The organism is Deinococcus murrayi DSM 11303 (genome assembly GCF_000482805.1).
Taxonomy (GTDB): Bacteria; Deinococcota; Deinococci; order Deinococcales; family Deinococcaceae; genus Deinococcus; species Deinococcus murrayi.
The window spans coordinates 2,501-113,143 of sequence record NZ_KI519501.1; the positions used below are offsets into that span (position 1 = coordinate 2,501).

Annotated in this window: 106 protein-coding genes and 1 pseudogene (2 of these 107 only partly in view); 60 read left to right on the forward strand and 47 right to left on the reverse strand. The window is 70.0% G+C overall.

Features of this window, described 5'->3' with window-relative positions; genetic code table 11:
• The 4 genes in view from H565_RS14975 to brxL are tightly spaced (at most 44 nt apart) and all read left to right on the forward strand, a layout consistent with a single transcriptional unit that may run on beyond the window.
• Positions 1-1,543, forward strand: partial view of a RecQ family ATP-dependent DNA helicase gene (locus H565_RS14975; RefSeq protein ID WP_084542944.1) — the 3' portion only. It extends 1,124 nt beyond the left edge of the window; the window shows 1,543 of its 2,667 coding nt (coding positions 1,125-2,667); the start codon falls outside the window, past its left edge; its stop codon occupies positions 1,541-1,543.
• A 15-nt stretch (positions 1,544-1,558) separates the two neighbouring features.
• Entirely contained in the window at positions 1,559-2,572 is a 1,014-nt protein-coding gene (locus tag H565_RS0109120) for a DNA-processing protein DprA (protein ID WP_027460746.1), read from the forward strand.
• Between the two features lie 44 nt (positions 2,573-2,616).
• Positions 2,617-4,872: a BREX-1 system phosphatase PglZ type B gene (pglZ, locus tag H565_RS15785; protein WP_027460747.1), complete on the forward strand. Its 2,256-nt coding sequence runs from the start codon at positions 2,617-2,619 to the stop codon at positions 4,870-4,872.
• Positions 4,869-6,914 carry a BREX system Lon protease-like protein BrxL gene (brxL, locus tag H565_RS0109130; RefSeq protein WP_027460748.1) on the forward strand — a complete coding sequence of 682 codons (2,046 nt, stop codon included), beginning with the start codon at positions 4,869-4,871 and terminating at the stop codon, positions 6,912-6,914. Before pglZ ends, brxL begins: the two co-directional genes overlap by 4 nt.
• 17 nt (positions 6,915-6,931) lie before the next feature.
• Here brxL and H565_RS14985 read toward each other — a convergent pair whose 3' ends face one another.
• The 7 genes from H565_RS14985 to H565_RS0109165 all read right to left on the reverse strand — a co-directional run bounded on the left by H565_RS14985 (position 6,932) and on the right by H565_RS0109165 (position 12,487).
• The gene (locus H565_RS14985; protein ID WP_051363521.1) at positions 6,932-7,906 is read right to left on the reverse strand and encodes a helix-turn-helix transcriptional regulator; all 975 of its coding nucleotides are present in this window, start codon (positions 7,904-7,906) and stop codon (positions 6,932-6,934) included.
• 40 nt (positions 7,907-7,946) lie between these two features.
• On the reverse strand, positions 7,947-8,396 hold the full coding sequence (locus H565_RS0109140) for a hypothetical protein (protein WP_027460749.1): 450 nt from the start codon (positions 8,394-8,396) through the stop codon (positions 7,947-7,949).
• A 55-nt stretch (positions 8,397-8,451) separates the two neighbouring features.
• Entirely contained in the window at positions 8,452-8,715 is a 264-nt protein-coding gene (locus tag H565_RS0109145) for a hypothetical protein (RefSeq protein WP_027460750.1), read from the reverse strand.
• Positions 8,716-8,929: 214 nt separating this feature from the next.
• Complete coding sequence (locus H565_RS14990; RefSeq protein WP_051363522.1) at positions 8,930-10,108, reverse strand: vWA domain-containing protein; 1,179 nt, start codon at positions 10,106-10,108, stop codon at positions 8,930-8,932.
• A gap of 455 nt (positions 10,109-10,563) precedes the next feature.
• Positions 10,564-10,701 (reverse strand): hypothetical protein, encoded by a 138-nt coding sequence (locus tag H565_RS16435; RefSeq protein ID WP_157468971.1) that lies wholly within the window; start codon positions 10,699-10,701, stop codon positions 10,564-10,566.
• Positions 10,702-10,811: 110 nt separating this feature from the next.
• Positions 10,812-10,955 (reverse strand): hypothetical protein, encoded by a 144-nt coding sequence (locus H565_RS16440; RefSeq protein WP_157468973.1) that lies wholly within the window; start codon positions 10,953-10,955, stop codon positions 10,812-10,814.
• 119 nt (positions 10,956-11,074) lie between these two features.
• Positions 11,075-12,487: an aspartate kinase gene (locus H565_RS0109165; RefSeq protein WP_027460751.1), complete on the reverse strand. Its 1,413-nt coding sequence runs from the start codon at positions 12,485-12,487 to the stop codon at positions 11,075-11,077.
• A gap of 166 nt (positions 12,488-12,653) precedes the next feature.
• On the opposite strand from H565_RS0109165, the gene H565_RS0109170 reads away from it, so the two are divergent.
• From H565_RS0109170 to H565_RS0109210, 9 genes are all read left to right on the forward strand, one after another.
• The gene (locus H565_RS0109170) at positions 12,654-13,214 is read left to right on the forward strand and encodes a YceI family protein (protein WP_027460752.1); all 561 of its coding nucleotides are present in this window, start codon (positions 12,654-12,656) and stop codon (positions 13,212-13,214) included.
• A 150-nt stretch (positions 13,215-13,364) separates the two neighbouring features.
• Positions 13,365-14,360 carry a type I glyceraldehyde-3-phosphate dehydrogenase gene (gene gap / locus H565_RS0109175; RefSeq protein WP_027460753.1) on the forward strand — a complete coding sequence of 332 codons (996 nt, stop codon included), beginning with the start codon at positions 13,365-13,367 and terminating at the stop codon, positions 14,358-14,360.
• An 89-nt stretch (positions 14,361-14,449) separates the two neighbouring features.
• On the forward strand, positions 14,450-15,619 hold the full coding sequence (locus H565_RS0109180; protein ID WP_027460754.1) for a phosphoglycerate kinase: 1,170 nt from the start codon (positions 14,450-14,452) through the stop codon (positions 15,617-15,619).
• Positions 15,616-16,353 carry a triose-phosphate isomerase gene (gene tpiA, locus H565_RS0109185; RefSeq protein WP_034409108.1) on the forward strand — a complete coding sequence of 246 codons (738 nt, stop codon included), beginning with the start codon at positions 15,616-15,618 and terminating at the stop codon, positions 16,351-16,353. Before H565_RS0109180 ends, tpiA begins: the two co-directional genes overlap by 4 nt.
• Before the next feature lie 146 nt (positions 16,354-16,499).
• The gene (asnS, locus tag H565_RS0109190) at positions 16,500-17,837 is read left to right on the forward strand and encodes an asparagine--tRNA ligase (RefSeq protein WP_027460756.1); all 1,338 of its coding nucleotides are present in this window, start codon (positions 16,500-16,502) and stop codon (positions 17,835-17,837) included.
• Positions 17,838-17,959: 122 nt separating this feature from the next.
• Entirely contained in the window at positions 17,960-18,844 is an 885-nt protein-coding gene (locus H565_RS0109195; RefSeq protein WP_027460757.1) for a PhzF family phenazine biosynthesis isomerase, read from the forward strand.
• Between the two features lie 153 nt (positions 18,845-18,997).
• Positions 18,998-19,792: a Cof-type HAD-IIB family hydrolase gene (locus H565_RS0109200; RefSeq protein WP_027460758.1), complete on the forward strand. Its 795-nt coding sequence runs from the start codon at positions 18,998-19,000 to the stop codon at positions 19,790-19,792.
• Positions 19,793-19,851: 59 nt separating this feature from the next.
• A complete protein-coding gene (gene recG / locus H565_RS0109205; protein ID WP_027460759.1) occupies positions 19,852-22,194 on the forward strand; it encodes an ATP-dependent DNA helicase RecG in 2,343 nt (780 codons plus the stop codon).
• A 334-nt stretch (positions 22,195-22,528) separates the two neighbouring features.
• A complete protein-coding gene (locus H565_RS0109210) occupies positions 22,529-23,350 on the forward strand; it encodes an SDR family oxidoreductase (RefSeq protein WP_034409111.1) in 822 nt (273 codons plus the stop codon).
• Positions 23,351-23,382: 32 nt separating this feature from the next.
• Here the strand turns inward: H565_RS0109210 and H565_RS0109215 are convergent, their stop codons facing one another.
• From H565_RS0109215 to rsmA, 4 genes are all read right to left on the reverse strand, one after another.
• Positions 23,383-24,930: a gamma-glutamyltransferase family protein gene (locus tag H565_RS0109215; RefSeq protein ID WP_084542950.1), complete on the reverse strand. Its 1,548-nt coding sequence runs from the start codon at positions 24,928-24,930 to the stop codon at positions 23,383-23,385.
• Positions 24,931-24,997: 67 nt separating this feature from the next.
• A complete protein-coding gene (locus H565_RS0109220; protein WP_027460762.1) occupies positions 24,998-25,645 on the reverse strand; it encodes a hypothetical protein in 648 nt (215 codons plus the stop codon).
• A gap of 99 nt (positions 25,646-25,744) precedes the next feature.
• Positions 25,745-26,677 (reverse strand): carbohydrate kinase family protein, encoded by a 933-nt coding sequence (locus tag H565_RS0109225; protein ID WP_027460763.1) that lies wholly within the window; start codon positions 26,675-26,677, stop codon positions 25,745-25,747.
• A gap of 117 nt (positions 26,678-26,794) precedes the next feature.
• The gene (rsmA, locus tag H565_RS0109230) at positions 26,795-27,646 is read right to left on the reverse strand and encodes a 16S rRNA (adenine(1518)-N(6)/adenine(1519)-N(6))-dimethyltransferase RsmA (RefSeq protein WP_027460764.1); all 852 of its coding nucleotides are present in this window, start codon (positions 27,644-27,646) and stop codon (positions 26,795-26,797) included.
• Positions 27,647-27,685: 39 nt separating this feature from the next.
• Between rsmA and H565_RS0109235 the strand changes: the two genes are divergently transcribed.
• The 3 genes from H565_RS0109235 (at position 27,686) to H565_RS0109245 (ending at position 30,736) form a co-directional block, all read left to right on the forward strand.
• Positions 27,686-28,528, forward strand: a complete 843-nt coding sequence (locus tag H565_RS0109235) for a tetratricopeptide repeat protein (protein WP_034409115.1) — start codon at positions 27,686-27,688, stop codon at positions 28,526-28,528.
• Between the two features lie 88 nt (positions 28,529-28,616).
• Entirely contained in the window at positions 28,617-30,017 is a 1,401-nt protein-coding gene (locus H565_RS0109240) for an NAD(P)H-hydrate dehydratase (protein ID WP_084542951.1), read from the forward strand.
• Between the two features lie 14 nt (positions 30,018-30,031).
• The gene (locus H565_RS0109245) at positions 30,032-30,736 is read left to right on the forward strand and encodes a DUF4388 domain-containing protein (RefSeq protein WP_027460767.1); all 705 of its coding nucleotides are present in this window, start codon (positions 30,032-30,034) and stop codon (positions 30,734-30,736) included.
• Positions 30,737-30,797: 61 nt separating this feature from the next.
• On the opposite strand, the gene H565_RS0109250 is transcribed toward H565_RS0109245, so the two are convergent.
• The 4 genes from H565_RS0109250 to H565_RS0109265 form a co-directional block, all read right to left on the reverse strand.
• Positions 30,798-32,675 carry an MDR family MFS transporter gene (locus H565_RS0109250; protein WP_027460768.1) on the reverse strand — a complete coding sequence of 626 codons (1,878 nt, stop codon included), beginning with the start codon at positions 32,673-32,675 and terminating at the stop codon, positions 30,798-30,800.
• On the reverse strand, positions 32,672-33,163 hold the full coding sequence (locus tag H565_RS0109255) for a MarR family winged helix-turn-helix transcriptional regulator (protein WP_027460769.1): 492 nt from the start codon (positions 33,161-33,163) through the stop codon (positions 32,672-32,674). Before H565_RS0109255 ends, H565_RS0109250 begins: the two co-directional genes overlap by 4 nt.
• A 120-nt stretch (positions 33,164-33,283) precedes the next feature.
• Complete coding sequence (locus H565_RS0109260) at positions 33,284-33,643, reverse strand: hypothetical protein (RefSeq protein ID WP_027460770.1); 360 nt, start codon at positions 33,641-33,643, stop codon at positions 33,284-33,286.
• A gap of 26 nt (positions 33,644-33,669) precedes the next feature.
• Positions 33,670-34,335, reverse strand: a complete 666-nt coding sequence (locus tag H565_RS0109265; RefSeq protein ID WP_157468979.1) for a hypothetical protein — start codon at positions 34,333-34,335, stop codon at positions 33,670-33,672.
• A 117-nt stretch (positions 34,336-34,452) separates the two neighbouring features.
• On the opposite strand from H565_RS0109265, the gene H565_RS0109270 reads away from it, so the two are divergent.
• Together H565_RS0109270 and H565_RS14995 are read left to right on the forward strand one after the other, a co-directional pair.
• Positions 34,453-34,941: a cation:proton antiporter regulatory subunit gene (locus tag H565_RS0109270; RefSeq protein WP_027460772.1), complete on the forward strand. Its 489-nt coding sequence runs from the start codon at positions 34,453-34,455 to the stop codon at positions 34,939-34,941.
• 39 nt (positions 34,942-34,980) lie between these two features.
• Positions 34,981-36,213: a cation:proton antiporter gene (locus H565_RS14995; RefSeq protein WP_034409119.1), complete on the forward strand. Its 1,233-nt coding sequence runs from the start codon at positions 34,981-34,983 to the stop codon at positions 36,211-36,213.
• A gap of 27 nt (positions 36,214-36,240) precedes the next feature.
• Here the strand turns inward: H565_RS14995 and H565_RS0109280 are convergent, their stop codons facing one another.
• Both H565_RS0109280 and H565_RS0109285 read right to left on the reverse strand, forming a co-directional pair.
• Entirely contained in the window at positions 36,241-37,773 is a 1,533-nt protein-coding gene (locus H565_RS0109280) for a B12-binding domain-containing radical SAM protein (protein WP_027460773.1), read from the reverse strand.
• Between the two features lie 127 nt (positions 37,774-37,900).
• A complete protein-coding gene (locus tag H565_RS0109285) occupies positions 37,901-38,119 on the reverse strand; it encodes a hypothetical protein (protein WP_027460774.1) in 219 nt (72 codons plus the stop codon).
• Positions 38,120-38,176: 57 nt separating this feature from the next.
• Here H565_RS0109285 and H565_RS15000 point away from each other — a divergent pair, with 57 nt between their 5' ends.
• From H565_RS15000 to nadA, 3 genes are read left to right on the forward strand one after another with little or no spacing between them, the layout of a single operon-like run.
• Entirely contained in the window at positions 38,177-39,718 is a 1,542-nt protein-coding gene (locus tag H565_RS15000; protein ID WP_211232129.1) for an L-aspartate oxidase, read from the forward strand.
• Between the two features lie 34 nt (positions 39,719-39,752).
• Positions 39,753-40,595: a carboxylating nicotinate-nucleotide diphosphorylase gene (gene nadC, locus H565_RS0109295; RefSeq protein WP_027460775.1), complete on the forward strand. Its 843-nt coding sequence runs from the start codon at positions 39,753-39,755 to the stop codon at positions 40,593-40,595.
• Positions 40,592-41,587 (forward strand): quinolinate synthase NadA, encoded by a 996-nt coding sequence (gene nadA / locus H565_RS0109300; RefSeq protein WP_027460776.1) that lies wholly within the window; start codon positions 40,592-40,594, stop codon positions 41,585-41,587. The genes nadC and nadA overlap by 4 nt, the downstream gene beginning before the upstream one ends.
• A 92-nt stretch (positions 41,588-41,679) precedes the next feature.
• Here nadA and icd read toward each other — a convergent pair whose 3' ends face one another.
• Entirely contained in the window at positions 41,680-42,936 is a 1,257-nt protein-coding gene (icd, locus tag H565_RS0109305) for an NADP-dependent isocitrate dehydrogenase (protein WP_027460777.1), read from the reverse strand.
• A gap of 173 nt (positions 42,937-43,109) precedes the next feature.
• Between icd and H565_RS0109310 the strand changes: the two genes are divergently transcribed.
• The 4 genes from H565_RS0109310 to H565_RS16620 all read left to right on the forward strand — a co-directional run bounded on the left by H565_RS0109310 (position 43,110) and on the right by H565_RS16620 (position 46,753).
• The gene (locus tag H565_RS0109310; RefSeq protein WP_027460778.1) at positions 43,110-43,346 is read left to right on the forward strand and encodes a hypothetical protein; all 237 of its coding nucleotides are present in this window, start codon (positions 43,110-43,112) and stop codon (positions 43,344-43,346) included.
• A gap of 131 nt (positions 43,347-43,477) precedes the next feature.
• The gene (locus H565_RS0109315) at positions 43,478-43,864 is read left to right on the forward strand and encodes a response regulator (RefSeq protein WP_027460779.1); all 387 of its coding nucleotides are present in this window, start codon (positions 43,478-43,480) and stop codon (positions 43,862-43,864) included.
• The gene (locus H565_RS15005; protein ID WP_051363525.1) at positions 43,861-46,263 is read left to right on the forward strand and encodes a transglycosylase domain-containing protein; all 2,403 of its coding nucleotides are present in this window, start codon (positions 43,861-43,863) and stop codon (positions 46,261-46,263) included. The genes H565_RS0109315 and H565_RS15005 overlap by 4 nt, the downstream gene beginning before the upstream one ends.
• An 85-nt stretch (positions 46,264-46,348) precedes the next feature.
• Positions 46,349-46,753, forward strand: a complete 405-nt coding sequence (locus tag H565_RS16620) for a penicillin-binding protein (RefSeq protein ID WP_034409183.1) — start codon at positions 46,349-46,351, stop codon at positions 46,751-46,753.
• Between the two features lie 45 nt (positions 46,754-46,798).
• Here H565_RS16620 and H565_RS0109330 read toward each other — a convergent pair whose 3' ends face one another.
• From H565_RS0109330 to H565_RS0109345, 4 genes are read right to left on the reverse strand one after another with little or no spacing between them, the layout of a single operon-like run.
• Positions 46,799-47,506, reverse strand: a complete 708-nt coding sequence (locus H565_RS0109330; RefSeq protein WP_027460781.1) for a hypothetical protein — start codon at positions 47,504-47,506, stop codon at positions 46,799-46,801.
• Positions 47,503-48,192, reverse strand: a complete 690-nt coding sequence (locus tag H565_RS0109335; protein ID WP_027460782.1) for a hypothetical protein — start codon at positions 48,190-48,192, stop codon at positions 47,503-47,505. Before H565_RS0109335 ends, H565_RS0109330 begins: the two co-directional genes overlap by 4 nt.
• Positions 48,193-48,248: 56 nt before the next feature.
• Positions 48,249-49,256: an MDR family oxidoreductase gene (locus tag H565_RS0109340; protein WP_027460783.1), complete on the reverse strand. Its 1,008-nt coding sequence runs from the start codon at positions 49,254-49,256 to the stop codon at positions 48,249-48,251.
• A 51-nt stretch (positions 49,257-49,307) separates the two neighbouring features.
• Positions 49,308-49,754 carry a hypothetical protein gene (locus H565_RS0109345; protein WP_027460784.1) on the reverse strand — a complete coding sequence of 149 codons (447 nt, stop codon included), beginning with the start codon at positions 49,752-49,754 and terminating at the stop codon, positions 49,308-49,310.
• Between the two features lie 64 nt (positions 49,755-49,818).
• Between H565_RS0109345 and H565_RS0109350 the strand changes: the two genes are divergently transcribed.
• The 7 genes from H565_RS0109350 to infB all read left to right on the forward strand — a co-directional run bounded on the left by H565_RS0109350 (position 49,819) and on the right by infB (position 58,389).
• The gene (locus tag H565_RS0109350; RefSeq protein ID WP_027460785.1) at positions 49,819-50,976 is read left to right on the forward strand and encodes an acyl-CoA dehydrogenase family protein; all 1,158 of its coding nucleotides are present in this window, start codon (positions 49,819-49,821) and stop codon (positions 50,974-50,976) included.
• A gap of 6 nt (positions 50,977-50,982) precedes the next feature.
• Positions 50,983-53,202, forward strand: a complete 2,220-nt coding sequence (locus tag H565_RS0109355) for a phospholipase D-like domain-containing protein (RefSeq protein WP_027460786.1) — start codon at positions 50,983-50,985, stop codon at positions 53,200-53,202.
• A gap of 58 nt (positions 53,203-53,260) precedes the next feature.
• Complete coding sequence (locus H565_RS0109360; protein WP_027460787.1) at positions 53,261-54,397, forward strand: LCP family protein; 1,137 nt, start codon at positions 53,261-53,263, stop codon at positions 54,395-54,397.
• A 146-nt stretch (positions 54,398-54,543) separates the two neighbouring features.
• The gene (gene rimP / locus H565_RS0109365) at positions 54,544-55,014 is read left to right on the forward strand and encodes a ribosome maturation factor RimP (RefSeq protein WP_027460788.1); all 471 of its coding nucleotides are present in this window, start codon (positions 54,544-54,546) and stop codon (positions 55,012-55,014) included.
• Positions 55,015-55,037: 23 nt separating this feature from the next.
• Positions 55,038-56,219 (forward strand): transcription termination factor NusA, encoded by a 1,182-nt coding sequence (gene nusA / locus H565_RS0109370; protein ID WP_027460789.1) that lies wholly within the window; start codon positions 55,038-55,040, stop codon positions 56,217-56,219.
• Between the two features lie 7 nt (positions 56,220-56,226).
• Positions 56,227-56,505, forward strand: coding sequence for a YlxR family protein (locus H565_RS0109375; protein WP_027460790.1), 279 nt, complete (start codon positions 56,227-56,229; stop codon positions 56,503-56,505).
• Between the two features lie 54 nt (positions 56,506-56,559).
• Entirely contained in the window at positions 56,560-58,389 is a 1,830-nt protein-coding gene (gene infB, locus H565_RS0109380) for a translation initiation factor IF-2 (protein WP_027460791.1), read from the forward strand.
• A gap of 100 nt (positions 58,390-58,489) precedes the next feature.
• On the opposite strand, the gene H565_RS15010 is transcribed toward infB, so the two are convergent.
• Positions 58,490-58,981 carry a hypothetical protein gene (locus H565_RS15010; RefSeq protein WP_157468982.1) on the reverse strand — a complete coding sequence of 164 codons (492 nt, stop codon included), beginning with the start codon at positions 58,979-58,981 and terminating at the stop codon, positions 58,490-58,492.
• 192 nt (positions 58,982-59,173) lie between these two features.
• Here H565_RS15010 and H565_RS15015 point away from each other — a divergent pair, with 192 nt between their 5' ends.
• The 3 genes from H565_RS15015 to H565_RS0109400 all read left to right on the forward strand — a co-directional run bounded on the left by H565_RS15015 (position 59,174) and on the right by H565_RS0109400 (position 62,873).
• The gene (locus tag H565_RS15015) at positions 59,174-59,551 is read left to right on the forward strand and encodes a hypothetical protein (protein ID WP_051363527.1); all 378 of its coding nucleotides are present in this window, start codon (positions 59,174-59,176) and stop codon (positions 59,549-59,551) included.
• Positions 59,552-59,630: 79 nt separating this feature from the next.
• Complete coding sequence (gene secD, locus H565_RS0109395; RefSeq protein WP_027460792.1) at positions 59,631-61,922, forward strand: protein translocase subunit SecD; 2,292 nt, start codon at positions 59,631-59,633, stop codon at positions 61,920-61,922.
• A gap of 174 nt (positions 61,923-62,096) precedes the next feature.
• Positions 62,097-62,873, forward strand: a complete 777-nt coding sequence (locus tag H565_RS0109400; RefSeq protein ID WP_027460793.1) for an intradiol ring-cleavage dioxygenase — start codon at positions 62,097-62,099, stop codon at positions 62,871-62,873.
• On the opposite strand, the gene H565_RS15020 is transcribed toward H565_RS0109400, so the two are convergent.
• Positions 62,834-63,244 (reverse strand): hypothetical protein, encoded by a 411-nt coding sequence (locus H565_RS15020; RefSeq protein WP_051363528.1) that lies wholly within the window; start codon positions 63,242-63,244, stop codon positions 62,834-62,836. The genes H565_RS0109400 and H565_RS15020 overlap by 40 nt on opposite strands.
• A 91-nt stretch (positions 63,245-63,335) precedes the next feature.
• Between H565_RS15020 and H565_RS0109410 the strand changes: the two genes are divergently transcribed.
• The 3 genes from H565_RS0109410 (at position 63,336) to H565_RS0109420 (ending at position 65,489) form a co-directional block, all read left to right on the forward strand.
• A complete protein-coding gene (locus tag H565_RS0109410; protein WP_027460794.1) occupies positions 63,336-64,019 on the forward strand; it encodes a cytochrome c biogenesis CcdA family protein in 684 nt (227 codons plus the stop codon).
• A gap of 91 nt (positions 64,020-64,110) precedes the next feature.
• The gene (locus H565_RS0109415) at positions 64,111-64,800 is read left to right on the forward strand and encodes an ABC transporter ATP-binding protein (protein WP_027460795.1); all 690 of its coding nucleotides are present in this window, start codon (positions 64,111-64,113) and stop codon (positions 64,798-64,800) included.
• Positions 64,797-65,489, forward strand: coding sequence for a heme exporter protein CcmB (locus H565_RS0109420; protein ID WP_027460796.1), 693 nt, complete (start codon positions 64,797-64,799; stop codon positions 65,487-65,489). Before H565_RS0109415 ends, H565_RS0109420 begins: the two co-directional genes overlap by 4 nt.
• 2 nt (positions 65,490-65,491) lie before the next feature.
• Here H565_RS0109420 and H565_RS0109425 read toward each other — a convergent pair whose 3' ends face one another.
• Positions 65,492-66,211, reverse strand: a complete 720-nt coding sequence (locus H565_RS0109425; RefSeq protein WP_027460797.1) for a hypothetical protein — start codon at positions 66,209-66,211, stop codon at positions 65,492-65,494.
• A 234-nt stretch (positions 66,212-66,445) separates the two neighbouring features.
• Between H565_RS0109425 and ccsA the strand changes: the two genes are divergently transcribed.
• The 8 genes from ccsA (at position 66,446) to H565_RS0109465 (ending at position 72,504) form a co-directional block, all read left to right on the forward strand.
• Complete coding sequence (gene ccsA / locus H565_RS0109430; RefSeq protein WP_027460798.1) at positions 66,446-67,156, forward strand: cytochrome c biogenesis protein CcsA; 711 nt, start codon at positions 66,446-66,448, stop codon at positions 67,154-67,156.
• The gene (gene ccmD / locus H565_RS16095; protein WP_084542945.1) at positions 67,149-67,271 is read left to right on the forward strand and encodes a heme exporter protein CcmD; all 123 of its coding nucleotides are present in this window, start codon (positions 67,149-67,151) and stop codon (positions 67,269-67,271) included. Before ccsA ends, ccmD begins: the two co-directional genes overlap by 8 nt.
• Positions 67,268-67,726 carry a cytochrome c maturation protein CcmE gene (gene ccmE / locus H565_RS0109440; RefSeq protein WP_027460799.1) on the forward strand — a complete coding sequence of 153 codons (459 nt, stop codon included), beginning with the start codon at positions 67,268-67,270 and terminating at the stop codon, positions 67,724-67,726. Before ccmD ends, ccmE begins: the two co-directional genes overlap by 4 nt.
• 13 nt (positions 67,727-67,739) lie before the next feature.
• Entirely contained in the window at positions 67,740-69,722 is a 1,983-nt protein-coding gene (locus H565_RS0109445) for a heme lyase CcmF/NrfE family subunit (protein ID WP_027460800.1), read from the forward strand.
• 94 nt (positions 69,723-69,816) lie between these two features.
• The gene (locus tag H565_RS0109450; protein ID WP_027460801.1) at positions 69,817-70,398 is read left to right on the forward strand and encodes a TlpA family protein disulfide reductase; all 582 of its coding nucleotides are present in this window, start codon (positions 69,817-69,819) and stop codon (positions 70,396-70,398) included.
• Positions 70,395-70,892, forward strand: coding sequence for a cytochrome c-type biogenesis protein (locus H565_RS0109455; RefSeq protein WP_235204167.1), 498 nt, complete (start codon positions 70,395-70,397; stop codon positions 70,890-70,892). The genes H565_RS0109450 and H565_RS0109455 overlap by 4 nt, the downstream gene beginning before the upstream one ends.
• Positions 70,889-71,941 carry a c-type cytochrome gene (locus H565_RS0109460; protein ID WP_027460803.1) on the forward strand — a complete coding sequence of 351 codons (1,053 nt, stop codon included), beginning with the start codon at positions 70,889-70,891 and terminating at the stop codon, positions 71,939-71,941. The genes H565_RS0109455 and H565_RS0109460 overlap by 4 nt, the downstream gene beginning before the upstream one ends.
• Entirely contained in the window at positions 71,938-72,504 is a 567-nt protein-coding gene (locus H565_RS0109465) for a Rieske 2Fe-2S domain-containing protein (protein ID WP_027460804.1), read from the forward strand. The genes H565_RS0109460 and H565_RS0109465 overlap by 4 nt, the downstream gene beginning before the upstream one ends.
• Position 72,505: 1 nt before the next feature.
• Here H565_RS0109465 and H565_RS0109470 read toward each other — a convergent pair whose 3' ends face one another.
• Positions 72,506-73,576, reverse strand: a complete 1,071-nt coding sequence (locus H565_RS0109470; RefSeq protein ID WP_027460805.1) for an LLM class flavin-dependent oxidoreductase — start codon at positions 73,574-73,576, stop codon at positions 72,506-72,508.
• A 78-nt stretch (positions 73,577-73,654) separates the two neighbouring features.
• Between H565_RS0109470 and H565_RS0109475 the strand changes: the two genes are divergently transcribed.
• Together H565_RS0109475 and H565_RS0109480 are read left to right on the forward strand one after the other, a co-directional pair.
• Positions 73,655-74,524 carry an HpcH/HpaI aldolase/citrate lyase family protein gene (locus H565_RS0109475; protein WP_027460806.1) on the forward strand — a complete coding sequence of 290 codons (870 nt, stop codon included), beginning with the start codon at positions 73,655-73,657 and terminating at the stop codon, positions 74,522-74,524.
• 19 nt (positions 74,525-74,543) lie between these two features.
• The gene (locus tag H565_RS0109480) at positions 74,544-75,020 is read left to right on the forward strand and encodes a MaoC family dehydratase (protein ID WP_027460807.1); all 477 of its coding nucleotides are present in this window, start codon (positions 74,544-74,546) and stop codon (positions 75,018-75,020) included.
• Here the strand turns inward: H565_RS0109480 and H565_RS0109485 are convergent.
• The 3 genes from H565_RS0109485 to H565_RS0109495 are packed head-to-tail and all read right to left on the reverse strand — an operon-like array spanning position 75,017 to position 76,007.
• On the reverse strand, positions 75,017-75,316 hold the full coding sequence (locus H565_RS0109485; RefSeq protein ID WP_027460808.1) for a roadblock/LC7 domain-containing protein: 300 nt from the start codon (positions 75,314-75,316) through the stop codon (positions 75,017-75,019). The two genes, H565_RS0109480 and H565_RS0109485, sit on opposite strands and share 4 nt — an antisense overlap.
• Positions 75,313-75,660 carry a roadblock/LC7 domain-containing protein gene (locus H565_RS0109490; protein WP_027460809.1) on the reverse strand — a complete coding sequence of 116 codons (348 nt, stop codon included), beginning with the start codon at positions 75,658-75,660 and terminating at the stop codon, positions 75,313-75,315. The genes H565_RS0109485 and H565_RS0109490 overlap by 4 nt, the downstream gene beginning before the upstream one ends.
• Positions 75,657-76,007 carry a roadblock/LC7 domain-containing protein gene (locus H565_RS0109495; protein ID WP_027460810.1) on the reverse strand — a complete coding sequence of 117 codons (351 nt, stop codon included), beginning with the start codon at positions 76,005-76,007 and terminating at the stop codon, positions 75,657-75,659. The genes H565_RS0109490 and H565_RS0109495 overlap by 4 nt, the downstream gene beginning before the upstream one ends.
• A 253-nt stretch (positions 76,008-76,260) precedes the next feature.
• Between H565_RS0109495 and gyrA the strand changes: the two genes are divergently transcribed.
• The 7 genes from gyrA to H565_RS0109530 all read left to right on the forward strand — a co-directional run bounded on the left by gyrA (position 76,261) and on the right by H565_RS0109530 (position 85,127).
• Positions 76,261-78,690 carry a DNA gyrase subunit A gene (gene gyrA, locus H565_RS0109500; protein WP_027460811.1) on the forward strand — a complete coding sequence of 810 codons (2,430 nt, stop codon included), beginning with the start codon at positions 76,261-76,263 and terminating at the stop codon, positions 78,688-78,690.
• A gap of 283 nt (positions 78,691-78,973) precedes the next feature.
• On the forward strand, positions 78,974-79,585 hold the full coding sequence (locus tag H565_RS0109505) for a helix-turn-helix domain-containing protein (RefSeq protein ID WP_027460812.1): 612 nt from the start codon (positions 78,974-78,976) through the stop codon (positions 79,583-79,585).
• A 130-nt stretch (positions 79,586-79,715) separates the two neighbouring features.
• Positions 79,716-81,083 carry an FAD-dependent oxidoreductase gene (locus H565_RS0109510; protein ID WP_027460813.1) on the forward strand — a complete coding sequence of 456 codons (1,368 nt, stop codon included), beginning with the start codon at positions 79,716-79,718 and terminating at the stop codon, positions 81,081-81,083.
• A gap of 73 nt (positions 81,084-81,156) precedes the next feature.
• Positions 81,157-81,810: a glycosyltransferase family 2 protein gene (locus H565_RS0109515; protein WP_027460814.1), complete on the forward strand. Its 654-nt coding sequence runs from the start codon at positions 81,157-81,159 to the stop codon at positions 81,808-81,810.
• Positions 81,811-81,838: 28 nt separating this feature from the next.
• Positions 81,839-82,948 (forward strand): prephenate dehydrogenase, encoded by a 1,110-nt coding sequence (locus H565_RS0109520; protein WP_027460815.1) that lies wholly within the window; start codon positions 81,839-81,841, stop codon positions 82,946-82,948.
• A 142-nt stretch (positions 82,949-83,090) separates the two neighbouring features.
• Entirely contained in the window at positions 83,091-84,215 is a 1,125-nt protein-coding gene (locus tag H565_RS0109525) for an acyltransferase (RefSeq protein ID WP_081851631.1), read from the forward strand.
• 57 nt (positions 84,216-84,272) lie between these two features.
• Entirely contained in the window at positions 84,273-85,127 is an 855-nt protein-coding gene (locus tag H565_RS0109530) for an alpha/beta hydrolase family protein (RefSeq protein WP_027460817.1), read from the forward strand.
• Between the two features lie 67 nt (positions 85,128-85,194).
• Here the strand turns inward: H565_RS0109530 and H565_RS0109535 are convergent, their stop codons facing one another.
• Positions 85,195-87,024 (reverse strand): arginine--tRNA ligase, encoded by a 1,830-nt coding sequence (locus H565_RS0109535; RefSeq protein WP_027460818.1) that lies wholly within the window; start codon positions 87,022-87,024, stop codon positions 85,195-85,197.
• A gap of 54 nt (positions 87,025-87,078) precedes the next feature.
• Here H565_RS0109535 and H565_RS0109540 point away from each other — a divergent pair, with 54 nt between their 5' ends.
• Positions 87,079-87,609, forward strand: a complete 531-nt coding sequence (locus H565_RS0109540) for an ankyrin repeat domain-containing protein (RefSeq protein WP_027460819.1) — start codon at positions 87,079-87,081, stop codon at positions 87,607-87,609.
• Here the strand turns inward: H565_RS0109540 and H565_RS0109545 are convergent.
• Genes H565_RS0109545 through H565_RS0109575 form a run of 7 tightly spaced genes read right to left on the reverse strand, consistent with a single transcriptional unit; the run spans position 87,600 to position 95,487 of the window.
• A complete protein-coding gene (locus H565_RS0109545) occupies positions 87,600-89,498 on the reverse strand; it encodes an N-acetylmuramoyl-L-alanine amidase family protein (protein WP_034409130.1) in 1,899 nt (632 codons plus the stop codon). The genes H565_RS0109540 and H565_RS0109545 overlap by 10 nt on opposite strands.
• 48 nt (positions 89,499-89,546) lie before the next feature.
• Positions 89,547-90,782 carry a hypothetical protein gene (locus H565_RS0109550; protein WP_027460821.1) on the reverse strand — a complete coding sequence of 412 codons (1,236 nt, stop codon included), beginning with the start codon at positions 90,780-90,782 and terminating at the stop codon, positions 89,547-89,549.
• Between the two features lie 28 nt (positions 90,783-90,810).
• The gene (locus H565_RS0109555; RefSeq protein ID WP_027460822.1) at positions 90,811-91,656 is read right to left on the reverse strand and encodes an MBL fold metallo-hydrolase; all 846 of its coding nucleotides are present in this window, start codon (positions 91,654-91,656) and stop codon (positions 90,811-90,813) included.
• Between the two features lie 36 nt (positions 91,657-91,692).
• Positions 91,693-92,493: a tryptophan synthase subunit alpha gene (trpA, locus tag H565_RS0109560; protein WP_027460823.1), complete on the reverse strand. Its 801-nt coding sequence runs from the start codon at positions 92,491-92,493 to the stop codon at positions 91,693-91,695.
• The gene (gene trpB, locus H565_RS0109565; protein WP_027460824.1) at positions 92,490-93,734 is read right to left on the reverse strand and encodes a tryptophan synthase subunit beta; all 1,245 of its coding nucleotides are present in this window, start codon (positions 93,732-93,734) and stop codon (positions 92,490-92,492) included. Before trpB ends, trpA begins: the two co-directional genes overlap by 4 nt.
• A gap of 58 nt (positions 93,735-93,792) precedes the next feature.
• Positions 93,793-94,698 carry a tRNA glutamyl-Q(34) synthetase GluQRS gene (gene gluQRS, locus H565_RS0109570; RefSeq protein WP_027460825.1) on the reverse strand — a complete coding sequence of 302 codons (906 nt, stop codon included), beginning with the start codon at positions 94,696-94,698 and terminating at the stop codon, positions 93,793-93,795.
• Between the two features lie 12 nt (positions 94,699-94,710).
• A complete protein-coding gene (locus H565_RS0109575; RefSeq protein ID WP_027460826.1) occupies positions 94,711-95,487 on the reverse strand; it encodes a WecB/TagA/CpsF family glycosyltransferase in 777 nt (258 codons plus the stop codon).
• Between the two features lie 137 nt (positions 95,488-95,624).
• On the opposite strand from H565_RS0109575, the gene H565_RS0109580 reads away from it, so the two are divergent.
• The gene (locus tag H565_RS0109580; protein ID WP_027460827.1) at positions 95,625-96,311 is read left to right on the forward strand and encodes a Crp/Fnr family transcriptional regulator; all 687 of its coding nucleotides are present in this window, start codon (positions 95,625-95,627) and stop codon (positions 96,309-96,311) included.
• A gap of 54 nt (positions 96,312-96,365) precedes the next feature.
• Complete coding sequence (gene bshC, locus H565_RS0109585) at positions 96,366-97,928, forward strand: bacillithiol biosynthesis cysteine-adding enzyme BshC (protein ID WP_027460828.1); 1,563 nt, start codon at positions 96,366-96,368, stop codon at positions 97,926-97,928.
• Here bshC and H565_RS15025 read toward each other — a convergent pair.
• A complete protein-coding gene (locus H565_RS15025; protein ID WP_051363529.1) occupies positions 97,890-98,450 on the reverse strand; it encodes a DUF402 domain-containing protein in 561 nt (186 codons plus the stop codon). The genes bshC and H565_RS15025 overlap by 39 nt on opposite strands.
• A gap of 113 nt (positions 98,451-98,563) precedes the next feature.
• Between H565_RS15025 and H565_RS0109595 the strand changes: the two genes are divergently transcribed.
• Positions 98,564-99,451 carry an NAD(P)-dependent oxidoreductase gene (locus H565_RS0109595; RefSeq protein WP_027460829.1) on the forward strand — a complete coding sequence of 296 codons (888 nt, stop codon included), beginning with the start codon at positions 98,564-98,566 and terminating at the stop codon, positions 99,449-99,451.
• Positions 99,448-100,219: pseudogene (locus H565_RS15030) on the forward strand (DegV family protein). The gene H565_RS0109595 and the pseudogene H565_RS15030 overlap by 4 nt, the downstream one beginning before the upstream one ends.
• Position 100,220: 1 nt before the next feature.
• Here H565_RS15030 and H565_RS0109605 read toward each other — a convergent pair.
• The 9 genes from H565_RS0109605 to gcvT all read right to left on the reverse strand — a co-directional run.
• Complete coding sequence (locus tag H565_RS0109605) at positions 100,221-101,384, reverse strand: RNA-guided endonuclease InsQ/TnpB family protein (protein ID WP_245576199.1); 1,164 nt, start codon at positions 101,382-101,384, stop codon at positions 100,221-100,223.
• Between the two features lie 364 nt (positions 101,385-101,748).
• The gene (locus H565_RS0109610) at positions 101,749-102,546 is read right to left on the reverse strand and encodes an IS5 family transposase (protein WP_027460831.1); all 798 of its coding nucleotides are present in this window, start codon (positions 102,544-102,546) and stop codon (positions 101,749-101,751) included.
• 61 nt (positions 102,547-102,607) lie between these two features.
• On the reverse strand, positions 102,608-104,050 hold the full coding sequence (locus tag H565_RS0109615; protein WP_027460832.1) for a sigma 54-interacting transcriptional regulator: 1,443 nt from the start codon (positions 104,048-104,050) through the stop codon (positions 102,608-102,610).
• A gap of 55 nt (positions 104,051-104,105) precedes the next feature.
• Positions 104,106-104,606 (reverse strand): hypothetical protein, encoded by a 501-nt coding sequence (locus H565_RS0109620; RefSeq protein WP_027460833.1) that lies wholly within the window; start codon positions 104,604-104,606, stop codon positions 104,106-104,108.
• Between the two features lie 40 nt (positions 104,607-104,646).
• Positions 104,647-105,633, reverse strand: a complete 987-nt coding sequence (locus tag H565_RS16895) for a hypothetical protein (protein ID WP_051363530.1) — start codon at positions 105,631-105,633, stop codon at positions 104,647-104,649.
• A 212-nt stretch (positions 105,634-105,845) separates the two neighbouring features.
• Positions 105,846-106,931, reverse strand: a complete 1,086-nt coding sequence (locus tag H565_RS15035) for an autotransporter outer membrane beta-barrel domain-containing protein (protein WP_084542946.1) — start codon at positions 106,929-106,931, stop codon at positions 105,846-105,848.
• 253 nt (positions 106,932-107,184) lie between these two features.
• Positions 107,185-110,046: an aminomethyl-transferring glycine dehydrogenase gene (gene gcvP / locus H565_RS0109650; protein WP_027460837.1), complete on the reverse strand. Its 2,862-nt coding sequence runs from the start codon at positions 110,044-110,046 to the stop codon at positions 107,185-107,187.
• A 123-nt stretch (positions 110,047-110,169) separates the two neighbouring features.
• Positions 110,170-110,532 (reverse strand): glycine cleavage system protein GcvH, encoded by a 363-nt coding sequence (gene gcvH / locus H565_RS0109655; RefSeq protein WP_027460838.1) that lies wholly within the window; start codon positions 110,530-110,532, stop codon positions 110,170-110,172.
• A gap of 68 nt (positions 110,533-110,600) precedes the next feature.
• A protein-coding gene (gcvT, locus tag H565_RS0109660; RefSeq protein ID WP_027460839.1) for a glycine cleavage system aminomethyltransferase GcvT crosses the window boundary here: on the reverse strand, positions 110,601-110,643 show its final stretch. 1,028 nt of this gene lie beyond the right edge of the window; the window shows 43 of its 1,071 coding nt (coding positions 1,029-1,071); its start codon lies beyond the right edge, outside the window — the gene reads right to left on this strand; the stop codon is at positions 110,601-110,603.

The window sequence follows — 110,643 nt, forward strand, 5'->3', positions numbered from 1 at the left end:
CGACTTCCGCCCGGAGTACCGCCGAATCGTGAACGTGGTGCGCCGCCTGCCCGCCAGCGTGCCCGTGGTGGCGGTCACGGCCACGGCGACGGCGGACGTTGAGCAGGAAGTGCTGGAGCAGCTTGGCGGCGGACGCGTGATGCGTGGGGCGTTGACCCGCCATAATCTGCGCCTGCATGTGCAGCCCGTGGGCAGCGAAGTGGAACGCTTCGCCTGGGTGGCGGAATGGGTCAGACGTCAGAGCGGAACCGGCATCGTGTACACGGCGACGCGGGCCCAGACGGTGGAACTGGCGGAATTCCTGAATGACCAGGGCATCCCGGCGCGGCACTACCACGGAGGCATGAAAGAGGGCCGCGCGGAGGTCGAGGGCGAATGGATGCGCAATGAGGTTCGTGTCGTGGTGGCGACCAATGCGCTGGGGATGGGTGTGGATAAGCCAGACGTGCGCTTCGTGATTCACGCCCAGTTTCCGGGTTCACCGCTGAACTATTACCAGGAAATCGGGCGGGCTGGGCGCGACGGCCTGCCCGCCGACGTCGTTTTGCTGTTTGACCCCCAGGATGCCGACATCCAGCGCAGCTTCATCCAGCGCAGTAAGCCCCGCGAGGAGACCTATACAAAGGTGATGGCGCAGCTGGAGCACCGCGCCTGTAAACAAAGAGAGTTGGCGGTGGCCGTAGACACCAGCGAAAACGCCGTCAAGCAGGTGCTCACCACCCTGATGCTCAAAGAGGCCGTGCGAAAGGACAGTGCCGGGTTCTACAGCCTGAGACGGCGCGTCTCCTTGCATGACCTGAACATCAATGCCGCCTACGAGCGGCGCTTGCACGAACTGGACGTCATGTTGCGCTACGCCCAGGACACGGGCTGTCGGATGCGCTTTTTCACCCGCTTTCTGGGCGACCCGGAGTCGGCTCCCTGCGGGCAGTGCGACCGCTGCCGCCCGCAGCAGGCCGCAGCCCTTCCGCAGAGCTTGCTGGAAAAGGCCCGCGAGGTCGCGGAATATCCTCTGCTTCGGCTGACGAATGTACACGAAAAGCAGCTGATTTACGCTTCAGGCTATGCCAGCGACTACTACGGCGGCACCCGTACGGGGGACCTCATCCGCCAGGCCAAGTACGGTGGGGGCGGCGCCTTTCCCCAGGAGCTGGTGCATCAGGTCGTTCACCTTATCCGGCAGCGCCTGCCCCTGAACGAACTCAGCGCCGTGACCTTCATTCCACCCACCAGAAGCGGCGATAGGGTTCAGGTCTTCGCGGGGCAGGTGGCCGCGGCCCTGGGTTTGCCGCTCCTCGATAGCCTGCAAAAAGTTCGGGGGACCCGCGAGCAGAAGGACTTCACCAGCCGGGAAGCCAAGAAGGCCAACATCAAGGGTGCCTTTCGCGTGAAGGCGGCGGTTTACGGTCAAAACATCCTGGTTCTGGACGATGTGTGCGACAACGGAATCACCCTCGCGGAGGCCGGTAGAATGCTCAAGAAAGCGGGAGCGGGCACGCTCCACGCCGTGACCATCGCCAAGACCCGTCTCAGTGACCAGTAACCCGGTACCCCAACCATGACGACACCGACCGCCCAAGAAGCCCTGCTATGGCACCAACTCGCCCATGCCAAACTCAAGCCCGCCGAACGCATGAGTGTGCTCCGGGCCGCCAAGGCTCTTGACGGCGAGGTCGCCGACTTGGAGAAGTGGGTGGAGGCCGGGTTGCCGGGTGTTCCTGCCCCCGTTAGCACTGCGTTCGAAGCCGTCTTGCAGGGCAACGTGACAGAGAGTTTTTTGCTGGAAGAACTCTCGGAACAGGGAATCAAGCTCCTGACCGGAAGGGACGAGGACTACCCCCGGCGGTTCAAGCGGGCTTTTCTGGAGAAGACTCCGGTGGCCCTTTACGCGGTGGGAAATACAGGGCTGCTGGGAGCGACCCGCACCGTGGCCATCGTTGGGTCACGTGACGCAGGGCAAGACGCCGTGAAGCTCGCACAGCGGGCCGCCGCGTACTTTGCGCGGGAAGGCTACGTCCTGGTGAGTGGAAATGCCAGGGGCATCGACCAAACCGCTGAGGAAGCGGCGTTGCAGGCCGCCGGAAAAGTGATTTCTGTGCTGCCGCAGGGGCTGCTGGACAAGGCCAGCGCTGCGCTCATCCGCAAGCACAGCCGCGCCCTGTTGGATGGGCAACACCTCCTGCTCTCAGAGCTGCATCCCAAGGCGCGGTGGCAGGCACGCTTTGCCATGATGCGAAATCGCCTCATCATGGCGCAGGCCGACGCCGTGCTGGTGGCACAGACTGGGGCTAAAGAGGGTGTGGTGAACGGCAAGAAGGTACAAAGTGGAACCTGGGCCGGAGCGCAGGAAGCCGTCAAGCTGGGCAAGCCTGTCTTTGTCTTTGACCTTCCCTATGAGGGAAACCAGCTTCTCGCACAGGAACTGGCGCAAAAGATTTCGCCAACAGAGGATGAGGCGATGTTCTTCGAGCTGGAAAACCTCCTGGGTGCCCATCTCGCCGCACAGCGAGCCAAGCCCCTCACCTCCGGCGGCAGGAAGCGATTTTCCGAGCAGCCCTCTCTCTTTTCCTGAGTTGCTTCTCTGGGGATGGGGGGCGCCCGCTATCCTGTGCCGCGATGACGACCCTGCTTTCTGCCCTGGAGGACGCCCTGCGGCATGCGGGCGATTACCACCGGGGTGAGGTGGCCCTGCCCGCGTGCGTGCTGTGGCCGGACCCAGAGGGCGAGTGGCGGGACGCCGCCGCACGGCTGCGGGGGCCGCTGCCCCTGCTGGAACTCGGAGCCTACGACCCGGCGCAGGCGCGTGGCCCGGCGCTTTGGCTGCGCACGGTGCTGGACACCGGGCATGGGGAGGGGCCGCCCGTGCTCTACCTGCCCGGCGTGCGCCGCGACGACCTGCGCGGCGAGTCGGCCCCGGCGCACCTGCAACCGCTGGTGGAGTTGCAGTACCGCGGGGCGGTGTTCGCGCATCCCAACGGCAAGGCCTGGACGGTGGCCTCGTTCCTGGGCAACGCCACGCAGGGGCTGGGGGTGGAGGTGCACGCCGGGGCGCGCTCGGCGCTCGTCGCACACCTGGGGGTGCTGCTGGACACGCCGCTGGAGACGCTGCGGGCACGGGCACCCCTGACGGCCCGCAGCGTGCAGGCCCTCGCCTTTCCTGACCTGGCGGGGGAGGTGCTGGCGTGGCTGAACGCGCCGGGGGCAGCGGCATCAGACGCCCTGGGCAGCGCCGTGCAGGAAGAGTACGGCGTGTCCCTGTCCGAGGGGCCGCTGGGGGTCGCGGCGCACCTCGCGGGGCGGCAGGGCCAGTGGCAGGCGGTGTGGGCACGCTTCGCGGCGGCACCGGGGCGCTTTCCGGGGGTAGTGGCGGCGCTGGAGAGGGCGGGTCCTCCCGCGAGCGCTGGCTGGAGCCTGAGCGCCGCCGAGGTCTGGCCGGGGGTCAACGAGGCCGCCGAACGCGCCCTGGAAGAGGGGTTACGGGCGCTGCGGGCCGCGCCGCCGCCCCAGGTCCTGGCCGGAATCCGGGCGCTGGAGGAGGCGCACGGGGCACGCCGGGGCTTCGTATGGGCCGAGCTGGGCCGCTCGCCGCTGGCGCGGGCGCTCGCGGGGCTGGCGCGGCTGGCAGAGCACGCGGCGCGGCCCCTGCCCGGCGAGAGCGCCGCCGAGCTGGCCGCGGCCTACGCCGAGAGCGGCCACCGGGTGGACCTGGCAGCACTGGAGGCGCTGGCCGCCGCGGACCGCGACGACCACCTCGCCCTGGTGGGGCAGGTGCTGCGCGGGCCGTACCGAGCGTGGCTGGAGCGGGTCAACGCCGCGTTTCAAGCGGCGGTGCAGGCCGGGGACGCGTCCCTGCCCCGGCCCCGGTCGGGGGATTGGGCCACCGAGCCGGGGCTGGCGGTGGTCTTCGTGGATGGCCTGCGCTACGACGTGGCCGCCCGCCTGCAAGGGCAGCTCAGCGGGGCAACCCTGGAGTGGCAGTTCGCGGCGCTGCCCACGCTGACGCCCACCGCCAAGCCCGCCGTCGCCCCGCACGGGGGGGGCCTCGACCCGCTGGACCCAGAGCGTCTGACCCTGGGGTACCTGGGCCGCGCCGTGAACGCGGCTGTGCTGCGGCAGCGGCTGGCGGCGCGGGGATTTGCCCCGCTCGCCCCGGACGAGACGGGCGACCCGGCGGGCGCGGCGTGGACGGAAGCGGGCGACCTCGACCGCCTCGGCCACGCCCGCGGCGAGCGGCTGGCCCACCACCTGGACGGCGAACTGGCCCGCATCCGGGAACGGGTCACGGCCCTGCTGCAGGCAGGCTACCGCGAGGTCCGGGTGGTCACCGACCACGGCTGGCTGCTGCTGCCCGGCGGCCTCCCCAAGTTGGACCTCCCCGCCTCCCTGACCCTGTTTCGCAAGGGCCGCTGCGCCGTGCTGAAACAGGGAAACGCGAGTGGTTACCCGACCCTGCCCTGGACCTGGGACGCCGCTGTCGAAGTGACGCTGGCCCCCGGCGTCCACGCGTTCGAGGCCGGCGAGGTGTACGCCCACGGCGGCCTGAGCCTGCAGGAGAGCGTGATCCCGGTACTCACGGTGAGGGGGAGCGCGGCTGTTGCCCCCACGGTGGAGTTTCTGGAGTGGCGTTGGCGGGGCAACCGGTTGCGCGTCGAGGTGGCGGGCGCGAGCGGCCTGACTCTGGACCTGCGCCGCCGCGCGACCGACCCGGCGAGCAGCGTCCTGACCGCCCCGAAGCCGGTCGACGAGGGCGGGCTGGCTTCCCTGCTGGTGGAGGGCGATGACCTGGACGGCACGCCGGTCTTTCTGGTGGCCCTGGACGTGGAGGGCGCGGTCGTGCGGCAGCGGGCGCTCACGGTGGGAGGAGAGGCATGAATCTGGACGCCATCGACCGCCTCGCCGCGGCGGTGTTTGAAGGCTATCTCGTTCGCAAGGACCTGGCCGGGAGCTTTAAGGGGCAGTACCCGGTGCCCACCTACGTGGGCGAGTTCCTGCTGGGCCGCTACTGCGCGAGCACCGATGAGGAGGAAATCCGCGAGGGGCTGGAGGTGGTGCAGCGACTGCTGAACGAACGCACCGTGCGCCCCGGCACCCAGGAGCTGTTCAAGGCCCGCGCGCGGGAGCGGGGCAGCGTGCGGCTCATCGACCTGGTCACGGCCCGGCTGGACGCGAAAACCGACTCGTACCTGGTGGAACTCCCCAGCCTGCAACTGCGGGATGTGCGCGTCAGCCCGGAGCTGGTGCAGGAGCACGAGCGGATGCTCACGGGGGGCTTTTACGCCGAGGTGGAGCTGGAGTACGACGCGGTCATCGCCGCCGAGAAAAATGGCCGTCCCTTCGGGGTGGCGTCCCTGCGGCCCATCCAGCTCTCCAAACGCTCGGCGCTCGCGGAGATGGCGCGGGGCCGCGCGGCCTTTTCCACCGAGGAATGGAAGGCGCTGCTGCTGCGTAGCGTGGGCTTCGAGCCAGGAGCGCTGAGCGAGCGCGCCAGGGACGTGCTGCTGCTGCGCATGGTCCCTTTCGTGGAGCGCAACTACAACGCGGTCGAACTCGGCCCCCGCGGGACCGGCAAGTCCCACCTTTACCAGCAGGTGTCGCCGTACTCGCACCTCGTGTCGGGCGGCAAGGCCAGCGTCGCGCGGATGTTCGTGAACAACGCGACCGGGCAGCGCGGCCTGGTCACCCAGTACGACGTGGTGTGCTTTGACGAGGTTTCCGGCGTCTCGTTTGACCAGAAAGACGGCGTCAACATCATGAAGGGTTACATGGAAAGCGGCGAGTTCTCGCGGGGCCGCGAGAGCATCCGCGCCGACGGCGGCGTGGTGATGGTCGGCAACTTCGATGTGGACGTCACCCACCAGCAGCGGGTGGGGCACCTCTTTGGGCCGATGCCCCCGGAGATGCGCGACGACACCGCCCTGATGGACCGCATTCACGCCTACCTGCCCGGCTGGGACGTGCCCAAGCTGCACGCCGGGCTGTTCACCGGGCATTTCGGGCTGGTGAGCGATTTCCTGGCCGAGTGCTGGCATCAGCTCCGCTTTGAGGGCCGCTGGCACGCAGTGGCGCACCGCGTCCGGCTGGGCGGGGCGCTGAGTGGCCGCGACACCACCGCCGTGCAGCGCACCGTGGGCGGCCTGCTGAAGCTCGTCTCGCCTGACGAGAACGCGCCCATCGCGGACGAGGACCTGGAATGGGCCGTCCGGCTCGCCCTGGAGGTGCGCCGCCGGGTCAAGGAGCAGCAAAAACGCATCGGCAGCACCGAGTTCCGCAACACGCACTTCAGTTACCAGCTCGGCGAGGAGGGCGTCGAGCGCTTCGTTACCACCCCCGAACTGCAACGGGACGACGCCATCGGCACGGACCCCCTCCCGCCCGGCCAGGTGTGGGCGCTGGGCACAGGGAGCCTGGACGAACCCGCGGGCCTCTACCGCATCGACGTGACCGAGGGGCCGGGGAGCGGCGTGCGGGTGCTGAACAACCCGGTACCGCGCCCCTTTCAGGAAAGCATCCGCTTTGCCGAGCAAAACCTCTATGCACAGGCCCGCTTCCTGGTTGGGGAACGCGACCCCCGGCAGCACGAGTACGCCGTGCAGCTGCGCGCCTTTGACGCGGCCCGCAGCGGCAGCGGCCTGGGCATGGCGGCCCTGCTCGCCTTGTGCAGCGTGCTGCTGGGGCGCTCGCTGCGGGGAGGCCTCATCGTCGCCGGGCACCTCAACCTGGGGGGTGGGCTTGACCCGCTGTACAACGCCGTCGACCTGGCCGAGCTGGCCGCCGAGAAACAGGCCGCGGCCCTGCTCGTCCCCATCAGCGCCCGCAAGCAGCTCAACGACCTTTCGGACGACGTGGCCGCACGCCTGACCCTGCTGTACTACACCGACGCACGGGACGCCCTCCTCAAGGCGCTGACCGAATAGACCCGCCGCAGGGACGGCTAGCGTCCCCCCTGCGGCGCGGCTTCCGGTAACGCCCCGTACACCCGCGCCCCCGCCGCGTGCGCCTGTGCGACGGCCTCGCGCAGGGCGGGCGGCTCCAGTACCTCCACCTCGCCGCCCCAACCCAGCACCCAGGGGAGGAGTTCTTTCCAGCCACCGACCGTGAGGACCACGCGGGTATGGCCGCTGGCCAGTACGCGGATTTCGGCGCTTTGGCCGAGGTGGGTTTCGCGCACGCGGTCGCGGACCTGCGGCGAGAAAAAGAGTTCGACCCGCACCGGCTCGCCCGGCATGATGCCCCAGGCATTGGCCAGGAACTGGAGCGGGTGAAAGTCTTCGGGAATCTCGCAGCGGTCGGCCAGCAACGCCGCTTCCCGCATGCGCGAGAGCCGGTACACGAAGGGCCGCCCGCCCTCCTTGAGGCGGTTGACGCCAATCGCGTAGGCCTGGCGGTTTTGGGGACTCAGTTCGATGAAGTAGATGGCGAGTTCGACCGGGGTCACCTTCTGGGGAGAGTGGTAGGCGCAGCGCAACACCCGCCCTTCCAGCCAGGCTTGCGCGGCGAGTTCAAAGGTGCGCGAGGCCTCGCCGTTGGGCCGGGCGCGGTAGGCTTCGTTCGCGAGGACGGCGACTCGGCGGGCGCGGTCGGGCAGCTGCCGCGACAGCTTTTCCATCGCCCGCAGGTAATGCTCGTTGTACTCCGCCGCGTGGTGGTAGAGCATCCGCGCTGCCGAATACACCGCCAAGGCCTCGACCGGGTTGAGGCTGACCGCACGGACCGGACGGCGGTAACGGCCTGCGGGCGACCGCTCCAGCAGGCCCCGGTCGCACAGGGTCCGCAGGTCGCGCTGCACGCTGCGCAACTGCTGCTCTGGCAGGCCCAGCCGCCGCAGCAGGTCGCGGGCACTGCCTTCGCCCTCGCCCAGGCAGTCGAGCAACGCGAGGATGCGCTCGGCTCTGGGGGGCGCGGTCATGGGGCAGGCTCCGGGGCAGGGGACGGGGCGAGCAGGTTCGTCATGGGGCCTCCGGGAAAGCCGCGTCGCACACGCCCCGGAACACGCAGGAGCGGCAGGCGGACGCAGAGGGGGTGGCCTGCACCGCCGCCGGGTCCAGGAAGTCGCGCAGCCACTCGGCCACAAGCTGGCTCAGGGCGGTGAGGGTCGCCGGGCGGTCCAGCACCGGGCCGAGGTACTCCAGGGTCAGCCCCGACACGACCTCGCGCCACCACACTTCCCGTTCGCCGGGCCGCAGGGGGGTCCACCCGGCTTCCCGCAGGGTTTCGCGTGCCCACTGGGTGAGGGTGAGGGCGCGGCCTCCCCGCCCCGCGCCACGCAGGCTGCCGCGCACGTCCCGGCCCGCTTGGACGTTGGGCACGACGAGCAGCCCACCGGGGGGCACGCGCTCGGCCAGCCCCCGCAGGAGCACGCTGGAGGCCGGGTGATGCAGCAGCAAGCGGGAGGTCACGGCCCCACCCTATCCACAGAACCCTGATACGCGCGGCACAAGTGCGGCCCCGGTTTCAGCTCGCCAGGCACCACAGGTCCTCGGCGGGAGGCATGTCGCGGAAGTGCAGGCGGTAGACCGTCACCAGCACCCCGTCTTCCACGAGGAAACGCATGTCGCCCAGGGCATAGAGCCGCGCCTGACCGGGCTTTATCCCGCAGAAGCGTGCCCGCCCCAGCAAGCGGCGCAGGCGGCATTGGGCGGCGGACCAGCTCAGGTTTCCGGCAAAGCGTTCGCGGTAGCGGGCGGTGGCGTGGGCACTGATGACGAGTTCGCGCATGGAGAACCTCCTTCTGTCTTCAGGATGACGCCGCTCGGCGTCAGGGGCGGACGGGGCGGCGCGGGGGCGGGGGCGTCAACCCGTGACGCGGTCTCCCCTCCCCCCGCCGCCCCGCGCTCGCTCGGCGGCCCAGCAACCGGGCGATGTCGGCAACTCAACATGCAGTTCCTCCGGGTCCTCCGGGGAGGGGTGGGGACGGTCACCCTGGGGGGCTTCAGGACTTGCCGCGGCTGCGGTGGTCGTGCTGGCGGGTGAGGCCAGCCTCCCGCGGGAGGTGTTGCTCCAGGTCTTCGAGTTCGCGCAGAGTGGCCTGTGCCCCCATGAGGTCGCCCTGGTCGAGGCGGCGCGCCGCTTCCCGCTTGGCCTGTGCGTTGCGCTGCACCTCCAGCGCGAGGCGGACCTCGGCGTTTTCCGGCACGGACGCGTACGCCTCTGGCGCGAGGACGGGCAGGGCCAGGGGCGTCCAGACCCGGCGGCGAATCCCGTCGCGTCCGGTCCAGGCGAGGCGGACCCGCAGCACGCCCGCGTCAGCGCCCAGCGGCTGCGCGGGGACGCGCAGGCTGAGCACGACTTCGGTGGGCTGCCCGGCCAGCAGGTTGGGCAATCGCAGGCGGCCCCGCGGCGTGCGCTTCAGGTCATTGTGGACCTCGACCCTCAGGGGGCCAAGCGCGGGATGGGGTTCGGCCCCCAGGCTCACTGCCTGAGCGGCAGTGCGGGCCAGACCGCTGAACTCGGCCTCAAAGTAGCTCGGCAGCGCTGCTGGGTCCTCGATGTGCCCAAAGTTGCCGTCGCCCGCGGCGGCCATTGCGCCCAGCAAGTCCTCGTCGTCGTGGGGGCCAAGGCCGATGGCGCTGGTGGTCACGCCGCGCTGGGTGAGGCCGGCGACATCCGGCAAAATCGCCTGGAGGGAGCACTTGCCAACGTTGGCCCTCCCGTCACTGAGCAGCAGCACCCGGTTGATGGCCCGCGGGTCGAGGTGCTGCGCGACCGCGATGGCCCCGTCGAGCCAGCCCGCGTAGAGGGCGGTCGGCCCCCCGACGCTGAGGCCCTCCACCTGGCGGCAGAGCGCTTCGCGGTCTGTGGCGAACTGCGGGGGCAGCAGGTGTTTGACGGTCTGCGCAAAGGCCAGGACACTGACTCGGTCGTGCGGCTCCAGCATTCGCAAGCCCACCTGGGCCGCCTGCACCGCCATGTTGAAGGGAAGCCCCGCCATGCTGCCGCTGCGGTCAATCACCAGGGCGAGATTCAGGGGCGGGCGCGACCCCTGCGGCGCGGGCACCTCCGCCGGAAGAATGCGGACGAGCACGGTGAGGTCGCTGTCTTGCCCGGCGGGCAGGGCCGCACGCCGGGGCAGCAGGTCGAGGCGGGGCGCGGAAAGAGGCAGTTTGGTCATGACAGCTCTCCGGACAAAAAGGGGGCGCGGGGCACCAGGGGGCCGACACCGCACGGGCAGGCGGCGGCCAAGGCAGCAGCGAACAGACTGAACGGTCAGCGCAAGGGTGGTGTAAGGTGATATTCTGACAGGCTGATAGGTCAACCATCTGGGTGGTCAGCATCCCGCCCCCTGAGGGTGCCCGCTCCCCGCGTCAACGGCTGACGCTGAGAGCGGGTGCCTCTGCACGTCACGGAGCGTCGCCCGGAGGTCGCGCTATGCCGACACGGTCTGCGGCCACACGAACTCGCGGCCAACTTGAAGTTCGCGTGGGCGAACAGGAAGGGCACCGGGGGGAGGCCGCCGCCCTCTTCGCGGCCAGCTCGCGCTGGGAGGAGAGCGTTCCGCTTCCCGCGCTGGCTGGGGGGTCCGGCTCTTGTTCCAGCAGGCCTTCGAGGGCCAGGAGGTGCCAGCGGTCATAGCGGGCGCTGCGGCGGGGGCAGCAGCCCCTGGGCGGTGGAGTGCCGCACCAGCCGCGGGTTGACCCCGTCCTTGAGGCGCGAGGTCCGCTTGGCCGGAACCAGGCGGCTCAGCCAGCGGCTGGCCGCCTGCACGAGCGCTTCGATGCCCCCGGATCAGTTGGCCTGAACCTCTTTCACGCGCTCAACGGAGCAAAAGCCTGCGCCCCGGCCTTCTCACGGGCGGGACGCGGCGGCGCGGGCGGTCACGCGGGCCGCAGGCTCAGGCGGGCGAGGAAAGCGGGCCGCTGGAGTCGAGCGGCGCGGGCCTCGCGGACGGCGCGGCTCTGCTGGGCCTCGTCCCGCAGGGCCTGGGCGCGAGCGGCGCAGAGTTCGGGGTAGAAGTGCATGGGGGGAGTCCTTTCTGCCGGGGCCGTCTTTCCCGGCTGCCCCCATGGTGCGCCCCCGCCCCCGCCGGGGCATCAGCCCGGTAGCGGGGGCAGGGCAAGCCGAATGGCGCAGAGAACCCCTAAGCCGGACTCACGGCCCGCTCGCCCAGCTCAAAGGCCGCGTGCACCGCGCGGGTCGCGGTGTCCACCTCGGCGGCGTCGATGGCGACGCTGATGTTCAGCTCCGAAGACCCCTGGCTAATCATCAGGATGTTCACGTCTGCGGCGGCCAAGGCGGAAAAGAGACGGGCCGCCACCCCCTTTTGGCCGCGCATCCCGGCCCCCACGATGGCGAGGACGGCGACGCCGGGCTGCTCCTCGACCCGCAGCTCGCCCGTCATGCCGCCGCGCAGGGCGGCGAGGGTGCGCCGGGCATCGGCGCTCTGGACGGCGAGCGAGACGTTGCTCATGGAGCTGCTCTGGGAGACCATCAGCAGGGTGATGTTCTCGCGGGCGATGGCGGCAAAGAGGCTGGCGACGACCTCCGGCACGCCGAGGACGCCCGCCCCGGTCACGTTGATGAGGCTGACCCCCCGAATGGCGGTGACCGCCTTGACGGGGTGCGCGGGGTCGGGGTCGGCCTCCGCGCCCACCAGGGTGCCGGGAAAGTCGGGGTCGGCGGCACTCTTGACCCGCAGGGGAATGCCGCTTTCCTGAAGGGGCGTCACCGCGAGGGGATGCAGCACCTTCGCCCCAAAGTAGGCGAGTTCCATGACCTCGCCGTAGCTCAGGCGCTCGATGTTGCGGGCGTCGGGCACGACGCGGGGGTCGGCGCTCATCACGCCGTCGACGTCCTTCCAGGCCCAGACCTCGTCGGCGTGCAGCGCCTTGCCGATGATGGTCGCCGAAAAGTCGGTGCCGCCGCGTCCCAGGGTGGTGATGGCCCCCTCCTCGGTTTCGCCCATAAAGCCCGCCACCACCGGGGTGATGCCCGCCGAGAGCAGCCCGCCGAGGCGGTCGCCCACGCGCTCGTAGCTGCCGGGCAGGGGCCGGGCGTTGCCGAAGTGCTCGTCGGTGACGATGCCCGCCTGCCCGCCGCTGAGGTGGTGGGCTTGCAGGCCCTGGGCGGCGAGGGCGAGGGCCATCAGCGGCGCGGAGAGGCGCTCACCAAAAGCGACGATGAGGTCGCGGCTCCTGGGGGTGAGTTCGCGCAGCAGGTAGACCCCGTAGACGGCTTGCCGCAGGGTCTCGTGCAGCTCGCGGATTTCGCGCACGGCGGGCGAGTCGGGGGCCGCGCCGAGGTCCTGGGCCGCCGCAAAGTGGCGGGTGCGCATCGCGGCAATCTCATCGTTGGCGGCAGCGATGTCGCCCCGCTGGGCGGCGTCGGCCAGGGCGAGGAGCGCATTGGTCACCCCCGCCATCGCGGAAACGACCACAACCACCCGCACCCCCCCTTTGACCGACCGGGCTGCGAGAGAGGCGCTGTGGCGAATCGCCGCCGCGTCCTGCATGTTGGTGCCGCCGAACTTCATCACCAGGAGGGAATGCGCCATACGGGGGGCATCATACGGCCCGCTCCGGTGGGTGGGGACGCAGGGCGAACCTGCACCCTAGGGGAGCCTCCCCCCGTGCCGTCTTGAAGCGGTTGCCAGCCTTCCCCAGCGCGGAACTTCGGCCAGGGCTACAGACGGCCCGGTGGGGGCCTGGCACCATACCGTCATGACACGCGCACGGGGCTGGACGGGAGGCCTGCTGGGGCTGCTGCTCGCGGGGCTGGCCCTGGCCGCGCCCCGGCCTTACGGGGCGGCGGGGGGCAGCGCGACCTTCGAGCACCGGGTGCGCTTTGTGAACGTGCGGGGCACGGTTGCGGGCGTGACGGCACAGGTGCAGCTCGACCCGCAGGACCTCGCGGCCACGCGGGGCAGCGTGACGGTCCCCCTCAGCGAGTTGAAAACGGGCATCGCACTGCGCGACCGGCATGCGCAGGGTGAGGTGGCGCTCGACACCGCCCGCTATCCCAACGCCACCTTTGTGCTGGAGAGCCTCACGGGGGGGCGCTTGCTGGAGGGCCAGACCCTGAGCACCACGGCCACCGGGCGGCTGACGGTCAAGGCGACTACCCGCTCCCTGAGCGTGCCCGTCAAGGCGACCCTGCGGGGCGGGCGGGTGGAAATCAGCACCCAGTTCAAGTTCAACCCGTATGACTTTGACGTGCGTTATCCCGGCAGCAGCGACAGCGTGACGGTGGGCGTGACGTTCACCCTCGTGGCGTCGCCTTAGCTTTCCCCAGAGCTTTCCCCAGCTTCCCCCGGATTCACCCTTCCTTCGGCGTCCCGGCTCCACCCCGGCCATGCGGGCGGGGGTGGAGTACAGTTGTGGGCGGCGTGGCGCGTCCGCGAGGGGCGGGCCACCGACCTGCGAGGAGGCAGCATGAAAGTAGGCATTAACGGCTTTGGCCGCATCGGGCGCTTGGTTTTCCGCATCCTGGTGGCGCGGGGCATCGATGTCGTCGCTATCAACGACCTCACCGACAACAAGACGCTGGCCACCCTCTTGAAGTACGACTCGACCGCCGGAAAGTTTGACGGCACCGTCGAGTACGACGACCAGAGCCTGACGGTGAACGGCAAAAAGATTCACGCCCTCGCCGAGCGCGACCCCGCGAACATCCAGTGGGGCGAGCTGGGCGTCGACATCGTGATTGAGTCCACGGGCATCTTCACGGACCGCGAGGGCGCGAGCAAGCACCTCGCGGGCGGCGCGAAGAAGGTCCTGATTACCGCACCCGCCAAGGGGGAAGACTTCTCTGTCGTGCTGGGCGTCAACGAGGGGGAGTACGACCCCCAGAACCACCACATCATCTCCAACGCGAGCTGCACGACCAACTCGCTGGGCGCGCCCATGAAGCTGCTGGATGAGGCCTTTGGCATCGAAAAGGCCATCATGACCACGGTGCACTCCTACACCAATGACCAGCGGGTGCTCGACCTCCCGCACAAGGACCTGCGCCGCGCCCGCGCCGCCGCTGTGAACATCATCCCGACCTCGACAGGTGCGGCCAAGGCTGTCTCGCAGGTGTACCCCGCGCTCAAAGGCAAGTTTGACGGCACCTCGCTGCGCGTGCCCACCCCCACGGGGTCCATCAGCGACGTGGTGGTCATCCTGGGCCGGGAGGTCACCGCCGACGAGGTGAACGCGGTGTTCAAGCAGGCCGCCGAAGGCAGCCACAAGGGCATCATCGCCTACACCGAAGACCCCATCGTGCTCTCCGACATCGTCGGCGACCCGCACTCTGCCATCATCGACGGCGGCCTGACGATGGCGATGGGCAACCTCGTCAAGTTCTTCTCGTGGTACGACAACGAGTGGGGCTACTCCAACCGCATCGCGGACCTGGTGGAGCTGGTGCAGGAGAAGGGCGCTTAAAGCTCTAGCGGCCAGCTTCCAGCGACCAGCCGTCAGCCGCTTGCTGCTAGAAGCTGGTCGCTGGTGACTGGCCGCTTCAAGGAGGAACCATGCAAACCCTCGACGGACTGGATGTTCAGGGCAGGCGCGTCTTGGTGCGGGTGGATTACAACGTGCCCGTGAAAGACGGCGTGGTGCAAGACCGCACCCGCATCACGGCCAGCCTGACCACCCTGCGCGAGTTGCTGGAGCGGGGCGCGAGCCTCGTTCTGATGAGCCATTTCGGGCGGCCCAAGAATGGCCCGGAAGCGAAGTACAGCCTGGCCCCCGTGGCCCCCGTGCTGGAGGAGGAGCTGGGGCGGCCCGTGCGGTTCATCGCCAGCTTGCCCGGCAGTGACGAGACGCTGGCGGCGGTGCAGAGCCTGCGGCCCGGCGAGGTGGCCCTGCTGGAGAACGTGCGCTTCGAGGCGGGCGAGGAGAAGAACGACCCCGCGCTGGGCGAGCGGCTCGCCCGGCTGGGGGACGCCTTTGTCCTCGACGCCTTCGGGAGCGCCCACCGCGCCCACGCCTCGGTGAGCGGAGTGGCAGCCCACCTCCCCCACGCGGCGGGGCGGCTGCTTCAGCGCGAGGTGGAGGCGCTCTCGCGGCTGACGGAAAATCCGGAAGCGCCCTACGTCGTCATCATCGGCGGGGCGAAGGTCAGCGACAAAATCAAGGTCATCGAGAACCTGCTGCCCAAGGTCGACCGCATGCTGGTGGGCGGCGGGATGATGTTCACCTTTCTGAAGGCGCGGGGTGGTCAGGTCGGCGCGAGCTTGGTCGAAGACGACCAGGTCGAGTACGCGCGGGGGCTGCTGGAGCGCTTCGGCGACAAGCTCATCCTCCCGACCGATGCGGTCGCGGCGGACAAGTTCGCCCCCGATGCTCAGACCCAGGTCGTCCCCGCCGACCAGATTCCCGACGGCTGGATGGGGTTGGATATCGGCCCGGAGACGGGGCGGGCCTACGCCGAGGCCCTCAGGGGCGCAAAGACCGTCTTCTGGAACGGCCCGATGGGCGTCTTCGAGTTTGAGGCGTTCGCGGCGGGCACGAACGCGGTCGCGGCGGCGGTCGCGGACCTGGGGGGGCAGGCCTACACCGTCGTGGGGGGCGGCGACTCCGTGAGCGCGGTCAACCGGAGTGGCCGTGCCGAGCACATCAGCCACATCAGCACCGGGGGTGGGGCCAGCCTGGAACTCCTCGAAGGTCAGCCGCTGCCCGGCGTGGAGGCGATGAAATGAGTCCGCGGACGCTTCTCGCCCTGAACTGGAAGATGAACAAGACGCCCACCGAGGCCCGCGCCTGGGGCCGTGAGCTGGCGCGGTCGTACCGCCGCGGCACTGTGGAAGTGGCGGTGATGGCCCCGGCGGTCAGCCTCTACGGGCTGAAGGAAGCCATGCCCGGCGGCGTAGACATCGGCGCTCAGGATGTCAGCGCCCACGAGTCGGGAGCGCACACGGGTGAAATCAGCGCGGCGATGCTGCGCGACGCCGAGTGCACCTACGTCATCGTGGGCCACTCCGAGCGCCGCACCGACCACGCTGAGACCGACGCGCTGGTGGCGGCCAAGGCGCGGCAGGCCCAGGCGCAGGGCCTCACCCCCATCGTCTGCGTGGGCGAGGGCCTGGAGGTGCGCGAACGCGGCGAACATGTGGAGCACACGCTGGCGCAGTTGCGCGGCAGCCTGGACGGGGTGGACGAGCGCGTCGTGATTGCCTACGAACCCGTCTGGGCCATCGGCACGGGCAAGACGGCCACCGCCGAGGACGCCGAAGCGATGGCCGCCGCCATCCGCGGTGCCCTGCGCGAGCACTACGGCGACCTCGCGGACAGCCTGCGGGTGCTGTACGGCGGCAGCGTCAAGCCGGACAACGTGGCGGCCATCTGCGCGCAGCCCAACGTCAACGGGGCGCTTGTCGGCGGCGCGAGCCTGAAGGTGGAGGACGTGCTGGCGATGCTCTCGGCGCTGGAGTAAGGAAAGGGGGGGGCGCGGCTCCCCCTTGTCATGGAAGGCATAAGTGAAAGTATTCACGATAAATCTGGTCGTGAAAGATTTGTCCCAGAAGTGGAGGTCCATGTTCAGCAGCTCTGGCTGCGGCCCCTATACTTCCCCTCGTGACTTTGAAGAGCAGCATTCGTGACCTGCGCCAGCATGTGGGCGAGACGGTGACCCTCAGCGCTTGGCTGACGGACAAAAGCGGCAAGGGTAAGATTCAGTTTCTGAAGCTGCGCGACGGCACGGGCTTTGTGCAGGCGACCGTGTTCAAAAACGACGTGAGCGAAGCGGTGTTCGAGGCGGCCAAGCGGCTCACCCAGGAGCAGGCGCTCACGCTGGTGGGCGAGGTGCGGGCCGACGAGCGGGCACCGGGCGGGGTCGAACTCGCGGTGCGGGACCTCTCCCCGATTTCCGAGAACCGGGGCGAGTACCCCATCACGCCCAAGGAGCACGGCATCGAGTTCCTGCTCGACCAGCGGCACCTGTGGCTGCGGCACCGGCGGCCTTGGGCAGTGCTGCGCGTGCGCGACAGCGTGCAGCGGGCGATAGTGGACTTCTTTCACGGCGAGGGCTTCGTGCGCTTCGATGCGCCCTTCTTCACGCCGAACGCCGCCGAGGGCACGACCGAGCTGTTTGAGATTGACCTGTTCGGCGAGGAAAAGGCGTACCTCTCGCAGACGGGGCAACTGCACGCCGAGGCGGGGGCGATGGCGTTCGGCAAGGTGTACACCTTCGGGCCGACCTTCCGCGCCGAGAAGTCCAAGACGCGGCGGCACCTGCTGGAGTTCTGGATGGTCGAGCCGGAAGTCGCGCCCAGCACCCACGAGGAGAACATGGCCCTGCAAGAGCGGCTGGTCAGCTCCATCGTGCGGCGGGTGCTGGAGGAGTGCCCCGCGGAGCTGGAACTGCTGGGCCGCGACGTCTCCAAGCTCGCGGGGGCGGCTTCAGGGAACTATCCCCGCGTCACGTACACCGAGGCGCTGGAGATTATCCGGCGGCACATCGAGGAAGGCGACCTGCCGCCCAATGTCCCCGCCGACGTGCAGCCGGTGGAATGGGGCGACGACCTCGGTGCCCCGCACGAGACGATTCTGGGCCATCACTTTGACCGCCCGGTGATGGTCGAGCGCTATCCGGCGGCCATTAAAGCCTTTTACATGCAGCCCGACCCCGAAGACGAGCGGCTGGCCCTGTGTGACGACATGATCGCGCCGGAGGGCTACGGCGAGATTATCGGCGGCTCGCAGCGCATCCACGACTACGACCTCCTGAAAAGCCGCATCGAGCACGAGGGGCTGCCCCTCGCGGCCTTTGACTGGTACCTCGACCTGCGCAGATACGGCAGCGTGCCGCACGCGGGCTTCGGCATGGGCCTGGAGCGGGTCATCGCCTGGATTACCGGGATTGACCACATCCGCGAGGCGATTCCCTTCCCCAGGATGCTCACGCGCATGACCCCCTGAGAGCGGCGGGCCGGGCTTCTCCCCCGGCCTTTTACTAGGGCATGTAAGTGAAAGTATTCACGATAAGTCTGGTCGTGAAAGGTTTGTCCTGTCATGTTAGGGGGCTGCGCTAGAGTGCCCTCATGGTCGCGTACTGCGAGATAAGCGCCTTTACGGGAACGCCTGGCGCGGGCAATCGGGCGGGGGTGGTGCTGGACGCGGGGGGCCTGAGCGAGGGGCAGATGCAGGCGCTGGCGGCCTTTTTGGGGGTGCCGGAGACGGTGTTTGTGACCCGCTGGGGGGACGGCACGGCGCGGGTGCGGTACTTCACGCCGACGCAGGAGATCGACTTTTGCGGCCACGCGACCGTGGCGCTGGGGCTGCGGCTGGCGCAGGAGGGGCGCTGGGCGGGCGAGGCCCTCGTGCTGGAGACGCTGGTGGGGCGGGTGCCGCTGCGGCTGGCGCAGGACGCCGCCGGAGAATGCCGGGTGTGGATGACCCAGCGCGCGCCGCAGACGCGCCCGGTGGGGCGGGAGAAGCGCCGCGAACTGGCCGCCGCCCTGGGCATCGACGAGCGCATGATTCACCGGGGGCTGCCCCTGGCCTGCGCGAGCACGGGGCTGTGGAGCGTGTTTGTGCCCGTCATTGACCGGCTGGTGCTCGACGGGATGGAGCCGGACCTGCACGAGTTGCACCGGCTGTCGGACGCGCTGGGGGTCAGCAGCGTCTACGCGTACGCGCCCGTCGGGGTGGGGAGATTCGCGGCGCGGGACTTCGCCCCGGCGGTGGGGATTCCCGAAGACCCGGTGACGGGGAGCGCGGGCGGGGCGCTGTTCGCGCTGCTGGCAGGGGAAGGGGCGCTCCCGCTGCGGGCGGGCCGGGCGAGCGGGGTGGTGTACCAGGGCCACAGCCTGGGCACCCCCGGCGAGGTGGAGGTGGAGGTCGTCATGGCGGGCGAGCGGGTAGGGGAAGTGCGGGTGGGGGGCCGCGCCGTGCTGGAGCGCGAGGGGGAATGGGCACCCGCCTAGCGCTTCTGCGGATTCCGTCTGTTGCGTGAACAAATCGGAAGGGCACCGATGTGTTCACTCCACTCCCGGAATCCGTTTTTCTCCTATTCGCTTCGCTCGATGGAAAGGTTGACAAGTCAACCCTTCCATCGGAGGCGGCATTACACTGCCCGGATGCTCCAGTTGCTGTGCGTGGATGTAGACGGAACCCTGGTCGGCTCGGACAACCGGGTGCGGGAGGACGTGTGGGCGGCCCTGGCGGGGGCGCGGGCGCGGGGGATGCGGGTGGCGCTGTGCAGTGGGCGGCCCGCGTTCGGGCACGCGCTGGAGTACGCCCGGCGGCTCGACCCGGACGGCTGGCACGTCTTTCAGAACGGGGCGTCGGTGGTCAACGTGGGGAGCGGCGAGAGCCTGAGCGAGGGGCTGCCGAAAGAGGGCCTCGCGCGGCTCCTGGCGCGGGCGCAGGAGACCGGGCGGCTGCTGGAGGTCTACACCGACCGGGAGTACGGCATCACGGTGCCGGGGGAGCTGGCGCGGCGGCACGCGGCCCTCTTGGGGGTGCCGTATGAGGTCCGGTCGCCCGACGAGCTGACGGGCACGCGGGTGCGGGCGCAGTGGGTGGTGCCGCACGCGCAGGGGGCGGAGGTGGTGGCCGAGCCGCATGAGGGCCTCGACCTGCACCCGGCGGGCAGCCCGGCGATGCCGGACACGCTGTTCGTGTCGGTGACGCGGGCGGGCGTGAGCAAGGGCAGCGCAGTGAGGCGGGTGGCGGAGGCGTACGGAGTGCCGCTCTCGCGGGTGATGATGGTGGGCGACGGGCACAACGACGTGACGGCGATGCGGGTGGTCGGGCATGGGGTGGCGATGGGCAACGCGGACGCCGAAGCGCGGGCGGCGGGACGCTGGCACGTCGGGCACGTGGACGCGGGCGGGCTGCTGGAGGCGGTGGCGCTGGCGCTGCGGCTGTAGCGCGGAGGGTAACCTGGGGCGAGCGGCTCCCCCCCGGCCTCTGTTAGCCTGCCCCCCAGATGGCGACGGTGACGGAGTTGAGGGAGAAGTTGCGCCGCCCCCTCGCCGCCGAGCTGGCGTCGGGGTGCGCGGACCGGGTGGTCGCGGGCGGGGTCGAGCGGCTGCTGGCCTCGCCGCTGGCCGGGCCGTTTCCGGGGGTGCGCGAGGCGCTGCGGGGGTACGCGGGGCTGGACGCGGGGGCACGGGCCGAGGCGCTGGGGCGGGCGCTCGCGCTGCTGGACGGCGCGGAGGGGAAGAGGGCGGCCCCGCGCCCCGCCCCCTCCCGGCAGGCTCCCCCAGCGGCGGTTCCCGGCGAGCGGCTGCCGCTGGACGCTGAGGTGTCGCGGCTGGACACCGGGCCGGGGGGTGCCCGCAAGCTCACCTCGCTGGGGCTGCACACTGTGCGGGACGTGCTGCACGCCTACCCGCACCGGCACGAGGACCGCCGGGCGCTGCCGGACCTCGCGGACGTCGAGGAGGGGCAAAAGGTCACGGTCGAGGGCACGGTCGTGAGCAAGAGCCGCCGCAAGCCGAGGCCGAACCTGCTGATTCTGGACGTGACCCTGGAGACGCCTGCGGGCGGGCGGGTGCGGGCGTCGTGGTTTAACCAGCCGTGGGTCGAGCGGCACCTGCGGGAGGGGGCGCGGCTGGTCCTGACCGGGCGGGTCAAGAAGTTTGGCCGGAGCGTGCAGCTCGGCGTCGAGCACCTGGAGACGATGGAGGACGCCAAGGGGAGCCTGAGCACCGGGCGGATTGTCGGGGTGTACGACTCCAAGGACGGCATCAGCCAGGAGTTCCTGCGGCGTTCGGCGTTCCGGGCGTTGCAGGCCGCCCCGCTGGACGATTACCTTCCGGCCCACTGGCGGCGCGAGCGCGGGCTGACCGACCTGGCCGACGCGCTGTGGGGCATCCACTTCCCCCGCGACGAGGCGCACCTGGAGCGCGGGCTGCACCGCTTGCGCTTTGACGAATACCTCTTTCTGGAGTTGCGGATGCTGCTTCAGGGTGAGGACGCCGTACTGCTGGGCAAGCGCTTTCAGGCGACCTCGGAGGACATCGCCCGCTTCGAGGCGGCGCTGCCCTTTTCGTTCACGAACGCGCAGCGGCGAGTGCTGCTGGAGATTACGGACGACATGCGCAGCGAGCGGCAGATGGCCCGGCTGGTGCAGGGCGACGTGGGCAGCGGCAAGACGGCGGTGGCGGCGTGTGCCCTCTACCTGGCGGTGCGCGACGGGTACCAGGGGGCGCTGATGGCCCCGACCGAGATTCTGGCGCGGCAGCACTATGCCAACCTGTTGGGGTACCTGGGCAAGCTCGACGTGCGGGTGGGCCTGCTCGTGGGGGCGATGACGCCTAAGGCGAAGCTGGAGATGCAAACGCGCATTGCCGAGGGCGACGTGGACGTGGTGGTGGGCACCCAGGCCCTCATTCAGGAGAATGTGCGCTTTGACAACCTGGGCCTCGCGGTCGTGGACGAGGAACACCGCTTTGGGGTGATGCAGCGGCGCAAGCTCCTCGCCGGGCGGCCCGACGTGCTGGTGATGTCGGCCACGCCGATTCCGCGCAGCCTGGCCCTCACCGCGTACGGCGACCTCGAACTCTCGGTCATCGATGAGCTGCCGCCGGGCCGCACCCCGGTCGAGACGAAGCTGATTCAAGACACCCACCGGGCGCAGGCCTACGGCTTCGTGATGCGGCAGATTCGGGAAGGGCGGCAGGCGTTTGTGGTCACGGCCCTCATCGAGGAAAATGAGAACCTGGAGCTGCTCGCGGCCACCCAGCTCGCGGATGACCTGCGGGTGATGCTGCCGGAAGCCCGGATTGACCTGCTGCACGGGAAGATGACGGCGGCGGAAAAGGAACACGTGATGGACCGCTTCCGCGCCCGCGAGTTCGACGTGCTGGTGTCCACGACCGTGATTGAGGTGGGCGTGGACGTGCCCAACGCCAGCGTGATGGTGATTGAGAATGCCGAGCGCTTCGGGCTGGCGCAGCTGCACCAGCTCCGGGGCCGGGTGGGGCGCGGGAGTGCCCAGAGCTACTGCATCCTCATCGCGGGCGAGCACTCCCAGAAGACGCGGCAACGGCTCAAGATCATCGAGGGGAGCACCGACGGCTTTGTCATCGCCGAAGCGGACCTCAAACTGCGCGGCCCCGGCGAGCTGCGTGGCACCCGGCAAAGCGGGATTCCTGACCTGCGGCTGGGCGACCTCGCGAGCGACGTGGAGGTCATCGAGCAGGCGCGGGCGCTGGCGAAACACATCCTCGCCCATGACCCGCGGCTGGAGCATCCCCGGCTGGGCTACCTGCGCTCGGAGTTGCAGAGCCGCTCGCAGAGCGTGGCGTTCCGCGAGGTGATTTGAGGGACTCCGAATGAAAGGTTTACGGCTAAACCTTTCATTCGAGCGAAGCGAGAAGGAGAAAACGGGTTCCGGGAGTGGGATGAACAAATCGGTGCCCTTCCGGTTTGTTCATGAAACAAACGGAACCCGCAGGAGGCTGCGCCCCGTGCGTGACATCCCTGTGACACAGGCCCGGTATGCTGGGCCTATCAGCACAACCTAGAAAGGCGAGCCGGGTGAAGCTCGCCGGGGTGCCGGACGTGGCCGACTTCTCTTGGGGTCGGCCCGACCTTTTTTGCCCTGTTGTCTTCCCAGACGCTGTGCCGGGGCCGGGCGGCTCTCTATGCTGGGCCGCATGAACTTTAACCTGAGCGGTAGGACGGTGCTGGTGACGGGCGCGACCGGCGGCATCGGCAAGGAGACGGCGCGAGAGCTGGCGCGGCTGGGGGCGCGGGTGTGGGTGGTGGGGCGAAACGCTCAGAAGACGGCGGACGCGGCGCGGGAGGTTGGCGCGGCGGGGCACCTCGTGGCCGACCTGTCGGAGATGCGCGGGGTGCGCCGCCTGGCCGCCGAGTTCCGCGAGCGCGGGGAGCGGCTGGACGTGCTCGTGAACAACGCGGGGGCCTTTTACGCCGAGCGGCAAGAGACGCGGGAGGGCGTGGAGATGACGTGGGCCTTGAACCACCTCGCGCCCTTCTTGCTCACCAGGGAGCTGCTGCCGCTGCTGCGCGAGTCCAGACATGGGCGGGTGGTCACGGTGTCGTCGGCAGCGCACGCGCAGGGGCGGATGCGCTGGGACGACCCGGAGTTTCGCCGGGGCTACCGGGGCTGGGCCGCCTACGCTCAGAGCAAGCTCGCCAATGTGCTGTTTGCCCGCGAACTCGCCCGCCGCGAGCCGGGGCTGCTGAGCAACAGCCTGCATCCGGGGCTGGTGCGGACGGGCTTCGCGCACAACAACGGCGGCCTCGTCGACCGGGTGTGGGGGCTGATAGACCGCTTCGGCATCACGCCGCAGGAGGGGGCGCAGACGAGCATCCGCCTCGCGGCTGACCCCTCCCTGCTCGTGAGCGGGCGCTATTTCAGCCAGGAGCGGGTGGCGAAGGAAGCGCCCCAGGGCCGCGACGACGCGGCGGCGGCGCGGCTGTGGGCGCTGAGCGAGGCGTACGTGGGGGGGTAGACGGGGGAAAAGGGGCATCCCCTCCCCTCCTCTTACCACACCGCGATATGCCCGTCCGTCCGGCTCTCGGTGCCGCCCTCCAGCACCCCGGTTTGCGGGTTGCGCCAGATGATTTGGCCGCGTCCGAAGGAGCCGGGGTCAAGTTGCACCCGCAGGTCGTGGCCCCGTGCGAGGAGGGCGCGGGCCACCCCCGCGCCGAGTTCGGGTTCGACCTCCACCGCGCGGCCCTGGAGCCACTGCCAGCGCGGGGCGTCGAGGGCCTGCTGGGGATTCATGCCGTAGCGGACGGTGTTCAGGATGACTTGCAGGTGCCCCTGCGGCTGCATGAAGCCGCCCATCACGCCGAAGGGACCGACCGGGGTGCCGCCTACGCGCCCCAGGAAACCGGGGATGATGGTGTGATAGGGCCGCTTGCCGGGGGCCAGCAGGTTAGGGTGCCCCGGCTGGAGGCTGAAGTTGTGGCCGCGGTTGTGCAGGGCGATGCCCGTGCCGGGCACGACCACGCCGGAGCCGAAGCCCATGTAGTTGCTTTGAATCAGGCTGACCATGCCGCCGTCGGCGTCGGCGGCGGCGAGGTAGACGGTGCCGCCCGCACTCGGCGCGGGGGTGGAGGGGTCGTGGGCGGTGTCCCCGATGTGGGCGCGGTGGGCCGCCGCATTGTCCGCACTCAGCAAGCGCTCCACGTCCACCGGGACGTGCCGGGGGTCGGCCACGAAGGCGTGGGCATCCGCGAACCCGCGCTTCATCGCCTCGATTTGGAGGTGCAACCCGGCGGGGTCGTCGCGTTGAGCGGGCAGGTCCATCCCGTTCAGGACGTTCAGGGCAATCAGGGCGGCGATGCCTTGGCCGTTGGGCGGCAGTTCATAGACGCGGTGCCCCTCGTAGTCCGCAGAGATGGGCGTGACCCACTCCGAGCGGTGGGCGGCGAGGTCATGGCCGCGCAGCAGGCCGCCGGTGGCCTGGGCATGGGCGTCCAGCCGCTCGGCGAGTTCGCCCTCGTAAAAGGCCGCGCCGCCCGTCGCCCCAATCAGCTCCAGGGTGCGGGCGTGCGCCTCGCTGCGCCACAGGGCACTGGGGGCGGGGGTAAAGCCTTCCGGGGCGAAGACGCGAAACCATTCCTCCATGATGGGAAGGTTCAGGCGGCGGTAGATGGAGATGGCCCGCGCCCAGTTCGCGGCGAGGACGGGCGAGAGGGGGTAGCCTTCCCGCGCGAGCGCGGCGGCGGGGGCGAGCACGTCCGCGAAGGGCAGGCGGCCAAAGCGGGCGTGCAGGTCGGCCCAGCCGCGCACCCCGCCGGGCACGGTGACGGGGGTCCAGCCGTGGCGGGGCAGCTCGCCGCCGTGGCGCTCGGCGAGGGCGTCCAGGGTCAGGGCGGCGGGGGCCGCGCCGCTGGCGTTCAGGCCGTGGAGGTCACCCTCCATCCACACCAGCGCGAACAGGTCCCCGCCCAGGCCATTGCTGGTGGGTTCCACGACCGTGAGGGCGGCAGCGGTGCCGATGGCGGCGTCGACCGCGTTGCCGCCGCGCTCCAGCAGGCTGAGGCCCACTCCCGCGGCGAGGGGCTGGCTGGTGGCCACCATGCCCCGGCGGGCGTAGACCGGGCGGCGAACGGTGGGGGATTCCGGTTGAGGGGTCACGGGAGACAGGCTAGTACGAACTGCCTGAGGAGGAGGGCGGCGAGGCGGCTTCCCCAGCCAAAAAGAGCTGCCCCACCGCCCGAATAAAGGCGTCGCGGCGCTCCAGCTCTGCGGCAGAGAAGCGCTCGCGCAGCAGACGGTCTTTGAACGCGGCCACGCTGACGCCCTCCGGCACGGGCCAGCTCTCCAGCGGGGTGCAGGCCAGGCGCTGTGACTCGCCCCAGCGCCACTCTGGATTGACGGGCAACCCCGCAGGGGCAGCGGTCAGCGGCCAGGTCGCGTCCACCAGCATGTCTCCCTGGGGGGCGTGGACCACGAGGTAGTTGTGAATATCCACCACCGGACGTCCAGCGGCGAGGGCCAGCAGTTCGGGCGGGGCACCGGGCGGGGGGGTTATCTCCTGGGTGCAGGCCATCAGCGTGCTGCGCAGGCCCCGCTCGGCGAGGAGCGCCTTCAAGAGGACGTGCTTGGTGCTGCACGTGCCGCGCCACTCGCGTAGGGCGGTGACGGGGTCGTGGTCGCTCGTGCGGGCATAGGGCATATCGCGCACGAGGGCGAAGGCTTCGGGAAGAGCGGGGAGGGGCGCCGTGCAGTCCCGCAGACCCCGCGCCACCGCCCCAGCATGGAGCTGCCGGGTGAGGGGCAAGTCGGCGTTCATACGCCAGCCTAACAAACGGCCCCGCCCAGAAAACAGAAAGGAAACAGAAAAAAGGCCCCTGCCCAGAGCGGGCAGGGAGCCTCCCGGCAGCGGGGGGGGTTAGCGGGCGAGCGCCTCTGCGAGGTCGGCAGGGGTGATGGGCAGGGCCTGCGCCCCCACGCGGGTGGCGGCAAGCGCTCCGGCGGCGTTGGCGGTGCGGGCGGCCTCGCGCAGAGACTGCCCGGTGAGGACCGCGTGGGCAAAGGCGGCGGTGAAGGTGTCCCCCGCGCCCGTCGAGTCGACGACCGGTCCCTGCGGGCGCACGGCGTCCACGAGTTCGGTTTCGGTGGGCGTCCAGACGATGCTGCCCATCTTGCCGACCTTGACGATCACCCGCTGCGCCCCGGCCTCGCCAAGCTGCGCGAGCGCCGCGCTGATGCTGGTGGTCTCGGTGAGGGCGAGAAGTTCGTGCTGATTGAGGGTGAGGTAATCGGCCCCAATCACGTTCTCGATCAGGTCGGTGCCCACCTTGTTCACGGCCCCGGTGCCGAGGTCGATAAAGACGGGCACGGGCTGTTTGGCGTTCCGGGCGATGTCGATGGCCCGCAGGGTGTACTCGCGCTGCGGCCCTTCGGTGAGGCTATAGGCGCTCACAATCAGGGCGTCTGCACCCTCGATGTCCTTTTTCTTGAGCTTGGCAGGGTCGAGCTGGCGGTTGGCGGCCCCGTGGCTAATCATGGCCCGCTGGCCCTGGCGGGTCTGCATGACCGTGATGGTGCTGGTGAGGTGTTCAGGGTCGCGCTGGATGGCGCTTGGCGAGACGCCGCTTTCGCGCACGCTCGCCAGGGCGTATTCGGCAAAGGGGTCTTGGCCCACGCGGGCGGCGAGGGTCACGCTGTGGCCGAGGCGGGCCAGGGTCACGCTGATGGTGCCGCCCGCCCCGCCCGGCTGCATGGTGGCGCGGGTGGGGACGACCTCCTCGCCGGGAGCAGGCAAATGGTCGAGATGGTAGAGGTGATCGACGGTCACGTCACCAATGACATAAAACTTCACGGGCAAAAACCTCCGGGCGTTTCACGGCGGCCCCGCCCAGACGCTGCCGCTGCCGAGAACAAGCCTGAGGCGACGGCAGCGGGACGAGCGGGAAAAGCCAGCGTGTGAAACGCGGCCTTACCGTATCACGCCCAGGGCGGTCGCGGCGGCCCGCAGGGTATCGAGGGGCACGTCCTCGGCCCGCACGTCGGGGCGCAGTCCGGCGGCCTCCAGGGCCACGTCGATGTCGGGGGCCGCGTAGCCCGCCAGCCGCAGGTTGTTGCGTAGGGTCTTGCGGCGGTGGTGCAGGGCCGCTTCCACGAAGGTCAGGAAGGCGGGCGGGGGGGCGGGGCGCTCGCGGTCGAAGTCGAGGCGGATGACACTGCTCGTGACGTCAGGAGCGGGGAAAAAAGCCCCCTTGGGCACATCGCGGACGTGGTGCACGGTGCCGTGCAGAGCGGCGAGCGCACTCAGGAAGCCGTAGTTGTCCTCTCCAGGGTGCGCGGCGAGGCGCTGACCGACCTCCTTTTGCACGAGCACGGTCGCGGAGAGGATGGCCGGAGCCGCCATAAAGCGCGAGAGCAGCACCCCGGTGATGTAGTAGGGCAGGTTGGCAATCACGCGGGTGCCGGGGGGCAGCGAGCCGTAGTCGAAGTCGAGGGCGTCGCCCCAGACGACCTGCACGCCCAGTCCGGCGAGCGTCTCGGCGAGGACGGGCCGCAACCGCTCGTCTTTTTCCAACGCCGTGACCTGTGCGCCGCGCTCCGCGACCTCGCGGGTGAGGACGCCGAGGCCGGGGCCAACCTCCAGCACGGGCACGCCCGGCGCGGCCCCGCCCGCCTCGGCAATGGCCCGCAGGATGTTGCCGTCAATCAGGAAGTTCTGGCCCAGGCTTTTGGTTGGTTTTAGCCCATGCCGGGCGAGCAACTCGCGCACGCGGGCGGGCGAGTACAGGGGCGGGTCGGTGGGGAGGGCAGTGGGGTCGGTCATGGGGGGGCCGCGTGCCGGGCGGGTCAGTATACTCCGGCCATGAGTGCCGCCGAGCTGCCGGATACGGCCCATTCCTCCCCCCCCGACTGGCGGACCTTTGCCCGCGCGGGCGAGTGGCGGCGGGCGCTGGCGGCGGCGCGGCTGTCCGGAGAGGGCGAGGTCGCGGCCCTGCTGGAGGCCACCTGCGGGGTGCAGGAGCACGTGCGGGCGCGGCGGCTGGTGCGGGCGCGGCGTGCCCTGGGGGGCTTACAGGCTCGGCTGGAAGACAGCACGTCGCCGGGAGAAGCGGCGCGGTTGCGCGGGCTGGTCGACGTGGGGGGCCTCGACGCCGCGCTGGGGGCGCTGGAGCAGCAGCGGCAGGGCCACGAGGCAGAGACGGACCCGGCGGTCCTCGCCGCGCAGCTTGCCCCGGCGCTGGCGCACCCGCTCACCCGCGCCGAGGCCCTGAATGCCCTGGGGGTGCTGCACGCCCTGCGCGGCGAGGGCGAAGAAGCCCGGCGGCAGTTTGGCGCGGCCCTCGCGCATGACGCGGGGCACTACCGCGCCCTGACCAACCTGGGCAACCTCGACCTCGAGGAGGGGCGGCCTGCCGAAGCCGAAGCTCGCTACCGGGAAGCCATTCGCCTGCAGCCCGACTATGACGGAGCGCACCACAACCTCGGCGTGGCGCTGCGGCGGCAAGGGCGGCTCGCCGAGTCGGTGGCGTCCCTTCGCCGGGCACAGCGCCTGAGCCTGCGCGTGGCGGGGCGCGAGGGCCGCGAAGAAGCGCGCGCCGTAGCGCGGCTGGGGGGCGGCGCGGCGGGCGCGGGCTGGGTGCGCTGGGGCCTGCTAGGAGGTGGGGCGCTGCTGCTCTTTGGCCTCTTGCGCGGCTTCGGGGGCTAGGCCCGTGACCGGAGAGCTGGTCTTCCTGCCCGCAGGGGTCGCTGCCCTGGACGCCCAGCTGGAGGCCGCGGACCTGCTCGGCCCCGCGATGGAAGAGGTCGGGCGGGCGGTCGCGGCGGCGGCGGCGGAGCTGGCCGGGGGCGGCCCGGTCCTGCTCCTCGCGGGGGGTGGGGCGAACGGCGGGGACGCGCTCGTTGCGGCGCGGTTTCTGGCGGGCGGGGGGGGCGAGGTGCGGGTGCTGGCCGCCGCGTCCCGGCACCCCCTCACCGAGCGTCATCGGGAGCGGCTCGCGGCCTTTGGGGTGACGGTGGGGGACCTCACGCCACAGGCCGTAGCGCGGGAGGCGCAGGGGGCGGCAGCCTTGGTTGACGGCCTGCTGGGCACGGGCTTTCAGCCGCCGCTGCGGGCGGAGCTGGCGGCGGTCGTGGCGGCAGTGAACGCGGCGCGGGCCGGGGGAGTGCGGGTCCTTGCCATCGACCTCCCCTCCGGGCTGGACGCGGCTTCGGCGATCCCGCCCGGCGAGAGCGTGCAGGCCGACGTGACGCTCGCGCCCGCTGGTCTCAAGCCCGCGCTGCTGTTTGGAGAAGCGGCGGCGCGGGCGGGCGAAGTGCGGCCCTTCCCGCTGACGTTGCCGCCGGGGTGGGCGGCGGGGGCGGCGCGGGCGGTCCGCCCGGACGACGCGGCGGTCGCGGGCCTCCTCCCGGTGCGGCGAGCCGACGCGCACAAGGGCAGCGCCGGGGACGTGTGGATTGTGGGCGGCTCGGCGGGGATGGTGGGGGCCGCCGCGCTCGCGGGGCTGGGGGCGCTGCGGGCCGGGGCGGGGCGGGTGACCGTGCATTCGGAAGCCGACGTGCCCCTCGTCACGCCAGAGCTGATGGTGCGCCGCCACGCCGACCTGGCCGAGTGGCTGGCGCAGGTCGGGGAGGGGCCGCGCCCGGACGCCCTCGCCCTGGGCATGGGCTTGGGGCCGGGGGCGACGGCGCTGGCGCGGATGGTGCTCGCGTGGGGCCTGCCCACCGTGCTCGACGCGGACGCCCTGCAACCGGAGCTGGCCGGGGCCGGGCATGGCCGCTGCGTCTGGACCCCGCACCCCGGCGAGGCGGCGCGGCTGCTGGGGGTGGGGACCGGCGAGGTGACCCGTGATCCCCTGGGGGTGGCCCAGACCTTGCAGGAGCGCTTTGGCGGCGCAGTCATCCTCAAGGGCGGCCCCAGCGTGCTGGCCCACCCCGGCGGCCTGTGGGTGAGCCGGGGCGGACATCCCGGCATGGCAAGCGCGGGCATGGGGGACACGCTCGCGGGAGTGGTGGCGGCGCTGCTGGGCCAGGGCCTGAGCGCCCCCGCCGCCGCGCTCGCCGGGGTGCGGCTGCATGCCCGCGCGGGCGAGCGGGCCGCAGCGCAGCACGGCTACGGCCTCACCGCGACCGACGTTTCCGCCCATTTGGGGGGGGCCTGGCTGGACCTGACGGGCGGGCGCGGCGGCCAGTGTTAACCTGAGCCTCACACATGCAGGGACTTCTCTCCGACCTGCCCCTGTTGGGGATTTTGGAACTGGTGCACACCACTCGGCAGACGGGCGTGCTGGACGTCAAAAGCGACGTACCCTTCACGGTGGCCTTTGCGGGCGGTGAGATTGTGGGGGGCGGCATTCTCGACTGGCTGGGCACCGACGCGATTCAGGCCGCGCCGCTGCTGCCGGGCGAGGGCCGCTTTGAGTTTGCGCCGCGGGTGGTGGAGGGAACCCCCCTGGCCCCCTACGAGCACTTCACCACCGACTGGGCGCGGGCCTCGGATGAGTGGGCGCAGGTCTGCGCGGTCATCGGCAGCCCCAGCCGGGTCTTGCGGGGCGAGCGGCCCCACTACGGCGGCGAGGAGGGGGCGAGCGTGCGGACGGTCGCCCGCCACACCGGACGCCCTCTCTTCGAGGTCGCCCAGGAAGCCGCCGCCGCCGTAGAAGCCGGGCAGCTCGTCCCCACCGGGCGCTTCGCGTGGTTCAGCCTGCGCCTGCTGGCGGGCACCCGGCGCCTGGGCACCTCGGCGATTGCGGACGTCCTCGACGGCGAGCGAACCCTGGGCGACCTGACCGACTTGGGGCACGCGGTGAGCGACCTGCGGGCTTACCTGCTCGCCGAGCTGCGGGCGGGCCTGCGCTTTCCGGGCAGCGGCTGGGTGCTGCGCGACCTCATCTGGGAGGGGCAGCACCTGTCTTGAGACGGACTTTGCTGGTGAGTCCAGCGAAGTCCGTCTCAGGCACCGAAAGCTGCGCTCCCGGCTACAGCTCGGCGGGCACGGGGGCGGGCTGGTCTTCCCCACCGCGGCGGCGCTGGGGCAGGGGGAGGTTGGGCATCATGGCGGTGGCCAGCAGAGCGAGCACGACGACGCCGATGCTCCAGCGGTAGATGTTGGCGATGGCTCCGGCAAAGGCTTCCTTCACGGCGCGGGCGGTCCGCTCGGCTGCGACCTCGTAGGCACGGAACTGCTCTTCCAGGGTCTGCTGAACCCCGGCGCGGCCCTCCGGCGTCGCGAGGGCCTGCGCGGGCAGGCGGCTGAGGCCCTCGCGGAAGCCCTGCGGCAGCGCTGGGTTCTGCGCGATTTGGCCCAGCGCGGCGGCATTGCCGCTGGCGACCGCCGCTTCGACCTGGCGGCGCAGCTCGGCAAAGGCGGCGGCGGGGTCCTGCCCAGCGGGGTTCGGGCCAGCGCCCTCCCCGAAGCCGCCGCCAGAGCGGGCCGCGACCGCCCGCTCGTTTTGGGTCAAGATGGCCTGGACGGCGGGGGGCTGCCCTGCCTTGGCCCGCTCGAAACTCGCCGTAAACTGGGTCGTGAGGCCCGCCGTCAGCAATGCCCCAAAGATGGCAGTGCCGATGGTGCTTCCCATCTGCTGAAAGAACTGTCCGGCGCTGGTGGCCACACCGATTTCCCAGGGCTTGACCGACAGTTGCAGGGCGGTCGTGTACAGCGGCAGCGCGGGGCCAAGGCCCAGGCCCAGCAGCACCATCCGCAGGACCACGCCGCTGTAGGGGGTGTCGGCGCTCAGGGTGCTGAGGGCGAAAAAGCCCAGCGCGGCGGTCATCAGCCCGATGAGCATCAGCACCTTGTAACGCCCTAGGCGGCTGGCAAGCTGGCCCGACCCGATGGCCCCGATAATCAGCCCCACCGTGAGCGGAATGGTGGCGGTCCCGGCGGCGGTAGCGCTGACCCCCTGCACGTTAATCAGGTAGAGGCTCAGGAAGAGGATGGCCCCCAGAAAAGCCGCCCCAATCAGGAAGCGGGCGAGGGCACCCCAAGCGAACGTGGGGTTGCGAAACAGGCTCAGGGGCAGAATGGGACTCTCGTGGCGGCGCTCGGCCCCCAGGAACAAGAGGAGGGCGGCGGCGCTGAGGCCCAGCAGCCCCAGCAGCGTCGGGCTGCTCCAGGCGTAGGTGCCGTTGGCCCCCCAGGTCAGCGCCAGCAGCAGCGGCACAGCGAACAGCAAGATGAGCAAGGCCCCCAGCCAGTCCACCTTCGCCTGCAAGCCGCTGGCGAGGCGGGGCATCCGACTGGCGATGAAGGCGAGCGCCAGAAGACCCAGGGGCAGGTTGACGTAAAAGACCCAGCGCCAGGAGATTTGGTCGGTCAGGAAGCCGCCCAGGAGCGGCCCAATCACACTGCTGAGGCCGAAGACGGCTCCGAACAGGCCCTGATAGCGCGGGCGGTCGGCTGGCTCGAAGAGGTCCGCGATGATTGCAAAGGCGACCGACCCCAGGGCCGCCGCGCCAACCCCTTGCAGGCCCCGGAACACCACGAGCTGCATCATGCCGCCGCCAAAGAGGTTCCCCAAGAAGGGTTCCCCGGCGAGGCCGCACAGCGCCGAGCCGATGAGAAACACCACGATGCCGAACATCAAGACGGGTTTGCGCCCGTACAGGTCCGAGAGTTTGCCGTAGATGGGCACCAGGGCCGTGTTCGTGAGCAGGTAGGCGGTGGTGACCCAGGAATAGAGGTCGAGGCCATGGAGGTCTGCCACGATGCGCGGTAGCGCCGTGGAGACGATGGTTTGGTCGAGGGCACTCAGGAAGAGGCCCAGCAGAACGCCAAAGAGAATCACGCGCTTGGTGCGCAGGTCGAGGGTTTGGGCGTAGTTGATGCGGGCTGCCGAAGGGGGTGAGGTCATGAGGGGTCCTCGCTGCTGGGGAGAGGAAGGTCAGCGACCAGCGCTTGCACGGCGTCGGCGGCGGCGCGGAGCACAGGTGGGGGCACGGAACGAAAAGCGCCGGCGTAGGCCTCCACGAACCGCGTGTCCATGCGCGACACCACCGCCAGCCCCGCCGGGGTGGGCGCGACGAGCTTTTCGCGGCGGTTGTCCGGGTTCTCGCGCCGCTCGGCCAGCCCCCGGCGCACCAGCCGCTCCACGAGGTGGCTGGTCGCAGGGAGGCTCAGGCGGGTCTGCGCAGCAAGCGCACTCACAGTGAGGGGCGCTCCGGCCCGCAGCCCGTGCAGGGCCATCATCTGGGCAAAGGTGAGGTCGTGGTCTTGCAGGCCGCCCTGCATGCTGCGCAGCACCCCCGCCCCGATGCGGCGGTGCAGCTCGCGCAGGGCCTGGGTCAGCCGCGCGGCGTCGCCAGACGGGGGGGGCGCATTGGCCTGAGTCGGGTCTGTCATGCTTCGAAGCTTGGAACTGTTTGGACTTTAGGATAGTAAGAAGGGCTGCACTTTTGGCGAGGCGGGCCAAGAAAAAAAGCGGGACGGCCCAGCGGGGCCGCCCCAGGCGAGGGAGTGGAGTTAGGAGGGGGAGGCAGGTGCGCCGCCGGGGTCATCGTCCTCGAACTCCAGCTCGATGCGGGCGCGGCAGTGGGGGCAGGTCACGACGCTAACGCTGACGTCGCCGGGGCCTTCCAGGGTGGGCGCGGCGGCAAGCAGGTCTTCGGTCACGTCGAACTCTTCGCCGCAGGCCGGGCACACGGTCAGGATGCCCAGCAGTTCGAGTTCGAAGTCCTCACCGCCGCCGTTGCGGGTGACCTCCATCTCGGCGTGGCAGGAGTCGCAGACAATCACGTCGCCGGGGCGCAGCTCGGCGCGGTCCTCTTCGGTGAGTTCCAGCACCTCCGCGCACACCGGGCAGTCGATTTCCAGGGTCGCCATGAGGGTAGTGTAAGGGGTGCTGTCCGTCACTCCCAGGCAATCACGGGGCGGTGACGCACAAAAAACAGAAACTGCGAACCGAGTAGCAGGGTGTTGAGCAAGACCGCCGATAGGACACGTTCGGCCAGGCCATACGCTTTACCTACCGGGGTATAGGGACCGAGCGGGGTGACCAGCAGCACCACCAGCACAGTGAGCACCAGCACCGCCAGAGTCAGGTTGAGGGGGTACTTGTTCGACTCATAAAAGTGGCGGAGGGTTCCGCCTGCGCCTCCCTGCACACGCCCGCCGGTCAGGTCTACCCGCACCCCGTCCACACTGATGGCCAGCGACACGTGGGTTCCCGGCAAAAACTGAAACGCCCGTTCTTCTAGCATACGGGCCGTGATCGCTTCCGTCTTGGCCTGAACTTCTGCCAGGCGCGACCCAAACACCCGCACGGTGACGAACCGGCCTCCATCGAGGGTATTCACCAGGGCGGGCAATACCTCTTCTGATTGCGGCCAGGTGGCATAGATCAAGACCCCAGCCCGCACCTCTTCTCGGTCGCGGGCCACGACCAGCCGCAGCGCCCGCTCGACTGCGGGCGACGGCGAACCGTCCGCTTCATGAACGGGTGAAAACCTCCAGCCAACGAATACCCGTTCCCAGAGCTGAGGGTCAGCGGGATTAGCTCCAGGAGCGAGAGGCACTGTGCAGATGGAACGCAAGTAGGTGGGCTGAGGCAAGGCCGAAGACTCCGAGCTGAAGTATGCCGCAAAGGTGGCGTCCCCGCGCTGCCGACTGCGGGAGAAGCCTATCCTGGAACCATGATTCGACTCGACGAGACGCCCCTTCCTGGCGTGGGCGTGCGACACGACTTTGATGGGCGCTACGGCAAACGGGTGGGCGTGATTACCCACCGCGACGGGCGGCGCGAGATTTTTGTCTCCCGCCGCGATGACCCCGACGCCTGTGCCCAGAGCATTGTCCTGAGCGAGGAAGAGGCTGAGGCGGTCGCCGACCTGCTGGGCGGGTCGACCATCACCCGGCACGTGTCGCGGCTGCCGCAGGACATCGAGGGCCTGGCGATGGACTGGCTGCCCGTGCCCGACAGCAGTCCCTACGCCGGGCACCCGCTGGGCGACACCATGATGCGCACCCGCACGGGCGCGAGCATCGTGGCGCTGATTCGGGACGGGCAGGCGATTCCGGCCCCTGGCCCCGAATTTCCGCTGCGGGGGGGCGATACGGCGGTCGTCGTGGGCACGCCGGGCGGGGTGGTGCAGGCCGCCCGACTCCTGAGCGGGGGCGAATGACCGCTCTGGCCCCCCCACCCCCACCCGCGAGGCCGCCCCATGTCCCTCGCTGAGCTGTTTCTCGAACTTGGCGGGGTCATCCTCGCGCTGGCGTTTGTGGGGCGGGCCGCCGGGCGGCTGGGCATCACGCCCATTCCGCTGTATCTGCTCGCGGGCATCGGGCTGGGGGCTTTTTTGCACCTCGGCGACGCCCCCGAAGAGTTCATCCACATCGGGGCAGAAATCGGCGCGGTGCTGCTGCTGTTTACGCTGGGGCTGGAGTACACCAGCGAGGAACTGCGCGGCAACCTCGCGGCCAACCGCCGGGTGGGGCTGCTCGACCTCGCGCTGAACTTCACGCCGGGGCTGCTCGCAGGGCTGTGGCTGGGTTTTTCGCCCCTCGCGGCGGCCCTCCTGGGGGGCGTGACCTACCTGAGTTCCAGTGGCATCGTCTCCAAGGTCCTTTCTGACCTCGGACGGCTGGGCAACCGCGAGACGCCCGTGGTGCTCGCGGTGTGCGTGCTGGAGGACGTGGCGATGGCCGTCTATCTCCCGGTGATGGCCGCCCTGCTGATTGGCGGCACGCTTGTGGCGGTGGGCGTCAACCTGCTGGTCGCGCTCGCGGCCTTTGCGCTGGCCTTTTTTCTGGCGCTGCGGTACGGGCACGTCCTGAGCCGGGTGGTCAACGTGCAGAGCAATGAGGCGCTGCTGCTCAGTGTCTTCGGGCTGGTGCTGGTGGTCGCGGGGGCCGCCGACCTGCTCAAAGTGTCGGCGGCGATTGGGGCTTTTTTGGTGGGCATCGCCCTGTCGGGCGAGGTGGCCGACCGCACCCGGCAGCTCGTGGAGCCGCTGCGGGACCTGTTCGCGGCGGTCTTTTTCGTGTTTTTCGGGCTGCGGCTGGACCTGAGCAGCGTGCCGGACGTGCTGCTTCCGGCGGCGGCGCTCGCGGTGGTCACCAGCCTGACCAAGTTCTACACGGGCTGGTACGGGGCGGCGCGCGTGGGCGTGCAAACGCGGGGGCGGGTGCGGGCGGGGGCCACCCTGATTCCGCGGGGCGAGTTCAGCATCCTCATCGCGGGGCTGGGGCTAGGCCTCTCCCCCACCCTGGGGCCACTCGCGGCGGTGTACGTCCTGCTCACGGCGCTGGCAGGCCCCGTCCTGGCCCGCTTCGACGCCCAAATCGCGCCGCTGCTCGACCGCCGCTTGCGCTTGGCGCATCGTTCAGCGGCAGGGCCTACCGAGACCGCGCCGCTGACCCCACTGGCCGAGCCGCGCGAGGGCCGAGCGGAATAAAGCCCTGGGGCAGAGGAAAAGGGGCCGTTAGACCGCCAAGCCCTGGGCGTGGGCGCTGACCTCACGGGCCTCGTACTGGCCGGGGGGGAGGTGCAGGGCGGGCGCGTTGGCCTCGAAGGCGTCGCGCCAGCCCACCTCGTCGAGGGCCTTTTTCCAGGCCCCGATGCTCTCGTTTTTGTAGATGCGGTAGGCAGCCATCCCCACTTCGGGGCCGCCCCGCGCAATCACCGACTCGACCCAGGCCCACTTCGCGGACACGTTGCGCAGTTCGGCGGTGGTCCGCAGCTCCTTTTGGATGCGCCTCAGGCGCTTTTCGATGGTCTGCACCCCGGCAAAGGGGTCCGCGAAGTGCGGCGTGTGGCGCTTGGGCACGAAGGGGCTGATGCCCAGGGCGACCCGGTTGATGCCCGCCAGCTCCTTGGTGAACTCGATGAGTTCGGTGATGTCGTCGTCGGTTTCGGGGCCGAGGCCAATCATCATGTAGACCTTGATGCCCACAAAGCCCAGGTTGCGGCTGATGTGGGCGGTCTTCAGGAGGTCTTCGGTCGTGATGCCCTTTTTCAGCCAGCGGCGCAACCTCTCGGAGGGCGCGTCCGAGGCCACCGTGAAAGTCCGCAAGCCGCCCGCCTTGAGGATGGCGGCGAGTTCCTCGTCGACGGTGTCCGCACGGATGGAGGACACGCCCAGCTTGATGCCCCGCTCGGTGAGCACCCGGCCCACATATTTGGTGTGCGGGAAGTCCGAGAGGGCCGCCCCCACCAGCCCGACCTTTTCCACCCAGCCAGGGATGGTGTCCAGCAGTTCCTGCGCCTGGTTGTTGCGGTTGGGGCCGTACATCGTCCGGGCGAGGCAGAAGGTGCAGGGGCGGGGGCAACCGCGCTGCGCTTCGACCAGGAACATATTGGACAGCTCCGAGTGCGGCGTCACGATTTGTGAGTAGGCGGGCAAGAGTTCTTTGGGCGCGGTCGCCCAGGTCGGCTCGTGCACGTGCCGCGCCGGGAGAAAGATGCCGGGCATCCCGTCGATGAGGTCGTAGAACTCCTCGCGGGTCGCGGATTCGCGCAGGGCCTCACTGACTACGGGCACGATTTGTTCGCCGTCCCCAATCACGATGACGTCGGCAAAGGGCGTCAGCGGATACGGATTGGACGACGTGAAAGGGCCGCCCACCATCACGATGGGGTCAGTGTCGCTGCGTTCTTCCCGCAGCGGGGGCATCCCCGCGAGGTCGAGCGTGCGGATGATGTTGGTGAGGTCGAGTTCAAAGGACACGCTCAGGGCGAACAGCTCGCAGTCGCCCGCGTCCCGGCCCGATTCGACGGTCGGCAGGGCCTGTCCGCTCCGCTCGAAGGCCTCCACGTCGTCGGGGAGAAAGGCCCGCTCGCAGGCGACGCCCTCTTCCTGGTTGAACATCCGGTAGATGACCTGATAGCCGAGAGAAGCCATCCCCACCGAATAGCGGTTGGGAAACGCCAGGGTGACGCGGATGGGCGCCTGCTTGAAGAGGGTGCCGGTTTCCGCGTCCAGCAGCGGTTTGATCTGGGTGCGCCAGTAACTCAAGAAGCCTCCGGAGGGACAGCGCCGGGGCACCTCTTTTGCCTCAGCGCGTCACAAGCGCTCAGTGTACCGGGTTTGACGAAAGCAACTGTGGCTGAGCAACTGTGGCTGCCGAACCGGACGCGGCCCCTCACGAGCGCGAGGGCCGCCACGCGCTCGCCACAAAGTAGGCCAGGCCGCCAAAAAAGCCCGCAGACGCCAGAAAGCCCAGCAGCCGCCACAACACCTGGGCGGTGCCCACCACAAAAGCCCCCAGGCCCACCAGAAGCTGTCCGGCCAGCCACACCAGCGCGAGCGCGAGCAGCGCGAGGAGGAGCACTCCGGTGGCGGCGAGGAGGAGACGGAGCATGGGGGCAGTGTACAAGCACGGGGTGAGGCAGGAGCCTCGTCCATTACCCTGCACGCCGTGAGACTGGACACTGACCTGCTGGTCATCGGGGGTGGCGTTGCCGGGGCGTACGCGGCCCTCACCGCCTGCCGCGAGGGCGCGAATGTGGTGCTGGCCTGCAAGACGTCCCTGCGAGGGGGCGCGACCCGCTGGGCACAGGGGGGCATCGCCGCACCCCTCGACCCCGGTGACGAGGCAAACCACGCCCTCGACACGCAGCGAGCCGGGCGGGGCCTGTGCGAGCCGCAGGCCGTGGACGTCTTTGTGCGGGAAGCGCGGGCAGCGGTGGAAGCATTGGTGGACCTCGGCGTGGCTTTTGACCCGCAGGGCGCCCTGGAAGGAGGGCACCGCCGCCCGCGCATTCGCCACACCGGGGACGCGACCGGCGACGCCATCAGCTGCGCGCTCAGCCGTGCCCTCCACGCTTGGGAAGGACGGGGCCTGCACATCAAGACGCGGGCCTTTGCCCGCAATCTGCGCCTGGCGGGGGGCCGGGTCGTCGGCGCGGACTTCGTGACCCCTGAGGGACCGCTGCGGGTGCGGGCGAGGGGGGGCGTGCTGCTGGCCACTGGGGGCTTTGGGCAGCTCTATCCGGTGACCACGGCCCCGCCGGAGGGAACGGGGGACGGCTTGGCCCTGGCCTACCGTGCGGGGGCAGCGCTGCGCGACTTGGAGTTCGTGCAGTTTCATCCAACGGCGGTGGTGGCCGGAAAGAGGGCCTACCTGGTGACCGAAGCGGCGCGGGGAGAGGGCGCGCAGCTCCTGAACGCCCGCGGCGAACGCTTTATGGCTCGGTACGATTCAGCGCTGGAACTGGCCCCCCGCGACGTGGTGGCGCGGGCCATCGCCGCCGAAATCGCCGCAACGGGCCGCGTCGACCTGGACTTGCGGCCCCTGGGGGCCGAGTGGGCCGCGCGGCGCTTTCCCACCGTCGCCGCTACGCTGCGCCCGCTGGGACTTGAGCTGGGCCGGGACCTCATCCCGGTGCAGCCCGCCGTGCACTACACGGTGGGGGGAGTGCAGACGGACGTGCAGGGCCGCAGCACCCTGCCCGGCCTGTATGCGGCGGGCGAGGTAGCCTCCAGCGGCCTTCACGGAGCCAACCGCCTCGCGAGCAACAGTCTTTCCGAGGGACTGGTGTTTGGAGCCAGAGCCGCGCGAACCGCGCTGGCCGAGAGCGTCCTGGCCCTCGCCGAGGGCGACCCCAGTCCGGCTCCGGGGGCACACTGGGCCGGAGTGCCCGCCTTGCGGGAGCGCCTGGGGGCCGCCGCCGGGGTGCAGCGGCACGGCACCGAACTCAGGGCGGCCTTGGAGGGCTGGGGCCTAGCCCCTGCCGTCCAACCCGACCCCGCCGCGCTGGAAGCAGCCAACCTCGCCCTGCTGGGAGAACTGCTGCTGCGGGCAGCCCTGGAGCGCTCAGAATCGCGCGGCAGCCACTCCCGCAGCGATTGTCCAGCTCAGTGGCAAACGCCCCTGCATACCGTGCAGTGGTGGGACGGACGAGAAGCGCGGCAGGCGCAGGTCCCCGTGGGGACGCCCATGCTAGAGTCCACCCCGTGATTTCATTCACGATTCATCACCTCTGGAGACTGCGGTGCTGAGCCTCGATGAGCGTCTTCGGGCGGCCCTCGCCGAGGACATCGGGCGAGGGGACGTCACCACTTTGGCCACCATTGCGCCACACCAGACGGCGCGGGCTGAGTTTCTGCTGAAAGAACCGGGGGTCCTCAGCGGCCTGGCGGTGGCGGAACGGGTCTTTGCGCTGCTTGACCCCCGCTTGCAGGTAAGCTGGACGGCCTGCGAGGGGGAATGGCAGCGGGGCGGCGCCATCGGCCAGGTCACCGGACCCGCGCAGGCTCTGCTGACGGGCGAACGGGTCGCCCTCAACCTGTTGCAGCGGCTGTCCGGCATCGCGACCCAGACCCGGCGGTTTGTGGACGCGCTGGGCGGGGGACCGGCGCGGCTGCTCGACACGCGCAAAACCACCCCGCTGTGGCGCGACCTGGAAAAAGCCGCTGTGCGGCACGGGGGCGGCACCAATCACCGCGCCGGACTCGACGACGGCCTTTTGATTAAAGACAACCATATCGCGGCGGCGGGCAGCGTCACAGCGGCCATCACGCGGGCGCGGGAACAGGGCTACCTGCTCAAGGTGGAGTGCGAGGTTTCCCATCTGGCCGAGTTGGAAGAGGCCCTGCGGGCGGGAGTGGACCGCGTGCTGCTCGACAACATGGCTGACGACCTGTTGGCCGAGGCCGTGCAGGTCCGCAACCGCCTCGCCCCACAAGTCACCCTGGAGGCGAGCGGCAACATGACGCTGGAGCGTTTGCCGCGGGTCGCGGCGAGCGGAGTGGACTTCATAAGCGTCGGGGCGCTCACCCATTCGGCCCCAGCGATCGACATCAGCCTTAAGCTCACCCTGGAGGACACGCCATGACCGGAAACCGCCCGGCCATCCCGCCCGCGCAGGTACCGCAGCGCGACCTGCTGCAACTGAGAGTGCTGCCGGATGAAAGGCAACTTCGCGCCGACATTGAACGTCTGCGCCGCGAGCGCAACGCCGTGATTCTCGCCCACAACTACCAGCGCCCTGAAGTGCAGGAGATTGCCGATTTCGTGGGGGATTCGCTGGGGCTGTCGCGCCAAGCCGCCCGCACCGACGCGGACGTCATCGTGTTTGCCGGGGTGCATTTCATGGCGGAGACGGCGGCCATCCTCAACCCCGATAGGGTTGTGCTGCTGCCCGACTTGCGAGCGGGCTGTTCGCTGGCGCAGACCTTGACCGCACAGGATATCCGCGACTGGCGGGCACGGCATCCCGGCGGGTTGGTCGTCACCTATGTCAACACCACGGCAGAGGTCAAAGCGGAGTCCGATTACTGCTGCACGAGTGGCAATGCCGTGCAGGTCATCGAGAGCCTCCCCGCTGACGTGCCGATTTTGTTTGCCCCAGACCGCTTTTTGGCCGCGCACGTCATCCGCGAGACGGGCCGCTCGCTGGACGTGTGGGACGGGGCCTGCCACGTGCATGCCGCCATTCGCCCTGAAGACGTCCAACACCAACAAGCCGCGCACCCCGGTGCCGAGTTGCTGATTCACCCGGAGTGCGGCTGCTCCAGCCGCGTCCTGGCGGCCCTTCCCGACTTGCAGCTCTACTCCACCGAGGGCATGCTTCACCGGGCACGGGCCAGCGAAGCCCAAACGTTCATCGTGGTGACCGAGACGGGCATGGTCACGCGCCTGAGGCGGGACGTACCCGAAAAGACCTTTGTGCCCGTCAGCCGCACGGCCTGCTGCGAGTACATGAAGATGATTTCTCTCGAAAACATCCGAGACAGCCTGGCGAACCTCCAGCCGCGTGTGACGGTGCCCGAAGACGTGCGGCTGCGTGCCCTGCGGCCCATCGAGCGGATGCTGGCGATAGGCTGACGGCCACGAGCCTGCCAAAAGAGGGCCATGCGCTTAACGCTGGCCCTCTTGTCTTTGTCTGCTTCGCTTCTGCTGCGGGCAGCGTGGCGCCGTTAGCCCCGCATGTGCCCGATGATGAAGTTGGCGAACTCGCTGGTCTTGACCTGGGTCGCGCCCTCCATGCCGCGGGCGAAGTCGTAGGTCACGGTCTTTTGGCGAATGGTGGCGTCAAGGCCCGCGAGGATGAGGTCGGCGGCCTCGGTCCAGCCCATGTAGCGCAGCATCATCTCGCCGGAGAGGATGACCGAGCTGGGGTTGATGACGTCCTTGCCCGCGTACTTGGGGGCGGTGCCGTGGGTGGCCTCGAAAATGGCGTGCCCGGTCACGTAGTTGATGTTGGCCCCCGGCGCGATGCCGATGCCGCCCACCTGCGCGGCGAGGGCGTCCGAGATGTAGTCCCCGTTGAGGTTGAGGGTGGCGATGACGTCGTACTCGGTGGGCCGCAGCAGAATCTGCTGAAGGAAGTTATCAGCAATCACGTCCTTGATGACGATGCCGTTCGGCAGTTGGAGCCAGGGGCCGCCGTCGAGTTCGGTGCCGCCAAACTCGCGCTTGGCCAGCTCGTAGCCCCAGTCGCGGAAGGCCCCTTCCGTGAACTTCATGATGTTGCCCTTGTGGACGAGGCTGACGCTCTTGCGCCCGTTGTCAATGGCGTACTGGATGGCGGCGCGGACGAGGCGCTCGGTGCCTTCCTTGGAGACGGGCTTCACGCCAAAAGCGGAGGTGTCCGGAAAGCGAATCTTGTTCACGCCCATCTCGCCGGTCAGGAACTCGCGGACACGGGCGGCCTCCGGCGTCCCGGCCCGGTACTCGATGCCCGCATAGATGTCTTCCGTGTTCTCGCGGAAAATCACCATGTTGACGTCCCCAGGCCGCTTGACCGGGCTGGGAACCCCCTCGAAGTACTGCACGGGACGCACGCAGGCGTAGAGGTCGAGTTCCTGGCGCAGCGCCACGTTGATGGAGCGGATGCCGCCGCCGACGGGCGTGGTGAGCGGCCCCTTGATGCCGAAGAGGAACTCCCGGAAGGCGTCAAGCGTCGCCTGGGGCAGCCACTCGCCCTCGCCGTAGACCTGGGTACTCTTTTCGCCCGCGTAGACCTCCATCCATTCAATCTTGCGCTCGCCACCGTAGGCCTGCTCGACGGCAGCGTCAAACACGCGCACGCTGGCCCGCCAGATGTCAGGTCCGGTGCCGTCGCCCTCCACGAAGGGGATGATGGGCCGATGAGGCACCACGAGCTTGCCGCCCTCCATGCGAATCTTTTCGCCCTGGGTGGGCACCTGGATATGGGGGTCTTGAATCGTCATGACGGCTCAACTGTAGCGCCCGTGGGGAGGGAAGCGGGCGGGAGTGCCCCGCGGCTGTCTGGCCTCGCCGAACCATGAGCGAGCGGCAAAGCTGGCCTTCACCCGCGGGGCGGGCGGCGGGGGGATGCTGGCCCTACCCGCACTGGGAATCCATCCACAGGAGGTATTCACGCATGAGTGACGACAAGAGCACGCTGGGAAACATGGCGGACGCCGCCAAGGCCAAGCTCAATGAGGGGGCCGACCGCCTGCGCGAGGCCGGGCACAACGTGGCCCACGCCGTGACGGGCGACGCCCACCACAAGGCCGAGGCCCTCGAAGACCGCGCCAAGGCCGAGATGAATAACCGCGAGGCCCACGCCGAATACAGCGAGGGCAAGCGCGAGGCCACCGACGGCGACGGGCGCTGAAGCCCCAGCGTTTGACCTAGCATTTTTTCACGAGACCGGCTCCGTACTTGCGGGGCCGGTCACTGCTGCGCCGCGTGCTGGACCCCAAGTGTGCGCCCCAGCCTGCGCGGCAGGGCGGGGAAGCCCCTATCATGGCGAACATGGCGTACACCATCCTCGTCGCGGACGACGAACCGGCGATTCGGACCATGCTGGAAGTCATCCTGTCGGCGGACGGACACGAAATCGTGACGGTGCCGGACGGCAAAGCGGCGCTGGATTACCTGCGCGAGCACACGCCCGACGCCCTTCTCCTGGACGTGACCATGCCGCAGATGGACGGCTTCGAGGTCTGCTCGCGGGTCAAGCGGGTCAAGCGCCTCCGGGGAGCGCCCGTGCTGCTGCTCACAGCCCTGGACGACGACCGGACCCGCGACCAGGCCAAGCTCGTGGGGGCCGACGACCTGGTGTATAAGCCCCTGAGCGGCAAAAACCTGCGCAGCCGCGTCAAGCAACTGATTGAAGCGCGGCGGGCATGAACGGCTCCCGTCCCCAAGGAGGACTCCCCTTGTTCTTGAGGTTCCTGAAACTCACCTCGTCGCTGCTGCTCGCGGGCGGGGTGGCCGCCGCTGGAGTGGCCGCCACCTACGTCACCAAGTGGACCACCGAACTGCCCGACTACCGCGAACTCGACAACCTCAGCCTGGGGGCCGAGACGCGGGTGTTTGCTCGTGACGGAACGCCGCTGGGCACCCTGATTCCCAAGGTGGGCGAGCAGGCGATTAGCCGCACGCTCGTGCGGCTTGACGAGGTGTCCCCCTTTATGACGGCGGCCCTGATTGCCAACGAAGACCGCCGCTTTTTCGAGCACTACGGCCTCGACCCCTACGGCATCGGGCGGCAGCTTCAGCGGGCTGCGCAGGGCGAGGACCTGCAGGGCGGCTCGACCCTGACCAACCAGCTCATCAAGAACACACTGTTGTACGACGAGTACAAGGCCGCCCGCACCCCCGACCGCAAGATTAAGGAGTGGTTGCTGAGCGTGCAGGTCGAGCGGGCCTTTACCAAAGAAGAGATTTTGCGCAACTACCTCAACGCCATCTACTGGGGGGATGGCGGCCCGGTCGAGTTGTACGGCATCTACTCGGCGGCGCAGGCGTACTTCGGCAAAACCCCCAAGCAGCTCAGCCTTGCGGAAAGCGCCTACCTCACCATTTTGGTGCCTAGTCCCAACCGCTATTTCAACTATGCCGCGGTGCGCCCGCTGATGAAGGTGCTGCTCTCGCGCATGGTCGAAGACGGCTGGATTACCCAGACGCAGGCGGACGCGGCCTGGAAGGAAAACCTTCAGCCCCGTGGCTGGCAGATTCGCTATGACGCGAGCGGCAACGTGAGGAGCGCCCAGCTTGTCGACCGTACCGCCAAAGAACTCAAGGCCGTGACGAGCACCCGCGCGCCGCACTTCGTGCAGCAGGTCGAGCAAGACCTCATCGCCCGCTTTGGCCGCGAGAAGGTCTACGGGTCGGGCGGCCTGCGGGTGTACACCACCCTCGACCCCAAGGTGCAAAACGCCGTCGAAACCGCCAGCCGCGAGGCGACCGGACTGCCGCCGGGGGCCACGCTGGGGGCAGTCGTCATCGAGCCGTACAGCGGCGAGGTGCTGGGGATGGTGGGCCAGAAGCTGCGCGGCGACACCCCCCCCGATGACTGGAACAACGCCGCGCAGGGCCAGCGGCAGATTGGCTCCACCATCAAGCCGCTGCTGTACACGACCGCCCTCTCGACCGGGCTGCGGCAAGACCACCGCGAGGAAGACAAACCCGTCTCCTATCCGTGCAGCACCTGCAAGGGGGGCGTCTACGAGCCACAGAACTTTGGCGGCGTCACGACCTACCGCAACATGACCCTGCGCGAGGCGCTTGACCGCTCGCTCAACCTGGTGACCGTGCGGTTGGCCGACCGCATCGGCCTTCAGACCTTTTTCGGCAAGCTCAACGAGCTGGGCCTCCAGACGAATGACGGCACGGGGCTGGCGGCGGCGCTGGGGGCCATCGAGACCACCCCGGTCAAGATGGCGGCGGCCTACGCGCCCTTTGTCAATGGGGGCCTGTACCGCCCGCCCCGCTACGTGACGCGGGTGACGACCGCGCGGGGTGAGGTGCTGTACGACGTGGCCAACGAGGTGACCAAGCCCAAGCGGGTCTGGTCGCCGCAGATTGCCTTTCTGGGTCTGGACATGATTCGGGGGGTGGTTAACGACCCGGTGCCGGGGGCAGGCTTTGCCGCCGGAGCGAAGTTCGGGGAATGGCCCGTCGCGGGCAAAACGGGCACGAGCAACTTTGTCAAGGACCTGTGGTTTGTGGGCACCACGCCGCTGTACACGGGCGCGGTCTGGGTCGGCAAACAGGAGGGTGGGGCCAACCCGGACAACTACTATTCGGGCACGGTGGGCACGCCCATCTGGCGGCGGATGATGGAAATCGCCCACGCGGGCCGCACCCCGACGGCCTTCGTGCAGCCGCCGGGGATCCAGTACGTGGACGCCCCGGACCCCGGCTACCTGCCGGGCGTGAAGCTGGCGGTCCTCGACCCGAACTTCAAGAATGCGGCGAGCACCGTCATCGAGGAAGACGCGCCCCCGCCCGTCGTCTACCGCGAAATCGCCTGGACGCCGGGCACCCCAGACCCGCGCACCACCGTCATCAACGTGGACCGGGCGACGGGCCGCATGGCCACCGAGTTCACGCCGCCCGAACGGGTGGTGCCGCGCCGGGTCGCCATCACTGAGCTGCCGGGCTACGCGCCGGACCCCTCGCCCGCGCCCCTGCCGGACGAGAAACCCGACCCGCAGGCGCTGAGGACGATTCGCACGCCCGACACCGCTCCTGCCGTGGTGCCGTCCGGGAACCCCCAGCGCACCAACTCCCAGAGCAACTGACCCCCTCCCCTCTCCTCTCTCCTGCCCTTCCGGGGAGCGGGGCCTCACCCGGCTGTCATGCGCGGCGGGGGAGCGGGGCGGCATGATGGCGGGCATGAAGCGAGCGCCGCTGCTGACGCTGTTGCTGGCCCTGGGCACGCCCGCCGACGCGCGGGTGCGGCTAGGGGAGCTGCTGCCCGCCCATCCCTGGACCGCCGCCGAGCGCGAGATTGTGGTGATTTACTCGCACGACTGCGGCGACCTGGGGCCGCTGTGGGGGGCTGTGCTTGCCGCCGGACTGCCCGTGCGGGCCGTAAATGCCGAAGGGGTGGCCGCCCCCGCGCCCGCCGGACTCAACGTGTGGCGCGGAGCCGAAGCCACGGCCTTTGCGCGGCGGCTGCGGGTAAGCGCTTACCCCACCGTGCTGCTGGTGCGCGGGGGGCGGGTGCTCAATGCTTGGGAGGGAACTTTTCGGGGGGACCTCGGACCGCTGAGCCAGGCGGAACCGTGAAATGGGGTGGGGTTGGCCTGCGCCTCACCCCGCCCACAGCCCCCTTCAGAACCCGGCGGTTACCTGCTGCACGACCTCTTCGGGGGTGCGCCACAGCCGCGGCGAGTCGCCCACGGCGCTGAGGCGGCCCCCCGCGCTGACCCCGCTGAAGCTGGCCTGCACGCCCACGCTGAGTTCGAGGGCGTTCCAACCCGGCTGGGCGGTCAGGTCCACCGTGACGGGCACGGCCACCTGCACCCCGGCAAACTGCTGAACGACCGGACCACAGTCCACCGTGCCGCTCAGGCGGGTGGGGCGGTCGGCATAGAGGTAGGCCCGGCCCGAAAAGGCTCCGGTTGCAAAGCTGGTACGCTCGGCCTGCGCCGCGAACACCTCCTGCGTGGGCGAACGCTGCGGGGTGAGGCCAAAGAAAGCGTAGCTACGGGCAGCGGGGTCACTGCTCAAGACCGTGCCCACGCAGCCCAGCGCCGCGACCGCCGCGGCGGGGGTGGTGAGGACCGGAGCGAGCGCCCCGGCGTCCGGGAGGGGCAGGGTGAACTGCCCGTCGGGGGCCACTGCTGCCCGTGCGAGGGCCTGCCCGCCCGGTCCGGTCAGGGCGATGCTCCCGCCCCCCCCCGACCAGCGCGAGATGTCCCCGCTGACGGCGGTGACGGGCGCGGCGGGCGCGGGAGGCTGAAGCAGAGCGGCCAGGGGTCGGGGAGCACACCCCGCGAGCAGGAGCGCCGCCGGCAGGAGCAGAGCGCCGCGCTTCACTGAGACAGCCCCTGCCGGACCTCATCGAGGGTGAGCCAGGTGTTCAGGGGCGTCAGGGTGCGGGTCACGGTGCCAGAGGCACTGATGCCGCCAAAGCCCAGCCCGGCGGTCACATCGAGCTTGAGCATGTTCCAGCCGGACACCGCCGCCACGTCGAGGGTGACAGGAACGCTGAAGCCCTCGACCCGGCAGTTCACCCGGCCCCCCAGCCGGGTGGCCCGGTCTACGTACAGCCAGGCGCGGGCGTTGAGCGAGCGGGAGAGGCCCCCCCGACTCACGTTCGCCGCGATGATGTCCCGCGGCCCCGCGCCGCCGCCCTCGGCCCGCAGGGTAAAGACCAGAAGGCCCCGCGCCGCCGGGTCGCTCACGGTGAGGCCGGAAGCCGTGCAGTTCAGGTCACGCAGGCCCTGTTCGAGGGTGTCGGGGACGGAGCGGGTCTGAGCGTTCAGGACCGCTCCTTCCGGCAACACCAGACGGAAGTTGCCCGCCGCGTCGACCGGGGCCGTGGCGAGGGGCACCAGCGGCACGGTGCCCAGCAAGCTGACGGTGCCCGCCGTCCCGCTCTGCCAGGTCTGGATGCGGCCCGATACCGCTGTTTCGGGGGGCGCATTGTCGGGCACGCGTTCTGGCCCACCGCACGAGGCCAGCAGGAGGGAAAGGGCGGCGAGCGCACCGAGTTTTCTCATGTCCGCCAGCCTAGTGCATCCCGGCTGACGGGAGGATGGGAAAACGGGCGCGTCTCTCATGCAGGGGAAACGGCAATCACCGTGCGGCCCCGCACCTGCCCGGCCAGAATCTGCCCCGCGAGGGCGGGCACGTCCGCGAGGGGCCGGACCTGGGTGACGTCCGCGAGCCGCGACGCGGGGAGGTCGCGGGCGAGCCGTTCCCAGGCGGCGCGGCGCTTCGGCGCGGGACAGGTCACCGAGTCGATGCCCAGCAAGGACACCCCGCGCAGGATGAACGGAAAAACCGTGGTCTGGAGGCCGCTGCCCCCCGCCAGGCCGCAGGCCGCGACCGCCCCGTGGGTGCGCGTGCTCGCGATGGCCCCCGCGAGCGTCTCGCCGCCCACCGAGTCCACGACGCCCCCCCAGCGCTCCTTTTCGAGGGGGCGCTTGAGGGCGGGCAGCTCTTCTCGCCCGATGACCTGGGCCGCGCCGAGCGAGCGCAGGTAGCCTTCTTCCTCCCGGCGTCCGGTGCTCGCGGTCACCGTGAAGCCCGCCGCCGCGAGGAGGGCGACCGCCGTACTGCCCACCCCGCCCGCTGCACCCGTGACGAGCACTTCGCCCCCGCCTGGGGTCACGCCATGCTCCTCCAGGCTCAGGACCGCCAGCATTGCCGTGAAGCCCGCCGTGCCCACACTCATGGCCCACTCCGCGTCCGTGCCGGGGGGCAGGGGAACGAGCCACTCGGCACGGACGCGGGCGTACTCGGCATACCCACCGTCTTGCCGCTCGCCGATGCCCCAGCCCGTCAGCAGCACGCCCTGGCCGGGGGCGTAGGTGCCGGTCTCGTCCGAGACGACCTCGCCCGCCAGGTCGATGCCGGGAGTGATAGGGTAGGTCTTCAGGACGCCGGGACGCCCCGCGACCGCCAGCCCGTCTTTGTAGTTGAGGCTGGAATGGGTCACCCGGACCACCGTGTCGCCGGGGGGCAGGTCGGCGGGCGTGAGGGTCTGGAACTCGGCGCGAATGCCCGTGTCGTCCCGGAGCATCCGCAGGGCGCGGAAGGTGGCAGGAAGGCTGGAAGACATAGGAGGCACCTCGGAGCTTGGAATGCTCCAGGGTAACGCGGGGCGAGGGCCTTAGCGCACGTCCTCGAACTCGGTCACGGCCCGCGAGAGAGCGTCCGTCGTGGTGGCCTGGTGGCCCGCCCACGCCCGCCACAACTCGGCCAGCGCCCGGCGGGCGGCCTCCAGCGCGGCCTGCACGCCGGGGGTGAGTTCGTCTCCGGCGGCGGCGAGGGCCACCGTGAGGTGCAGCTTGGCCCCCAGGTAACGGGTCTGCTCGCCGCGCAGACCGTCGTAGACGTACACCACATCGTCCCACTCTGGCGTGAAGGTCTCCCAAATCAGCCGGGTCACCGCCGCGTGGCTGCCCAGGCAGAGGGTCGCGGCGGGCAGGCCACCGGGGGCCGTCAGCCCGCGTTCCTCGCAGTGGGCCGCCGCCAGACCGCTTACGTCGCGGTCCACGCCCGGCAGGAAGCGGGACAGGATGTCGGCGCGGGCCGCGTCGCGGGGGGAAATGGACATAGTCTGCTCATTATATTCTGCTGTGCACGAACTGACGAGGGGGCCTCTGGGGTACCCTGCGGGCATGACGCTGCTCCCTGCCCTCCCCACCCACCTCGAAGCCGTCACCGAGCGGGCGGAGGCGGCCATCCGTGCCCACGCTGACGCCTGTGAGGAGGCCGGGGACGTGACCCCGGAGGCGGGGGCCGCGCTGCGGGCGAGCGGGTACATCCGGCTGACCCTGCCGCGAGAAGCCGGGGGGCTGGGGGCCAGCCTGGAGGAATACGCCGGGGCACAGCGGCGGCTGGGGCAGGCGGGGGCGGCGCTCGCGCTGGTGCTGGCGATGCATACCCAGGTGGTGGGCGCGGCGTTTCAGGGCCAGACCCTGCCGGGGCCGATGCTCGCGGCGCTGGCGGCGGCGAGCCGGGAGGGGCGGCTGGTGAACGCCCTGGCGAGCGAGCCAGAACTCGGCAGCCCGTCGCGGGGGGGCTTGCCGCGCACGGCGGCGGTGCCGGATGGGGACGGCTGGCGGGTCACCGGGCGCAAGACCTGGGCGACCGGGGCGCGAGCGCTGGGGCTGGCGGTCGTCAGCGCGGCCACCCCCGCCGGGGAGGTTGTCCGGCTGCTGGTGCCGCCCGACGCCCCCGGCGTGGCGGTCGAGCCGACCTGGGTGGAGGCACTCGCCCTGCGCGGCAGCGGCAGCCACGACGTGACCTTGGACGGGGTCTGGGTGCCCGCCGAGCACGTCGCCCCACCGACGCCGGCCCACCCCGCGAGCAGCGCGTGGTTCTGGACGGCCCTCGCGGCGACGTACCTGGGGGTGGGCTTCGCGGCGCTGGAGACGCTGACGGCCTACGCGCGGAAGCGGGTGCCCACCGCGCTGGGTGCCCCCATCGCCACCCTGCCGCAGGTGCAGGAGGCCGTGGGCCGGATGGCGACGGAGCTGACGGCCTCCCGTGCCCTGCTGGGGGAAGCGGCGCGGGCCTGGGACCGAGGAGCGGGGCCAGGGGCGCTCCCGCTGCTGGGGGCGGCGAAGGTCCACGCGACGAATGCCGCCGTGGCCGCCACCGACCTCGCCGTGCGGACGGCGGGCGGGGCGGCGCTGCTGCCCGCGCTGGGGCTAGAGCGCCTCTTGCGCGACGCGCGGGCCGGGCTGACCCACCCCCCCGCCGACGGGGTGGGGTACGGGGGGCTGGGGGCGGCGCTGCTGGGGGCGGGGAAAGGGGCCTCTCCCCTATCCTGAGCGCCGATGCGCCTGCTGCCCCCGCCCCCCCATCCGGCCCAGGCGGGACGGCTCGCGCTCGCGGCGCTCGCGGGGCTGGCGCTGGGGCTGCTGCTCGCCCGCGGGGTGCTGAGCGGGGTGCTCGCGCTGGTGCCGCCGGGACAGCCGCTGGTGCGGGCGCTGGTGGGGGGGCTGGGGGCGCTCGCGAGCGTGACGCTGGGCTTTGGGCTGGCGGGGGCGCTCTCGGCGCGGGCGCTGCCGCTGGGGCGGCTAGGCCTTTCGCGCGCTCAGGCGCGGGGGCGAGCGGGGGCCGCCGCGGGCGCGACGGCGGGGCTGCTGGTGGTGCCCGTGGGCGGGGTGCTGGGGCTGGCCGGGCTCTACCAGGGGGGCGGCTTCGGGGACGTCTTTGGGGGGCTGCCCCTCGCGGGGCTGGTCGCCGCGGCCTGCGGGGGATACGGCCTGTGTTCGGGCGGGGTGCTGGGGCTGCTCACCGTGCGGGCGAGGCTCGCGTGGCGTCCGGCGCTGGCGGGGTTCGCGGGCTTTGGGGCGGCGGGGTTGGTGGGGGGCGCGCTGGTGGCCCTGACCGGGGTGCCCAGCTTGCTGGATGGGGGCGGCTGGGCGCTCCTCGCCCGGCTGACAGTCTTTTTCGTGGCCGCGCAGGTCGTGGGCGACCTCGCCATCGCCGCGAGCATTCACCGGGCCGCCGAGCACCCGGAGCGCGACCGGGCGAGCGGGCGGCAGGTGGCCCTCACGCTCGCGGCGCTGGGGGTCATGCTGCTGGGGGTCTGGGGGGTGGCCGAGCGGGCCGTGTCCTTTGTGCAGTCGCGCCCCACCCGCACCGAGCCGCTGGCGCTTCCGGCGGCCTCCGGGTTGGTGTGCCCCGCGCCCACGGGGAGGCTGGAGCGGGCGCTGTGGGAGGTCGCCACGCGGGGCGGGCGGCCCGACCTCTCCTGCGGGAACCGGGTGCTGGGGCTGCTGCACACCCCAAATCCTGACCCCGCCTTCAGCGCCCAGCCGCCCACTCCCCACGGGGCCTACGACCGGCTCGCGGCGCTGGTGGCCGGGGCGCGGCGCGAGGTGCTGTACGCGGTGATGGAGTGGGCCGACGAACCCCGCCGGGGGCCGGGGGCCGTGCTGGCCGGGGGGGTGGCCAAGCTCTACCGCCGGGTGCAGGCTGACCCCAGCGCCTACCCGCAGGGGGTCACGGTGCGGGTCGCGCTGGGCAACTTTCCAGTCACCGCCAACCTCGAATGGGGGTCGCAGGTCTATGCGGCCATCCGCGACCTGCTGGACGCGGGCGTGCCCCTCGCGGACCCGGCGCGGGGCTGGCGGGTGGAGGTCGCCAACTACGCGGGCACCTTTCCCCACAGCCACGCCAAGCTGCTGGTGCTGGACGGGCGCGACCTGGTGGCGATGGGCTTTAACGTGGGGCCGCTGCACTTTCCCGCCGAGCGGCCAGGGGGCGGCGACCTGCGCGACTTCGGCCTCTGGGTGCGCGGGCCAGTGGCGCGGGATGGCCTCACGGTCTTCGACGACCTGTGGGTGCGCTCGGTCCGCATCGAGTGCGACCCCGGCGTGACCCCGGCGCGGGTGCGTTCCTCGTGCCGGGAGGCGGGTCCGGCGGAAGCGAGCCATCCGCAGGGCACCGCGACCTTCTCCTTAAGCCCGGTCGGAACGGACCGCGCTTTTAGCCTTTACCGCCGCGAGGGGTTCCTGGCCGCCGACGACGCGCAGCTCGCCCTGCTGGGAGCGGCCCGGCGCGAGGTCGAGCTGCTGCACGTCAGCTTCAGCATGGGGGTGCGCTGCACCCTCGCCCTGCTCAACCCCCGGCTGTGCACCTACGAGGCGGACGCCCTGCCGTGGATGCGGGCGCTCGTCGCGGCGCTAGAGCGCGGGGTGCGGGTGCGGGTGCTGGTGCACGAACACAGCCTGCTGGGCCTAGAAAACCGCATCGGGCTGGCGGTGCTGCGCCGAGAACTCGCGGCGCGAGGCCTCACGGAGCGCTTCGAGGCCCGCTGGTTTCCCGGTGCCCTGCACGCCAAGGGGATGCGGGTCGACGAAGCCATGCTGGTGGTCGGGAGCCAGAACCTGCACTACTCGTCGTGGACGCCGCGCGGCCTGAACGAGTACGGGGTCGCCACGTCCGAAGCGGGGGTCAATGCCGAGTTCGGGCGGGCCTTCGCGCACTTCTGGGAGGAAGCGCCCCCCGCGACCCTCCCCGGCTGGCTGGAGGCCGCCGGACGCTGAGCGGGGGCCGCATGGCGACGACGTTGCCCCCCACCCCCTGCCCCGCTACACTCGCCGCGTGCGCCGCACCCTCCTTTCCCTGCTCGTCGTGTTGGCGGGCCTCGTCGCCCTCGCGGCCCCCGCCGCCCCCGCCCTCTCCCGCTACGGCGCCCTGCCCCGCACCGCCGACCGTCCGCTCAACATTCTCCTTGCGGGGGTGGACGTGGAATATGACGACTCGGCGGGCGTGTGGCCCTATCCGCCCAAACCGGAGGACTTCCTAGGCCGCACCGACACCATCGTGCTCGCGCAGGTGCATCCGGACGGGCAGACCGAGTTGCTGAGCATTCCGCGCGACACCTGGGTCAACATTCCCGGCTGGGGAATGAGCAAAATCAATGCGGCCAACCGCCACGGCGGACCGGAGGTGCTCGCGGCCACCGTGCAGGCGCTGACCGGGGTGCCCATTGACTCCTACGTGCTGCTCTCGCTGGGGGCGGTGCGTGCCCTGACGGACGCGGCGGGTGGCGTCACCGTGGATGTGGAGCAGCGCATGAAGTACGACGACAACGCGGGCAAGCTGCACATCGACCTGTATCCGGGGCGGCAGCGGCTCAGTGGCGAGCAGGCCGAAGGCTTCTTGCGCTTTCGCAAGGACAACCTGGGGGATATCGGGCGGGTGTCCCGGCAACAGGCATACCTGACAGCGCTGATGGGACAGACCCGCAACCCGCTGAACTGGTGGCGGCTGCCGCGCATGGTGGGTGCCCTGCACGAGCACACCCGCTCGGACCTCTCGCGGGGGGAGGTCGGGGCGCTGCTGGGAGCGGCGCTGCGCGGCCCCCGCGTGCAGAGCTATACGGTGCCCGGTGACTACGGGGCGGGCGGCACCTGGATTGCGGACCGCGAGGCGCTGGCCGACCTGGTCAAGAAGCACTTCCGCGACCCCAACGACCCGCGCTCGCTCTCGGTGACGGTCCTTAACGTAGGTGCCCCCGATGGCAGCGCCGCCCGGATACAGGCGCGGTTGCGCAAGCTCGGCTACACCGACGTCACCATCGCCAATGGTCCGCGCCGGGAGGGACCGACCACCCTCAGCGGGAAGGGCGCTGAAGCCGTGCGGCGCGACGTGGGCTTTGGGCAGCTCAGCAACGAACCAGGGGTCGAAGGAGCCGATGTGACGGTGCGGCTGGGGAGCGACACGCCGCTGAACTAAAATCCCTTTGTGACGCCCGCTCTCGGCCCCTGGGCGTTCATGCGATATACTGGGCCACAGAAATCCTCGAAAACGAGGTGGGTGCCGTGCCCACCTTTTTTCGTGGAGGGGGTGGTGTGTGGCCCCAGCGAGAAGGGGCCTACAATATGAATAGCAACGCGAACAATCAGTCCAACCAGCTTTTCCGCCTCGCGGACGGCGTCTTGCGCCCGCTGGGGTACGAGGTGCTGGACGTGCAGGTGCAAAATCCGGGGCGGCGGCCCATCGTCGTCATTCGCATGGACCGTCTCGACGAGCAGCCGGTCACGGTCGAGAACCTGGAGCAAGCCAGCCGGGTCGTCGGGGCCGAGTTTGACCGCGCCGACCCCATCGCGGGCGAGTACCGCCTCGAACTCGAATCGCCGGGAGCCAAAAGGCCGCTGACGCGGGCGCGGCACTTCGAGCGCATGGTGGGCCTCAAAGCTCGCGTGCGGAGTGACGGCGGGCACGCTTTTACCGCCCCCATCAAGGGGGTTGAAGGCGAGCAGGTCACGTTCGACGTGGCCGGAGAAGACGTGACCCTCACGGTGGGCACCTTTCAGGCCAACCTCGCCGAGTTTCCGGACCGGCACCGCTGACCCCCCACACAGGAGGACTTGGGATGTCCCAGCCCGAATTCAACTTTGCCGACGCGCTGCGTGAAGTCGCGCAGCAGCGCAACATCAACGAAATGCAACTCATCGAGGCCTTTGAGCAGTCGCTCGCTCAGGCCTATGTTCGCAACGTAGAACCCGACCGCCGCGTCGAAGTGCACCTCGACCCGGTGACGGGCGAACTTGAGGTGCTCGTCATCCGCGAGGTCGTGGAGAAGGTTGAGGACGAGAACCTGCAAATCAGCCTCGCGGACGCCCTCGAACTCGACCCTGGCGTCGAAATCGGGATGGAGATGGAGTTCCCGGTAGACCGCGAGAAGTTCTCGCGCATCGCCCTGCAAGCCGCCAAGCAGACCCTCACCCAGAAAATGCGCGAAACCGAGCGCAATGTGGTCTACAACGAGTACAAGGACCGCGAGGGCCAGGTGCTCACGGCGCAGGTCGTGCGCAACGACAACAAGGGCAACTGGTTTGTGGAACTCGGCGCGGGCGAGGCGATTTTGCCCCCCCGCGAGCAGATTCCCGGCGAGAAGCTCACGCCGGGCAACCGGGTCAAGATTTACCTCAAGGAGGTTCGCAAGACCCCCAAGGGGCCGACCATCCTGGCGAGCCGCGCCGACGAGCACCTGCTGGAGTACCTGCTGCGGCAGGAAATCCCCGAAGTCGCCAACGGCATCGTGGAGGTCAAGGCGATTGCGCGGGAGGCGGGTCAGCGCTCCAAGGTGGCGGTGTTTTCGCACAACCCCAACGTGGACCCCATTGGGGCCTGCATCGGACACCGCGGCAACCGCATTCAGGCCGTGACGGGCGAACTGGGCCGCGAGCGGGTCGATGTGATTCTCTGGGACCCCAACCCCCGCGAGTTCATCCGCAACGCGCTCTCGCCCGCCAAGGTTGGCCCTATCGAGCTGGAGGGCAACGAGGCCACCGTCACGGTGCTGCCCGACCAGCTCTCGCTCGCCATCGGCAAGGGCGGCCAGAATGTCCGGCTCGCGGCCAAGCTGACGGGCTACAAGATTGACCTGCGCGAGACGGCGGCCATCTCCGACCTCGACGCGGCGATGCAGCAGGCCATGCAAGAAGAGTCGGCGAGCACCGGAAACCGCACGAGCGCCGCTTCGGCCTTTGACGCTCTCTTCAAGGACAGCAAGTCGGTCGCGACCGCCAGCCCGGACGACCAGGGAGAGTGACGCCCGAATGCCCCCCGCTTCCCCCCCCCACGTGCCGCAGCGCACCTGCGTCGCCTGCCGCACGAAGCGGCCCCAGGCCGAGCTGCTGCGGATCAGCCGAGACCCGGCGGGCGGGGAGGCAGGGGGCTGGCGGGTCGCTCCCGGCGGAGCACGGGGCCGCAGGGGGCGCGGCGCGTACGTGTGCCCCCTGCCGGAGTGCTGGAGCGAAAAGCGCCTGCGCCGGGCCTTTCGGGGAGACGCCCCCGCTGTCAGCGCGGCGCTGCACGCGTGGCAGCAACACCCATGACCATGACAACCTGAACCCTCTGCCCGCCAGGCGCGGGCCTCACCGGAGGTGAGCATGTCAAAAGTTCGGATTTACACCCTCGCCAAGGATTTGGGCGTGGACAACCACAGAATGCTGGAGATTCTCGACGGCCTCGGCGTGTCCTACAAAAGCGTGAGCAGCACCATCGAAGAAGACACCGTCGAGCTGATTAAGCAGATTCTGGAAGAGGACGCGGCGGCGGGGGCGGCTCCTGCCGAGGCCAGCGCCGCTGCCCCCGAAAGCACGCCGGAGCCGCGCCTGGCCCCGGCAAAGGCTCCGGAGGCGGCCCCGGCTCCGAGCGCGGCGAGCGCCACCGCGACCGCCGAGCGCGAGCCGGAAGCGGCTCCCGCTGCCCCAGAGCTGCCTCACCGCGCCCCGGTGGTCACCATCATGGGGCACGTCGACCACGGCAAAACCTCCTTGCTCGACTACATCCGCAAGACGAAGGTGGCCGCCAAGGAAGCGGGCGGCATCACCCAGCACGTCGGCGCGTTTGAGGCGCAGACCAGCAAGGGCCGCATCGTCTTTATCGACACGCCCGGCCACGAGGCCTTTACAACCATCCGCGCGCGCGGGGCCAATGTCGCGGACATCGCAATCATCGTGATTGCCGCCGACGACAGCCTGATGCCGCAAACCCGCGAGGCCATCGCGCACGCGCAGGCGGCGAAGGTGCCTATGATTGTGGCGATTAACAAGGTGGACCTGCCACAAGCCGACCCCGAAAAGGTCAAGACGGACCTCACCCAACTCAACCTCGTGCCCGAAGAGTACGGCGGCGACCTCGTGGTTGTGCCCGTGAGCGCCAAGACGGGCGAGGGCGTCGAAGACCTGCTGGAGTACATCAGCCTGACCGCCGAACTCGAAGACCTGCGGGCCGACCCCAAGGGCGAGTTCCGGGGGGTCATCATCGAGAGCCGGGTCGACCGCCAAGCGGGCGTGCTCGCGACCGTGATGGTGCAGCAGGGCACCCTGCGGGTTGGGGATTTCCTGGTGGTGGGCGAGAGCTACGGCAAAATCAAGGCGATGACCGACTCTAACGGCACCCGCATCAAGGAGGCCGGGCCAAGCACTCCGGTGCAGGTGCTGGGCTTTTCGGAGGCTCCGGCCAGCGGCGAGACGGTCCTGAGCGCGAAAAATGAGCATGCCGCCCGCGAGGTCATCGCGCAGCGAGCCGAGGAGCGCCGCGACGCGGAAAACGCCCGCGAACGCCGCCGCCTGACCCTCGAAGAGATGATGGGCGAACTCGGCGAGACGCGCACCGTCAACCTGATTTTGCGGGCCGACACCCAGGGCAGCCTGGAGGCCATCCAAGGCATCCTGGCCCGCAAGGAGAGCGATGACGTCAAGCTCAACGTCATGCTGGCGGGCATCGGTGCCCCCACCGAAGGAGACGTGCTGCTCGCCTCGACGGCGGACGCGACCATCCTGTGCTTCAGCGTGACCCCTTCGGGCAGCGTCAAGAAGGTCGCCGACGCCAAGGGCATCGACATCAAGTCCTTCCGCATCATCTACGAACTCATTGACGAGGTGGACCGCCTGATTAAGGGCAACCTCGACCCCGTTTTCGAGGAACGGTACCTGGGCCGCGCCGAGGTCCGCATGGTCATTCGGCACCCCAAGAGCGGCAACATCGCCGGGTCCTATGTCACCGACGGGCTGTTGCGCCGCAACGCCAAGGCCAAGGTCACCCGCGGCAAGCAGGTCGTCTACGAGGGCACCATCGTCGGCCTCAAGCGCTTCAAAGACGACGTCCGCGAGGTGCAAGCGGGCTACGAGTGCGGCATCAACCTCGACTGGGACGCCGTGGAAGTCGGCGACCTCATCGAGGCGAGCGAACTGGTGGAAGTCGAGCAGGTGTAACGCAAGCGGCCAGCGGCCAGGCACTCGCATCAGCCAGTCAAAAGGAAAAAGGGCGGTCTCCCGATGGGGGCCGCCCTTTGGACATGAACCGCGATGGGGGTCAGGTGCCCGTGCCCCCTGCGCCGCTGGGCTTCGGCGCGGGCGCGGGGGTGCCGCGGCCCTGGCCCGGTTCGCCGTGCTGGTGGCGCAGGCCGTGCGCGGCACCGTGTTTGCCGGGGCCACGCTCGTGGTCACCGCGTCCAAGGGCACCCCGGCCCAGGCCGAAGCGCAGGGGGTCTTGCTGGAGTCGCTCCTTGAGGCGGGCCGCTCCCTCGGCGGAGAGGTCTCCGGCACCCAGCGCTTGGTCTACGGTGGCGTTGCCCGCCGCGAGCGCTGCTGCCCGCAGGCGCTCGGTGCTCACGCCGAGGGCCGCCGCGAGCTTTTGGAGATAGACCTGCGCGTAGTTGGTGCCGCTGGTCTGCGGCTGGGCCTGCGACTGCTGGGGCGTCTGTGTCTGGGCAGACGGCGTATTTCCGCTTGCTGCCAGCACCAGGCCCGCGGTAAAGGGCAGCGCTGCAAGGACGAACAAGGCTGGACGGTTGGATTTGCTCATGGGGTCACTCCTACGCGATGGACCTTTGCCCGGCGGACTTCACCGGGTCAGCGGCAGGGTGACGGGAAACGGTTAAGCGGGGGCTAGAGCAGCGCTCCGGCAGAGCCGGACAACGCCCCCGGTTTCTTCATCGGGCCTTTGCTATGCTCCGGGACGCTGCGCGGGACCGCCGCGCTTCTTTCCCTTCCTGCCATGTCTCAGCCCCCCGCCGACCGCTGCCGCCCGCTTTCCCTGAGGGGGTGGGGGGCGGCGCTGCGGGCGTGGCCGGGGGTCTTGACGCTGCTGTCGGTGCTCGCGGTGCTGCTGGGCCAGCAAGCGCCCGCTCCGGCGGAGGGCGGTTCCGGCCCGCGTGTGGCGGCAGTTCCGGTCGCCCCGGCGTTGCCGGAGTTTCGCGCCGCTCCTGCTCCGGCCCCCGCGGGACCGGGGGGCCTGCCCCTGGGCACGCCGCCCGCACCCCGCTGGCAGCCACCGCCGCAGTGGGCGGGCACCGCGCCCCCCCGCGCCGAGGGGGCCTTCCGGCGACCGCTCAGCCTCGCCCTGCTGGGGCGGCGGCAGACGGATGGGGGCTAATCCTCCCCCGCCTTGGCCCCGATATTTCTCTAGAGTCCTATTTTTTTCTTGCTCTTGCCTTTCCCTAGGAGTTCTTCGCGTGACCTATTCCAATCCCAACCGCAACCGGAATCGGCGGCCCCCGCCCCGGCGTCCGGCCCCGGCGGGCAAGCCCAATCCCTGGACGGCGCTGCTGCTACTGCTGACCCTGCTGGGCGGCCTGCTGTACATCTGGCGTCCCTGGGAACATCCCCAGAACCTCTGGACGCTCTGGAGCAAGGATTACCAGTTCATGACGCTGGGCCTCGACCTCAAGGGCGGCCTACGCATCGAACTCGCTCCGGAAAACCCCAATGCCACCCGCGAGGAACTCGACCGGGTGAAGACCGTGATCGAAAACCGCATCAACGCCCTCGGTGTGGCCGAGCCGACCGTCACGGTGGCGGGCGGCAAGCGCGTGGTGGTCGAGATTCCGGGGGCCACCCCCGCCGTGCAGCAGCGGGCGCGGGACATCATCGGGCAAACGGCGCGGCTAGAGTTCCGCATCGTGCGGGACGGGGCGCAGCCGGACCCGACCCTTGCGCAGCAGCGGCCCGCGACAGGCGGCTACACCCTGGACGACCTCGGCCCGGTGCTGGCGACCGGTGAGGTCATCGAGCGGGCGCAGGCGACCACCGACCCCACGACCGGGCGCTGGGTGGTGACCTTCCAGAACACCGAAGCGGGTGCCAAGACCTTCGGGGACTTCACCGGGCAGAACGTCGGCAAGCTGATGGCGGTCGTGCTGGACGGCCAGATTCAGTCGGTCGCGACCATTCAGCAGCGGCTTTTCCGCGACGTGCAGATTACCGGGGACTTCGATGCGGAGGAAGCCAGCCAGCTCGCCCTGGTGCTGCAATCGGGGGCGCTGCCCATCGCCATCAAGACGGAAGCCGAACGCGCCATCGGCCCGACGCTGGGCGCAGACGCGATTCGCAGCGGGGCCATCGCCTCGGCGGTGGGCATCGTGCTGGTGTTCGCCATGCTGTTCTTGTACTACGGCTTCTGGTTTGGGCTGGTCGGGGCGCTGGGCCTGCTCTTCTCGGCGGTCGTGATTCTGGGGGCGCTGGGCGGCTTCGGGGTCACGCTGACGCTGCCGGGCATCGCGGGGCTGGTGCTCACCATCGGCGGCGCGGTCGACGGCAACGTGGTGTCCTTTGAGCGCATCAAGGAAGAGATGCGCCGGGGCAAGGGCATCCGGAACGCCATCGGGGCCGGATACGAGCAGTCCACCGTGGCCGTGCTCGACGTAAACACCGCGCAGATTCTCTCGGCGGTCGCGCTCTACAACTACTCGACGGGCGCGGTCAAGGGCTTCGCGCTCACGCTCATCATCGGCGTGGTCATCTCGACGTTCTCCAACCTGGTCTTTGCGAAGTGGTTCATGCAGTGGCTTGCCCAGCGCAAGCCGAACATTTCGGCTCCTACCCGCATCGGCAAGCCGAACATCAACTTCATGCGGGCTGCGCCGGTCGTGACCACCCTCAGCCTGCTGCTCGCGCTGGGGGGCGGGGTGCTGCTGGCGACGAAGGGCCTGAACTACGGGGTGGACTTTACGTCCGGCACCACCCTGACGGTGCGCACCCCGGCGGAGACCACGACCGACCAGGTGCGCGGGGCCGTGACGGGCGCGGGCGTGCAGAAGGTGACTCCCCAAAACTCGACCATTCAGCGTGAGCTGACGCCCGTCGCGGGGGGCGTGCAGTACACCGTGAAGGTGCCCGAACTCACCGCCGCCGAGGCCGACCGGCTCAGTGCGGCCATCGGCGAGTTGCCGGGCGCTCAGGTGCTCGCCCGCGAGACGGTCGGTCCCGCGGTCGGCCAGGAACTCACCCGCAACACCGCGCTCGCGGCGCTGTTGGGGCTGGGCCTCATCCTGGTGTATGTGGGCTTCCGCTTTGACTTCACGATGGGCCTGGGCAGCGTCCTGGCCGCGCTGCACGACGTCGCGATTGCGGTGGGCCTCTTTAGCCTGCTGGGGCTGGAGTTCTCGGTGGGCACGGTGGCCGCGCTGCTCACGCTGCTGGGCTACTCGCTCAACGACTCGATCATCATCTCGGACCGCATCCGCGAAAACTTGCGGGTGATGCGCGGGGCGAGCTACCGCGAGATTGTCAACACCTCCATCAATCAGACGCTCTCGCGCACGGTGATGACCTCCATCAGCGCGATGCTGCCCCTCGTCAGCCTCTTGGTGCTGGGCGGTCCGGTGCTGCGCGACTTCGCCCTCATCCTGCTCGTCGGGATTCTGGTGGGCACCTACTCCTCGATTTACATTGTGGCCCCCACCGTCGTGTGGCTGGAAGAATGGCGAGCGCGGCGCAAGAAGCCCGCGCAGGCAGCGGGGGCCTAAGCCTCCCTTTCTCACCTCCGTGTGGGGGCGGCCTTCTGGGGGGAGGGCCGCCCCCGCGCCGTGATTGGTGCCGCGCCGGAGTGCGCCTCCCGGCCCTCCACCGGCAACTCTTTCCTCCAACCCCCCTCTAACCGCCCGCCCCTACGCTGAGGGCACCCTTCAAGGAGGTGTCCTATGAATCTGAATCCCCCGCACCCGGCTGACGACAACGATGACGAGATGATTGGCACCCTGCTGGGCCGCCGCCAGGCCCTGCGGCTGCTGGGGCTGGGGGGCGCGGCGGCGCTGGCGGCGGGCGGGGTGCTGGCCCAGCGGGGAGCGGGCGGCACCAGCGCGGGCACGAGCGGCGTGACCGGGCTGCCCGGCTGCGTGGTGCGCCCCGCCATGACCGAGGGGCCGTTTTACGTGGACGAGGGACTGCGCCGGAGCGACATCCGCCGGGACACCACGACCGGGCAGGTGAGCGCGGGCGTGCCGCTGACGCTGGAGTTCGTGACGTCGCGGGTGGCGGTGGGCGGCTGCACACCCCGCCAAAACGTGTTGGTGGATGTGTGGCAGTGTGACGCGCTGGGCGTGTACTCCGGCGTTGCGGGCAATACCGGGGACTTTCTGCGCGGTGCGCAGGTCACGGACGCGCGGGGGCGGGCCACCTTCACCACCGTCTATCCGGGGTGGTATCCGGGCCGGGCAGTCCACATCCACTTCAAGCTGCGGCCCCTCGACGCGGCGGGGCGGGTGACGGGCGAGTTCACCTCGCAGCTCTTCTTCCCGGAGGAGGTCACCGACCGGGTGCACGCCCGCGTCCCTTACAACCGCAAGGGGCGGCGCACCACGCTCAACGCCCAGGACGGCATCTACCGCAACGGCGGCAATCAGCTCCTGCTGAGCCTGACAGGCAGCCCGGAGCAGGGCTACCGAGCGACGTTCGACGTGGGGCTGAATATCGGCTGAGGTGCCTGCGCCCGTTCAGCCACCCGCCGCATCAGGTCCTTGAGCGTCGTCACCGCCCGCAGTTCGGAGGCCGGAAGCCACTCTTGCAGGGTGTCATCCGGCCTCAGTTCGTAGACGGCGGGGAGCGGCACGTCCCGCAGGCCGAACTCGGCGGCCAGTTCGTCGCGGTGGAGGAAGCGAACCTCGCGCCCCAGCCCACGCACGAAGTCGCGCCACTCGCGCCGCATCCCCAGCGGCCCATAGGTCACCGCGCACAGCGAGCAGGCATAGGTCTGGGGCGAGACGGTCTTGTGCCACAGGTCCTTCAGCCCGTTGAGGGGGCCGCCGTCGGCGTTGTAGACGAAGAGGAGGACCGGGCGCTCGGCGGGCATGACCCCAGGGTAGGCGCGGAAGGCGGGCGCGACCGCGAGGCTGCCCACAGGGGGGACGCCCGGCCCTCCCCCGCCCCGCTAGACTCGGCCCATGTTGACCGCTCCGGGTGCCCCAACCCTCACGGTGGCCTTTTTGGCGGGGCTGATTTCTTTTCTGAGTCCCTGCGTGCTGCCGCTCGTGCCCAGCTACCTGGGGGTCATCGGGGGGGCACGGGCACCCTGGGGGCGGGCGCTGGGGTTCATCCTGGGTTTTGGGCTGGTCTTCATCGCGCTGGGGGCGACCGCGAGCACGCTGGGGGCCATCCTCGCGCCGCACAAGCTGCTGCTGGGACAGGTCGCGGCGGTCCTCATCCTCTTTTTCGGGCTGGTGATGCTGGGGGTGGTGCGCCTTCCCTTCCTGATGCGCGACACGCGGGCGCTGGCGCATGCGGGGGGGTACGGCCCCGTTGCGCTGGGGGCCGCGTTTGCCTTCGGGTGGAGTCCGTGCCTCGGCCCGGCGCTGGGGAGCATCCTGGGATTGGCCGCCAGTACCGCCAGCCTGGGCACGGGGGTGGTCTTGCTCGCCGCCTATACCCTGGGGCTGGCCGTCCCCTTTTTGCTCGCGGCGCTGCTGTGGGACCGCCTCAACCTGCGCCGCCTGAATCGGTACGCGGGCGTCTTTGAAAAGGTGGGCGGCGCGGTCCTCGTGCTCGTCGGCGTGCTGATGCTGACCGGGCAGTTCGCGCGGCTGGCGGCCTTTTTCTATGAGGTGATGCCCGCGTGGCTGAGGGTGTGAGGGGCGTGTCGCTCGTAGCCTGTAGCTCGTGGAGGGAGAAGACTCCAGCCTCTCCCTCTGCTTTTGCCGGTTCGGGGATGACCCACTCCCCATGAGCCGGAGTCCAGCTTCCCCGGTCCCCTCCACAGGCGACACGCCACACGCCACACGCCCCTACGCCCTCCAGCTCCGCGGTCTCTGGCTGCGGCTGGGCCGCGAGGTCATCCTGCGGGGGGTGACGCTGGACGTGCCCGTCGGGGAGGGCGTGACACTGCTCGGCGAGAACGGCGCGGGCAAGACCACGCTGCTGCGGGTGCTCGCGTCGGGGCTGCGGCCCACGCGGGGCGAGGGGCGGGTGCTGGGCTATGACCTGCGTGACGGGCGGGCGGTGCGCGAGCACGTTCACCTCATGCCGGTGGATGGGGGGCTATACCCGGACCTGACCTGCGCCGAGAATCTGGCCTTTGCCCTGCGGATGCACGGGCAGCCCGGCGACGTGGCGAGGGCGCTCACGCGGGTGGGGCTGGCGGGCGTGGCGGGACGGCGGGCGCGGTTCCTCTCGGCGGGGATGCGCAAGCGGCTGGCGCTGGTACGGGCCTGGCTGCTGGCCCGCCCGGTCACGCTGGTGGATGAACCCTTCGCCAACCTCGACGAGGGGGGGCGGGCGCTGGTGCTGGAGCTGCTGGGCGACCTCGCGGCGCGGGGCGTGACGCTGGTGGTCGCCGCGCATGAGCCGGGGCTGGCGCGGCGAGTGGCCCCACGGGCGCTGCGGCTGGCGGGCGGCACACTGGAGGAGGCGTGAAATCCGCCCTCACCGTCGCGGCCAAGGACCTGCGGGTGGCCGGGCGAACGCGCGACACGCTGCTCGCCACCGCCTTTTTTGCCGGGCTGGTGCTGCTGGTGCTGGGCCTCGCGCTGGGCGGGGACACGGCAGGTCGCACCCCCACGCAGACGGCGGGGCTGGCGGCAGGGGCGGTGTGGACCGCCCTCGCGCTCGCGGCGGCGGTGGGGGCGGGGCGGGCTTTTGCGCAGGAGCAGGAGGCGGGAGCGCTGGAGCAACTGCTGCTGTATCCGGGGCCGCACGGGGCGCTGTACCTGGGCAAGCTGCTGGGGGTGTTGGGGCCGCTCGCGGTGGTGGCGGCCTTCACCCTGCCCACCGGGCTGCTGCTGTTCGGGGCGGCGGGAGCCGGGCAGGGGGTGCCGTGGGGGGCGCTTTTCCTCGTGACGGGGCTGGGCATCCTGGGCCTCGGGGCGGGGACCACCTTTTACAGCGCCATCACGGTCAATCTGCGGGCCAGAGAAGCCCTGCTGCCCGCGCTGGCCTTTCCCATCCTCGTGCCCGTGGTCATTGCCACCGTCAAGGCGACGGGCCTCCTCCTCGCAGACGGCTGGTCGGACGAGGTCACGACCTGGCTGGTCTTTCTGGCGGGCTTTGACGTGGGCACAGTGATTTTGGCAACCCTGCTGTTCGGGTTTGCGGTGGAGGGGTAGCCCTATCCCCCCGCCACCAGCAGCACCGCCCGCCCGTCGTGGTCCCCGGTCGTTTCGGTCGGCGTGTCGAGGCGCGACCCCATGTCCACATACCCGGCGCGTTTGTAGAACGAGGCGGTATTCAGCTTGTCCGCGAGGTCCTCACGAGCCACCTGGAAGGAACGGTAAGGGTGGCCCAGGGTGGGATAGACGCGCACCCCCTCCAGGCTGAAGGCCCCGGTAAAGGCGTAGCCGCCCTCCACCACAACTGGGCCAAAAACGCGCCCGTGGTTGTTGGGCAGCCAGAAGGGAGCGTCGCTGAAGGCTTCCCCCTTGCCGGTGGGCAGCATGGGATAGAGCTGCCCGCCGACCTCGCCCCAGTAGCCGGTGGAGTGGCCGCCGCGCGGGGGATACCCGGCGGCCCGCATCGCGGCGAGCAGGCGCGTGGTGGCCTCCTGGGGGGTGCGGGCACCCCGGTCTATCAGCAGAACATTGATAGGCTCGCGCAGGGTGCGCCCGCCCACCTTCTCGCCCAGCCAGGTCGCGGGGGCAAGGTCTTTGGCAATCATCCAGCGGCCCACCTCACCAATGCCGGGCACGGGAACAGTCACGTCGGCGGGGCGGTAGCTCGTGGGGTCGGAGGGCGGCGCGGCGGGGGCGGTCGCGGCGGGCGCACAGGCTGCGAGCATGGCCGCCGACAGAGCAGCGAGGGCCAGCAGGGGCAAAACGCGGGAACGCTTCATGGGGCCTCCGGGGAAGGGGCAAAGGGGGAAAGCGGCTGGGCATTTACGGTACCAGCAAGCCGCCGCCAGCCGCCAGCGAGAAAGACCTCCGAGCTGAGCGGCCCTCTTCCCCACCGGGGACACTCGCACTTGCCCCCTCATCCCCGGAGACGCAATCTTCTGAATACGAAGGATTCCTGCGCCTGCGGGCCTCATGGGAGAGGAAGTGGGCACAGGTCAGAATAGGGAGCTGAGATGAAACAAGACCGCGTGACGACGGGGCTGGGCCTCGCCACCCTGCTGAGCCTGGGGGTGGCCATAGCGCTCGGCCTGAGTGCGCCGCTGGATGTCAACCAGGGGTCGCTGGTGCGTCTGTTTTTCGTGCATGTCCCCAGCGCGTGGCTGAGTTACCTCGCCTACGGCGGCACCGGCCTGTTCGGGCTGCTGTACCTGCTGACCCGGCAGCGCCGCTGGGACCGCCTCGCGCTGGCGAGCGCCGAGATTGGCGTGCTCTTTACGGTGTCCACCATCGTGGGGGGGATGCTGTGGGCCAAGCCGACCTGGGGCGCGTACTGGGTGTGGGACGCCCGGCTGACGACCACTGCCCTGAGCCTGGTGATCTACGGCGGCTACCTCTTGATTCGCTCGCTGATAGACGACCCCGACCGCCGCGCCCGCGTGGCCGCCGTGGTGGGGCTGGTGGGCACCCTGTACGTGCCCATCAACTACATGGCGGTGGAGTGGTGGCGCGGGGTGCACCAGACGCAGACCTTGAAGCTGCTAGGAGGCATTCGCTTTGACGCCGCGCCCATCTACGGCTGGGTGCTGCTCGTCGCGACCCTCGCCTTTACGCTGCTGTACGCCTACCTGCTGCGGGTGCGCGGCATTCTGGCCGCTCGCGAGGAGGCCCGCGAGGAACGCGAACTGATGGAAGACCTGAAGAGCATGGAGGCCTTGCGTGGATAAGTACACCGGATACGTCGTGGTCGTGTACGCCGTGACCTTCCTGCTGCTCGCGGGGTACCTGGGCTGGGTGTGGTGGCGGCTGCGGCAGGTGCGGGGCGAGGAGGACCGGCGATGACAGCCCCCACCCCTCTGCCCCAGGCGCGGCGGCGCAAGCGCAACCCGCTGCCCACCGTGCTGGGTGTGCTCGCGCTCGTGGGCCTGACGGGCTTCCTGGCCTTTGGAAACCTGGGCAAGAGCCTGGAATACTTCGTGACGCCCAGCGAGTACGTGCAGCAGCGGGCCGAGCTGGAGGGCCGCCCGCTGCGCATCGGCGGGCTGGTCAAGGCCGTGGAGTACAACCCGCAGACGCTGGACCTGCGCTTTAACGTGACCGACGGCAGCGCCACCTTTCCGGTGCAGTACCGGGGGGCCGTGAGCGACCTCTTCAAGGAAAATCAGGGGGTCGTGGTGCGCGGTGAGTTCCAGGGGGAGACCTTCCACGCCTCTGAACTTGTGGTGAAGCACTCCGAGGAGTACCACGTGCCGCAGACGCAGGCGGAGCTGAAGGACCTGTTGCGGCAGGCCGAGTGAGGCGGCCCGTACCGTGCTGAATCTGATTTCCTTTGACGCCAGCCCGCTGGGGGCGCTGGGCCAGCTCTCGCTGCTGGCGGCGCTGGCCTTCACGCTGGGCGGAACGTGGCTGGCCGTGGTCGGCGGGCTGAAGGCCGACGCGCGGGCCACCGAGGCGGCGCGTCGGGCGGTGTGGGCGGTGTTCGCGCTCGTCAGCCTGTCCACTCTCACGCTGATGGCGGCGCTGCTGGGCGACGACTTCTCGGTACGGTACGTGGCCGAGCACTCCATGCGGGCCTCCCCCACTTGGATCAAGGTGACGGGCCTGTGGGGGGCGCTGGAAGGCTCCATCTTGCTGTGGGCGTGGATACTCGCCGGGTACGCCTTCATCCTCAGCCTGACCCTGCGCCGTGATGCGCTGCGGCCCTGGGCGTTGGCGGCGATGTATGCCAGCCTGCTCTTTTTTGTGGGGGTCTGCGCGACGGTCGCGAGCCCCTTTACCCCGCTCGCGCAGATTCCGGCAGACGGGCGCGGGCCGAACCCCGCCCTGCAAAACCATTGGATGATGGCCGTGCACCCCGTGCTGCTGTACCTGGGCTTTGTGGGGCTGGCGGTGCCCTTTGCCTACGCGGTGGCTGCGCTGGTGACCGGGCGACTTTCCGACCACTGGGTCGTGGTGACCCGGCGCTGGACGCTCACCGCCTGGGCCTTTCTGACCGCCGCCATCGTCGCGGGGGGTTGGTGGAGCTACGAGACGCTGGGCTGGGGCGGATACTGGGCCTGGGACCCGGTCGAAAATGCTTCTTTTATTCCCTGGCTGTTGGCGACGGCTTTCTTGCACAGCATCCAGATTCAGGAACGGCGCGGGCTGATGCGCTCGTGGAACGTGTGGCTGATTGTGCTGGCCTATGCGTCCACGGTGCTGGGCACCTTTCTCAACCGCTCCGGCATCGTGCAGAGCGTGCACGCCTTTGCGGGGGGTCCAGTGGGACCAGTGTTCCTGGGATTCCTCGCGTTCCTGCTGGTCGCGGGGACCCTGCTCGCGGCCTGGCGCGCCCCGCACCTGCGCGACGAAGGCGAGCCGCCCGCTGCCCTGAGCCGCGAGGGGGCGTTCTTGGCGGGCAACTGGCTCTTTCTGGTGTTTGCGGTCATGGTGCTGGTGGGCACCCTCTTTCCCACGATTGTGGAGGCGGTGCAGGGACGGCGCGACACCTCGGTCGGCCCGGCCTTTTACAACGCCTTTGCGATTCCGCTGGGGCTGGGATTGCTCTTTCTGATGGGTGTGGGGCCGCTGCTGCCCTGGCGGCGGGCCGAGGGCGAGGGCCTGTGGCGGGCGCTGCGGCCCCTGCTGCTGGCCGGGGCGGGCGCGGCCCTGCTCGCTTACGCCTTCGGGATTCGTGGGGTCGGCGTGCTGACGACGGTGGGGCTGGCGGCGTACAACCTCGTTGGCCTGGGCCTGCTGACCGGGCGGGCGCTGCGGCAGCGGGGGGGCGGCTTCCTGGGCCTTGTCCGCGAGCAGCCCCGGCGTTACGGCGCGTACCTCGCCCATATCGGGCTGGTCGTGATGGCGCTGGGCATCGCCTTTTCCACGGCCTACCGCCAAGACGCCCAGGTCACCCTGAACGCGGGCGCGGCCCCGGTGCAGCTCCTGCACGAGACGCTCGCGCTGGAGAGCACCCGCGTGGAGCAAAAGCCCTACGGGCAGTCAGCGATTGCGCGGGTGCAGATTGACGGGCGGCCCTTTGAAGCCCGGCTCAACACCTATCTCCAGGGCGGCGACACGCCCTTTCCGGCCCCAGCGGTGCGTTACGGCCTGTGGGGGGATACCTACCTTGTCGTGACGGCCTTTGGCGAAGACGGGCGCTGGGCGAGCGTGCGGCTCATCGAAAGCCCACTGGTGTCGTGGATTTGGTGGGGCACCGCTTTGGTCGTGCTGGGGGCCGGGCTGACTCTGGTGACCCCCCGGCGCACTGCGGCCCGCGCTCCCGCGCTGCGGGCAGCCCCAGCGACGGATTGAGGGCACCCAGGATGAACCCAGGAGCGAAGGCCCCTCCACCCCGGCCCTCCCCCACGAGGAGGGAAGGAGAAGCAGGAACAGCGAGTGACCCACCATGACTGACCTCTCCCCCCTTTCCAACCAGACCCCCACTCCCGCGCCCCTGTGGCGGCGGCTGCTGCCGCCCGTGCTCGCGGCGGGCCTCGTCGCGGTGCTGGGCGCGGCGCTGCTCAGCCCCTCGCGCAACGCCACCGACGGCGGCCCGCTGGTGGGCAAACCCGCCCCGGACTTCACTCTAGAAAGCCTCGACGGGGCACAGGTGAGCCTCGCTGCCCTGCGGGGCCGCCCGGTGGTGCTGAACTTCTGGGCCTCCTGGTGCGGGCCTTGCCGCGAAGAAGCGCCCCTCTTTCGCGAACTGAGCGAACAACGGGGCGGCGAAGGCGGCCTTGCCATCCTGGGCATCCTCTTTCAGGAGAACAAGGAAGAAAATGCCCGCGCCTTTATCCGCGAGTACGCCCTCGCCTATCCCAACTTGCGCGACCCCGGTGCCAAGGCCGCCATCAACTACGGGCTGACGGGCATCCCGGAGACGGTCTTTATCGATAAGGCGGGCACCATCCGCCACGTGGACCGGGGCGGCCTGAGCCGCGAGCGGCTGAACGTGGGGCTGGAAAAGATAGGGGTGAAGGGGATTTGAAGCTGTCCATTTCCAGCCGCCAGCCGCCCGCGAGGAGGCTGTTGCCGCTGGTCTTCAGCCTGGTGCTCTGTAGTGCCGCCGCGCTGACGCCGGAGCAGGCGGCGCGGGCAGAGGCCATTGGGCAAAACCTGCGCTGCCCCATCTGCACCGGGGAGCCGATTACCCAGAGCACGAATGACCTCAGCCGCGACATGATGCGCGACGTGCGCGAGCAGGTGGCGGCGGGGCGCACGGACGCGGAGATTTACAGCTATTTCGCGGCGCGGTACGGCAACTTCGTGCTGCTCAACCCGCCCAGGGAGGGCGTCGGCCTGCTGTTGTGGGGCGCGCCGCTCGCGGCACTGGGGGCGGGGGGCTTCGTGCTGTGGCGCTTCCTGCGGCGCAGGACGACAGCCACCCCTGCCGTCACGACCGCCGGGGAGGAGGACGACCCCTATGACCCCTACCTCGCAGAGGTGCGGCGGCGGACGCGGCAGGGGGGGGAGGGAGCATGACCCTCAGCCTCGTTGTGCTGGCCCTCATCGTGGGGGTGTCGCTGTGGCTGGTCCTCTCGCCGCTGGGGAGGGGCGCGCCAGACGACCCCGACGCCCCCGAACGCGAACGCCTCCGCCAGGAGCTTGACCGCCTGTACGGGGAACTCGCGGCCCTCACCGACGAGCGGCGGCGGCCCGACCTAGAGCGCCGCGCCGCACTGACCCTGCGGGCGCTGGACGCGCTGCCGCCCGCGCCGCCCCCGGCAAGCCGCGCCGGGGCCACCCGCCGCCTCGCCCTGCTGGGGGTGGGCGTCGCCGCGCTGGTCACCGCCGCAGGAGCCGTGACCTTCATCCCCCGCTGGCAGCTTGCGGCCCTCACCCCGCGGGAGGCGGGGGCGGTGCAGCAAGCACTCGCCCTGCCGGAGTTGCGCCGCCGCGCCGAGGCCAGCCGCTCGGTCGCCGACGCGCTGGCCTGGGGCCGGGCCGCCTTCGATGCTGGCCGCTATGACGAGGCGGCGAGCGCGTACGCGGCAGCCCTGCGGCTGGACCCCCGGCAGCCCGAAGCGCTGCGGCGGCTGGGCATCCTGCTGCTGACCCGGCCCGCCCAAAACGGCCAACCGCTGGGCGAACAAGAAGCCGGGCAGGCCTTTTTGCTCGTGCGCACCGCCGCGCAGCTCGCCCCCGACGACGCCGAGTCGCAACTCTTTCTGGGCTTCGCGCTCGCCCGCTTCGGTCAGGACGAAGCGGCGCTGACCGCCCTGGAGCGCTACCGCACCCTCAACCCTGCGGGCCGCGACGCCGACGAGACCATCACCGCCATTCGCGCCCGGCAAAACGAGTCGAATCCCGGCCTGCGCGTGTACGCCGCGAGCTGCGCGAGTTGCCATGGGGCCAGCGGCGGCGGCGGGGCGCTCGGTCCCAACCTGCGGGTCTCTCGCCTCTCGCGCGACGCGCTGCGGCAAGTCATCGTGCAGGGCAGGGGGGCCATGCCCGCCTATCCCGACCTGAAGCCGAACGAGCTAACCGCCCTGCTGGACGTGCTGGAGCGCTGGCAAAAGGGAGGCTCGTGAAGCTCAGCCGTCGCCGCCTGCTGGAGCACTGGTGGGTGCTGCCCGTCGCGGGCACGCTGGGCACCTTCGGGTATATGGGCTACTACGCCGCGCGGGTGACCCTGGGCAAGCGGAGGGCGGGTGCGCCGGAGTTCGTGCCGGGGGCGGCGGTGCGGGTGGCCGCGCTCTCCGAGCTGGCCGGCCCGTGGGCGGAGGTGCCCTTCTCCTACGACGGTCGTCCCTGCGTGGCTCTGCGGTTGCCGGAGGCGGTCCCCGGCGGCCTGAGCGTGGAGGGGGGCCGCCACTACGCCGCCTACAGCCGCATCTGCACGCATCTGGGCTGTCCGGTGGTCCTCGTGCGCGACCCGGAGGTACTGGCCTTTGCCTACAACTACCGCCCGCCCCGCGAGGACCAGCACCCGCAACTGGGTTGCCCCTGCCACTACAGTGTCTTTGACCCCCTCAGGGCGGGCGAGGCCGTCTTCGGAAAAGCGAACGGGCCACTGCCCCGCGTGCGGTTGGAGGCGCGGGGCGGCGACCTGTACGCGACGGGCATCGAACCCGCGCCGCCGCTGGGGGGCTAGCTTAGGCCCCCGCCGGAGCCAAGCGCCGCGCCACCTCTGCTCGCACCAGGGGCGCGACCTGGGTGCCGAACAGTTCGATAGAGCGCAGCATCGCCCGGTGCGGCAGAGTGCCCACGCTCATCTGCATCAGGAAGCGGGTGTGGCCGAAGAGTTCGTGCTGGTGCAGGATTTTTTCGGTCACCTCCTCTGGGTCGCCGACGAAGAGCGCTCCGCCCAGCCTGCGCTCGGCGTCAAAGTGGGCGCGGCCCATCGGTGCCCAGCCCCGCTCGCGGCCCAGGCGGTTCATGACCAGGCTGTGGGCGGGAAAGGCGAGGTCGGCGGCCTCACGGGACGTGTCCGCGAGAAAACCGTGCGCGTTGATGCCCAGCGGCAGCTCGCCGTGCCCGGCGGCTTGAGCCGCGTCCCGGTGGAGCCGCACGAAGGGCGCGAAGCGTTCGTAGGCCCCCCCGATAATCGCCAGCGCCATCGGCAGCCCCAGCGTCCCCGCTCGCCGGGCCGAAGACGGTGTGCCGCCGACCGCCAACCACACCGGGAGGGGCCGTTCGGGGCGCGGGTAGACTCCTTCTCCGTTCAGCGGCGGGCGGGTGCGGCCCCGCCAGGTGACGTGCTCGTGGTCGCGCACCTGCAAGAGCAGCTCCAGCCGTTCGGCAAAGAGCGCGTCGTAGTCGGCGGGCATACCACCCAGGAACAGCGGGAAAGATTCAGCAAAGGAGCCGCGCCCCACCATGAGTTCGGCCCGCCCCCCGGAGAGCAGGTCCAGGGTGGCGAACTGCTGGTACACGCGCACGGGGTCGTCGGTGCCCAACACGGTCACCGCGCTTGTGAGGCGGATGGAGCGCGTGCGGGCCGCCATGGCCGCGAGGACGGTCGCGGGCGAGGACACCAGGTAGTCGGGACGGTGGTGCTCGCCCAGCCCGAAGACGTCGAGGCCCACCTGGTCGGCGAGTTCGGCCTCCTCCAGCAGGTTCTTCATCCGCTGGGCGGGGCTGAGGGTGACCCCGGTATCGGGGCTGGGCGTGGAGTCGCCGAAGGAATACAGGCCGAGTTGGAAGGCCGTGAAAGGAGGCGTCATGGCTCCACTCTGTCACCTCCTGTCACCTCCAGGGGGCCACCTCGCTTCCCGGCGGGCTGGCCCCGTATCCTGGGGCACGTGCCTGCTTCAGACGCCAGCCTGCGCCCCCGCAGCGTCCTTTTTGCGCCGGGAAACCGCGCCGACCTGATAGCCAAGCTGCCCCGCTCTGGCCCCGACGCGGTCGTCATCGACCTCGAAGACGCGGTGCCCGCGACCCCGGAGGCCAAGGCCGAAGCCCGCCCGCTCGCCCGCGACGCGGCCCGCGACCTCGTGGCCGCCGCGCCGCATCTCGCCGTGTTTGTGCGGGTGAACGCGCCGCACTCGCCCTTTTTTGAGGACGACCTCGCGGTGCTGACCCCCGAACTCGCCGGGGTGGTTGTGCCCAAGCTGGAGGCGGCGGCGGACGTGCGCCGGGTGCGGGGGGCGCTGGCGGCGCGGGGGCTAGACCTCCCCCTTCTCGCCGGGCTGGAGACAGGCGCGGGGGTCTGGAATGCCCGCGAGATTCTGGCGGAAGAGGGCGTGAGGTGGGCCTACTTCGGGGCAGAAGACTACACGACCGACCTGGGAGGCCTGCGCACGCCGGGAAACCTGGAGGTGCTGTATGCCCGCTCGCACGTGGCCCTCGCCGCTCGGCTCACCGGGGTGCACGCGCTCGACATCGTGGTCACGGCCCTGAACGACCCGGACGCCTTTCGCGAGGATGCCGCGCAGGGCCGCGCCCTGGGGTACGGCGGCAAGCTGTGCATTCACCCCGCGCAGGTGGCCCTGGCGCACGAGTTTTTCGGCCCCACCGAGGCGGAGGTCGGGCGTGCCCAGCGGCTGCTGGACGCCGCGCACGAGGCCGCCCTCACGGGACGCGGGGCCTTTAGTTTCGAAGGCCAGATGGTCGACGAACCCATGCTGGCAAGAGCCCGCGCGATTCTCCAAGCCCGCGAACAGGCGAACTGACCCCCTTTTCGGAGGCCCCATGAATGAAGACCTGCTGCGCCCCCAGGGCCGCTATTTCGAGGAGCTGCTCGTCGGCACCGTGATTCGGCACCGCGTGACCCGCACGCTGACCGAAGCCGACAACGTGTTTTTTACCACGCTGACGATGAACCCGCAGCCCCTCCACCTCGACCACAAGTATGCCGCCGCGACCGAGTTCGGGCAGCCGCTGGTCAATAGCCTGCTGACCCTCAGCTTGCTCGTCGGCCTGAGTGTCCACGAGCTGACGCTGGGCACGCTGGTGGCCAACCTGGGGCTAGACGGGGTGGTCTTTCCCAAACCCGTCTTTCACGGGGACACCCTCCGCGCCGAGTCGGAAGTGCTCGAAGCCCGCGAGAGCCGCAGCCGCCCGGACGCGGGCATCGTGGTCGTCGAGCACCGGGCGCTCAACCAGCGCGGCGAGGTCGTGGCGCGGTGCAAGCGGACGATGCTGATGCAGCGGCGGCCCCCGCGCTAGCCCAGCAGCCGCCCCACCGCAAAGCGCACCCGGCCCAAGCTGGCGACCTCGTCAAAGGCGGTGAGCAGCACCCCATCGCCGTGGGGGGTGAGCAGCACCGGGCCGTCCCCGAAGTCGAGGAGCAGGTCTTGCCAGTCTCCGGTGCCCAGGGCGGTTTTTAGGCTGCCCACGACGGCGCGGGCGGGGGCGACCACGCTGATATCAGCCCCCTGGCCCGCGCTGGCGACGACCTTGCCCGTCCCGTCCAGCAGGGCGACGTGACGAACGCCGCGGACCTCCAGCAGTTCGGAAATCATGCGAACTCCGGACGGGGCAGTTCCGTCAGCTCCAGGGCGAGCCGGGCGAGGAGCTGCTGCGCGGCGCGGGTATCGGTGCCGCGGGTCTGCGCGACGCCGAGGATGAAGTCGCCGCTCGTCACGGCGACGACCTCCACCCGCTCGCTGGTAAAGGCGAGCCGGGTCACCTCGCCCGCCCCCAGGCGGCGGCACACCCGGTCGAGGCTCACGCGCAGGGCGGCGAGTTCGGCGGCCAGGGCGTCGCCGCCTTCTCCCAGCGTTTCGGCAGGCAGGCCGTCGGGGCCAACCAGGGCCGCGGCCACCACGCCGGGCAGGGGACGCAGGGGTTCAAAGCGGGCGCTCACAGCAAGGCCTCCAGCTGCCGGGCGGCGGCGCGGCCATAGAGCCGGGCTTGCCCCAGGTTGCTGCGGGCATCCAGCGCCAGCAGCAGGAAAAACGCGGAGGTGATGGGATGGAGGTAGACGCTGAGGCGCTCGCCGCGCAGGTACAGCTCGCGCACGTGGCCGCCCCCCAGCGTGTCACCGTAGGCCGCGCCGGACGCCCGCAGCAGCCCCGCGTGCTCGGCCACGAGGAGATTCAGGTCAGTGTGGGCCGCCGCGTGGCCTTCGACCAGCAGGCCGTCCAGTCCGCCGATGGCCGCGGCCCACGCTCCGTCGACGTCCGCCACCAGTTGTGTGAGGTAAGACAGCATCAGCCCCAGCATAGAGGGCGATTCCACGCAAAACTCTCACAAGTGCGGTGGGGGGGTACCCAGGCCCCCTGCCGATGCCTATTTTTTCCGTTCCTCTGCGGTAGAATGCGGGCCGTTAAGGGAGGGAGCCTATTACGCTCAGAGCAGAATGTGATAGATTCGTTCCATCCCCGGCGACCTTGCCGGGCCTCTCTGCCCCTCACGCGGCGGCGGACTTCCCTCTCTGGACCGCCGCACGCCCGACTGGAGCCTCATGACTGGAATCCATCCCGTTGACATCACTGCGGAAGTCAAGACCAACTTCATCAACTACGCCATGAACGTCATCGTGGACCGGGCGCTGCCCGACGTCCGCGACGGCATGAAGCCCGTGCAGCGCCGCATCATGTACGCGATGTTGCAAGAGGGCCTCGCGTCCAATCAAAAGCACGCCAAGTCGGCGGCGGTGGTGGGCGAGGTCATGAAGAAGTATCACCCCCACGGAGACTCTTCCATCTATGACGCGATGGTGCGGCTGGGACAGTGGTGGAACATGCGCTACACCCTGGTCGACCCCCAGGGCAACTTCGGCTCTATCGACGGGGACCCGCCCGCCGCGATGCGTTACACCGAAGCCCGCATGACGAAGCTCGCCGAGGAGGTGCTCGCCGACCTCGAAAAAGAGACCGTCTCCATGAAGCCCAACTACGACGAGACCACCGTGGAACCCTCGGTGCTCCCGTCGGCGGTGCCGAACCTCCTGGTGAACGGGGCGGCGGGCATCGCGGTGGGCATGGCGACGAACATCCCGCCGCACAACCTCACCGAAATCAGCAACGGGCTGCTCGCTCTGATTGACAACCCCGCCATCACCCTCGACGAGATGCTCACGCACGTGCCGGGGCCGGACTTCCCGACGGGCGGACGCATCTCCCGCCAGGGCATCCGTGAGGCCTACGCGACCGGGCACGCGGGCCTGAAGGTGCGCGGCAAGGCCCGCATCGACGAGAAAAATGGCCGGGCGCAGATTGTGATTTCCGAGATTCCATATCAGGTCAACAAGACCAACCTGATTCAGACCATCTCGGCGATGTACAAAGCGGGCAAGATTCCCGATATCGCGGCCCTGCGCGACGAATCCGACCGCAAGGAACCCGTGCGCATCGTCATCGAACTCAAGCGCGGCGCGATTCCCACGCTGGTCCTCAACCAGCTTTACAAGTACACCCAGCTCCAGACCACCTTTACGGTGATGAACCTCAGCATCGTGAATGGCGAGCCGCGGGTGCTGCCCCTCATTGACACCATGCGGGCGTTCCTCGACCACCGCCGCGACGTGGTCACGAAGCGCACCGCCTACGACCTGAAAAAGGCCGAGGAACGCGCCCACGTCCTCGAAGGGCTGATTCGGGCGCTCGACCATATCGACGAGGTCATCGAGCGCATCCGGGCGAGCAACACGGCGGCAGAGGCGCGGGATACCCTGGTGACCCGCTTCGCCCTCACCGAGATTCAGGCGCAGGCGATTTTGGATATGCGTCTGCAACGGCTCGTCGGCCTGGAGCGCGAGAAGCTGACCGCTGAATACGACGAGTTGCAAAAGACCATCCAGCGGCTGCGCGGCATCCTTGGCGACGAGCGGCTGCTGTGGCGCGAGATTAAAAAGGAAATCCGGGACATCCGTGACCGCTACGGCGATGAGCGGCGCAGCACCATCACCGACCTCGAAGAGGACATCTCCAAAGAAGACCTCATCGCCGTCGAGGACATGGTGATTACCATGACGCGGGCCGGATACCTCAAGCGCACCAACCTGACGGCCTACCGGGCGCAGGGGCGCGGAGGCCGGGGTGCGTCAGGCGGCAAGCTGCGCGATGAAGACGCCAACACGGGCGTGTTTGTGGGCAGCACACACGACTACATGCTCTTCTTCACCGACCAGGGGCGGGTCTTCCACGAAAAGATTTACGACCTTCCCGAAGCGGGCCGCGACGCCAAGGGCACCCACATCCGCAACCTCTTCCCCGCCCTGCGCGACGACGAGAACATCGCTTCGGTCCTCAGCGTGAAGGGCTTTGACGAACCCGGCAGCTTCGTCTTCGCGACCAAGCGGGGCATGATTAAAAAGACCCTGATTACCGAGTACGGCAACATCACCTCGGCGGGCCTCATCGCCATCAACCTCCAGCCCGGCGACGAGCTGATTGGCGTGGGCATTCAGCGCAACGGCGACCATGTGGTCCTGGCCACCCGCAACGGTCAGGCGATGCGCTTTGCTGCGACCGAGGTGCGCGACACGGGCCGCGCCACCCAGGGCGTGATTGGCATCCGCTTGCGCGAGGGCGACGAGGTGGTCAGCATGGCCCTGGTTCCCAGCAGTGACGAAGGCAGCGAGCTGCTGGCCATCAGCGAATGCGGCCTGGGCAAGCGCACCCCGGTAAGCGAGTACCCCAGCAAGGGGCGCGGCGGCCTGGGTGTGATTACCCTCGACGTGACCGACAAGACGGGCGGCCTGGTGGCCCTCACCCACGTCGCCGGAAACGAGGAGCTGATGGTCCTCACCGAAAAGGGCACGGTTATCCGCACACGCGTCGAGGAGGTCCGCGTGACCGGGCGCAACGCCCAGGGCGTCAAGGTGATTCACCTCGGCTCCGGCGACCGTGTGATTGACGCCTTCCCCATCCGCCGCGAGGACGCGCTTTAAGCCCCCCGCCCCCTTTCCTCTCGCCCGGCTTCGGCAGAGGCCGGGCTTTTCCGTTGGGCCGCCCACTCGATGAGGTCCCCGTGAGGCGGACCGAGCGGGGATAGCCCAGGGAAACCGCGTCCAGGCGAGCACCCACGGAGGGGGTGGACCTATCCAGGATGTGTGAGCTAAAGCCAGTTTAAAGAAACAAAACTGTTTACAAAAAAGTGATGCTCCGTTACACTGTGACTCAAGCCGGAATGGTCCGGCCTCCGTTCAACCCCAACGCCAGGAGGCGACCCCAATGACGCAATCCACCCCCCTGACCAAGACGTTTGTTGACACCGTCACCTACCGGCCCGGTGCCGTGATTCTCTACCCCGGCAAGAGCGACATGCTCTACCGGGTCGCGAGCGGCCTGGTGCGCGTGCACACGATGGACGACGACGGCAACGGCCTGACCCTGCGCTATGTCAAACCCGGTGAGTACTTCGGTGAGGAAGCGCTCGCGGGCGTCAACCGCGCTTACTTCGCGGAGGCGGTGACCGACTCCACCGTCGACGTGATTAACCCCGCCCTGATGAGCGCCGAAGACAACCTCGTCGTGACGACCCACCTGGTCAAGACGCTGGAGCGGGCCTACGAGAGCATCTACCGCCTGGTCGGCAAGCGGCTGCGGGCACGTATCGCAGGCGAGCTGCTCGAACTCAAGGACACCGCTCTGGCCACCCGGCTCGATTCTGGCGAGACGATGATTTACGCCACCCACGACGAACTCGCCGCCGCTGTCGGCTCGGTGCGCGAGACGGTCACCAAGGTGGTTGGCGAACTCAGCCGTGAGGGGGTCATCAGCGCCGGATACGGCAAGATTACCCTCAAGGACGAGCGGGCGCTGGCGAACATCGCCGCCACGTAAGCCGCCGCACCCTCAGCCCCGCGCCATCCGGTTTAGACCGGGTGGCGTTCGTCTTGGAGGAGCTTGCCCGTCTCGCCTGTCGGAATGCTCGCCTGCCGCAGCGCGGCGGCCCCCGCTACACTCGGCCATGATGAGTGAGCAGACTTTTTCTCCGTCCCTGGGCCGCCCCCTGCGGGTGGCCGTGATTGGCAGCGGCCCCAGCGGCATTTACGCGGCAGAAGCGCTGACCAAGCAGGCGGCCCTGCCCGTCGAGATCGACGTGTTTGACCGCCTGCCCACCCCCTACGGGCTGGTGCGCTACGGGGTGGCCCCCGACCACCTGACCATCAAGAGCGTGACCAAGGCTTTTGAGAAGGTGCTCGCTGACCCCCGCGTGCGCTTTTTGGGGAATGTGGAGTTTGGCACGGACCTCACCCACGAGGAAGCGCGGGGCCTCTATGACGCCCTGGTGTACACCGTGGGCGCAAGCGCTGACCGCCGCTTGGGGATTCCCGGCGAGGAGTTGCGCGGCTCCATGAGCGCGACCGAGTTCGTCGCCTGGTACAACGGCCACCCCGACGCGGCGGCCCGCGAGCTGGTGCTGGGAGCGCAGGGCGTGGCGGTGGTGGGCGTGGGCAACGTAGCGCTCGATGTGAGCCGCATTCTGGTCAAGACGGCCCAGGAACTGCACGGGTCGGATATCGCGGAACACGCGCTGGCCGCGCTCGCCCGCAGCCAGGTCCGCGACGTATGGGTGTTGGGACGCCGCGGCCCAGCGCAGGCCAAGTTCACGACAAAAGAACTGCGCGAGTTTGGCGAGCTGAGCGCCGCCGACCCCATCGTCCGGCCCGCCGAGGTGCAGCTCAGCGAGGCGGCAGAAGCCCTGATTGCCGACAACACGGTCAAGAAAAACCTGGAGGTGCTGCGCGACTTTGCCGCCCGCACGCCCCAGGGCAAGGAACGGCGCGTGCACCTGCGCTTTTTGGTCTCGCCCGTCGAGATTCTCGACGACGGCACCGGGCAGGTCGGCGGCCTCAAGGTCGAACGCAACGTGCTCGATGAGGCGGGCAACGCGGTCGGCACGGGCGAGTACGAGGTGCTCCCCGTGCAGATGGTGCTGCGCTCGGTGGGGTACCGGGGGGTCGCGCTGCCCGGCGTGCCCTTTGACGAGCGCCGGGGCGTGATTCCGAACGTGGCGGGCCGGGTAGAAGGCCGCCCTGGGGAGTACACCGCCGGATGGATCAAGCGCGGCCCCAGCGGGGTGATTGGCACGAACAAGAAAGACGCCGTGGACACGGTGGCCGCGCTGCTCGCGGACGCGCAGGCCGGAACGCTGCCCGCCGCCGCGCAGCCGAGCCGCGAGGCCGTCGACGCCCTGCTGCGCGGCAAGGGCGTCGACGTGTACACCTTCCATGACTGGCAGGTCCTCGACGCCCATGAACTCGCTCAGGGCGAGCAGCAGGGCCGGCCCCGCGCCAAGGTGGTGCACCGCCACGAGATGCTGCGGCACCGACGGTGAGCAAACGAATGCCCCTCTCCCCTGCGGCGAGGGGCGTTCCTTGCCCACCGGGGGTGGAGTACCATGCGGCCTGATGTCCTCGCCCCCTTCCCCTCCCCGCGTGGCAGTCGTGATTCCGGCGTACAACGAGGAAGAGACCGTCGCGGGCGTGGTGCGGGCCGCCCTCACCCTCACCCCAGAGGTCATTGTGGCCAGCGACGGCAGCGCCGACCGCACCGCCGCCGTGGCGCGGGGGGCGGGGGCGCGGGTTGTGGAGCTGCCGGAAAACCGGGGGAAAGGGCCGGCGCTCAAGGCGGCGCTGGAAGCCACGACCGCCGAATACGTGGTGATGCTCGACGCCGACTTGGTGGGCCTCCAGCGGGCGCATCTGGAGCGGCTGCTCGCCCCCGTGCTGGCGGGTGACCTCGATATGGCGATTGGGGTCTTCGAGGGGGGCGGCAGCTTTGCAAGCGACTGGGGCAACCGCCTCACGCCCCACCTCAGCGGGCAGCGGGCCTGCCGCCGCGAGTGGCTGCTTTCGGTGCCCCGCCTGGGCGAGGAGCGCTGGCCAGAGCCGCCCATCACCGACTGGCTGCGCCGGACAGGCGCTCGCTGGGGTTACGTCGAGCTAGAGCAAGTGCGGCAGGTTCTCAAGGAGACCAAACGCGGCTTTTGGAAGGGGGCGCGTGCCCGCACCCGGATGTACGCCGAGCTGCTGACCTACCGCCGCCGCAAACGCCGGGGGTAGGGGAGCGGGCCGTGCTACGGTGACGCGCATGTCCGGTCCCACCTCTCAGCCGTCTTCCCCGGTCCCCTTCGAGCGTGCGGCGGTCGCGGGGGTGGGGCTGATTGGGGGCAGCGTGGCGCTGGGGTTGCGGGCGCGGGGGCTGGCGCGGCGGGTGGTGGGCTACGACGCCAGCGTCAGCACCCTGCGCGAGGCCGAGGCGCTGGGTGTGGTGGATGAAGTGCAGGCCGCACCCGGCGAGTGGCTGCGGGGGTGCGACCTGGTCGTGTTGGCGGCCCCGATGGGCGCGCTGGGGCTGCTGGCCCGCGAGCTGGCCCCCTTCCTGTCGCCGGGGGCGCTCGTGACCGACGTGGGCAGCGTCAAAGCGGGCATCGCCGCCGAGCTGGACGCGCTGGGGGTGCGGAACTTCGTGCCGGGGCACCCAATGGCGGGCAGCGAGCGCGGCGGGGTCACGCACGCACGGGCCGCCCTGCTGGAAAACGCCGTGTGGGTCCTCACGCCGACCGAGCATACCCCGCTGACGGCCCTCAGCCGCGCCCGGCAGCTTGTGGAAGGGTTGGGGGCCGCGCCGGTGGTGATGCCCCCCGACGCGCACGACAGCCTGGTCGCGACCGTCAGCCACCTGCCCTACCTCGTCAGCTTGGCCCTGACGCACCTGGTGGCGCGGGACGAGCGGCTGAGCTTGCTCGCGGCGGGAGGCTTTCGCGACCTCACGCGGGTGGCGAGCGGCGACCCCCGAATGAGCCGCGATATGGTCGTCGAGAACCGAGCAGCGCTGCGGGAAGCGCTGGGGCGCTTTCGGCGTCAGCTCGACCGCCTCGAAGCCGACCTCGCCGACCCAGAACAGCTCCTCGCTGCCGCTGCCGAGGGCAAGCGCACCCGCGACAGCCTGCCCGTCGTGCGCCGCAGCCTGCTGCCGCCCCGCCACGACTTGGTCGTCGCTGTGCCCGACCGCCCCAACCAAATCGGCGCGGTGGCCCGCACGCTGGGCGAAGCTGGAGTCAACATCAAGGACATTGAGGTTCTGGCGGTCCGCGAGGAGGGCGGAGCGCTGCGGCTGGGGCTGGAAAGCGCGGCGGACGTGGCGCGGGCCGCCGAGTTGCTGCGGGGGGCCGGGTACGAGGTGCGGGGGCGAGGCTGAGGAGAGCAGCCGCACGCTTTGGGGCTGGCCGCTGCACGCTGAGCTTCTGACCGCCGCACCTCCCCCAGCGGCGTTTCTATGAGAATGGCGAACTCACGCCAGGACCCCCCTCATGAACGCGGCGGGTAAAGTGGGCACCCGGATGTCTGAGCCTGCGCCTGCCCCCTCTGCCCTGGGTTCTGCGCCCGCCGCCCCGCTGGAGCAGGGGGCGACGGCAGCTCCGCGCCTCACGGCGGTGGATACCTTCCGGGGGCTGACCATCATGGAAGTCGTGGCGCACCACACCAGCGGCGTGGCCCTGCGGCACGCCGAGGCGGGGTCGCTCGCGCACGAGCTGCTGCTCATTCTCAACCGCACCTTGCATTTCGCGGTGCCCGCCTTCGTCTTTCTGTCGGCGGTGGTGCTGACCCGCAGCTTGCTCAAGAAGTTCGACCTGCGGCGCTATTTCACCCGGCGGGTGACGCGGGGGGCCTGGCCCTACCTGTTGTGGAGCGGCTTGTACGGAGTGTGGTACGTGGCGACCGGACAGCGCCCGCCGGAAGTGCTGACCGACCCGGAGCGCTGGAGCTTTTACCTGCTCAACGGCAAGGCGAGCTTTCACCTGTATTTCCTCTTGGTGGCGCTGGAGGTGTACCTCCTGCTGCCGCTGCTGCTGCCGCTGGCCCGCCGCCGCCCGGCCATCGGGCTGATGCTGGCGCTGGGGCTGGCCGCGCAGCTCGGCGCGTATTTCCTCAACCGCGAGGTCCTGGCGCTGCGCTTTCCGGCGAGCACGGTGCTGTGGTACCTGCTGCCCGTGCTGGTGGGGCTGGGAGTGGGGGCCAGGCTTCAGGAGTTCCCGGCGTGGTGGCGCGGGCGGCTGCCGTGGCTGCTGGGGGCGCTGGCGGTCGCCTACGCCCTGTACATTCCCGTCTCGACCGGGAACCTGCGCGGCGACCCGGTCGTGCCGCTGCACTACAACGCCCTAAACTGGACCTACTCCATCCTGGTGGCCCTGACGCTGCTGGGGGCCGCCTACGCCTGGCAGGAACGGGCGGGCGGCTGGCTGCGGCGAGCGATTGCCACCCTGGGCACGGTCAGCCTGCCGATTTACCTCATTCATCCGGCGCTGCTTCAGGTGCTGGAATACCAGGTGGGCTTTCCCGACGGGGGGCCGGGCGTGCTCGCGCTGACGGCGCTGGGATGCTTCCTGGTCGCGCTGCTGGTGCCCCTGCTGATAGGCCGCTTGCTGCTGGGCAAACGGCTGGGGCTGCTGCTGTTTGGACGCTGATACGGGCGGGGCCAGTCAGGACTCGGTCACTGCCGAAACGGTAGAGTGCCCCCGCTGATGCGCCGCGCCGTTCTCTCCCTGCTTGCGACCCTCGCCGCTGCCCTCGCCGTGACGGGCGCGGCCACCGCCACTCCTCCGCCTCCTCCCCCCCTGCCCCTCCCCAAAAAGCCTGATACCGTGCGGCTCGAGCGAGTCAGCGGGCCATCTTTCCTGCGGGTGCCGCCCGCGTGCTACCGCCAGGAGTGTGCGCTGGTGGTCGTGTCGCACCCCCGCGGCCAGAGTGCCGAGCGGCTGCTGGAGAGTCCGCAGGTGAATGTGCTCGTAGACGCCTTGCTGGCGGTGCCGCTGGCGGTGCTGCTCAGCGACGATGGCGGCGAGAGCACCTGGGGCAGCCCCGCCGCCCTCGCGCAGGTCGCCAGTCTGCGCCAGGAGGCAGGAGCGCATTTCGCCTGGAATGGGCGCACCTACGCGCTGGGCCTGAGCATGGGCGGGCTGCTCGCGCTGCGCAGCGCCCTGCCCGGCAGCCCCTACCCGGTGGGGGGGGTGGCCCTCATTGACCCCTGGGCCGACCTGCGGGGGGCCTGGGGCACTGCGCTGAGCCGCCGAGCGGAGATTGCGCAGGCGTATGACCTCAGCGGGGAGCCGGAGCCACACCACAGTCCCCTCACCCTGGCCGAGCAAGCCCCGCGCCTGCCCCTGTTCGTGGTCGCCAGCCCCGACGACGACGTCGTCCCGATAGAGACGAACGCGGCGCGGCTGAAGTCCCGCGCCCTCCCTGGCCTCAGCCAGTTCGTGCAGCTCAGCGGCCCGCACCTGGGCGCCAACCGCTTCTCGCCCAGGGTGGCCGGACAGCTCGCCGCCTTTTTCGGGCGGCTGGAGGCGCAAGCCACCGAGCAGGCGCTGCGGCGCTAAGGCGGGAGGGTTAGCACGGGGGGGCCTGACACGCATCGTCCAAGCCCCCCGCACCCCTATTCAGAGGTCACATCGCCGCCGGAATCTCGATGCCGATGAGGTCCAGGGTGTCTTCGAAAGCGCGGCGCAAGCGGCCCACCAGGGCAAGGCGGGCTTCGCGCAGCCCCGCGGGACTTTGCAGAACGTTCGTGGCGGGCTTTCCGGCCTTGTCCTTGGCGTTGTACCAGGCGTTAAAGGCCGTCGCGAGGTCGAGGGCGTACCCGGCGACCACGTGCGGCGAGTGGATGCGGACCGCCTGGGCCACCACTTCCGGCAAGCGGGCGACCTGTTTGGCGAGGGTGAGGTCCACGTCGGGGAGGGCATCCCAGTCCGCCCCGGTGCCGTCGACGGCGTACCCGGCCTCCTGACCCCGGCGCAGGATGTTGGCGGCGCGGACGGCGGCGTACTGGACATAGGGCGCGGTGTCGCCCTGGAGGGCGAGCGCCTGCTCCCAGCGGAAATCCACGGTGCGGGTCGGCTCAGACTTGAGCATGGCGAAGCGAACCGCGCCGATGCCGATGCGCCGGGCAATCTCGCGGGCGTCCTCTCTGGCCGCGAGGTCCGGGTTGATGCTCTGCAAGACGGCCAGCGCCCGCCGCTCGGCCTCGTCCATCGCTTCGTCGGCACTGACCGCAATCCCCTTGCGCCCGGAGATGGTCTGACCCTCCAGGGTGACAAAGGCGTAGGAGAGGTGGACCGACCGCTCCTTTTTCTCGGTCTCGCCCGCCACGCCGAGGGCACTTCGGACGACCGTCTGCGGATGGTCCTGCCGCGAGTCGATGACGTTGATGACCTCGTCGGCGTGGCCGAATCTGCGCTCGGTGTCGGGTTCGCCGTCCGGAGCGCTCGTCCAGACGGTGTTCCCGTCGGGGTCGGTGATGAAGGGCTTAAAGCGCATCCCCTCGAAGAGGCCGAACTTCCAAAACTGGTAGCCGATGTCCTTGGCGGCGTACATCGCCGTGCCGTCCGAGCGCAGCAGGACCACCTGCGGTTCTTCTAGCCCCGGCATGAACTCGGAGACGTCCATCACAAAGGCCCCCGCGTATTTGCCCTCCGTGGGGCGCGAGGTATAGCGGCTCCCCTCCAGGAGATTCATCGCCCGCGCCAGAAAGCCGCTGCCCACCACGTCGGACTCCCAGTTCAGCAGGTCGTAACGAGCACCGAGGCGAAAACAGGTCTCCAGGTGCGCCCGGACGACCTGCTCGATTTCGGCCCGCAGTTCCCCGGCCTCCAGGCGGTGCATGACCCCGCTGATGCCTTCCTCCAGCGCGGGCTTTTGCGGGTCGGCGTTGAGGCGCACGTAACCCTCGCCCAGCCAGTGGTCGTACTTCTGCACGCCGTCCCAGACGCGGCCATAGTGCGAGACGGCAAAGAGGGCTTCGGCGGCCTGTCGCCCGGTATCGTCGATGTAGTTCTGGACCTCCACCCGCGCCCCCGCCGCCCGGAAGATGCGGGCCATCGAGTCGCCCAGCACCACATTGCGCAGGTGCCCGACGTGCAGCTCCTTGTTGGGGTTGACCGAGGTGTGCTCAATGACGATCTTGTCGGGGCGGGCGGGCATGGCGAAAGGCGTCTCGACCACGGCCTTGACGAAGGCGCCCACGTCCACGAAGAAGTTCAGGAAGGGGCCGACGGCCTCCACCCGCGCGATGCCCGCCGGGAGCTGCACCTTTTGCGCGAGCTGCGCCGCGACCTGCGCGGGGTTCTGCCCCAGGGCCTTGGCCATCTGGAAAGCGGCGGGGGTGCCGTAGTCGCCGGGCTTGCCCGCGGGGGTGTCCTGAATCGCCGCGTCGACGGGGGCACCGAGGTCGGCGGCGGCCCGTTCGACGGCGGCTTTGAGTTGAGCCTTCAAATCCATAGTGAATGAGTGTAGCCCTTCCACTCGGCCCCCCCCACGCGCCAGACTGCGCCCATGTCCGACCCCTCCCCCACCCCGCCCGTGCCCGACGCCGAGACGCTCGCTTTCCTGCAAGACGTGCTGGAACTCGTGCGCTTCGGGGATGCCGAGCAGCTGCGGCCCCTCTTAGAGCGCGGTCTGCCCGCCAACCTGCTCAACCAGCGGGGCGACAGCCTGCTGATGCTGGCGAGCTACCACGGCCACCATGAGGCGGCCCGGCTGCTGCTCACGCACGGCGCGGACCCCGAACTGTTTAATGACCGGGGCCAGACGCCGCTGGGCGCTGCCGCCTTCCGGGGCGACCGGGCGATGCTGGAGCTGCTGCTCGCGCACGGGGCGCGGGTAGACGGGGCCGGGCCGGATGGCCGCACGCCCCTGATGCTCGCGGCGATGTTCGGGCGGCGGGAGGTGCTCGAAGTGCTGCTCGCGCACGGGGCGGACCCAGAGCACCGCGACGCGGGCGGCTTCACGGCGGCACAGGCAGCCCGGCAGATGGGGGCCGAGGAAACGGCCCAGTGGCTGGAAGCGCGGTCCTCTCAGGGTTGACGGCTACGGGCCTGCGCCGCGTAGAAGTCCGCTACCCCCGCCGCGATGGCCCCCGCCAGCCGCTCCTGGCCCGCTGGGGACATCAGCAGCCTCAGGTTGTCAGGGTCGGTGAGGTAGCCCAGCTCGACCAGCAGGCTGGGCTGGGCGCTGGGCCGCGTGAGGGCAAGGTTGGCCCCCGGCTTCAGGCCCGCCCCCGGCCCCAGGTCGGGAAGAGTGCGGCGCAGCGCCGCCAGAATCGCCCCGGCGGGAGCCTGCGCCTGCGGGTGGGTGAAGAACACCTCCGGGCCGCGAATCCCGCGGGGGTCGCGCCCGTCGGGCAGGGCGTTGGCGTGGACGGAAACGAGGAGGTCGGCCCCCACGGCTTCGGCGAGCAGCCCGCGCTCGTACAGCCCCAGCGTCACGTCTCCCTCGCGGGTGAGGCGCACATCGGCCCCCTGCGCCCGCAGCAGCTCGGCGGCGCGGAGGGTGACGGGCAGCACGAGGTCTTTTTCGGGGACCCGCAGCGCCCCCGCCCCGCCCTGCTGGGTGCCGCCGTGTCCAGGGTCCAGCACGATGACCCGCCCGGCGAGGGGCCGTGCCGGGTCGAGCACGGGCGGGCGGCGCACGCTCAGCACGAGGTCATCCCCCTCGTAGTTCGCGGCAAAGCCCCACAGTTGCGCGGCCCCCAGGCTTAGGGTCAGGCGGGTCACGCCGGGCGCGGGGGCTGACACCTCCACCCCAGCGAGGAGGGGGTCAGCGCCGGGGAGGGGCGGCGCGGGGGGCGGGGCCGCCAGCCCGTACAGGGTGAGCACGAGCTGTCCCGGCCCACTCTGCGCCACGGTAAAGGGCACCCGCGCCCCGCCGAGGGGCAGGCGCAGGCGCACCTCGCCCGTGCCCGTGGGCGAGGTGGGGGCCGCCACCGGGGGGAGCGCCGGAAGCGCGGCGGCGAGGGGGAGAGCGGGGACGGCGGCGGTCGCGGCGGGGGCCGGAGCCAGCCCCTCCACCCGCAGCCCCCCGGCGAGAACGGGCGGGAGGGCACCGGGCCGCAGCTCTACCTGCGCCGCCGCCACCAATGCGCTCTGCCCCGGCGCGAGGCGTACCCGCAGGTCGTCCCCGACCCGACCCACCGCCCGGAAGGTCATGCCGTCGCGGGGAAAGAGCAGCGGCTCGCCGGAGAGGGTCGTGAGCAGGGTCGTCGCCGCATTGAGGGCGAGGCCGGGCACGGTGCCGGGGCGCTGCACGGCGAGCTGGGGGGACGCGCCGGGCACGCTGGAGACCCGGCCCGGCGCGGGGCGGCTGACGGTGCGCCCATCCCGCCCAGTCAGACTGACGGTGACGGGCGCGTCCGCGAGCGCCGCTGCGGGGGACAGGACATACCCGCCCCGGTACTCGCCCGGCGCGACCTCGCGCAGCGCTTGGGCGGGCCCCGCCCCCACCCGCACGCTCGCCCGGCCCCCCGGCGACCCCCGCAAGGCGACCGGGACCGTCCGCTCGGCGTCGCTGTCCCCGGCGGGGTCCCACAGGGCGTGGTGCTGGGCGGGTTGCACGCTGGCGGGGTCGATGACGGTCGGCGTGGCCGGGAGGACCCCCCGCACCACCCGCGTGACCCGCAGCGTCCGCGTGACCGTCTGCCCGCGCAGGGCAGCGGTGAGCTGGAGGTCCTGGGTGCCCACCCGCAGCGGCCACCACAGGATGAAGAGGCCGTCTGGCCCCACCTCCGCCGCACGCCCGTCAATCCGCAGGGTGGCCCCGGCGGGCACGCTCCCCTCTAACAGCACGTGATCGAAAGCGACCCGGTGCCCCGGCGGCGGGTAGGCGATGAAGAGGTCCGGCGCGGCAAGCGCGGCGCAAGCGGGGCTGTTCAGCAGGGCGAGAGCCAGAGCGAGGGCACGGCGGGGCGGGCGGCGCATGGGGCCGGTGTAGCACGGCGCGGGGCGGGGCGGGTGAAGGGTGGGCGATCAGGCCTCCCGCAGCTCCTGGGGCAGTTCCTCCGCGTAGAGGTCGCGCCACTGCTCACCGTCGAAGGTGACCTCGGACTCGATGAAGTACTGGGCGGGGTCATCGGGGTCGGTGAGGCTGTCTTGCGGGAGGTCGAGGCGGACCCCCTGCACGGCGGGCAGGTCCCCGCGCTCCGCGAGGTCGGGGGCCTCTCCCGCGAAGGTTTCGGCCAGCAGGGTGCGGGTCCACTCGGCCCACGCCGCCGGGTCGCCCGCCCCGGTTGCCGCCCGGAGGTCGCCGCGCACCCGCTCGGCCTGCGCTGGCGGCACGTCACCCTCGGCCCATTCGACCCGCCCGTCGGCCCACACGGTCACGGGCACGGTCTGCACGTCGAGCATCTGGGTCAGCAGCTCGGCGAGGCCCCCTTCGCCCCCCGCGCCTTCGCTGTCCTCGGCGTAGGGCAGCCAGGTTTCACCGTCCAGGGTGTAGGCCAGGGGCGTGAGGTAAATGGCCAGGCTCTCTTCGCCGTTGCCCAGCACAGCTTCCGGCTGGTTGAGGGGCGAGGGCAGCAGCGGCAGCCCGTGCAGGTCGAGCCGCAGCCGCCGCCCCTGCGGAGGGGCGGCCTCGGCGGCACCTTCCCCCAGCAGGTCGAGGTGCCGCGCCTGCCACTCGCTGCCCTCCCCGTGCCACTCGCGCACGAGGTCCTCCAGGGGTTCGAGGAGGTGTTCGGGCAGCTCGGCGTCGAGGTCGATGCGGCCCTCGCGCCAGTGCTCGGCGGTCAGGGTGCCCAGCAGGGGGCCACGCTCGCGGGCGAGGGGATGGCGCATCAGGTGTTCCATCCCGTCCTCCGGCAGCGAGAGCGTCTCCCAGGTTTCGCCGTCGTGCGAGGTCTCGGAGGTCCGCACCCGCAGGTGTGCCCCCTCGCCCAGCGGCAGGGCGTCTTCGGGCACGGTGCGGGCATTCAGCACCAGGTCGCCCGTCAGCCGCCGCTGCGGGGGCACCGGGATGGCCGCGAAGTCCTCCGGGGTGGTGACCGGCTCGGTGCCCCGTCCCATCATCAGGTGGAGCTGGCGGTAGCCGCGCTCCCACGCCCCTCCCCCCGGCAGCGCCGAGCGCAGCCCCTCCAGCAGCCGCTCGCGGACGGCGGGGTCGTCGGGGCCACCCGTTAGCGTGACCTCACCGTTCATAGCCCGCACCTCCACCGGGTAGGTGGTCGGCATCAGGCCCAGTTCCTTGCGTCGTTTCGCTTCGCCCATAACCACAGGGAAGCACATCGGGCGGCCCTCAGGTCAGCGCCACCCCCACGAAGCCCCCCTTCTTGCCCTCCGCCAGCCGGGCAAAGGCCACGTCGGGGTCGTGCGGGGGGCAGAGGATGGCCCCAGACTCGTACCACTCGCCATAGAAGCGTTTCCGCGTCTCCAGCGTGGTGATCGGGTAGAGGTCGTAGCCCATGATGTAGGGCAGCGGCACATGCGCCAGCGTGGGCACGAGGTCGGCCACATAGACCAGCGTCTCCCCGCCGGAGCGCAGCACCACCCCCTGCTGACCGAGGTTGTGGCCCGGCAGCGGCAGCACGCTCAGGCCGGGGCGCAGCTCGTGCTCGCCGTCGACGACCTCGAACAGCCCGGCCTCGCGCAGCGGCTCGATGTACTCGGCCACGTAGCTCGCCCGGCTGCGTTCGTGGGGGTGGGTGGCGTCGTGGAGTTCCTGCGCCTGCACGACGTAGCGGGCGCTAGGGAAGGTCGGCTCGCCCGCCGGGGTCACGTTGCGCCCGGCGTGGTCGAAGTGGAGGTGGGTGTTGATGACAAGGCCGATGTCCTGCGGGGTCAGGCCCACCTCCGCGAGGCCGCGAAAGACCGTCTCGTCGCGGTCGAGGGCGTACATTCCCTCGAACTTCTCGCCGCCCCCGTCCCAAAAGCCCGTCTCGACGAGAATGTTCTCTCCATTCAGCCGAATCAGCAGCGGGTTGATGCGCAGGCGAATGCGGTTCAGGTCGTCGGCAGGAGCGACGCGCTCCCACAGCACCTTGGGCACGCTGCCAAACATCGCGCCACCGTCGAGACGGAACTGCCCGTCGGTGAGGGAATACACGTCGGCCTCGCCGACCCGAAGATGCTTGACCCAGGACATGGGGGGGAGTGTAGAGCACCGGCCGGAAAGGGGACTTTACCGCGCACACCCCGCCGCGATATCGGCGGCGAGCGCCCCCACGTCCCGGCCTTCCCGCACCGCGCTGATAAAGGCGCTCCCCACGACCACCCCGTCGGCGACGGCGGCGACCTGCCGGGCAGTGGCGGCGTCGGCCACCCCGAAGCCCACGGCAACGGGCACCCGCGCATGCCGCCGGGCCAGAGCCACCATCGCGGGCACCTCGACCAGGGCCGACCCCTCCCGTGCCCCGGTGACCCCAGTGACGGAGACCGCGTAGAGGAACCCCGTGCAGGCTTCGGCGACGAGCTTGACCCGCGCTGGGGTGCTCGTCGGGGCAATCAGGAAGGTGACGGCCAACCCTTGCTCGGCGGCGAGGTCCGCAAGCTCCAGGTCCTGGTCTGGGGGGAGGTCGGGCAGAATCAGGCCGTCGACCCCGGCCTCCTGCGCGAGGCGCATGAACTCGCGGGGACCAACCGCATAAATCGGGTTGACGTAGGTCATCAGAGCGATGGGCACCGTGTGCCGCGCCCGCAGCGCCCGAATCAGCTCCAGGGTGCGCCGGGTGCTCGTGCCGCCCGCGAGGGCCTGCTCGGACGCCCGCTGGATGGTGGGGCCGTCGCCCAAGGGGTCGGAGTACGGCAGCCCGACTTCGAGAATGTCCGCGTGCCTCAGCAGCGCGTCCGCGACCGCTGGAAACGCCGCGGCGGTGGGGTACCCAGCGGTCATGAAGGGGATAAAAGCCGCCCGGTCCTCGGCCCGCGCGCGGGCGAAGGCGGCTTGGAGGCGCTCGGCCCCCCGCGTCAGGGTGGCGGTCATGCGCGGACCTCCCCGGCCCCAGGGGTCCCTTCCAGCAGCCGCATCACCTCGGCCACGTCCTTGTCGCCGCGGCCCGACAGGTTGACCACGATGATTGCTTCCGGCCCCAGTTCGGGGGCGAGCTGCACGGCGTGGTAGACCGCGTGGGCGCTTTCCAGCGCGGGGATGATGCCCTCCAAGCGGGTGAGGAGTTGCAGGGCTTCGAGCGCCTGCGCGTCGGTGACGGGCACGTACTCGGCCACCCCCGCCTCGCTGTAGTAGCAGTGCTCTGGGCCGATGCCGGGATAATCCAAGCCCGCGCTCACTGAGTGCGGTGGGGTGATTTGGCCCTCGGCGTCGTGGAGCAGGTACATCATCGAGCCGTGCAGCACGCCGACCCGCCCCCCCGCGACCGAGGCCGCGTGCTTGCCGCTCGCGACCCCCTCCCCGGCGGCTTCGGTCCCGATGAGGCGGGGGCGCTCCTGCGGCGGGAGATAGGCGTAGGGGGCAAAGATGCCGATGGCGTTGGAGCCGCCCCCCACACAGGCGACGACCGCGTCGGGGGCAGAGCGGCCTTCGAGGGCCTGAAGCTGCACCTTGACCTCTTCGCCGATGACGGCCTGAAAGTCGCGCACCATCGCCGGATAGGGGTGCGGCCCCACCACGCTGCCCAGGATGTAGAAGCTCTCCCGGACATTCGTCACCCAGTCGCGGATGGCCTCGTTGGTGGCGTCCTTGAGGGTCGCGGTGCCGGAGGTCACCTCGCGAACCTCGGCCCCCAGCAAGCGCATGCGCAAGACATTCAGAGCCTGGCGGCGGATGTCCTCCGCGCCCATGTACACGACGCACTCTAGGCCCAGCAGGGCGGCGGCGGTGGCCGAGGCCACCCCGTGCTGCCCGGCCCCCGTCTCGGCGATGACCCGCCGCTTGCCCATCCGCACGGCCAGCAGGGCCTGCGCGAGGCAGTTGTTGATTTTGTGCGCCCCGGTGTAGTTGAAGTCCTCACGCTTGAGGTAAATCTTCGCGCCGCCCGCGTACTCGGTCAGCCGCCGGGCGAGGTACAGCGGGCTGGGCCGCCCCACGAACTCGCGCAGCAGGCGCTCCAGCTCGGCGAGGAAGGCCGGGTCCCCCTTGGCCTCCAGGTAGGCCCGCTCCAGCTCGTCGAGGGCCGGAATCAGGATTTCGGGCACGTAGCGCCCCCCAAAGCGCCCGAAGCGGCCCCGCGCGTCCGGCTGCGGGTAGGTCGGCAGATGTTGCGGCATGATGCCCAGGGTAGAGCGCCCTGACCTCACAGATGGGCGCAAGACTTAGACAAGCGGTCTAAGTTTGTGATAAAGGCGACCATCCCGCCGCCGTGAGGGTCTGCCGCCATTGAGGGAGGAGTTCTGCCGCCGTCACGGCGTCCGGCACCTCCCAGCTCAGCGAGCGGGCGAGGGCCGCGAGCACCCGTGCGGGGTCTTCGCCCCCCTCGCGCAGCGCCCGCAGGGGGGGTGCCCCGCCCCGCTTGGCGAGGCGCTCACCCCGGAAGTCGGTCATCAGGGGGACGTGGAGATAGCGGGGGGTGGGCAACCCCAGCGCTCCCTGCAAGGCGACCTGCCGGGGGGTGGCGGGCCAGAGGTCCGCCCCGCGCACCACGTCGGTCACGCCGGTCGCCGCGTCATCCACGACCACGGCGAGGTGATAGGCGTATGCGCCGTCTCCCCGCCGCAGCACGAGGTCGCCCACCTCGGTGGGGAGGTGCTGGCAGAGCGTCTCGCCGGACAGGGCATCTCGCGCACATACCGTCCGGTCGGGCACTCGCCAGCGTAGGGCGGCGGGGCGCTCAGGATTCCGGGTTCCTGCCCGGCAGGTCCCCGGATATACGGGTTCGGGGCCGTGGGGTGCCCCGGCGCTGTCACGGATGGCCCCGGCCACCTCGCGGCGGGTGCAGGTGCAGGGGTAGATTTCACCCGCGGCGGTCAGCCGGGCCAAAGCTCCGGCATACAGGTCCAGCCGCGCTGACTGCGTGGATTCGGCATCCCAGTCCAGGCCCAACCACGCCAGGTCGCGCCGGATGACGTCGAACGCCCAGGGCCGCACCCGCCCGGTGTCGAGGTCCTCGAATCTCAGCAGGTGCCGCCCGCCCAGCGCCCGCGAGTGCAGCCAGGCGAGCAGGGCGGTGCGGGCGTTGCCCAGATGCATCGCGCCCGTGGGGCTGGGGGCAAAGCGGCCCGTGGGGGGGAACATGGCCGCCGGGGGTTAGCGCTCCCCTCGTCCGCGCCGCTCGGCCTGCACCAAGCGCACGAACTGGAGGAGGCGGGGCACCCGGTGCCAGCGGCGGCGGTCGAGGCCCACCCGCCACAAGAACTCCACCCCGGCCCGGCGCGTCCAGGCGGGGGCGAGGTCGGCGCTCCCCGCGAGCACGTCGATGACGCCGCCGCAACCAATCAAAACCGGGGCACCCAGCACCTGCCGCCAGTACTGGTTAAACAGCTCCTGACGGCCCGCCCCCATCGCTGTGAGCACCAGGTGCGCGCCCGAAGCCCCCACCAGGTCGGCGACCCGCCCGTCGTCGGCGGGGTCAAAGTAGCCGTGATGCACGCCAGCCACCTGCACGCCAAAGTCGCGGGCGGCGTTCTGGGCGGCCCGCTCGGCCACGCCGGGCTTGGCCCCCAGGAAAAAGACCCGCAGCTCTGGGCCGTGGCGCTCCAGCAAGCCGCGCACGAGGTCGTAGCCGGGGGCGCGGGGCACCTCCTGCCCGTGCAGTTGCCGCGCGGCCCAGACGATGCCCACCCCATCGGCGGTCACGAGGTCGGCGGCCCGAATCGCCGCCGCGAAGTTGGGTTGGGCGCGCGACTGCACGACCAGCTCCGGGTTAAGGGTCACGACCGTATGCGGGGCGCGGGGGGCGCGAAACATCCACTCGCCCAAGCGGTCGAGGGCCTGCTCCAGGGTCACCGGGTCGAGCGGCAGGTCAAACAGCGTGAGGCGAGTCCCGCCGGAAGGGGGCGCGGGAGAAAAAGAGGGGACGGCCATGCGTGGGGGGAAGTTTATCACGGGGGGTCTGGCGCACGCCGGGCCGGGAGTGTCGTGCCGGTGGCTGGACAGGACGGCGCGGGCGGCCCCCCCCGCTGGTGGCGCTGGCCAGGAGCGGATGTGGCAGACTGTCGGGCATGATGCCGGGGCCGTTCGGAGCGCTGCCGCAGGAAACGCGGGCACAGGTGGTGGCCGCCGCCAGACCGGGCCGCTGGGCACGGGGGGGGCTGCTCTTTCATCCGGAGGACGCTGCCGAGACGCTGTTCGTGCTCACGCGGGGCAGCGTGCGCCTCTACCGCCTGGGGGCCGGAGCGCGGGAGGTCACGCTGGACGTGCACGGGCCGGGCGACCTGCTGGGGACCGGGGCGCTGCTGGACGGCGCGACCTACGGCATGTATGCCGAGGCGATGGATGATACCGAGGCCCTGCTGCTGGGCCGCGAGACGCTTTCGCGCCTGACGGCGGCCCATCCGGCCGTGGGGGTGGCCCTCACCGAGCAGGTCACCCGGCAAACCCGCGGCGTCCAAGAGAGACTTGCGGGGCTGGTCTTTATGGAGGTCTCGCAGCGCCTCGCGCAGGCTCTGCTGACCCTGGCCGAACGCGAGGGCCACTGGCCGCAAGGCGGCCCCCTCGCCTTGCGCGAACGCGTGTCGCACCAGGACCTCGCCCATATGGTCGGCAGCACCCGCGAAACCATCACCAAGCTGCTGGGTGATTTTCGGGCGCGGGGCCTCCTCGACTTGGGCTACCGCCGCATCATCCTGACCGACCGGGCGGGCTTGCAGGCGGCGGCCCGCGAGCCGCTGCGCGAGCGCTCCCCCTGACCCCCTGTCTTTCCTGAACACCGCTGTAGAATCCAAAGCGTAGAATCCGGGGCAGTGAACGCGACCAAGACGATTGCAGCGGCGTACCGAGCGGGCGAGTTGCCCGCTTTCTTCCGTCTGACGCCGGGCGACCTGGCGCGGGCGGCCTCGGAATCCCGCCCCGACGTGGACCGGGAGGCGCTGGCGGAAGCGCTGCGGGAGTACCACCGCGACCTGGGCACGCTGGACGCCCACACGGAGATGCTGCTGGAGCGGCTGACGCACCCGGCCTCCCGCGTGGTTGTCACTGGGCAGCAGGCGGGGCTGCTGACGGGGCCAGCCTACAGCGTCCACAAGGGGGCAGACGCGGCCCTCCTCGCCCGCCGACTGCACCGCGAGGACGCCCCGGTGATCGCCGTGTACTGGGTCGCCAGCCAGGACCACGACGCGGCGGAGGTCGCCTCCACGACCCTACTCGACCACGCGGAGACGCTGCACCGCCTGACCCTCGACCTGCCAGGCGGGGTGCCGGTGGGCCGGGTGCGCTGGCGAGCAGAGTGGACCGCAGAGGTAGAAGCCCTGCTGGAGCGCTTCGAGACCGCGGCCCCGTACCGCGAGGCGGTGCGGGCACGGGTCGCGCGGGCGGTGGCGGGGGGCGGCTCGTGGGCGGACGTGTTCGCGCGCCTCATCCACGGCCTGCTCGCCCCGGCGGGCGTGCTGGTCCTCGACCCGCTGCACCCTGCGCTGGCGCGGCTCATGGCCCCCACCCTCGCCCGCGAGCTAGAAGACCCGCTGGCCGGACCTGCCCGCATCGAGGCCGCCGCCGAGCGGCTGAGGGCGGCGGGCTTCGAGCCGCAACTGCGCCGCCCGGCGGGGGCGACCAACCTCTTTCTGGAGGAGGAGGACGGGGGGCGGCGGCTGCTGAGGGTGGAGGGAGGGCGCTTCAGCACGGGAACGCGGGAATACCGCCGCGAAGACCTGCTGGGCCTCCTCGCCGCTGACCCCTCGCGGCTGACCCCGGCGGCGGGGCTGCGCCCAGTCGTGCAAGACGCGCTGCTGCCCACCCTCGCTTTTGTGGTGGGGCCGGGCGAGATTGCTTATGGGGCGCAGCTCAGTGGGGTGTATGAGGGGCACGGCCTGAACCAACCCTTGCTGTGGCCCCGGCTGAGCGTGACCTGGCTGGAACCCAACGTGGCGCGGCTGCTCGCGCGGCTGGGGGCAACGGCAGCGGAGGTGCAGGCCGACCCCGAAGGGGTAGTGGGGCGGGCGCTGGCGCGGGAGCGGGGGGCGGCGGCGGCCTCAGCGGAGCGCCTGGCGAAGCTGGATGCCGAGCTGCGGGCACTCGCTGACGAACTCGGTGCGCTGGACCCCACCCTGGTGGGGGCCGCCGAGCGCACCCGCCTGCGGACGACCGCGCGGGTGGCCCGGCTCCAGCGCCTCGCCGTGAACGCCCTCGCCCGCCAGGAGGACGACCGCACCCGGCAACTGACCCGCCTGCGGCGGCACCTCCTGCCGGGCGGCGTGCCCCAGGAGCGCGAGATGAACTTCCTGACCTACCTGCTCAAGCATGGGGAGGAGCCGCTGCGGATGCTGCTCGCGCTAGAGCCGGGCACGCGGGCCGAGCTGAGGGTTCCCTGAGGGTCCCTCCGCCGAAACCCAGTCTGCTGGCCACTCCAGCGCCACCCCCCGCGTGCTCAGCCAGGCATGCAGGTCGTAGCGGGCGCGGGCGAGGCCGGAGAGCACCCCGTGCGCGGCGGTCACGGCGTCCATACACGTTTCGGCGCTGATGTACCCGGCGCGGTGGGCGGCGAGCAGCTCGTCGGTGTCCACGATTTCGGCGGCGATGCCGTCGTGGACGAGGAGGTCGAGGTAATGGTCGCGCACACTCCAGACCTCGCCCTCGCGCGAGATGGTGGCGATATCGAGGTAGTAGTCGTGCTCGCGGGGGCCGTGGAAGTCGTAGCGGCAGACCACCAGTCCCAGAGCGGGAAGGAGGTGCGCCTGCCAGTGCCGAATGCGGGGGTGGGCGATGAACTCCCGCGCCACATAGAGGCCGTGGGCATGCTCGCGGTACTCGCGGACGGGCCGCACCCCGGTGTTGGTGTGGTGCTCGCGGGTCCGCAGGTCGTGGCGCTCGATTTTGACCGGCTCGGCGTGCATGGACCAGCCTACCGAGCGTCCGTGAGACCTGTCCACCGCGCCGGAGACTTCATGAAGATGGACTGGGTTCAGGAATGCGGGCGGCGCAGGCCCCGGCCCGTAGCCTGAGCTTCATGAGCGAGACAACCGCATTTCTGGGCTTGGGCGCGATGGGGACGCCGATGGCGGCGCACCTCGCCCGCCGCGCCCGCGAGGCGGGGGGACGTGCCCTGGTGTGGAACCGCACGGGCGCGAAAGCCACCGCCCACGCCCGCGAGCACGGCAGCGAGGCCGTGACCCTCTCCAGGGCGGCGCGGGCCGACGTGATTTTTTCCTGTCTACCCACCAGCCGCGAGGTAGACGAGGTGGTGGGCGCGCTGGAGGCCGACCTGCGCCCCGGCACCGTCTGGGTGGACTGCACGAGCGGGCACCCGGAGGCGGCGCGGCGGCAAGCGGCGCGGCTCTCGGAGCGGGGGGTCGCCTTTCTCGACGCGCCCGTCAGCGGCGGCACCGCCGGAGCGCAGGCGGGCACCCTCACCGTGATGGTGGGCGGCGCAGCGGGCGTGCTGGAGCGGGTACGGCCTGTCCTCGCCTTTGCCGGGAAGGTGGTCCACGTGGGCGGTACGGGCGCGGGCTTTGCGGTCAAGGCCGTGAACAACGCGCTGCTGGCGGTCAACCTGTGGGCGGCGGGCGAGGGCCTGGCGGCGCTGGCACGGGCCGGGGTGGACGTGGCCCCCGCCCTGGAGGTCATCAACGCGAGCAGTGGGCGCTCGAACGCCTCCGAGAACTTGGTCGGCCAGCGGGTGCTGACCCGCGAGTTCCCGCTGACCTTCGGGCTGGGGCTGCTGGCCAAAGACGTCGGCATCGCCGCCGACGTGGTGCGGGCGGCGGGAGCGAGTGCGCCCGTGCTGATGCAGACCGAAGCCCTGTTCCGCGCCGCCGCGACGGTGGTGGGCGCGGGCGAGGACCACACTGCCGCCCTGCGGCTCCTTGAACAGATGAACGGCCAGGAGATTCGATGACCCAGCAACCACAGTTTGCCGTCGTGACTGACGGCGGCCTCGACGCCTTCGCAGAGCTGCGCAACGCCGTCCCGGTCGCCCCCTTCAGCCTCAACTTCGGGGACCAGAGCTACCGCATGGACGAGGTGACGCGCGAGTGGCTCTACCGCGAACTTCAGACCAACCCGGTGCACCCGACCTCCAGCCAGCCCACCCCGCAGGACTGGGCCGAAGCTTACCAGCGGGCGGGGGCGGGGGGCCTCCCGGTGCTCGCCCTCACCATCAGCGCAGGCCTTTCAGGTGCACGCCGCCGTCACCGCCGCCGAGCGCGGCGAGTCGCTGGAGACGGCCCTGGACTGGGTGCAGCGCACGCACGAGGAAACCGAGCTGTACTTTACCATCGAGACGCTGGAGTACCTGCGCCGGGGCGGGCGCATCGGGCGAGTGCAGGCCACGCTGGGAGGCTTGCTCAACCTCAAGCCGGTCATCACCGTGGACAAGGAAGCCGCCATCTATACCAACGTGGGCCGGGCGCGGTCCTACAAGGCGGCGATTGAGGCCGTCGCCACGCAAGTCACCGCCCGCTATGGCGAGGGCACCCCGCTGCGGCTGGGCCTGCTGTACGGCTCGGTCCGCGAGGATGCCGACGCGCTCTTGGCGGCCATCTCGCGGCGGCACCCCGTCGTGTGGTCGGGCTTTGCGGGGGTCAACCCAGTGCTCAACGTGCACACTGGGCCGCGGGCGCTGGGGGTGGCGGCGGCACCGGGGGGGTGGGTCTGGGAGAAGTGACCTACTCCCCGGACTGAAGTCCGGGGCTTCTCAGTCCACGCATGACTTCTACGTTTTGGACTGATGGCAAGGCCCTTGCCAGGATGTTCAGAGCCGCATTGTGGTCGGCGTTCGCCGTATGACCGCACGCGACACACACAAACCGCGATTGACTGACCCGGTTCTCCCGGCAGGTGTGACCGCATTTGTTGCACGCCTGACTGGTGTATTTCGGGTCTACGCGGATAACTTGCCGTCCAGCACTCACAGCCTTGACAGCAAGGAGAGAAAAGAACTGACCCCAGCCCACATCGTGGATTGACCGGGCCAGATTGCCTTTTCCCATCCCCGACACGTTGAGGTCTTCGTGTGCCACCAAGTCGTTCTCCCGGATGAGCTTGGTGGCGGTCTTGTGGTGGAAGTCCAGCCGTTGCCGCGCCACTTTGCGGTGCAACTTGGCGACGGCGGCTTTGGCTTTCTTCCACCTGTTGGAACCACGTTTCTTGCGGCTCAGTGAACGTTGTTTGACCCGCAGTGCCTTCATGCTGCGCTGGAAGTGGCGCGGGTTCTCGACAAACTCCCCATCGGAGGTGATGCAGAAGTATGTGGTTCCCATGTCCACCCCCACCTGACTGCCCGTAGCGGGCAGCGGGGCAGCCTCCACCTCGCACACATAGCTGACGTACCACTCGCCGCAGTCCCGCGTGATGGTGGCCGTCTTGACCTTGCCAGAGAGCGGGCGATGCAGTCTGATTCGGATGTTGCCGATTTTCGAGAAGTACGCGGTCTTCTCGGAGACGCTGAAGCCGGACTGGGGATAGCAGATGGAGTCGTACCACCCCGCCCCCTTGAAGCGGGGATAGCCGGGAGTCTGCCCCGCCTTCACGCGCCGAAAAAAGCCCTGAAACGCCTTCTCCAGTCGCTTGAGAACGTCCTGAAGAACTTGGCTGTAGACCCCCTTGTACTCCGGCAGCGCGGCCTTGATTTCCGTCAGATACTTCATCTGGTCGTAGGCCGTGACCGTCTTGCCCGCCTTGCGGTAGGCGTCCCGGCGTTCTTGCAGCGCCGCGTTGTACAGGTTGCGACAGAGCCTCAGTTGCTCCAGTAGCACGGACTCCTGCGCCTTCGTGGGGCGCAGACGATAGCGGAACGTCTTTAAGTGCGTGGTAGTCTGGATTCGCGTCACCTCCTCTAAAGGTGTTCGCCGTCCCCCGCGCCTGACTCCCCAGAAAGGCGGCGGGTTTTTGCTGTTCCAGCATAGCACGCGGCGGCGCTTTCGCTTCAGACAGAAGCATCTGCCGCCGCCCCCTTCGGGGGCCTGGGCTATCCATCTCCGGGTTGAAACCCGGAGCATTCCGCCCAGACCCTTTTCTGTAAAGGGGTCAGCCGTCAGCTTTCAGCTATCAGCGGCCAGCGACCGGCAAGCGCACGGTAGCCAGAGGAATGGCTGGAAGGGAATCTCCTCTTTGCAGCTTGGACCATCCCCGCCCCCCGACTGCTGATGGCTGCTGACGGCTGACGGCTGACCGCTCTAGAGGCTGCCAAGAACGTCAGGCAAAAAGCGGTCTGAGGTTGTGGCAGAGCAGAACGCAGGCGGCGAGGAAGTGGAAGCCGACCAGCGTGGAGGGGAGGCGCTCCAGGTCCCGGCTGAGTCTTCGGAAGCGTGCCAGCCATGCGAACGAGCGTTCAACGACCCAACGTTTCGGGAGCAGGATGAACCCCTTGGTCGCCTCTGGACGCTTCACGACGACCAGCTCGACCCCTGCCTGGGTCGCGTCTAGTGCGGTCTGAACCCCGGTGTAGCCCTGATCCACGAACGCGACTTCCACCTTGGCTCCGGTGGCTTCCTGCACCTCCAGGCACAGGTCTTTGACCTGTGCCCTGTCCTGTTCGTTCGCTGGGGAAGTGAGGATAGCCAGCACGTGCCCCAGGGTGTCCACAGCCAGGTGAACCTTGGTGCCCTTGCGCTTCTTGGCCCCGTCATACCCTGCACGATGACCGCTCTCGGGTGTGCTTTGCAGGGTTCGGCTGTCCATGACCACGGCGGACGGCTCAGGGGCGCGACCGTGTTCCTCACGCGCCAGGATGCGCAGGTCGTGAGCGGCATTCTCGAAGCAGCCTGCCACGAACCAACGGTGCGCCTGTTGGCGCACCGTCTCCGCAGGGGGAAAGTCGTTTGGTAGGTAGCTCCACTGCGCTCCCGTGCGGGCCATCCACAACAAGGCATTCAGAACGTCACGAATGGGGTACTTCCGTTGGCCCGCATCCGCACGGCTGAGCAGCAGGTACGGCAGCAGGAACAGATAGGTGTCGTCGTCAACGTCGCTGGGGTAGCCTCGCCGGGTCACCCACCCATTCTGCTGTCTTCAGAGTCACGCACCCTAAGTTCGACCCTGTTCTTGGCAGCTTCTAGTTCCAGCGCCCCCCGCGCTCGCGGCGCAGTTCGGGTTCGGGGGCGGCGTAGGTTTCCTCGGCCCGCGAGAGCTTCTTGCGCCCGTAGAGGCCCTCCAGGACGAACTCGGCGGCGCTGGCCCGGACCGCGTCGTCGCGGCTCTGGGCGACGTGGGCGGCGAGGTCAGTCAGGCCGGGCACTTCTTTTGCGGCCCTCAGGGCGCTCGCGGCGTCCCCACCCTGCGGAAAGCGGAAGACGTTGCCCGCCTCAAACCACTTCTCCAGCTCGCGGGTGTCCGCACTGCCGTAGTGGCGGGCGAAGACGGCCCCCGCCGCCTTGCGAATCACGTCGCGGGCGACCTGGTCGGCCCCCTTGAGTTCGCCCTCGTACTCCAGTTCCAGCTTGCCCGTAATCGCGGGAAGTCCTGCGTAGACGTCACTGACGCGCACGACCGCCGCGTCCCCGGACACCAGGCTGCGGCGCTCGGCGTTCGCCGCCGCGAGTTCCATCAGGCTGATGGGGAGGCGCTGCGACACGCCGCTGAGCTTGTCTACCCGGCCATCCTCGCGGGCCTGGAAGGCGATTTCCTCAATCAGCTCGGCGATAAAGGGCGGCACCGTCACCCCTTCGGCCCTCACCGCCTCCTGCGCGGTGATGTCCATCCCCAGGCGCACGTCCTGCGGGTAGTGGGTGCGGATTTCCGAGCCGATGCGGTCCTTGAGGGGGGTCACGATTTTGCCGCGGGCGGTGTAGTCCTCCGGGTTGGCCGAAAAGACCAACATCACGTCGAGTTCCAGCCGGATGGGATAGCCCTTAATCTGGACGTCCCCTTCCTGGAGGATGTTGAACAGGGCCACCTGCACCTTGGGGGCGAGGTCGGCCAGCTCGTTGACCGCAAAGATGCCCCGGTTCGCCCGCGGCAGGAGGCCAAAGTGCATCGAGCGGGTGTCGCCGAGGCTGGTGCCCAGCCGCGCCGCCTTGATGGGGTCGACGTCCCCGATGAGGTCCGCGACTGTCACGTCGGGAGTGGCGAGCTTTTCCACGTAACGGGCATCCCGTGGCAGCCAGCGGATGGGCAGGTCGTGGCCGTGGACTTCGAGGAGGTGCCGTCCCTCCGCCCCAATCGGGTTCAGGGGGTCGTCGGGCATGTCCACCCCGTCGATGACGGGCACCACGTCGTCGAGCAGCCCGGTGATGGCCCGCAGGATGCGGCTCTTGGCCTGCCCGCGCAGCCCCAGCAGGATGAAGTTCTGCCGTGCCAGCAGCGCGTTCACGAGTTGCGGAATGACGGTGTCGTCGTAGCCCACCACGCCGGGAAACAGCTCTTCGCCGCTCCGGAGCTTGCGGGTCAGATTCTCGCGGACCTCGTCCTGCACGGTCCGCACCTTGCCGTCAAAGGGCGCACGCTCCGCGTACTCCGGCGTCTGCAACAGCTCTCCGAGCGTCCGAGGTTGGTTCATAGATAGGGCGGAAGCTAGCACGCGCCCCGGCGGGGGAATGTGCGGGTGACGGGGGTCAGGAGGCCGCGCTGCTGGAGGCCGCCGCGCTCGCCTGGTCGTCCTCCAACGCTTTGTAGGCGCAGACGGCGGCCAGTGCCGCGAGCAGAGGCGGCACACTGCTCGGCAGCTTGAGATTGACATCCTTGCCGTCCACCGCGCCGCCGATGCGCCCCGCGAGGTGGGGTCCATGGTGGCGGAAGCTCACGTCCTTGCCCATCACCCGTCCCGAAAAGCGCCCTCCGATGTCCTCGCCCCGCTGAGTCAGGGTCAGGTCGTCTCCTTGTATCCGCCCGCCAAGGCGCACAGCCACCCGCTCCGGGGTCAGGTCACCGTTTACGTCGAAGCCCGCGAAGGTGCCGCCCACCCGTCCCTCCACATCGCCGCCGCGCAGCGTCAGGTCGAGGTCCTTGCCCTGGAAGCGTCCGCCGATGCGCCCGCGCAGCCGGGTGCCGTCCCACTCGGCGTGCAGGTCGTAGCCCGCCGTGAGGCCGCCGATTCGTCCGCTGAGGTCACTCATAGCCTCACGGTACGCGGAGGGCGGGTGGGGGGGTGCCGGGTCAGAACTCCGGCACCTCGCCCACCGTGAAGCGCACGTCGAGGCGGTTCAGGCGCACGCCGCCCTCGGTCGTAACGAGTTCAGGGCGCGGCATCAGCGCGAGGCTGCCCCGCCGTTCCTGCCCACCCTGCCGCGCGGTAAGCGTGACCGTCCATTCGCCGTCTGCGCCCCGCTGCGCCTGACCGGGGGTCCAGCCCTGGGCACGCAGGGCCGCCACGTAGTGCGCGAGCACGGCCTGGGCGTCCTGCGCGGTCCGGACGGTCGCATAGGCGGCGTAAAAGGGTCCGGTGGGACCGTCCGTGCTCGACCACGACCCGCCCTGGCTGACCCTGGCTCCGGCGGGAGCGGGCAACTTGGGCAGCACCAGCCCCCCGGCCCGCAGCTCGGCGAGGGGGTCGCGGGCGGGCGCGTTCCGGCCCGGCGCGTAGAAGTTGCGCTGGGCCGGGTCGTTCCACTCCAGATTGGCCGGGCAGGTCGAGCTGATTCCCGTGAAGGAGAGGTAGCGGTAGGTGACCTGACTGCCCCCAGGAGCGGGGCTGGCGGTCACCGCGAGGCTGCCGGGCACGCCGGGCTTGCACTGGCTCATCACGGTCTGCACAGCGAACCCGTCCCCGAAGCTGCTCTGAAAGACGTCCCCGGACCCCGTCAGGTCGTACTGGTCGCGCCAGCCGCCCAGCGCGAGCACCTTCAGGGCTGCGGCCCGCGCGGCTTCGGGGGCGGCGGTCGTGCGGACCACCACCAGTGCACCCCCCGGCTGCATGACCGACCCCACCACGCTCTGCCCCGGCAGCGCGGGGGGCGCGAAGGGGAGGCCCGGCGCGACCCGCCCCGGCAAGAAGGCGTCCGCGCTCGCTATCCCGGCAGCCGAAAACAGCAGTGCCCGCTCGGCTTCCGTGAGGCGCGAGAGGAGGTCCGGGGCGGTGGGCTGCGCGAGAGCCGCGCCCCCCAGCAGGAGACCGAGGGCCAACGGGTAAAGTCGCCGGGTCATGCTCCACTGTACCCGGTTGCGCGGGGGGCGGGGACGAAGCTGCGGCGCACAGCCCGTGGCTTCGTCCTCACCTCGCCCTGGGCCGGCAACAGGCCGCAGAAGGGAACTGCCGGGGAGGCTCTCAACGAAGAGAAGTGCCCCCTCACAAGGGCACCTCTCTGACCTCTGGGCTGCCGGCTCGCCAGAGGCGTTGCCGGAAGGAGTGGGGACGTTTAGAAGCGGAACTTCACCCCAGCGGCAACGGAGCTGTTGGTGGCGTTAGAGCCGTCAAAGTAGAACTGCTGACGCGCCTCTCCGAAGAGGGCGACGCGGTCAACGACGCGGTAGTCGACGCCGACGAGCAGCTCGCCGAAGGTGGACTGGCGTTCCAGGTTATAACCCCCACCCGCACCCAGGAAGCCGTCAGCACGGTTGAAGGTCCCGCGGTAGGTAGCGACGGCGCTGATGCTGTTGCCGGGCGTCGTGCCGCGCACGCGGAAGTCTCCAGTGAGCCGCAGGCCCAGGCTTCCAATCAGAGCGTCATTCCCAATCATCACGCGGACCATCGAGCCGACGTTTTGTTGCAGGATGTTGTAGTAAGAAACCCCGATGTAGTTGCCGTAGCGCAGCGGTTCGGCGGGAGGCACATATGGCGCACCGGGTTCGCCCCGTTCCCCTTGCGGCCCCTGAGGTCCCGCAGGTCCTTGCGGCCCCGGCACCCCCTGCGGCCCCTGAGGTCCCGCTGGGCCTGCAGGTCCCTGCGGCCCGGTCGCCCCCTGCAGCCCCTGGGGACCCGCAGGACCGGCGGGTCCCTGCGGCCCGGTGGCACCCACGGCTCCGGCGCTGCCCGCAGGCAGGTTGGCGATAGCCGCCTGCAGTTCGGCAATCTGGGCGCGCAGCTCTGCGATGGCCTCGTTCTGGGCCGTGATTTGGGCGCGGAGCTGCTCCAGCCCCGTCAGGGCCTCTTGCAAGCCTTGGCGCAGCGTTTGCAGTTCTGCAGAGCTAAAGGTCGTCTGGTTGGCGGGCAGTTGGGCAATCAGACGGGCAAGTACTTGCGCCACTTCCTGGCGGGTAGCTGCCTTGCACCAGTCAAACTGGCCGTCGGGGTAGCCGATGAACAGGCCCCGCTGGGTCACGAGTTCGATGGCGGCCCTCGCCCAGGTGCCCGGCGTGCAGGCGGTCACGGGGGCCTGGGTGACGGGGCGGACCTGCGGCACCACTGGGGTGAGGGGGGTCGTGGTGGTGGGGGCAGAGCCGCCGCCCGCCAGGGCCGTGCCCAGCAGCATCAGGAAGCTGGTTGAGAGGAAGGTCTGGTTCATGGCTTCTCCTTGAGAACGGGGGGTAAGGCAGACCGCTGTCTGCTGCCTTTCAAGCTCAGTGTAGTGTGTCACACTCAGACGATTTTCACCCAACTGACTTGTATCTCACAGGCTTCATAAAGACTTGAGTCTTTTGTCGAAAACTTCTCGTGCTGAACGGCCAGTTTCCCCTCGCCAGTGTTCCCGCCGCAGGAGGGCCGGGGAAGGCGCGGTCCCTTCCCGCTCTGCCTCCCCCGGCCCTCCCTCCCCCGCTCTAATGGCTCAGTTCGAAGTCCGCGTAGGCTTCGGTGGGTGGGCAAGAACACACGAAATTGCGGTCGCCGTACACGTTGTCGACTCGGTTGACGGCGGGCCAGTACTTCCAGGACCGTTGGGCGCGGCTGGGGAAGGCCGCCGTCTCACGGCTGTAGGCGCGGGTCCACTCGGCGGTCAGCAGGTCTTCTTGGGTATGAGGAGCGTGCCGCAACGGGCTGTCCTCGGCCCTGAGCAGGCCGTCCTCGACCTCCTGAATCTCGCGGCGAATGCCCAGCATCGCGGCGATGAAGCGGTCGAGTTCTTCCTTCGGCTCGCTTTCGGTCGGCTCAATCATCAGGGTACCGGGCACCGGGAAGCTCATGGTGGGGGCGTGGAACCCGTAGTCCATCAGCCGCTTGGCGATGTCCTCTTCGGTGATGCCGCTGGCCTGCTTGAGCGGGCGAATGTCGAGGATGCACTCGTGCGCAACCCGCCCCCCCCGGCCCGCATACAGCACCGGGAAAGCGCCGCCCAGCTTCTTGGCAACGTAGTTGGCATTCAGCAGCGCGACCTGGGTGGCTTTCTTGAGGCCCTGCGGCCCCAGCATCCGGATGTAGAGGTACGAGATGGGCAGGATGCTCGCGCTGCCGTAGGGCGCGGCGCTGACGGCCCCGCAGCCCCGCTCCTCCGCCCTGCCCCGCCCATGTCCCGGCAGGAAGGGCGCGAGGTGCGCCTTGACGCCAATCGGCCCCATGCCCGGCCCGCCGCCCCCGTGGGGGATGGCAAAGGTCTTGTGCAGGTTGAGGTGCGACACGTCTGAGCCAATCAGCCCCGGCTTGGCAAGGCCCACCATCGCGTTCATGTTCGCCCCGTCGAGGTAGACCTGCCCGCCGTGCGCGTGCACGACCTCGCAGACCTCGGTGACATGTTCCTCGTAGACGCCGTGGGTGCTGGGGTAGGTGATCATCAGGGCACCCAGCCGCTCGGCATGCTGCTCGGCCTTGGCCCGCAGGTCGGCGAGGTCGATGTTGCCCTGCGTGTCGGTCTTCACGACGACGACTTGCATCCCCAGCATGGCGGCGCTCGCGGGGTTGGTGCCGTGGGCCGAGGCTGGAATCAGGCAAACGTCGCGGTGCCCTTCCCCGCGGCTTTCGTGGTACTTGCGGATGGCGAGCAGGCCCGCGTATTCGCCCTGAGCGCCGCTGTTGGGCTGGAGGGACACCGCGTCGTACCCGGTGATGTCGGCCAGCCACGCTTCCAACTCCGCGAGGAGCTGCGCGTACCCAGCGGTCTGGTCGGCGGGCGCGAAGGGGTGCAGCGCGCCGAACTCCGGCCAGGTCACCGGAATCATCTCGGCGGTGGCATTGAGCTTCATCGTGCAGCTTCCCAGCGGAATCATGCCGTGCACAAGGCTGTAATCCTTGTTTTCCAGCGTTCTCAGGTACCGCAGCATCGCGTGTTCAGCGTGGTGCGTGCGGAAGACGGGGTGCTGGAGGTAGGCGGAAGTTCGCTGGAGGCCCTGGGGGATGCCCGCGAGCGCCTGCCCGTCGAGCGCCAGCACGTCTGCCCGCTCTCCGGTGAGGGCTTCGGCGATGTCCATAAGGTCATCCACCGTCACCGTCTCGTCGAGGCTGACACCCACGCGCCCGCCCTCATAGCGGAAGTTGATTTCCTTCGCCTCGGCCCGCTCGCGGATGGCCGCCACGTCCCCCTCAAAGCTGAGGGTGTCGAAGAAGGTCTCGTTGGGCCTTAACCCCGCCTGGGTCAGCGCCCGCGCCAGCATCCCGGTCATCCGGTGCACCCGCTGCGCAATCGTGCGAATCCCCTCCGGCCCGTGGTACACGGCATACGCGGCGGCCATGTTCGCCAGCAGCGCCTGCGCGGTGCAGATGTTGGAGGTCGCCTTTTCACGGCGGATATGCTGCTCGCGGGTCTGCATCGCCATGCGCAGGGCGGTCTTGCCACGAGCATCCTTGCTCACCCCAATCACACGGCCCGGCATGGAGCGCTCGAACCCCTTTTGGCAGGCCAGGAACGCCGCGTGCGGCCCGCCGAAGCCCATGGGCACACCGAAGCGCTGGGCGCTGCCAATCACGATGTCGGCCCCCTGCTCGCCGGGCGGCTTGACCAGGGCGCAGGCCAGCAGGTCGGTCGCCACAATCAGGGCCGCCCCCGCCCCGTGCACCCGCTCGGCGATGGGGGAGAGGTCGTGCAGGTCGCCGCAGGTGCCCGGCGTCTGCACGAGCGCCCCGAAGGTCCCTTCCGGCAACTCGCCCTGCGCCGGACCCGTGACGACCTCGTACCCGAAGTATTCGGCGCGGGTGCGAATCACGTCCAGCGTCTGCGGGTGCACGTCGTCGGCGACATAGAAGGCGTTGCCCTTGCTCTTCACCACCCGCTTGGCGAGGGTCATCGCCTCAGCGGCGGCGGTCGCCTCGTCCAGCAGGGAGGCGTTGGCGACGGGCATCCCGGTGAGGTCCATGACCATCTGCTGGAAGTTGAGCAGCATCTCCAAGCGGCCCTGCGAAATCTCAGCCTGGTAGGGCGTGTAGGCCGTGTACCAGCCAGGATTTTCCAGCATGTTGCGGCGAATGACGTGCGGCGTGTGGGTGCCGTGGTACCCCAGGCCGATGTACGACCGAAAGACCTTGTTCTTCGCGGCGATGGCCCGCAGGTCGGCCAGGGCCTGCGCCTCGCTGACCGGACCATCCACCTTCAGCTCACCCGCAAAGCGGATGCTTTCGGGCAGGGTCGTTGCGCTCAGCTCATCGAGGCTGGAGACGCCGAGTTCGGCCAGCATCTCGGCCTGTTCCGCCTCGGTGGGGCCGAGGTGACGGCGGGTAAAGTCATCGGTCTGGAGGAGGTCAGTCAGGGGGCGCATGGGGACTCCTTCGGGGTGATTGGGCTGATGGCTGGTCATACGCTCCCTCTCCCGCAGGGGAGAAGGTCTTGCGCAGCAAGGGGTGAGGGGGCGACCATGCGGCACACCCGCTCTCCCGTCCCCTCAGCCGTTTGCGGCGGCGTAGGCCTCGGCGTCCATCAGGTCGCCGCTCGGCTCGGTCACGTCCAGCTTGAAGAGCCAGCCGCCCTCATAGGGGGCGCTGTTGACGAGTTCGGGGCTGCCGGAGAGGGCCTCGTTGACGGCCACGACCGTGCCGCTGGCGGGAGCGTAGATGTCGGAGGCGGTCTTCACGCTCTCGACGACGGCGACCGTCTCGCCCGCCGTGACGACGCGCCCCACTTCGGGGAGTTCGACGTACACCACGTCGCCGAGCTGGTCCTGAGCAAAGTCAGTGATGCCGACGGTGCCGTCGGGCGCGAGCCATTCGTGAGAGGCGGCGTACTTCAGTTCGCTGGGGGTCTGCATGGGGGGATTCTCCTTGAAGAGAGGGGCGGAAGTCTGTTGGAGGGGTTGCGGGATGGCCCCGCAGCCCCTCATCGTTTATAAAACGGCAGCTCGACCCGCCGCGCCGGGTGC

What these genes read in the sequence shown, in the direction of transcription:
- H565_RS0109120 (WP_027460746.1), top strand. Translation starts at nt 1,559, where the DNA reads ATGACGACACCGACCGCCCAAGAAGCCCTGCTATGGCACCAACTCGCC.
- pglZ (WP_027460747.1), top strand. Translation starts at nt 2,617, where the DNA reads ATGACGACCCTGCTTTCTGCCCTGGAGGACGCCCTGCGGCATGCGGGC.
- brxL (WP_027460748.1), top strand. Translation starts at nt 4,869, where the DNA reads ATGAATCTGGACGCCATCGACCGCCTCGCCGCGGCGGTGTTTGAAGGC.
- H565_RS14985 (WP_051363521.1), bottom strand. Translation starts at nt 7,906, where the DNA reads ATGACCGCGCCCCCCAGAGCCGAGCGCATCCTCGCGTTGCTCGACTGC.
- H565_RS0109145 (WP_027460750.1), bottom strand. Translation starts at nt 8,715, where the DNA reads ATGCGCGAACTCGTCATCAGTGCCCACGCCACCGCCCGCTACCGCGAA.
- H565_RS14990 (WP_051363522.1), bottom strand. Translation starts at nt 10,108, where the DNA reads ATGACCAAACTGCCTCTTTCCGCGCCCCGCCTCGACCTGCTGCCCCGG.
- H565_RS16440 (WP_157468973.1), bottom strand. Translation starts at nt 10,955, where the DNA reads ATGCACTTCTACCCCGAACTCTGCGCCGCTCGCGCCCAGGCCCTGCGG.
- H565_RS0109165 (WP_027460751.1), bottom strand. Translation starts at nt 12,487, where the DNA reads ATGGCGCATTCCCTCCTGGTGATGAAGTTCGGCGGCACCAACATGCAG.
- H565_RS0109170 (WP_027460752.1), top strand. Translation starts at nt 12,654, where the DNA reads ATGACACGCGCACGGGGCTGGACGGGAGGCCTGCTGGGGCTGCTGCTC.
- gap (WP_027460753.1), top strand. Translation starts at nt 13,365, where the DNA reads ATGAAAGTAGGCATTAACGGCTTTGGCCGCATCGGGCGCTTGGTTTTC.
- H565_RS0109180 (WP_027460754.1), top strand. Translation starts at nt 14,450, where the DNA reads ATGCAAACCCTCGACGGACTGGATGTTCAGGGCAGGCGCGTCTTGGTG.
- tpiA (WP_034409108.1), top strand. Translation starts at nt 15,616, where the DNA reads ATGAGTCCGCGGACGCTTCTCGCCCTGAACTGGAAGATGAACAAGACG.
- H565_RS0109195 (WP_027460757.1), top strand. Translation starts at nt 17,960, where the DNA reads ATGGTCGCGTACTGCGAGATAAGCGCCTTTACGGGAACGCCTGGCGCG.
- H565_RS0109200 (WP_027460758.1), top strand. Translation starts at nt 18,998, where the DNA reads ATGCTCCAGTTGCTGTGCGTGGATGTAGACGGAACCCTGGTCGGCTCG.
- recG (WP_027460759.1), top strand. Translation starts at nt 19,852, where the DNA reads ATGGCGACGGTGACGGAGTTGAGGGAGAAGTTGCGCCGCCCCCTCGCC.
- H565_RS0109210 (WP_034409111.1), top strand. Translation starts at nt 22,529, where the DNA reads ATGAACTTTAACCTGAGCGGTAGGACGGTGCTGGTGACGGGCGCGACC.
- H565_RS0109215 (WP_084542950.1), bottom strand. Translation starts at nt 24,930, where the DNA reads ATGGTGGCCACCAGCCAGCCCCTCGCCGCGGGAGTGGGCCTCAGCCTG.
- H565_RS0109220 (WP_027460762.1), bottom strand. Translation starts at nt 25,645, where the DNA reads ATGAACGCCGACTTGCCCCTCACCCGGCAGCTCCATGCTGGGGCGGTG.
- rsmA (WP_027460764.1), bottom strand. Translation starts at nt 27,646, where the DNA reads ATGACCGACCCCACTGCCCTCCCCACCGACCCGCCCCTGTACTCGCCC.
- H565_RS0109235 (WP_034409115.1), top strand. Translation starts at nt 27,686, where the DNA reads ATGAGTGCCGCCGAGCTGCCGGATACGGCCCATTCCTCCCCCCCCGAC.
- H565_RS0109240 (WP_084542951.1), top strand. Translation starts at nt 28,617, where the DNA reads ATGGAAGAGGTCGGGCGGGCGGTCGCGGCGGCGGCGGCGGAGCTGGCC.
- H565_RS0109245 (WP_027460767.1), top strand. Translation starts at nt 30,032, where the DNA reads ATGCAGGGACTTCTCTCCGACCTGCCCCTGTTGGGGATTTTGGAACTG.
- H565_RS0109250 (WP_027460768.1), bottom strand. Translation starts at nt 32,675, where the DNA reads ATGACCTCACCCCCTTCGGCAGCCCGCATCAACTACGCCCAAACCCTC.
- H565_RS0109255 (WP_027460769.1), bottom strand. Translation starts at nt 33,163, where the DNA reads ATGACAGACCCGACTCAGGCCAATGCGCCCCCCCCGTCTGGCGACGCC.
- H565_RS0109260 (WP_027460770.1), bottom strand. Translation starts at nt 33,643, where the DNA reads ATGGCGACCCTGGAAATCGACTGCCCGGTGTGCGCGGAGGTGCTGGAA.
- H565_RS0109270 (WP_027460772.1), top strand. Translation starts at nt 34,453, where the DNA reads ATGATTCGACTCGACGAGACGCCCCTTCCTGGCGTGGGCGTGCGACAC.
- H565_RS14995 (WP_034409119.1), top strand. Translation starts at nt 34,981, where the DNA reads ATGTCCCTCGCTGAGCTGTTTCTCGAACTTGGCGGGGTCATCCTCGCG.
- H565_RS0109285 (WP_027460774.1), bottom strand. Translation starts at nt 38,119, where the DNA reads ATGCTCCGTCTCCTCCTCGCCGCCACCGGAGTGCTCCTCCTCGCGCTG.
- nadA (WP_027460776.1), top strand. Translation starts at nt 40,592, where the DNA reads ATGACCGGAAACCGCCCGGCCATCCCGCCCGCGCAGGTACCGCAGCGC.
- icd (WP_027460777.1), bottom strand. Translation starts at nt 42,936, where the DNA reads ATGACGATTCAAGACCCCCATATCCAGGTGCCCACCCAGGGCGAAAAG.
- H565_RS0109310 (WP_027460778.1), top strand. Translation starts at nt 43,110, where the DNA reads ATGAGTGACGACAAGAGCACGCTGGGAAACATGGCGGACGCCGCCAAG.
- H565_RS0109315 (WP_027460779.1), top strand. Translation starts at nt 43,478, where the DNA reads ATGGCGAACATGGCGTACACCATCCTCGTCGCGGACGACGAACCGGCG.
- H565_RS15005 (WP_051363525.1), top strand. Translation starts at nt 43,861, where the DNA reads ATGAACGGCTCCCGTCCCCAAGGAGGACTCCCCTTGTTCTTGAGGTTC.
- H565_RS16620 (WP_034409183.1), top strand. Translation starts at nt 46,349, where the DNA reads ATGGCGGGCATGAAGCGAGCGCCGCTGCTGACGCTGTTGCTGGCCCTG.
- H565_RS0109335 (WP_027460782.1), bottom strand. Translation starts at nt 48,192, where the DNA reads ATGAGAAAACTCGGTGCGCTCGCCGCCCTTTCCCTCCTGCTGGCCTCG.
- H565_RS0109340 (WP_027460783.1), bottom strand. Translation starts at nt 49,256, where the DNA reads ATGTCTTCCAGCCTTCCTGCCACCTTCCGCGCCCTGCGGATGCTCCGG.
- H565_RS0109345 (WP_027460784.1), bottom strand. Translation starts at nt 49,754, where the DNA reads ATGTCCATTTCCCCCCGCGACGCGGCCCGCGCCGACATCCTGTCCCGC.
- H565_RS0109350 (WP_027460785.1), top strand. Translation starts at nt 49,819, where the DNA reads ATGACGCTGCTCCCTGCCCTCCCCACCCACCTCGAAGCCGTCACCGAG.
- H565_RS0109355 (WP_027460786.1), top strand. Translation starts at nt 50,983, where the DNA reads ATGCGCCTGCTGCCCCCGCCCCCCCATCCGGCCCAGGCGGGACGGCTC.
- rimP (WP_027460788.1), top strand. Translation starts at nt 54,544, where the DNA reads ATGAATAGCAACGCGAACAATCAGTCCAACCAGCTTTTCCGCCTCGCG.
- nusA (WP_027460789.1), top strand. Translation starts at nt 55,038, where the DNA reads ATGTCCCAGCCCGAATTCAACTTTGCCGACGCGCTGCGTGAAGTCGCG.
- H565_RS0109375 (WP_027460790.1), top strand. Translation starts at nt 56,227, where the DNA reads ATGCCCCCCGCTTCCCCCCCCCACGTGCCGCAGCGCACCTGCGTCGCC.
- infB (WP_027460791.1), top strand. Translation starts at nt 56,560, where the DNA reads ATGTCAAAAGTTCGGATTTACACCCTCGCCAAGGATTTGGGCGTGGAC.
- H565_RS15010 (WP_157468982.1), bottom strand. Translation starts at nt 58,981, where the DNA reads ATGAGCAAATCCAACCGTCCAGCCTTGTTCGTCCTTGCAGCGCTGCCC.
- H565_RS15015 (WP_051363527.1), top strand. Translation starts at nt 59,174, where the DNA reads ATGTCTCAGCCCCCCGCCGACCGCTGCCGCCCGCTTTCCCTGAGGGGG.
- H565_RS0109400 (WP_027460793.1), top strand. Translation starts at nt 62,097, where the DNA reads ATGAATCTGAATCCCCCGCACCCGGCTGACGACAACGATGACGAGATG.
- H565_RS15020 (WP_051363528.1), bottom strand. Translation starts at nt 63,244, where the DNA reads ATGCCCGCCGAGCGCCCGGTCCTCCTCTTCGTCTACAACGCCGACGGC.
- H565_RS0109410 (WP_027460794.1), top strand. Translation starts at nt 63,336, where the DNA reads ATGTTGACCGCTCCGGGTGCCCCAACCCTCACGGTGGCCTTTTTGGCG.
- H565_RS0109415 (WP_027460795.1), top strand. Translation starts at nt 64,111, where the DNA reads ATGAGCCGGAGTCCAGCTTCCCCGGTCCCCTCCACAGGCGACACGCCA.
- H565_RS0109425 (WP_027460797.1), bottom strand. Translation starts at nt 66,211, where the DNA reads ATGAAGCGTTCCCGCGTTTTGCCCCTGCTGGCCCTCGCTGCTCTGTCG.
- ccsA (WP_027460798.1), top strand. Translation starts at nt 66,446, where the DNA reads ATGAAACAAGACCGCGTGACGACGGGGCTGGGCCTCGCCACCCTGCTG.
- ccmE (WP_027460799.1), top strand. Translation starts at nt 67,268, where the DNA reads ATGACAGCCCCCACCCCTCTGCCCCAGGCGCGGCGGCGCAAGCGCAAC.
- H565_RS0109450 (WP_027460801.1), top strand. Translation starts at nt 69,817, where the DNA reads ATGACTGACCTCTCCCCCCTTTCCAACCAGACCCCCACTCCCGCGCCC.
- H565_RS0109460 (WP_027460803.1), top strand. Translation starts at nt 70,889, where the DNA reads ATGACCCTCAGCCTCGTTGTGCTGGCCCTCATCGTGGGGGTGTCGCTG.
- H565_RS0109470 (WP_027460805.1), bottom strand. Translation starts at nt 73,576, where the DNA reads ATGACGCCTCCTTTCACGGCCTTCCAACTCGGCCTGTATTCCTTCGGC.
- H565_RS0109480 (WP_027460807.1), top strand. Translation starts at nt 74,544, where the DNA reads ATGAATGAAGACCTGCTGCGCCCCCAGGGCCGCTATTTCGAGGAGCTG.
- H565_RS0109485 (WP_027460808.1), bottom strand. Translation starts at nt 75,316, where the DNA reads ATGATTTCCGAACTGCTGGAGGTCCGCGGCGTTCGTCACGTCGCCCTG.
- H565_RS0109495 (WP_027460810.1), bottom strand. Translation starts at nt 76,007, where the DNA reads ATGCTGTCTTACCTCACACAACTGGTGGCGGACGTCGACGGAGCGTGG.
- gyrA (WP_027460811.1), top strand. Translation starts at nt 76,261, where the DNA reads ATGACTGGAATCCATCCCGTTGACATCACTGCGGAAGTCAAGACCAAC.
- H565_RS0109505 (WP_027460812.1), top strand. Translation starts at nt 78,974, where the DNA reads ATGACGCAATCCACCCCCCTGACCAAGACGTTTGTTGACACCGTCACC.
- H565_RS0109510 (WP_027460813.1), top strand. Translation starts at nt 79,716, where the DNA reads ATGAGTGAGCAGACTTTTTCTCCGTCCCTGGGCCGCCCCCTGCGGGTG.
- H565_RS0109515 (WP_027460814.1), top strand. Translation starts at nt 81,157, where the DNA reads ATGTCCTCGCCCCCTTCCCCTCCCCGCGTGGCAGTCGTGATTCCGGCG.
- H565_RS0109520 (WP_027460815.1), top strand. Translation starts at nt 81,839, where the DNA reads ATGTCCGGTCCCACCTCTCAGCCGTCTTCCCCGGTCCCCTTCGAGCGT.
- H565_RS0109525 (WP_081851631.1), top strand. Translation starts at nt 83,091, where the DNA reads ATGTCTGAGCCTGCGCCTGCCCCCTCTGCCCTGGGTTCTGCGCCCGCC.
- H565_RS0109530 (WP_027460817.1), top strand. Translation starts at nt 84,273, where the DNA reads ATGCGCCGCGCCGTTCTCTCCCTGCTTGCGACCCTCGCCGCTGCCCTC.
- H565_RS0109535 (WP_027460818.1), bottom strand. Translation starts at nt 87,024, where the DNA reads ATGGATTTGAAGGCTCAACTCAAAGCCGCCGTCGAACGGGCCGCCGCC.
- H565_RS0109540 (WP_027460819.1), top strand. Translation starts at nt 87,079, where the DNA reads ATGTCCGACCCCTCCCCCACCCCGCCCGTGCCCGACGCCGAGACGCTC.
- H565_RS0109545 (WP_034409130.1), bottom strand. Translation starts at nt 89,498, where the DNA reads ATGCGCCGCCCGCCCCGCCGTGCCCTCGCTCTGGCTCTCGCCCTGCTG.
- H565_RS0109550 (WP_027460821.1), bottom strand. Translation starts at nt 90,782, where the DNA reads ATGGGCGAAGCGAAACGACGCAAGGAACTGGGCCTGATGCCGACCACC.
- H565_RS0109555 (WP_027460822.1), bottom strand. Translation starts at nt 91,656, where the DNA reads ATGTCCTGGGTCAAGCATCTTCGGGTCGGCGAGGCCGACGTGTATTCC.
- trpA (WP_027460823.1), bottom strand. Translation starts at nt 92,493, where the DNA reads ATGACCGCCACCCTGACGCGGGGGGCCGAGCGCCTCCAAGCCGCCTTC.
- trpB (WP_027460824.1), bottom strand. Translation starts at nt 93,734, where the DNA reads ATGCCGCAACATCTGCCGACCTACCCGCAGCCGGACGCGCGGGGCCGC.
- gluQRS (WP_027460825.1), bottom strand. Translation starts at nt 94,698, where the DNA reads ATGTTCCCCCCCACGGGCCGCTTTGCCCCCAGCCCCACGGGCGCGATG.
- H565_RS0109575 (WP_027460826.1), bottom strand. Translation starts at nt 95,487, where the DNA reads ATGGCCGTCCCCTCTTTTTCTCCCGCGCCCCCTTCCGGCGGGACTCGC.
- H565_RS0109580 (WP_027460827.1), top strand. Translation starts at nt 95,625, where the DNA reads ATGATGCCGGGGCCGTTCGGAGCGCTGCCGCAGGAAACGCGGGCACAG.
- H565_RS15025 (WP_051363529.1), bottom strand. Translation starts at nt 98,450, where the DNA reads ATGCACGCCGAGCCGGTCAAAATCGAGCGCCACGACCTGCGGACCCGC.
- H565_RS0109595 (WP_027460829.1), top strand. Translation starts at nt 98,564, where the DNA reads ATGAGCGAGACAACCGCATTTCTGGGCTTGGGCGCGATGGGGACGCCG.
- H565_RS0109615 (WP_027460832.1), bottom strand. Translation starts at nt 104,050, where the DNA reads ATGAACCAACCTCGGACGCTCGGAGAGCTGTTGCAGACGCCGGAGTAC.
- H565_RS0109620 (WP_027460833.1), bottom strand. Translation starts at nt 104,606, where the DNA reads ATGAGTGACCTCAGCGGACGAATCGGCGGCCTCACGGCGGGCTACGAC.
- H565_RS16895 (WP_051363530.1), bottom strand. Translation starts at nt 105,633, where the DNA reads ATGACCCGGCGACTTTACCCGTTGGCCCTCGGTCTCCTGCTGGGGGGC.
- H565_RS15035 (WP_084542946.1), bottom strand. Translation starts at nt 106,931, where the DNA reads ATGAACCAGACCTTCCTCTCAACCAGCTTCCTGATGCTGCTGGGCACG.
- gcvP (WP_027460837.1), bottom strand. Translation starts at nt 110,046, where the DNA reads ATGCGCCCCCTGACTGACCTCCTCCAGACCGATGACTTTACCCGCCGT.
- gcvH (WP_027460838.1), bottom strand. Translation starts at nt 110,532, where the DNA reads ATGCAGACCCCCAGCGAACTGAAGTACGCCGCCTCTCACGAATGGCTC.